The 115343-nt window shown below is 60.7% G+C and carries 91 protein-coding genes; 57 read left to right on the top strand and 34 right to left on the bottom strand.

Going from position 1 to position 115343, the window contains the following annotated elements; genetic code table 11:
* Positions 1-356: 356 nt before the first annotated feature.
* Both PMI18_RS14295 and PMI18_RS14290 read left to right on the top strand, forming a co-directional pair.
* Positions 357-1424 (top strand): WD40/YVTN/BNR-like repeat-containing protein, encoded by a 1068-nt coding sequence (locus tag PMI18_RS14295; protein ID WP_007901144.1) that lies wholly within the window; start codon positions 357-359, stop codon positions 1422-1424.
* Between the two features lie 28 nt (positions 1425-1452).
* Positions 1453-3837 carry an efflux RND transporter permease subunit gene (locus tag PMI18_RS14290; RefSeq protein WP_007901145.1) on the top strand — a complete coding sequence of 795 codons (2385 nt, stop codon included), beginning with the start codon at positions 1453-1455 and terminating at the stop codon, positions 3835-3837.
* A gap of 178 nt (positions 3838-4015) precedes the next feature.
* Here the strand turns inward: PMI18_RS14290 and PMI18_RS14285 are convergent, their stop codons facing one another.
* Together PMI18_RS14285 and PMI18_RS14280 are read right to left on the bottom strand one after the other, a co-directional pair.
* Entirely contained in the window at positions 4016-4735 is a 720-nt protein-coding gene (locus tag PMI18_RS14285; protein ID WP_032835696.1) for a FadR/GntR family transcriptional regulator, read from the bottom strand.
* Between the two features lie 185 nt (positions 4736-4920).
* Positions 4921-6657: an IlvD/Edd family dehydratase gene (locus PMI18_RS14280; RefSeq protein WP_007901147.1), complete on the bottom strand. Its 1737-nt coding sequence runs from the start codon at positions 6655-6657 to the stop codon at positions 4921-4923.
* A 194-nt stretch (positions 6658-6851) separates the two neighbouring features.
* Between PMI18_RS14280 and PMI18_RS14275 the strand changes: the two genes are divergently transcribed.
* The 9 genes from PMI18_RS14275 (at position 6852) to PMI18_RS14240 (ending at position 13822) form a co-directional block, all read left to right on the top strand.
* Complete coding sequence (locus tag PMI18_RS14275; RefSeq protein ID WP_007901148.1) at positions 6852-8174, top strand: MFS transporter; 1323 nt, start codon at positions 6852-6854, stop codon at positions 8172-8174.
* Positions 8175-8332: 158 nt separating this feature from the next.
* On the top strand, positions 8333-9325 hold the full coding sequence (gene araD1 / locus PMI18_RS14270; RefSeq protein ID WP_007901150.1) for an AraD1 family protein: 993 nt from the start codon (positions 8333-8335) through the stop codon (positions 9323-9325).
* 10 nt (positions 9326-9335) lie between these two features.
* Positions 9336-10916: an aldehyde dehydrogenase (NADP(+)) gene (locus PMI18_RS14265; RefSeq protein ID WP_007901152.1), complete on the top strand. Its 1581-nt coding sequence runs from the start codon at positions 9336-9338 to the stop codon at positions 10914-10916.
* Positions 10917-11115: 199 nt separating this feature from the next.
* Positions 11116-11412, top strand: a complete 297-nt coding sequence (locus tag PMI18_RS14260) for a DUF5629 family protein (protein ID WP_007901160.1) — start codon at positions 11116-11118, stop codon at positions 11410-11412.
* On the top strand, positions 11399-12574 hold the full coding sequence (locus PMI18_RS14255) for a lactonase family protein (RefSeq protein ID WP_007901162.1): 1176 nt from the start codon (positions 11399-11401) through the stop codon (positions 12572-12574). The genes PMI18_RS14260 and PMI18_RS14255 overlap by 14 nt, the downstream gene beginning before the upstream one ends.
* 156 nt (positions 12575-12730) lie before the next feature.
* The gene (locus PMI18_RS14250; protein WP_007901164.1) at positions 12731-12910 is read left to right on the top strand and encodes a hypothetical protein; all 180 of its coding nucleotides are present in this window, start codon (positions 12731-12733) and stop codon (positions 12908-12910) included.
* Positions 12911-13115: 205 nt separating this feature from the next.
* On the top strand, positions 13116-13241 hold the full coding sequence (locus tag PMI18_RS31735) for a hypothetical protein (RefSeq protein WP_007901166.1): 126 nt from the start codon (positions 13116-13118) through the stop codon (positions 13239-13241).
* 114 nt (positions 13242-13355) lie between these two features.
* Positions 13356-13568 carry a hypothetical protein gene (locus PMI18_RS14245; protein ID WP_007901167.1) on the top strand — a complete coding sequence of 71 codons (213 nt, stop codon included), beginning with the start codon at positions 13356-13358 and terminating at the stop codon, positions 13566-13568.
* Positions 13565-13822, top strand: coding sequence for a hypothetical protein (locus PMI18_RS14240; RefSeq protein WP_007901168.1), 258 nt, complete (start codon positions 13565-13567; stop codon positions 13820-13822). The genes PMI18_RS14245 and PMI18_RS14240 overlap by 4 nt, the downstream gene beginning before the upstream one ends.
* Positions 13823-13940: 118 nt before the next feature.
* Here PMI18_RS14240 and PMI18_RS14235 read toward each other — a convergent pair whose 3' ends face one another.
* The 10 genes from PMI18_RS14235 to PMI18_RS14190 all read right to left on the bottom strand — a co-directional run bounded on the left by PMI18_RS14235 (position 13941) and on the right by PMI18_RS14190 (position 27163).
* On the bottom strand, positions 13941-14537 hold the full coding sequence (locus PMI18_RS14235; RefSeq protein WP_007901170.1) for a glutathione S-transferase: 597 nt from the start codon (positions 14535-14537) through the stop codon (positions 13941-13943).
* Positions 14534-18175, bottom strand: a complete 3642-nt coding sequence (locus tag PMI18_RS14230; RefSeq protein WP_007901172.1) for an AAA family ATPase — start codon at positions 18173-18175, stop codon at positions 14534-14536. Before PMI18_RS14230 ends, PMI18_RS14235 begins: the two co-directional genes overlap by 4 nt.
* The gene (locus PMI18_RS14225; protein ID WP_007901175.1) at positions 18172-19416 is read right to left on the bottom strand and encodes an exonuclease SbcCD subunit D C-terminal domain-containing protein; all 1245 of its coding nucleotides are present in this window, start codon (positions 19414-19416) and stop codon (positions 18172-18174) included. Before PMI18_RS14225 ends, PMI18_RS14230 begins: the two co-directional genes overlap by 4 nt.
* A gap of 236 nt (positions 19417-19652) precedes the next feature.
* Complete coding sequence (locus tag PMI18_RS14220; protein WP_007901176.1) at positions 19653-21305, bottom strand: BatD family protein; 1653 nt, start codon at positions 21303-21305, stop codon at positions 19653-19655.
* A complete protein-coding gene (locus PMI18_RS14215) occupies positions 21302-23038 on the bottom strand; it encodes a tetratricopeptide repeat protein (RefSeq protein WP_007901177.1) in 1737 nt (578 codons plus the stop codon). Before PMI18_RS14215 ends, PMI18_RS14220 begins: the two co-directional genes overlap by 4 nt.
* Positions 23035-24129: a vWA domain-containing protein gene (locus PMI18_RS14210; protein ID WP_007901178.1), complete on the bottom strand. Its 1095-nt coding sequence runs from the start codon at positions 24127-24129 to the stop codon at positions 23035-23037. The genes PMI18_RS14215 and PMI18_RS14210 overlap by 4 nt, the downstream gene beginning before the upstream one ends.
* The gene (locus PMI18_RS14205; protein WP_007901179.1) at positions 24122-24616 is read right to left on the bottom strand and encodes a DUF4381 domain-containing protein; all 495 of its coding nucleotides are present in this window, start codon (positions 24614-24616) and stop codon (positions 24122-24124) included. The genes PMI18_RS14210 and PMI18_RS14205 overlap by 8 nt, the downstream gene beginning before the upstream one ends.
* Entirely contained in the window at positions 24613-25557 is a 945-nt protein-coding gene (locus PMI18_RS14200) for a DUF58 domain-containing protein (RefSeq protein WP_007901180.1), read from the bottom strand. Before PMI18_RS14200 ends, PMI18_RS14205 begins: the two co-directional genes overlap by 4 nt.
* A 5-nt stretch (positions 25558-25562) precedes the next feature.
* Positions 25563-26522 (bottom strand): AAA family ATPase, encoded by a 960-nt coding sequence (locus PMI18_RS14195; protein ID WP_007901181.1) that lies wholly within the window; start codon positions 26520-26522, stop codon positions 25563-25565.
* A 287-nt stretch (positions 26523-26809) separates the two neighbouring features.
* A complete protein-coding gene (locus tag PMI18_RS14190; RefSeq protein WP_007901182.1) occupies positions 26810-27163 on the bottom strand; it encodes a hypothetical protein in 354 nt (117 codons plus the stop codon).
* 502 nt (positions 27164-27665) lie between these two features.
* Between PMI18_RS14190 and PMI18_RS14185 the strand changes: the two genes are divergently transcribed.
* Entirely contained in the window at positions 27666-32573 is a 4908-nt protein-coding gene (locus PMI18_RS14185) for an NAD-glutamate dehydrogenase (protein WP_007901187.1), read from the top strand.
* Positions 32574-32774: 201 nt separating this feature from the next.
* Here PMI18_RS14185 and PMI18_RS14180 read toward each other — a convergent pair whose 3' ends face one another.
* The 3 genes from PMI18_RS14180 to pdxR form a co-directional block, all read right to left on the bottom strand.
* Positions 32775-33062 carry a hypothetical protein gene (locus tag PMI18_RS14180; protein ID WP_007901188.1) on the bottom strand — a complete coding sequence of 96 codons (288 nt, stop codon included), beginning with the start codon at positions 33060-33062 and terminating at the stop codon, positions 32775-32777.
* 269 nt (positions 33063-33331) lie between these two features.
* The gene (locus tag PMI18_RS14175) at positions 33332-33625 is read right to left on the bottom strand and encodes an antibiotic biosynthesis monooxygenase family protein (RefSeq protein ID WP_007901189.1); all 294 of its coding nucleotides are present in this window, start codon (positions 33623-33625) and stop codon (positions 33332-33334) included.
* 123 nt (positions 33626-33748) lie between these two features.
* Positions 33749-35182 (bottom strand): MocR-like pyridoxine biosynthesis transcription factor PdxR, encoded by a 1434-nt coding sequence (pdxR, locus tag PMI18_RS14170; RefSeq protein ID WP_007901190.1) that lies wholly within the window; start codon positions 35180-35182, stop codon positions 33749-33751.
* A 205-nt stretch (positions 35183-35387) separates the two neighbouring features.
* Here pdxR and PMI18_RS14165 point away from each other — a divergent pair, with 205 nt between their 5' ends.
* A complete protein-coding gene (locus tag PMI18_RS14165; protein ID WP_007901191.1) occupies positions 35388-35828 on the top strand; it encodes a carboxymuconolactone decarboxylase family protein in 441 nt (146 codons plus the stop codon).
* A 129-nt stretch (positions 35829-35957) separates the two neighbouring features.
* Here the strand turns inward: PMI18_RS14165 and PMI18_RS14160 are convergent, their stop codons facing one another.
* Positions 35958-36305, bottom strand: coding sequence for a hypothetical protein (locus tag PMI18_RS14160; RefSeq protein ID WP_007901193.1), 348 nt, complete (start codon positions 36303-36305; stop codon positions 35958-35960).
* Between the two features lie 191 nt (positions 36306-36496).
* On the opposite strand from PMI18_RS14160, the gene PMI18_RS14155 reads away from it, so the two are divergent.
* The 3 genes from PMI18_RS14155 to PMI18_RS14145 are packed head-to-tail and all read left to right on the top strand — an operon-like array spanning position 36497 to position 38689.
* Positions 36497-37180 carry an STN domain-containing protein gene (locus tag PMI18_RS14155; protein ID WP_007901195.1) on the top strand — a complete coding sequence of 228 codons (684 nt, stop codon included), beginning with the start codon at positions 36497-36499 and terminating at the stop codon, positions 37178-37180.
* On the top strand, positions 37177-37722 hold the full coding sequence (locus PMI18_RS14150; protein ID WP_007901197.1) for an RNA polymerase sigma factor: 546 nt from the start codon (positions 37177-37179) through the stop codon (positions 37720-37722). Before PMI18_RS14155 ends, PMI18_RS14150 begins: the two co-directional genes overlap by 4 nt.
* 37 nt (positions 37723-37759) lie before the next feature.
* On the top strand, positions 37760-38689 hold the full coding sequence (locus PMI18_RS14145; RefSeq protein ID WP_033036484.1) for a FecR family protein: 930 nt from the start codon (positions 37760-37762) through the stop codon (positions 38687-38689).
* A 150-nt stretch (positions 38690-38839) separates the two neighbouring features.
* Here PMI18_RS14145 and PMI18_RS14140 read toward each other — a convergent pair whose 3' ends face one another.
* Together PMI18_RS14140 and gspH are read right to left on the bottom strand one after the other, a co-directional pair.
* Complete coding sequence (locus PMI18_RS14140) at positions 38840-39448, bottom strand: prepilin-type N-terminal cleavage/methylation domain-containing protein (protein WP_007901199.1); 609 nt, start codon at positions 39446-39448, stop codon at positions 38840-38842.
* Complete coding sequence (gspH, locus tag PMI18_RS14135) at positions 39445-39897, bottom strand: type II secretion system minor pseudopilin GspH (RefSeq protein WP_007901202.1); 453 nt, start codon at positions 39895-39897, stop codon at positions 39445-39447. The genes PMI18_RS14140 and gspH overlap by 4 nt, the downstream gene beginning before the upstream one ends.
* Positions 39898-40017: 120 nt before the next feature.
* Here gspH and PMI18_RS14130 point away from each other — a divergent pair, with 120 nt between their 5' ends.
* Positions 40018-40449, top strand: coding sequence for a type II secretion system protein N (locus PMI18_RS14130; RefSeq protein ID WP_007901203.1), 432 nt, complete (start codon positions 40018-40020; stop codon positions 40447-40449).
* Between the two features lie 17 nt (positions 40450-40466).
* Here PMI18_RS14130 and gspI read toward each other — a convergent pair whose 3' ends face one another.
* Positions 40467-40847, bottom strand: coding sequence for a type II secretion system minor pseudopilin GspI (gene gspI, locus PMI18_RS14125; protein ID WP_032835548.1), 381 nt, complete (start codon positions 40845-40847; stop codon positions 40467-40469).
* Positions 40848-40994: 147 nt separating this feature from the next.
* Here gspI and gspG point away from each other — a divergent pair, with 147 nt between their 5' ends.
* The 22 genes from gspG (at position 40995) to PMI18_RS14020 (ending at position 77352) form a co-directional block, all read left to right on the top strand.
* Positions 40995-41453, top strand: coding sequence for a type II secretion system major pseudopilin GspG (gene gspG, locus PMI18_RS14120; protein WP_007901208.1), 459 nt, complete (start codon positions 40995-40997; stop codon positions 41451-41453).
* A gap of 8 nt (positions 41454-41461) precedes the next feature.
* Positions 41462-42448 carry a type II secretion system minor pseudopilin GspK gene (gene gspK / locus PMI18_RS14115; RefSeq protein ID WP_007901210.1) on the top strand — a complete coding sequence of 329 codons (987 nt, stop codon included), beginning with the start codon at positions 41462-41464 and terminating at the stop codon, positions 42446-42448.
* On the top strand, positions 42445-43620 hold the full coding sequence (gene gspL / locus PMI18_RS14110) for a type II secretion system protein GspL (protein WP_007901212.1): 1176 nt from the start codon (positions 42445-42447) through the stop codon (positions 43618-43620). The genes gspK and gspL overlap by 4 nt, the downstream gene beginning before the upstream one ends.
* Positions 43613-44170: a type II secretion system protein GspM gene (gene gspM / locus PMI18_RS14105; protein WP_007901214.1), complete on the top strand. Its 558-nt coding sequence runs from the start codon at positions 43613-43615 to the stop codon at positions 44168-44170. The genes gspL and gspM overlap by 8 nt, the downstream gene beginning before the upstream one ends.
* On the top strand, positions 44167-46539 hold the full coding sequence (gene gspD, locus PMI18_RS14100; protein ID WP_007901216.1) for a type II secretion system secretin GspD: 2373 nt from the start codon (positions 44167-44169) through the stop codon (positions 46537-46539). Before gspM ends, gspD begins: the two co-directional genes overlap by 4 nt.
* A gap of 187 nt (positions 46540-46726) precedes the next feature.
* On the top strand, positions 46727-48145 hold the full coding sequence (gspE, locus tag PMI18_RS14095; RefSeq protein WP_007901218.1) for a type II secretion system ATPase GspE: 1419 nt from the start codon (positions 46727-46729) through the stop codon (positions 48143-48145).
* On the top strand, positions 48145-49356 hold the full coding sequence (gspF, locus tag PMI18_RS14090) for a type II secretion system inner membrane protein GspF (protein WP_007901224.1): 1212 nt from the start codon (positions 48145-48147) through the stop codon (positions 49354-49356). The genes gspE and gspF overlap by 1 nt, the downstream gene beginning before the upstream one ends.
* A gap of 389 nt (positions 49357-49745) precedes the next feature.
* Positions 49746-50105 carry a DUF6124 family protein gene (locus tag PMI18_RS14085; RefSeq protein WP_007901226.1) on the top strand — a complete coding sequence of 120 codons (360 nt, stop codon included), beginning with the start codon at positions 49746-49748 and terminating at the stop codon, positions 50103-50105.
* A gap of 722 nt (positions 50106-50827) precedes the next feature.
* Positions 50828-52000, top strand: a complete 1173-nt coding sequence (locus PMI18_RS14080) for a substrate-binding domain-containing protein (protein WP_007901229.1) — start codon at positions 50828-50830, stop codon at positions 51998-52000.
* Between the two features lie 211 nt (positions 52001-52211).
* Positions 52212-64832: a filamentous haemagglutinin family protein gene (locus PMI18_RS14075; RefSeq protein ID WP_007901232.1), complete on the top strand. Its 12621-nt coding sequence runs from the start codon at positions 52212-52214 to the stop codon at positions 64830-64832.
* Between the two features lie 720 nt (positions 64833-65552).
* Positions 65553-65912 carry a DUF6124 family protein gene (locus tag PMI18_RS14070; RefSeq protein WP_007901234.1) on the top strand — a complete coding sequence of 120 codons (360 nt, stop codon included), beginning with the start codon at positions 65553-65555 and terminating at the stop codon, positions 65910-65912.
* A gap of 483 nt (positions 65913-66395) precedes the next feature.
* Positions 66396-66827, top strand: coding sequence for a hypothetical protein (locus PMI18_RS0129585; RefSeq protein ID WP_157221680.1), 432 nt, complete (start codon positions 66396-66398; stop codon positions 66825-66827).
* A gap of 316 nt (positions 66828-67143) precedes the next feature.
* A complete protein-coding gene (locus PMI18_RS14065) occupies positions 67144-67755 on the top strand; it encodes a transposase (RefSeq protein ID WP_007901236.1) in 612 nt (203 codons plus the stop codon).
* 53 nt (positions 67756-67808) lie between these two features.
* Positions 67809-69404 carry a ShlB/FhaC/HecB family hemolysin secretion/activation protein gene (locus tag PMI18_RS14060; RefSeq protein WP_007901238.1) on the top strand — a complete coding sequence of 532 codons (1596 nt, stop codon included), beginning with the start codon at positions 67809-67811 and terminating at the stop codon, positions 69402-69404.
* Between the two features lie 19 nt (positions 69405-69423).
* On the top strand, positions 69424-71232 hold the full coding sequence (locus tag PMI18_RS14055) for a DUF2341 domain-containing protein (protein WP_007901240.1): 1809 nt from the start codon (positions 69424-69426) through the stop codon (positions 71230-71232).
* Positions 71233-71243: 11 nt separating this feature from the next.
* Positions 71244-71669, top strand: coding sequence for an ExbD/TolR family protein (locus PMI18_RS14050; protein ID WP_007901242.1), 426 nt, complete (start codon positions 71244-71246; stop codon positions 71667-71669).
* A gap of 2 nt (positions 71670-71671) precedes the next feature.
* Entirely contained in the window at positions 71672-72376 is a 705-nt protein-coding gene (locus tag PMI18_RS14045) for an energy transducer TonB family protein (RefSeq protein WP_007901243.1), read from the top strand.
* Positions 72377-72416: 40 nt separating this feature from the next.
* Complete coding sequence (locus PMI18_RS14040) at positions 72417-74108, top strand: putative porin (protein ID WP_007901244.1); 1692 nt, start codon at positions 72417-72419, stop codon at positions 74106-74108.
* Between the two features lie 17 nt (positions 74109-74125).
* Positions 74126-74755 carry a hypothetical protein gene (locus PMI18_RS14035; RefSeq protein WP_007901245.1) on the top strand — a complete coding sequence of 210 codons (630 nt, stop codon included), beginning with the start codon at positions 74126-74128 and terminating at the stop codon, positions 74753-74755.
* Positions 74756-74775: 20 nt separating this feature from the next.
* The gene (locus tag PMI18_RS14030; protein WP_007901247.1) at positions 74776-75255 is read left to right on the top strand and encodes a YbjN domain-containing protein; all 480 of its coding nucleotides are present in this window, start codon (positions 74776-74778) and stop codon (positions 75253-75255) included.
* Positions 75252-76193 carry a peptidylprolyl isomerase gene (locus PMI18_RS14025; RefSeq protein WP_007901249.1) on the top strand — a complete coding sequence of 314 codons (942 nt, stop codon included), beginning with the start codon at positions 75252-75254 and terminating at the stop codon, positions 76191-76193. The genes PMI18_RS14030 and PMI18_RS14025 overlap by 4 nt, the downstream gene beginning before the upstream one ends.
* A 178-nt stretch (positions 76194-76371) precedes the next feature.
* Positions 76372-77352, top strand: coding sequence for a LysR family transcriptional regulator (locus PMI18_RS14020; RefSeq protein ID WP_007901250.1), 981 nt, complete (start codon positions 76372-76374; stop codon positions 77350-77352).
* Between the two features lie 127 nt (positions 77353-77479).
* Here the strand turns inward: PMI18_RS14020 and PMI18_RS31240 are convergent, their stop codons facing one another.
* The 4 genes from PMI18_RS31240 to PMI18_RS14005 all read right to left on the bottom strand — a co-directional run bounded on the left by PMI18_RS31240 (position 77480) and on the right by PMI18_RS14005 (position 80245).
* Positions 77480-77629 (bottom strand): hypothetical protein, encoded by a 150-nt coding sequence (locus tag PMI18_RS31240; protein WP_007901251.1) that lies wholly within the window; start codon positions 77627-77629, stop codon positions 77480-77482.
* A gap of 151 nt (positions 77630-77780) precedes the next feature.
* Positions 77781-78554, bottom strand: a complete 774-nt coding sequence (locus tag PMI18_RS14015; RefSeq protein ID WP_007901252.1) for a metal-dependent hydrolase — start codon at positions 78552-78554, stop codon at positions 77781-77783.
* 3 nt (positions 78555-78557) lie between these two features.
* A complete protein-coding gene (locus PMI18_RS14010) occupies positions 78558-79514 on the bottom strand; it encodes a fatty acid desaturase (protein ID WP_238542610.1) in 957 nt (318 codons plus the stop codon).
* A complete protein-coding gene (locus PMI18_RS14005; RefSeq protein WP_238542611.1) occupies positions 79451-80245 on the bottom strand; it encodes a hypothetical protein in 795 nt (264 codons plus the stop codon). Before PMI18_RS14005 ends, PMI18_RS14010 begins: the two co-directional genes overlap by 64 nt.
* A gap of 196 nt (positions 80246-80441) precedes the next feature.
* Here PMI18_RS14005 and PMI18_RS14000 point away from each other — a divergent pair, with 196 nt between their 5' ends.
* Positions 80442-80951: a GNAT family N-acetyltransferase gene (locus PMI18_RS14000; protein WP_007901255.1), complete on the top strand. Its 510-nt coding sequence runs from the start codon at positions 80442-80444 to the stop codon at positions 80949-80951.
* Positions 80952-81069: 118 nt separating this feature from the next.
* Here PMI18_RS14000 and PMI18_RS13995 read toward each other — a convergent pair whose 3' ends face one another.
* From PMI18_RS13995 to PMI18_RS13985, 4 genes are all read right to left on the bottom strand, one after another.
* Complete coding sequence (locus tag PMI18_RS13995) at positions 81070-81762, bottom strand: aspartate/glutamate racemase family protein (RefSeq protein WP_007901260.1); 693 nt, start codon at positions 81760-81762, stop codon at positions 81070-81072.
* Between the two features lie 116 nt (positions 81763-81878).
* The gene (locus PMI18_RS31100; RefSeq protein ID WP_007901265.1) at positions 81879-82040 is read right to left on the bottom strand and encodes a hypothetical protein; all 162 of its coding nucleotides are present in this window, start codon (positions 82038-82040) and stop codon (positions 81879-81881) included.
* Positions 82037-82966, bottom strand: a complete 930-nt coding sequence (locus tag PMI18_RS13990) for a hypothetical protein (RefSeq protein ID WP_007901268.1) — start codon at positions 82964-82966, stop codon at positions 82037-82039. The genes PMI18_RS31100 and PMI18_RS13990 overlap by 4 nt, the downstream gene beginning before the upstream one ends.
* Positions 82967-83026: 60 nt before the next feature.
* Positions 83027-84523 carry a hypothetical protein gene (locus tag PMI18_RS13985; RefSeq protein ID WP_007901269.1) on the bottom strand — a complete coding sequence of 499 codons (1497 nt, stop codon included), beginning with the start codon at positions 84521-84523 and terminating at the stop codon, positions 83027-83029.
* Positions 84524-84775: 252 nt separating this feature from the next.
* On the opposite strand from PMI18_RS13985, the gene PMI18_RS13980 reads away from it, so the two are divergent.
* The gene (locus PMI18_RS13980) at positions 84776-85270 is read left to right on the top strand and encodes a hypothetical protein (RefSeq protein WP_007901271.1); all 495 of its coding nucleotides are present in this window, start codon (positions 84776-84778) and stop codon (positions 85268-85270) included.
* Positions 85271-85414: 144 nt separating this feature from the next.
* On the opposite strand, the gene PMI18_RS13975 is transcribed toward PMI18_RS13980, so the two are convergent.
* On the bottom strand, positions 85415-85636 hold the full coding sequence (locus tag PMI18_RS13975; protein WP_007901273.1) for a hypothetical protein: 222 nt from the start codon (positions 85634-85636) through the stop codon (positions 85415-85417).
* 15 nt (positions 85637-85651) lie between these two features.
* Entirely contained in the window at positions 85652-87079 is a 1428-nt protein-coding gene (ccoN, locus tag PMI18_RS13970) for a cytochrome-c oxidase, cbb3-type subunit I (protein WP_007901276.1), read from the bottom strand.
* A gap of 428 nt (positions 87080-87507) precedes the next feature.
* Between ccoN and PMI18_RS13965 the strand changes: the two genes are divergently transcribed.
* The 4 genes from PMI18_RS13965 (at position 87508) to PMI18_RS13950 (ending at position 91778) form a co-directional block, all read left to right on the top strand.
* Positions 87508-89181: a nitrite/sulfite reductase gene (locus tag PMI18_RS13965; protein WP_007901278.1), complete on the top strand. Its 1674-nt coding sequence runs from the start codon at positions 87508-87510 to the stop codon at positions 89179-89181.
* Positions 89178-89687, top strand: a complete 510-nt coding sequence (locus PMI18_RS13960; protein WP_007901280.1) for a DUF934 domain-containing protein — start codon at positions 89178-89180, stop codon at positions 89685-89687. Before PMI18_RS13965 ends, PMI18_RS13960 begins: the two co-directional genes overlap by 4 nt.
* A gap of 181 nt (positions 89688-89868) precedes the next feature.
* A complete protein-coding gene (locus PMI18_RS13955) occupies positions 89869-90837 on the top strand; it encodes a hypothetical protein (RefSeq protein WP_007901281.1) in 969 nt (322 codons plus the stop codon).
* Between the two features lie 263 nt (positions 90838-91100).
* The gene (locus PMI18_RS13950; protein ID WP_007901285.1) at positions 91101-91778 is read left to right on the top strand and encodes a DUF3313 domain-containing protein; all 678 of its coding nucleotides are present in this window, start codon (positions 91101-91103) and stop codon (positions 91776-91778) included.
* A 151-nt stretch (positions 91779-91929) separates the two neighbouring features.
* On the opposite strand, the gene PMI18_RS13945 is transcribed toward PMI18_RS13950, so the two are convergent.
* Positions 91930-92355, bottom strand: coding sequence for a YciI family protein (locus PMI18_RS13945; protein ID WP_007901286.1), 426 nt, complete (start codon positions 92353-92355; stop codon positions 91930-91932).
* A gap of 227 nt (positions 92356-92582) precedes the next feature.
* Here PMI18_RS13945 and PMI18_RS13940 point away from each other — a divergent pair, with 227 nt between their 5' ends.
* The 11 genes from PMI18_RS13940 (at position 92583) to PMI18_RS13890 (ending at position 110925) form a co-directional block, all read left to right on the top strand.
* Positions 92583-95144, top strand: coding sequence for an S-type pyocin domain-containing protein (locus PMI18_RS13940; protein ID WP_007901288.1), 2562 nt, complete (start codon positions 92583-92585; stop codon positions 95142-95144).
* A gap of 2 nt (positions 95145-95146) precedes the next feature.
* Entirely contained in the window at positions 95147-95422 is a 276-nt protein-coding gene (locus PMI18_RS13935; RefSeq protein WP_033036493.1) for a bacteriocin immunity protein, read from the top strand.
* A gap of 96 nt (positions 95423-95518) precedes the next feature.
* Positions 95519-97087: an S-type pyocin domain-containing protein gene (locus PMI18_RS13930; protein WP_007901292.1), complete on the top strand. Its 1569-nt coding sequence runs from the start codon at positions 95519-95521 to the stop codon at positions 97085-97087.
* A 47-nt stretch (positions 97088-97134) separates the two neighbouring features.
* The gene (locus PMI18_RS13925; RefSeq protein ID WP_007901294.1) at positions 97135-97578 is read left to right on the top strand and encodes an SRPBCC family protein; all 444 of its coding nucleotides are present in this window, start codon (positions 97135-97137) and stop codon (positions 97576-97578) included.
* Positions 97579-97807: 229 nt separating this feature from the next.
* The gene (tpx, locus tag PMI18_RS13920; protein ID WP_007901300.1) at positions 97808-98308 is read left to right on the top strand and encodes a thiol peroxidase; all 501 of its coding nucleotides are present in this window, start codon (positions 97808-97810) and stop codon (positions 98306-98308) included.
* 177 nt (positions 98309-98485) lie between these two features.
* Entirely contained in the window at positions 98486-99802 is a 1317-nt protein-coding gene (locus PMI18_RS13915; RefSeq protein ID WP_007901302.1) for an MdtA/MuxA family multidrug efflux RND transporter periplasmic adaptor subunit, read from the top strand.
* Positions 99799-102894, top strand: a complete 3096-nt coding sequence (locus PMI18_RS13910; RefSeq protein WP_007901303.1) for an MdtB/MuxB family multidrug efflux RND transporter permease subunit — start codon at positions 99799-99801, stop codon at positions 102892-102894. The genes PMI18_RS13915 and PMI18_RS13910 overlap by 4 nt, the downstream gene beginning before the upstream one ends.
* 91 nt (positions 102895-102985) lie before the next feature.
* Entirely contained in the window at positions 102986-106093 is a 3108-nt protein-coding gene (locus PMI18_RS13905) for an efflux RND transporter permease subunit (protein ID WP_007901304.1), read from the top strand.
* The gene (locus PMI18_RS13900) at positions 106090-107571 is read left to right on the top strand and encodes an efflux transporter outer membrane subunit (protein ID WP_033036495.1); all 1482 of its coding nucleotides are present in this window, start codon (positions 106090-106092) and stop codon (positions 107569-107571) included. Before PMI18_RS13905 ends, PMI18_RS13900 begins: the two co-directional genes overlap by 4 nt.
* Positions 107572-107829: 258 nt before the next feature.
* A complete protein-coding gene (locus PMI18_RS13895; RefSeq protein ID WP_007901309.1) occupies positions 107830-109911 on the top strand; it encodes a putative bifunctional diguanylate cyclase/phosphodiesterase in 2082 nt (693 codons plus the stop codon).
* A 267-nt stretch (positions 109912-110178) separates the two neighbouring features.
* Complete coding sequence (locus tag PMI18_RS13890; RefSeq protein WP_007901312.1) at positions 110179-110925, top strand: SDR family oxidoreductase; 747 nt, start codon at positions 110179-110181, stop codon at positions 110923-110925.
* Positions 110926-111075: 150 nt separating this feature from the next.
* Here the strand turns inward: PMI18_RS13890 and mapR are convergent, their stop codons facing one another.
* The 3 genes from mapR to PMI18_RS13875 form a co-directional block, all read right to left on the bottom strand.
* Positions 111076-112485 carry a GntR family transcriptional regulator MpaR gene (gene mapR / locus PMI18_RS13885; protein ID WP_007901314.1) on the bottom strand — a complete coding sequence of 470 codons (1410 nt, stop codon included), beginning with the start codon at positions 112483-112485 and terminating at the stop codon, positions 111076-111078.
* A 122-nt stretch (positions 112486-112607) separates the two neighbouring features.
* Positions 112608-114038: a cytochrome c oxidase accessory protein CcoG gene (gene ccoG / locus PMI18_RS13880; RefSeq protein ID WP_007901316.1), complete on the bottom strand. Its 1431-nt coding sequence runs from the start codon at positions 114036-114038 to the stop codon at positions 112608-112610.
* A gap of 195 nt (positions 114039-114233) precedes the next feature.
* A complete protein-coding gene (locus PMI18_RS13875) occupies positions 114234-114467 on the bottom strand; it encodes a DUF3203 family protein (RefSeq protein WP_007901318.1) in 234 nt (77 codons plus the stop codon).
* A 135-nt stretch (positions 114468-114602) separates the two neighbouring features.
* Between PMI18_RS13875 and PMI18_RS13870 the strand changes: the two genes are divergently transcribed.
* Complete coding sequence (locus tag PMI18_RS13870) at positions 114603-115109, top strand: MgtC/SapB family protein (protein ID WP_007901320.1); 507 nt, start codon at positions 114603-114605, stop codon at positions 115107-115109.
* Here PMI18_RS13870 and PMI18_RS13865 read toward each other — a convergent pair whose 3' ends face one another.
* On the bottom strand, positions 115110-115295 hold the full coding sequence (locus PMI18_RS13865; RefSeq protein ID WP_007901322.1) for a hypothetical protein: 186 nt from the start codon (positions 115293-115295) through the stop codon (positions 115110-115112). It lies immediately after the preceding gene.
* Between the last annotated feature and the right edge of the window lie 48 nt (positions 115296-115343).

Here is a 115343-nt window from a genome sequence, read left to right on the forward strand (position 1 = left end):
AAGGGGCAAGAGCGCTTTGGTTACTTTCGCGCTTTTCGAAAGTGACTCGCTGTAAAAGCGAAACCAATAGAAGCCGTGACCGCAGAAACGGATATGTACCCCAAACCCCAAACCCCAATCACCCCTCCGAATACCTCCTCATTCACCCACAACCCATATCCCCTCCAGTTAACAAAACATAACGTGGCGTCGATTGTCAGACCTTTCCAAACCCCGATAGGATAAGCCAGCTTCCGAAGGGGCTCTGGATTGCGGGTTTCAGGACTATGCTCCTGAATAGGTCAATCCCGATGCGCATCCCTTACGGCGCCCTGAAGGGTTGAACGACCTAACAATAATAATGTGGGGGAAGGTCTATGAGTGAGCCTGTCATGGGTGTGAGTATTTGCCGCCCGCCGGCGTTACGCAGGTTCGCGTTGCTGGCTACAGCGCTCTCGCTGTTGGGCTGTACCATGCTGTCGGCGCCTGCGCTGGCCGCTGCCGCGTCGGCCACCGATGTGGTTTATTCCGTTGAATCCGCCAAGGCCAGCAAAGGCCTGATGCTCGATGTCGTTCACGCCGGTAAACGCCTGGTGGCGGTCGGCGATCGCGGGCACATTCTGTATTCCGATGACCAGGGCGTGACCTGGGCGCAGGCCAAGGTGCCGACCCGGCAACTGCTGACGGCGGTGTTTTTTGTCGATGACAAACACGGCTGGGCCGTTGGCCATGACGCGCAGATCCTCGCCAGCGAAGATGGCGGCATCACCTGGACCAAACAATTCGAAGACCTGACACGCGAATCGCCGCTGCTCGACGTCTGGTTCAAGGACGTTAACAGCGGTTTTGCCGTGGGCGCTTACGGTGCCTTGCTGGAAACCACCGACGGCGGTAAAAACTGGGAAAACGTCAGCGATCGCCTGGACAATGAAGACCAGCTCCACCTCAACTCCATTGCCGCGGTCAAGGATTCCGGCATTTTCATCGTCGGTGAACAGGGCAGCATGTTCCGCTCCGCCGATGATGGGCAGACCTGGGAAAAGCTTGAGGGCCCCTACGAAGGCTCGCTGTTCGGTGTGATCGGCACTGCGCAACCGGCCACGCTGCTGGCCTACGGGTTGCGTGGCAATCTGTACCGCTCCACGGATTTCGGCAGCACCTGGGAGCAGGTCGAGCTCAAGGCTGCACGCGGTGCACTTGAATTCGGCCTGTCTGGCGCCACACTGCTCGATGACGGTTCCATCGTGATCGTCGGCAACGGCGGCAGCATTGTTCGCAGCAGCGACGACGGCGAAACCTTCAGCGTGTTCAACCGCCCGGATCGCATCTCCGTCTCGGCGGTGACTGCGGCAGGCAACGGCAATCTGATTCTGGCAGGACAGGGTGGCGTTCGCGTCACTTCGCCCACCGGCGCAGAGAATGGAAAAAACGGGTCGTCCAAATGAGCCGGGCAAATAATAAGAAGGCGGGTCTATGACATCCTTAAGCACTCCTCATCAGGACAAGGCGACGTTTCTTGAACGCCTGATCTTCAACAACCGCCCAGCAGTCATCGTCATCTGCCTGTTGGTCAGTGTTTTCCTGTTCTGGCAGGCGACGTTGATCCGGCCGTCCACCAGTTTCGAAAAAATGATCCCTCTCGAGCATCCGTTCATTGAAAAAATGATGGAGCACCGCAACGATCTGGCGAACCTGGGCAACACGGTGCGGATTTCCGTGGAAGCCACCGACGGCGACATCTTCTCCAAGGAGTACATGGAGACCCTGCGCCAGATCAACGACGAGGTGTTCTACATCTCCGGCGTCGACCGTTCCGGCCTCAAGTCGCTGTGGAGCCCGAGCGTGCGCTGGACCGAGGTGACGGAGGAGGGCTTCGCCGGCGGTGAAGTGATTCCCCAGAGCTATAACGGCTCCCAGCAAAGCCTCGACCTGTTGCGCAATAACGTGCTCAAGTCCGGGCAAGTCGGGCGGCTGGTGGCCAACGACTTCAAGTCGAGCATCGTCGACATCCCGCTGCTGGAGTCCTACCCGGACCCGCAGGATCAGGGCAAGTTGCTGGCGCTGGACTACCGCAAGTTCTCTCACGAACTCGAAGACAAGATCCGCAACAAGTTCGAAGCCCAAAACCCCAACGTGAAGATCCACATTGTCGGGTTCGCCAAGAAAGTCGGCGACCTGATCGATGGGCTGGTCATGGTGGTGATGTTCTTCGGCGTCGCCTTCGTCATTACCCTGATCCTGCTGTACTGGTTCACCAACTGCATGCGCAGCACCGTGGCGGTGTTGAGCACGACGCTGGTGGCGGTGGTCTGGCAGCTTGGCTTGATGCACTTCTTCGGCTTCGGGCTTGACCCGTACTCGATGCTGGTGCCGTTTCTGATCTTCGCCATCGGGATTTCCCATGGCGTGCAGAAAATCAACGGTATCGCCTTGCAGTCCAGCGAGGCGGAGAACGCGCTGACAGCCGCACGCCGCACATTCCGTCAGCTGTTCCTGCCGGGGATGATCGCGATCCTCGCGGATGCGGTGGGCTTCATCACGCTGCTGATCATCGACATTGGCGTGATCCGTGAACTGGCCATCGGCGCGTCCATCGGCGTGGCGGTGATCGTGTTCACCAACCTGATCCTGCTGCCGGTAGCGATTTCCTACGTGGGTATCAGCAAGCGCGCCGTCGAACGCAGCAAGAAAGACGCGCACCGCGAGCACCCGTTCTGGCGCCTGCTGTCGAACTTTGCCAGCCCCAAAGTCGCCCCGATTTCCATTGCCCTGGCGCTGATCGCTTTCGGTGGTGGCCTCTGGTACAGCCAGAACCTGAAAATCGGCGACCTCGACCAGGGCGCGCCGGAACTGCGTCCGGACTCGCGCTACAACAAGGACAACAGCTTCATCATCAATAACTACTCCACCAGTTCCGACGTGTTGGTGGTGATGGTCAAGACCAAGTCTGAAGGTTGCTCGCGCTACGAGGCCATGGCGCCGATCGACGAGCTGATGTGGAAGATGCAGAACACCGAGGGCGTGCAGTCGGCCATTTCCCTGGTGACCGTGTCCAAGCAGATGATCAAGGGCATGAACGAGGGCAACCTGAAATGGGAAACCCTGTCGCGCAACCCGGACGTGCTGAACAACTCCATCGCCCGTGCCGATGGCCTGTACAACAACAATTGCTCCCTGGCGCCGGTGCTGGTGTTCCTCAACGACCACAAGGCCGAAACCCTGGACCGCGCCGTGCATGCGGTGCAGGACTTCGCCAAAGAGAACAACAAGGAAGGCCTGGAATTCATCCTCGCCGCCGGTAACGCCGGGATCGAAGCGGCCACCAACGAGGTGATCAAACGCTCCGAACTGACGATTCTGGTGCTGGTGTACATCTGCGTCGCGACCATGTGCATGATCACCTTCCGTTCCTGGGCGGCGACCTTGTGCATCGTGCTGCCGCTGGTACTGACCTCGGTTCTCGGCAACGCGTTGATGGCGTTCATGGGCATTGGCGTGAAAGTGGCGACCTTGCCGGTGGTGGCGCTCGGGGTGGGGATTGGCGTGGACTACGGGATCTACATCTACAGCCGTCTGGAAAGCTTCCTGCGTGCCGGTCTGCCGTTGCAAGAGGCGTACTACCAGACGCTGAAGTCCACCGGTAAAGCCGTGCTGTTCACCGGTCTGTGCCTGGCGATCGGCGTGTGCACCTGGATCTTCTCGGCCATCAAGTTCCAGGCCGACATGGGCCTGATGCTGACCTTCATGCTGCTCTGGAACATGTTCGGCGCGTTGTGGCTGCTGCCAGCGCTGGCGCGGTTCCTGATCAAGCCGGAGAAACTGGCAGGGCAGAAGGGCAACTCGCTGTTCGCTCACTGATCCCTGGCAGAAACAGAAAAGCCGCAACCTGAGGTTGCGGCTTTTTTATACCTCAAATTCGACACAAACCCCCTGTGGGAGCGGGCTTGCTCGCGAATGCGGTTGTACATTCAGCATTGATGTTGACTGGCACTCCGCCTTCGCGAGCAAGCCCGCTCCCACATTGGATTTGTGGTGGCTATGAGGGATCGGTGCCGAGCACTACATTCAGCGCACTACGCGCATCATCCAGCTGCACCAGCGTCGCATGCCGCGCGCCCAACGCATCACGATTCTCGATGGCGGTCAGGATCGCCTTGTGCCGTGGCATCGCCAATTCATGCAGATTCGGCCGTTGGTTGGAGTGCTTCAACGCTTCGGCAATCGCCACCGACAACATGTTGCACAGGTTCGCCAGCAAGTCATTGTGGGTCGCGTCGGCGATCCGGCTGTGGAAATCCAGATCCGGTTGCAACAACGCTTCCGGGGTCGGTGCAGCTTCCATGCGTTGGTAGGCTTCACCGATGGAGGCGATATCTTCATCCGTGGCGAACTGCGCGGCCAATGCGGCGGCGGCCGGCTCGATGATGCTGCGCACGCTGGTCAGCAGATCGAAGAATTCATTTTGCGGGCTGCTTTGCATCAGCCAGTGCAGCACGTCCGGGTCGAGCATGTGCCATTCCTTGCGTTGCTTGACCACCGTGCCGACCCGCGGACGGGAATACACCAGGCCCTTGGCGACCAATACGCGAGTGGCTTCGCGCAGCACCGGTCGACTGACCGCGTATTCCTCGCACAGCAGGGCTTCGGCGGGCAGTTTGTCGTCCGGTTTGAACCGTCCCGAGACGATCTGCATGCCCAATTCCTGGACAATGCGCGAGTGCATGCTTTTGCGGTCGGAGGGTTTGCGGTAATCCATGGGGAACGGCGCGATCCTGTGCGATGGGGTGCTGCGCATGATAGCAGGCGCGGCGCAAACTTGAGGCTGATACAAAGCAAATGTGGGAGCTAGCCTGCTAGCGATTGCGGCGTGCCAGTCAATATGAGCGTCAACTGACAGACCGTAATCGCTAGCAGGCTAGCTCCCACAGGGGATGGGTGGTGTCAGTGAGAGTGACGCGGGACCTCGGCTCCGCGGCAACCAACGAGGAAATCGAAGTCGCAACCCTGATCCGCCTGCAGCACATGGTCGATGTACAGCTGACGATAACCACCCACGATTAACTGTTGCGGTGGTTGCAGATCCGCCATGCGCGCCGCCAGCTCTGCATCCGGGATGTCCAGATGCAAACGCCCGTTGGCGCAATCAAGCTCGATCCAGTCACCTTCCTTCACTGTCGCCAAAGGTCCACCCGCTGCGGCTTCCGGTGCCACATGCAAGACCACCGTGCCGTAAGCGGTGCCGCTCATGCGTGCGTCGGAAATCCGCACCATGTCGGTCACGCCTTGGGCCAGCAGCTTGGCCGGTAATCCCATGTTGCCGACTTCGGCCATGCCCGGATAACCCTTCGGCCCACAGTTTTTCATCACCAGAATCGAATTGGCATCGACGTCCAGTTCCGGATCGTTGATCCGCGCCTTGTACATGTCGAAGTTCTCGAACACCACCGCGCGCCCGCGATGTTGCATCAATTCGGCACTCGCGGCAGAGGGTTTGAGCACCGCGCCGAGTGGCGCCAGATTGCCGCGCAATACACAGATGCCGCCGTCGGCGCGGATCGGGTTGTCGAGGGTGCGGATCACTTCGTCCTGGCCGTAAATCGGCGCGTCCTTGGTGTTCTCGCCGATGGTTTTGCCGTTGACGGTAAGGGCGTTCGGGTTCGGGATCAGGTTGGCCTCGCCGAGACGACGCAGCACTGCGGGCAAACCGCCGGCGTAGTAGAACTCTTCCATCAGGAAGCGCCCGGACGGTTGCAGGTCGACAATGGTCGGCATGCCGCGACCGATGCGGGTCCAGTCATCCAGGTCCAGCTCGACACCGATGCGCCCGGCGATGGCTTTCAAGTGGATCACCGCGTTGGTCGAACCGCCGATGGCGGCGTTCACCCGGATGGCGTTTTCGAAGGCTTCCTTGGTGAGGATCTTCGACAGTTTCAAGTCTTCTCGAACCATCTCCACCGCGCGCATTCCCGACATGTGCGCCAACACATAACGGCGTGCATCGACCGCCGGAATCGCCGCGTTGTGGGGCAGGGAGGTGCCGAGTGCTTCGGCCATGCAGGCCATGGTCGAGGCCGTGCCCATGGTGTTGCAGGTGCCGGCCGAGCGTGACATGCCGCCCTCGGCCGCGAGGAAATCATCGAGGGTGATGGTGCCCGCCTTGACCTGTTCGCTGAGCTGCCAGACCACCGTGCCCGAGCCGATGTCCTGACCCTTGTGCTTGCCGTTGAGCATCGGCCCACCGGTGACGACGATTGCTGGCACGTCGCAACTGGCCGCACCCATCAGCAGCGCCGGAGTAGTTTTGTCGCAGCCGGTGAGCAGCACCACGCCATCGATCGGGTTACCGCGAATCGCTTCCTCGACGTCCATGCTCGCCAGGTTGCGAGTGAGCATGGCGGTGGGGCGCAGGTTCGATTCGCCGTTGGAGAACACCGGGAATTCCACTGGAAAGCCGCCGGCTTCGATCACCCCGCGTTTGACGTGCTCCGCGATCTGGCGGAAATGCGCGTTGCACGGGGTCAGTTCCGACCAGGTATTGCAAATGCCGATGATCGGCTTGCCGTGGAACTGGTGGTCGGCGATGCCCTGATTCTTCATCCAGCTGCGGTACATGAAGCCGTTCTTGTCGGCGGTGCCAAACCATTGGGCGGAGCGCAGGGTGGGTTTCTTATCAGACATGATCGGTTCTCTTATTGTATGACTATATTGTTCGGGCTATGGCGTAACATAAGCGCAATTTCGGCTGTTTGGAAGTGTTGTTGGTTAAATAGTATTACTATATAGTCGTTTTCAACGAAGGGATGAGCCCTGGCAGTTTTCTGCGAGAGGCGTCCCCCGAGGTTCTATAACAACAACAATCGGAGACCGAACTCATGAGCCAGGAACTGCGGCTTATTCGTCGCATCACGCTGAAACTGATTCCCTTCCTGATCCTGCTGTACCTGATCGCCTATGTGGATCGCTCCGCGGTCGGTTTCGCCAAGCTGCACATGGGCGCCGACATTGGCCTGGGTGACGCGGCTTATGGCCTGGGTGCCGGGCTGTTCTTCATTGGTTATTTCCTGCTGGAAATCCCCAGCAACCTGATGCTCGACCGCTTCGGCGCCCGGCGCTGGTTCGCGCGGATCATGGTCACCTGGGGTGCCATCACCATCGGCATGGCGTTTGTCCAGGGACCGAACAGTTTCTATGTGATGCGCTTTCTGCTCGGCGCGGCCGAAGCCGGCTTCTTCCCGGGCGTGCTGTACTACATCACCCAATGGTTCCCGATTCGCCATCGCGGCAAGATTCTCGGGTTGTTCATCCTTTCCCAACCCATCGCGATGATGATCACCGGCCCGGTGTCCGGCGGCTTGCTGGGCATGGACGGCATTCTTGGGCTGCACGGTTGGCAATGGCTGTTCATCGTCATCGGTATGCCCGCAATCCTGCTGACCTGGCCGGTGCTGCGTTACCTGCCGGACGGCCCGCAACAGGTGAAATGGATGGACCAGTCTGAGAAAGACTGGCTGACCGGTGAGCTGAAAAAGGACCTGGAGGTGTACGGCCAGACCCGCCACGGCAATCCGCTGCATGCACTGAAGGACAAGCGCGTGTTGCTGCTGGCGCTGTTCTATCTGCCGGTGACCCTGAGTATCTACGGTCTCGGTTTGTGGTTGCCGACGTTGATCAAGCAGTTCGGTGGCACTGACCTGATGACCGGGTTCGTGTCGTCGGTGCCGTACATCTTCGGGATCATCGGTTTGCTGATTATTCCGCGCAGTTCCGATCGCTTGAATGATCGCTACGGCCATCTGGCGGTGCTGTATGTGTTGGGCGCCATCGGCCTGTTCCTCAGCGCCTGGCTATCGGTGCCGGTGCTGCAATTGGCGGCGCTGTGCCTGGTGGCGTTCGCGCTGTTTTCCTGCACCGCTGTGTTCTGGACCTTGCCGGGTCGCTTCTTCGCCGGCGCCAGTGCGGCGGCGGGGATCGCGTTGATCAACTCGGTGGGCAACCTCGGCGGCTACATTGGCCCGTTCGTGATCGGTGCGCTGAAGGAATACACGGGCAATCTGGCGTCGGGGTTGTATTTCCTGTCCTGCGTGATGGTGTTCGGTCTGGTGCTGACAGGTGTGGTTTATCGGTTGCTGGAGCGCAAGCACGTACTGCCGGCCGACCAGTTCGCCGCCAGTGCGCGTGGGGCTACCCGCACCTGACACGAAATTGGCGATCACCACCGATCCTGTGGGAGCGGGCTTGCCCGCGATAGCAATCTATCTGGCACATCAATGGTGAATGTGCCGCCGTCATCGCGGGCAAGCCCGCTCCCACAGGGTTTTCGGTGTTTTGAAGAATTGTTTTACAGGAGAAAATCATGCGTTTAGTTCAGTTCGAATTGAGTCACGGCGAACGCCGTGTCGGCGTGGTCGAGGACGGCCTGGTGCGCGAAGTGCGGGATGCGCGCTCGGTGCGGGATCTGGCGCTGGCGGCGATCGAGGCGGGCGTCAATCTTGAACAACAGGTTCAAACCCTGGGGGTGGGCATCAGCCATGACTATTCAGCGCTACTGGCCAATCTGCAAATCCTGCCGCCGCTGGATCACCCGGACCCGGCGCACATGCTGGTCAGCGGCACTGGCTTGACCCATCTGGGCAGCGCTTCGGCCCGGGACAAAATGCATCAACAAGTCGGCGACGAAACCGCCATGACCGACACCATGCGCATCTTCAAATGGGGCGTGGAGGGCGGTAAACCCGCGACCGGCCAGGCCGGCGTGCAACCGGAGTGGTTCTACAAGGGCGACGGCAGCATCGTTGTGCGACCGGGCAAACCATTTCCGCTGCCGCCGTTTGCCGAAGATGCCGGGGAAGAACCCGAGCTCAGCGGTCTCTATGTGATCGGCCACGACGGTAAACCGTATCGCCTCGGTTTCGCGGTGGGCAACGAGTTCTCCGATCACGTGATGGAGCGCAAGAATTACCTCTACCTGGCCCACTCGAAACTGCGCAGTTGCAGCTATGGCCCAGAGCTTCGGGTCGGTGAATTGCCTCAGCATCTGGCCGGTACAAGCCGGATCCTGCGCGATGGTGAAGTGCTGTGGCAGAACGAGTTCCTCAGTGGCGAAGCGAACATGTGCCACAGCCTGGAAAACCTCGAGTATCACCATTTCAAATACAGCCAGTTCCTGCGCCCCGGCGACGTGCACATTCACTTCTTCGGCACTGCGACCCTGTCTTTCGCCGATGGCATTCGCACCCAACCGGGTGACGTGTTCGAGATCAGCCAGGCCGAGTTCGGCGCACCCTTGATCAACGGCATTGAGCCCGTTGAAGCGGCGTTCGAACCCGGCACCGTCGGCACACTTTAAGGAGACACCCATGACCCGGATTCTTGGTCACAACTACATTGGCGGTCAGCGCAGCGCTGCTGGCGCGGTCAAACTCCAGAGCGTCGACGCCAGCACTGGCGAGGCTTTGCCTCACGATTTCTATCAGGCCACCCTTGAAGAAGTCGATGCCGCTGCGAAGGCTGCCGCCGCTGCTTACCCGGCCTATCGCAGCCTGAGCGCCGAACGACGTGCGCAATTTCTCGAGGCGATTGCCGATGAACTGGACGCGTTGGGCGATGACTTTGTCGCTGTGGTCTGCCGCGAAACCGCGTTGCCGGCCGGCCGTATTCAGGGTGAGCGTGGGCGCACCAGCGGCCAGATGCGACTGTTCGCCAAGGTGTTGCGGCGTGGTGATTTCTATGGCGCGCGGATTGACCGAGCGCTGCCTGAGCGCACGCCATTGCAGCGACCGGATCTGCGTCAGTACCGCATCGGCCTAGGGGCGGTCGCCGTGTTCGGTGCGAGCAACTTTCCGTTGGCGTTTTCCACGGCGGGCGGCGACACGGCTTCGGCATTGGCCGCTGGCTGCACGGTAGTGTTCAAGGCCCACAGCGGCCACATGGCCACTGCTGAGTGGGTGGCCAATGCCGTGATCCGCGCTGCCGAGAAAACCGCCATGCCCGCCGGTGTGTTCAACATGATCTACGGCGGCGGGGTGGGTGAAGCGCTGGTCAAGCACCCGGCCATTCAGGCGGTCGGTTTTACCGGTTCGCTCAAAGGTGGCCGTGCGTTGTGCGATATGGCCGCGGCACGTGCGCAGCCGATTCCGGTGTTCGCCGAGATGTCGAGCATCAACCCGGTGATCGTGCTGCCTCAAGCGCTGGAAGCTCGTGCTGAAAGCGTCGCCCGAGATCTCACGGCTTCGGTGGTCCAGGGTTGTGGTCAGTTCTGTACCAATCCGGGGTTGGTGATCGGCATTCGTTCGCCGCAGTTCAGCGGGTTCGTGCAGCAGGTGGCGGGGCTGATGGGCGATCAACCGGCGCAAACCATGCTCAATGCCGGTACGTTGAGCAGCTATGGCAAAGGCCTGCAGAAGCTCCTCGCACATCCGAAAATCGAGCACTTGGCCGGCAGTCCGCAACAAGGTAATCGGGCGCAACCGCAACTGTTCAAGGCTGATGTGAGCCTGTTGCTCGATGGCGATGAAGTGCTGCAAGAGGAAGTGTTCGGCCCGACCACGGTGTTCGTCGAAGTGGCGGATCAGGCGCAACTCAATGCCGCGCTGAACGGTCTGCATGGGCAGCTGACGGCAACGATCATCGGTGAGCCGGCGGACTTCGAACAATTCGGCGAACTGACTCCATTGCTGGAGCAGAAGGTCGGGCGGATCCTGCTCAACGGCTATCCGACCGGCGTGGAAGTCTGCGACTCGATGGTTCATGGCGGGCCGTATCCGGCGACTTCCGATGCACGAGGCACCTCGGTGGGCACCCTGGCCATCGACCGTTTCCTGCGCCCGGTGTGCTTCCAGAACTACCCCGACAGCTTGCTGCCGGAAGCGCTGAAGAATGGCAATCCGCTGCGCATCCAGCGCCTGGTCGACGGCAAGCCATCGCGCGATGCGCTCTAGCCGCCCACAACTGATTGGCTCGGTCCGCTGGAACTGATCGTTCCCACGCTCTGCGTGGGAATGCCTCAACGGACGCTCTGCGTTCGGCTGTTGATGTGACGCAGAGCGTCACTGGCTGCATTCCCACGCGGAGCGTGGGAACGATCATTGCGGTGTGATGAGCTATCATTGCGACTTTCCCATTCAAAGATTGACTGCCATGACTGCCGTAACCAATACCTTGCTCAGCGCCCTCGAAGTCTGCGACATGCTCGAAATCGACGGGCTGCACGCTTTCGACTTTTCTCTCGATGAAGACGATAACCTGCACATCGAATGCATGGACGGTCGGGCGCTCAAGCGCTGGGAGTTCAGCATGGCCCAGATCGCGGCGGCGACGTTCGATCCCGACTTGAAGAGCTGGATCATTACCGGTGATTCCGGCGAGCACCGGCTGGTGCCTATGGAAGCATTCGGTGGTCAGGATGACGAGGACGAAACGAATGAGGATGCGTAACTTCTGGCCACTGTTGATGGCCGGCAGCGTCGGCGCGATGGGCGTGCAAGCGGCCCCGGTCGACAGTTACGAATTGCTGGTGGGCTCCTACACCGCCGGCCAGAGCCAAGGGATTTATCGTCTGAACTTCGACAGCCGCACCGGGCAGATCGACGCCAAACCCCTGCAAGTGGTGAAGAGCGCCAACCCGTCCTGGCTGACTGTATCCAAGGATCAGCATCGTCTGTTCGTGGTCAACGAAAACGGCCCGGGTCAGGCCGATCCGGTAGGGCGTGTCAGCAGTTACGCAATCGATCCGAAAACCAATGAGCTGAGCCTGATCAGTCAGGTGCAAACCCTGGGCAACGAGCCGACTCACTCGAGCGTCAGCGGCGATGCCAGTCACGTGTTTGTCAGCAACTACTCGGTGGCTGAAGACCCGGGCGGCACCCTGGCGGTGTTACCGGTGGGCACCGACGGCATGCTAAAACCCGTGGTGCAGATGAGCAGTCATCCGTCCAGCCGGGTCAACCCCGAGCGGCAGAAGTCGGCGCACGTGCATTCGGTGGTTTCATCGCCGGATGGCCAATACGTGTTTTCCAACGATCTGGGGGCGGACAAGATTTTCGTCTATCGCTTCGATCCCAAGGCCCATCCGGAACTGCCGCTGACCGCCGCCAAACCCGCCTCGGTCCAGTTGCCACCCGGCAGCGGGCCGCGACACTTACTGTTCAGCGCCGATGGCAAGCACGCCTGGCTGACCATGGAAATGAGCGCGCAGGTCGCGGTGTTCGACTACAAGGACGGCAAACTCGAGCAAACGCAGTTGGTCGATCTGGCGGCGGGTCTGCCGACGTCGGGCAAGGCTGCGGCTGCGCTTCACGCCTCGGCCGACGGCAAGTTCCTTTACGTCAGCAACCGTGGCGCCACCAATCAGTTGCTGGTGTTCGCCATTGACCCGGCGACCGGGCATATCAAGGAGCTTCAGCGCCGTTCCGTGGACGGTGATCACCCGCGCGAGTTCAGCCTCGACCCGAGTGGCAAGTTCGTGTTGATTGCCAACCAGAAGAGCAACCAGATTGTCGTCGTCGAGCGCGATGCCAAGACCGGGCTGTTGGGTAAAACCGTGCAGAAACTGCCGATGGATGCCCCGAGCGATCTCAAGTTCCTGGTGCGTCAATAGACCGCAGGCCCCGGTTGATGGGGCCTGCAACCTTCTATTAATGAGACTGATATCGGCTAATGCTACAAAGCATTTCAAGGCGCCGACCCTCGGGAGTTAAGTTTGCTTCACGGCCCCACCGGGCAAGCAAGCCAACTGAATCCGAGGATTACCGCCATGAACTTCAACCTCTTCTCCGTCATCGCCGCTTCCGCTATCTCTGCCACTGTTGCACTGCCTGCCAGCGCCAACGTTGAAATCAGCGACAAAAAATCCCACGCCCAAAGCTACACCCAGAAATACCTGCAACAGAGCGCCAACTTCTACGCTGCGCTGGATCACAAAACTCAACACTGAAATCTGAACCCTGCACCTTTTATGCAGGAGCGAAGTCACTTGCCGATCGGCCCATAGGCGTCGAAAAGCCCCGAAGTGATGTCGCTCCTGCATAACGCGTTTACGACAGCATCATATTGCTATCAATGTATTGCTTGATATCACATAGCCATGAGTTTAAATTTGACGCTGATTTTTTGACTCTTTCCCTAAAAGGATCGACAGCATGGCGATGCGTCTGGCAGTGGTTCTCCTGTTTCTCTATTCCACCCCGATTCTATCGGCTGCCCAGCCCGTTCCCAACGAGCCGGATGCGGCCCGCGAGCGCTTGATGAGTTTTATCGAAGACTAAATACGCTGGGGTCATGATCAATAAAACTGATAGCGACTATGCATAAAGGTCGCTAGTTAACTTGTGTTTTTTGATCGATTCTGTGGGCACTGAAACATGCCCCCGGAGAACACCATGGCCAGCACAATCATTACTTCTGCCAAATACGGCGCCTACCTGGCCATCGGTCTTTACGTGGCCATGGTGTTGCTCGTCAGCCTTTCGGCTCAATCGCAACAAAGCCTTCAAGCACCGATTCAGGTCGCTTATCCCGCCATTCAATTCGAACACCAAGCTCAAAGCGTAATGGTCGATCACGCCAACGTGGCGGGAGTGGTGGGGGCATGAAAGGACGCAAACTCTGGGTCATTGCCTTCCTGGCGTTCATGACCAATGGTGCTTCTTTGCTTGGGATCGGGCAGGGCTCGGCGGGGTCGGTGGCGCGGGCCATCGAATGCAACCACAACATCGCCCACAACATTCAGACCGCCAAGGCTCTGGAGCTGTTGGTGGGCAATCCGCCGATCAAGGCCAATGGCGAATTCTTCGGGCCGTTCCAGGTGGATTGCTCGGCGTTGGGGATGTGCGCGGTGTTGGCGTGAATGTTCACCCCACCCCTGTAGGAGCGAGGCTTGCCCGCGAAAGGGCCATAACATTCAGCATAGATATTGACTGACACACCGCTTTCGCGGGCAAGCCTCGCTCCTACAGGGGGCCTGGTTATTTCTTCATTATTGATGTGAACAGGTCTGACTCGATGAAGCGCTGTAACCAGGCCTGCAATCGCACATAAGGCGTCTGCCCGAACCACTCGCGATCCACGTGGGCGAACTGCCGCACGAACGGCATCAGGGCGATATCCGTCAGGCTCGGGTGATCGGCCAGCAAGTAGTCGCGCCCCTCCAGCAATTCATCCAGCTTGCGCAAGAACACCTCGCCCTCGGCGCGATAAACAGCCATCGGCTGATCGGGATAACGCTCGGCGTATTTGTAGCGATTCAGGTGCACCTTGAACACTTGATCGTTCTCTTCGATCAACGCGGCGCTGCGTTGCTGTGCTTGCGGGTCATCCTTGAGCAACCAGTCCTGCGGATCGTTCTGCGCCAGCGCCCAGCGCATGATGTCCAGGCTTTCATCGATCACCCGCCCATCCACACTCAGCACCGGTACCGTGCCTTTGCTCGACAGTGCGACCATTTCGGCCGGTTTGGCCTTGAGGCTGACCTCGACGATCTGCACCGCAACCCCCGAATAGCGCAGGGCCATGCGGGCGCGCATGGCATAGGGGCAGCGGCGGAACGAATACAGCGTATTCATTTCACCTCCAGCGTACTCAGGCCGTTGCCTTGACGGTGAACCTGGATTTGCACCGGGATCCGTTCATGCATTTCCTGCACGTGGGAAATCACCGCGACCTTGCGTCCCTGCGCTTGCAGGCCGTCGAGGGCGTCCATGGCCAGTTGCAGGGATTCAGGATCGAGACTGCCGAAGCCTTCGTCGATGAACAGCGATTCGATTTTCAGCGTGCTCGAAGCCATCGACGCCAAACCAAGCGCCAGGGCCAGTGACACCAGGAACGTCTCGCCGCCGGACAGCGAATGCACCGAGCGCAGTTCGTCGCCCATCTCGGTGTCCATCACCAATAACCCGAGCATGCTGCCGCCACGTTTCAACCGATAGCGCCGCACCAATTGCCGCAATTGAACGTTGGCGTGATGCACCAGCAGGTCAAGGTTGTAGGCCTGGGCGATCTTGCGGAAGGTGTCGCCGGTGGCCGAACCGATCAGTGCATTCAACCGTGCCCAACGCTGATACTCGGCGTAGGCGTCGGCGATTTGTTGCGCCAGCGCCTGATTGGCATTCTGTCGACGTTGATCCTCGGCCTGTTCCGCACGCAATTCGGCGCAACGATGTTCGCTGGCGGCGAACAGGTTTTGCAGCTCTGCCAGCGTCGTGGCCAGTTGTTCGGCATCGAGATTGCCGTTGTGCTGCGCCTGATGATCGAGCAAGCGCTGATCGCGTTCCTGCAAAAGCACCTTGGCTTGCTCGATGGCTTTTTCGCTCTGCTGCAATCGTTGACGCAGTTCGCTGACCTGTTGGTCGTCGATGCCGAGCAAATCTTCCAGTCCGCCGTCGTCCAGTTCTGGATGTTGTGCGCGCCAGTCGGCGATCTTGGCGCTCAGCTCGCGATCTTCAGTTTCCAGAGCCTGCGAACGTTCCTGCTGTGCTTTGAGTTCAGCGGCCAGTTGCACCAAGTGCGTGCGTACGGTTTGCAGTTCCTGATTGGCCGTCGTTTCGGCAGTGCGCGCCTGCTCGACGGCCTGATCCAGTTGCTGCTGCCACTGTTCGGCGCTGGCATGTTCGCCCAGCAGTTGCGTCAGTTTTTCCTGGCAAGCCTGTTGCTGCCCGGTCAAGGCCGTGAACTGCTGCTGAGCAGCTTCCAATTGCTGGAGGCGGGCCTGCTGTTGGTACTGTTCTTTTTCCAGCGTCTGCTGGCGCTGTTGCTGTTCGCCGAGTTCTTCGCGCTGCTGGTCGAGTTGTTGCAGGCGCTGGGCGATCTGCCGGTCGAGCTGCATGAAGGTCGAAGCGGGTTCGTTGCGCAAGGCCACCAGCGTGTCGGCCGGGAGCAGGGTGCTGAACGCCTTCAGTTCTTCGTCCAGACGATGGCGATCACTGCTCAATTCACGTTGTTGGTTGATCAGGTGCTGTGTGGCTTGCTGACTCGCCGCTTCCGCGCTGCGCAGTTGTTGCGCAAGGCGCGCGGCATCCTGTTGCAGGGTGAGCAGGGCGGTTTGCCGTTGCTCATCCTGCGTGATGCTCTGGTTCAACTGGCTGCTTTGTTGGGTCAGCCAGGCATCGCGTTTGCTTGCGTCCTGGGCCAACAGTTGCGCGGACAGTGGGTGCGCCTCCAGGCTCGGGGTCAGGCTTTGTTGCTGAGTCGCGAGCTGTTCTTGCTGTTGCAGCAGTTCTTTTTGCTGAGCAATCAAGCCGCCGACTTCGGCACGCAGATCGGTGAGTTTTTCCTTGAGCAGGTCGACGGCTTTCTGAGCGTTGGCCTGTTCGCTTTCATCATGCCGGCCGAGGCTTTGCAGCAAGGCTTCGGGCTGATGATAAGGATGGTCCGGGCTGCCACAAACCGGGCACGGCTGATCGTCCTGCAACTGCGCGCGCAGTTCTTCGACACTGGCACTGCGCGCCAGACGCTGACGTTCCAGCAGTTCGCGGGTAACGGTCAGGGTCTGTTCGGCGACGGTCAGTTCGGCCTTGGTCTTCACCCCGTCCTGAGTCAGACGATCGCGGTCTTGCTGAGCGGCGAGTTGCCGCTGCTGAAGCTCGGCGCCGCGCTTGTCGAGTTCCTGCTGGCTGGCCCACAGTCGCGTCAACTCTTCAAAGGCCCGCAGTTGCTTGCGGTTGTCCTGCAGCAAACTGCCGAGGATCTGAATCTGCTCGGCCACCGCTTCAGGCTCGGCGCCGGCCTCTTTGTACAGCACCTCAAGACTCTGGCGCTGGGTGGCCAGTTCCTCGGCAGCGCGGGCGGCGCTTTGCTCCAGAGCGGCCAGTTCGGCCTGGCCCTTGTTCAGGCGATTACCGATCAGCATCAGTTGTTGCAGACGATCGCGGTAGGCGTTCCAGGCGTCGCCCAATGGCGCCAGATGAGTGCTTTGCTCAAGCTCCCCGGCAATCCGCTGCAACCGTTCGGCGACCTGTTTCTGCTGGTCGAGCAACCCCTGAATCGTGCCCTGGCCCTGAGTGCAGGCCTGTTCCGCTTGCTGCTTGAGGTCGGCACTGAGGCTGGCGTCCTTGACCAGGCGGGCGAGGGTGCTTTGTTCTTCGAAGGCTTGGCGCAGCAGTGGTGCGCTGGAGGTGTGTTGGCTTTGCGCTTGGGCTAGCGCCGTTTGCGCAGCGCTCAGGCTCTGTTCGAGTTGAGTCTGTCGCTCGGTCAGCTCGCTTTGTTGCTGCGTGTGTTGCTGAATCTGCGCTGCCAACGGAGTGAGCTGGGTGGTAAGTTCGGTCTTGCGGGCGAACTGATGCCGTTGCGGGGCCAGCTGCTCCAGGCGAGTCAGTTTCAAGCGCTCGCCGGCGAGACTGTTCCAATGTTGCTGTGCGCTGTGCAGTTGCTCGGTGGCGCTCTGTTGCGCGTCCTGCACCTGGCGCAGGTCCTTGAGCCAGGTGTGTTGCAACTCCAGCTGTTTGAGCTGCGCCTGCTGGGTCTTGAGTTGCTGCTGAGCGTCGTTGAAGCGCTCATCGAGTTCGGCCCGGGCTTCCGGTGACAGCGGGGTGACCCCGGTGGCCTGATCCTGCAACAGCTTGTGAGCTTCGCGAGCTTCTTTGGTCTTGTCGAAGGCGCGGCGACCGAGGCGGGTGTAGAGCGCGGTGTCGGTGAGCTTTTCCAACAGTTCGCTGCGGTCGTTGTCGTCAGCCTTGAGGAAGGCGCTGAACTCGCTCTGAGCCAGCATCACAGCGCGGGTGAACTGTTCGAAGTTCAGGCCCAGCGCGGCTTCGAGCTGTGCTTTGTATTCGCCTTTCTGGCTGGCCAGCAGTTGATCCTGATCGATGTCACGCAGGCTTTGGCGACTGGCTTGCAGCTTGCCACCGGCCTTTTCCCGAGCGCGATTGGCCTCCCAGCGAGCGCGATAGCGGCGGCCGTCGATGCCGACGAAATCCACTTCCGCATAGCCTTCGCCGGTGCCACGACGCAACAGGGTGCGCGGGTCGCCGGTACCGATTTCACCATCGGCGTCCGGGACCTTGGCATCGCGGCCGGTGTTGTTCAGACGCGGCACGGCGCCAAACAGCGCCAGGCACAGGGCGTCGAGCAGTGTGCTTTTGCCCGCACCGGTCGGCCCGGTAATCGCGAACAGGCCGGCACTGGCCAAGGGCTCCGCAGTGAAGTCGATTTCAAACGGCCCGGCCAGGGAGGCAAGGTTTTTCAGGCGGATCGCGAGGATCTTCATGGCTGTTCGCTCTCCATCTGTACATCTTGCAACAGCTCGGCGAAGTCCTTGAGCGTTTGCTCGTCGACCTCGCTGCCGTAGTTGTCCTGCCAGGCGCGGCTGAACAGTTCCTGGGGCGAAAGCTGATCCAGTTCGATCAAGGTTGCGCCGTCATCGACGCCGTCGCGGCTGCCGTTGCCGGCGTACTCGGCAGCAATTCGCACCAGCCGCACGGCTTTGCCTTGCAGGGCGGTTTCCACTTGATGGCGCAGGTCAGGTTGCGGTTCGTCGAGACGGATCCGCACTTCCAGCCACGGTTGACGCTGGATATCGGCGAGCAGGTCGATGTTGGGCAGGTCAGCCAGTTGCAACAGGATCTCCGCCAACGGCGCGGAGCCGAGGCGTTGCAAGTGGACGGAACGGGGAATCAGGCGCGGTTCGACGCTGACCAATGTTTCGCCATCGAGCTGAATGTCGAGGATCTGATGCTGGTAATTGATCTCGGAGAACGACAACGGAATCGGTGAGCCGCAGTAGCGGATGCGCTCTTCACCGTTGACCTTCTGCGGCTTGTGCAAATGCCCGAGGGCGACGTAACTGATGCTCGGCCCGAACAGACTGGCGGGCAGGGCTTCGGCGTTGCCGATGATCAAACTGCGTTCGGAGTCTTCCGAGACCGAACCGCCAGCCATGTGCGCATGGCTGATGGCGATCAGCGCCTGGCCCGGCTTGCGCTTGGCATTGGCGGCTTCAATCAGCCACTCATGAACCTGGCCAATGCCGCGCAAGTAGTTATCACCCAAATGCGCGCCGGTCACTTCGGCGGGGCGCAGGAACGGCAACGCCAGGCACCAGGCGGCAATCTCGCCGCTGGCATCCGGCAACGGCAACAACAGGCGTTCGGCATCCAGTTGACCGTCATCGAGCCACAGCACGCGACCCAGGGCGTGAGTGCGCAAGCGCCGCATCAACGGCGCAGGCAGCTCGATGCGCGAGCCGGAGTCGTGGTTGCCGGCGATCATCACGATGGTCAGCAACGGCTGCTGTTCGTGGGCGCTGACGATGAAGTCGTAGAGGCGTTCCTGGGCTTTGACCGGCGGGTTGACCGTGTCAAAGATATCGCCGGCGATCAGCAGCACATCGGGCTGATCCAGCTTCAGCTGACGCAGCAGCCAATCGAGAAAACAGGCGTGCTCGAAATCGCGCTCCTGGCCGTGCAGGTTCTGCCCAAGGTGCCAGTCGGAGGTGTGAAACAGACGCAAGGCGTACTCCGCAACAAAATAAGGTGATGGCCGCGAGGAAAAGGGTGGCGGCTAAAGAGGGGAGAGTTTACTGGCAAATGTGCAAAGGAACACGGGTTTGGGGGATGTCGAAGCTTTGCAGAGGAACACGGTCCCTGTAGGAGCGAGGCTTGCCCGCGAAGAACGATGACGCGGTCTAACAGATGCATCGAGTCATCGTTCTTCGCGGGCAAGCCTCGCTCCTACAGGGATTTGATCTATTTCGGATACAGCGGCGGCAACCCGGTATCGCCAACCAGATCCTGAACCCCCTCGGCCGTCGGGATCGCCCGAATCGCGCGCCAGAGATCCTCGCCCTGCCAGTACTGGCCGGTTTCGCTGTACAGCGCACCGTTCAAGCCGTCCAGCGCATCGGACAGCGGCACAAAACGCGCCGCCATGTCGGCCAGGGTTTCCGGTTGTTGTCGGGCCCAGGCGTCGAGGGCCTGGCGGGTGGCGTGGGAGTCGTTGGCCTGACAGGTGCGTTTGAGGTCGTCGAGCAAGGTGCGTGGGCTCGGGCCGGTCTGCGCCGCCCGCAGGACCGCCGGTTGCCAGCGGGCGCGCCACCACAGGCCGAAGCCCAGCAGCGTGGTGCAGGCCAGAAGCACGGTGCTGAGTTTCCACCACCAGAGGGCTTCGTTGTTGGCGCCGGAGATGGCCTGCGGGCTGCCCGCCGGGGTATCGACGATCAGGCTCGGATTGCTCGCCACTTGCAGCGTGCGGGCCGGCAGACTGCTGTGTTCCAGGTGATCCTCGAAGGTGTTCCACCAGACCACTTCAACGCTCGGCAAGTCAATGTTGCCAGTGCGGGTCGGCACCAGGGCTTCACGGTCCTCGCGACTGCCGATCAAGCCGCGCTCGCTGCTCTGGTTGCCCAGCACCGGTTGATCCGGGTAGCGCCGCAGGCCGTTGATCTCGGTGGCGGGCAACGGTGGCAGTTGCGAACTGGCGAGGCCTTCGGCGTTCAGGGTCAAGCTGCGGGTCAGCGAGTCGCCGACCTGCAAATGATCCGGTTCCGGGCTCCAGCTTTCGCCGAGGCTCAGGCTGCGGGCCGGCAGCCAGGGAACATCGGCTGGATACGTGTCGGGTTTGGCCTTGACCGTCAGCGGGATCTCGGCGGATTTGACGCGCATCTGCTTGCCCGGTTTCGGCCCTTGAGGTGTTGCGTCCTGGGACGGTCGGGTATCGACTGGCGTGGCACTGAACATCTGCGCCGGAATAATCAATTCACCGCTGTGCTGCGGGTAGATCGCGTAGCGCATCTCGATCACGCCATGGCGCAGGCCGTTGATGACTTTCTCGTAGGTGCGCGAGTCGCCCAGCTGTTCGATGCGCGCATCGGGAATCTGCAACGGGGTCAGGCTGCTGTCGTCGTACAGCGACACCGAATGGTAGATGCGCAAGGTCAGGATCGCCTGCGCCTGCACATAGACGCTGTTCTGGTCGAGGCTGGCCTCGATGAACACCGGCGCCAGCGTGTTGCTGCTGTCCTGGGTTTCGCTCTCGATCACTTGCACGGTAATTGGCTGGCTCTGGACGTCGCCCAGTTGCAGCGATGGGATCACCACGCTGCCGTTTTGCCGGGGCAGCAGGGTGATGATCCAGCGGGTGGTCGCTTGGGTGTTGCCGTTGAGCGTATTCAGTTGGTTGACCTGGCGGGTGCCGCGCACTTCGAACAGCGGCTCCAGCGGGGACAGGTCGGGTTTGCCGAACTGGGTCACGTCGCTGGTTTCCAGGGTCAGTTCGACCGTCTCGCCGGAATTCAGGCGGCTGCGATCGACGCTGGCGACCAGCTCCACAGCCTGGGCCTGAACGGTGCAGAGCCACAGGGCGGACAACAATGCGAGCAAGAAGGCGGTGAAGCGGGTCATCGAGTTTTTTCCTGATCCTGATGTTGTTGCTGTTCGTACCAGAATTTGCGTCTGAGCAGTTCGCCGGGGTCATCCGGGATCTTGCGCAGCCATTGCTCCAGCGCCTGGCGCTGTTCGCCTTCAATCATGTCGCTGGCCGGGCGTCGCGGTGGCGTGGTGCTTTGCTCATCCCCCAACTCGCTGCCCGGGACTTCATTGGCGCCCGGTTGCGGTGGCGTCGTGGCCGGCTGCTCGGCGTCCGGGGTGGTTTGCTCGGCGTCGGTTTTCGGCTCGCCATTGCTGGGTTGGGTGGCGCTGCCGGGCGGCGGTTCCTGGGTGATGGTTTCGGTTTTGCCATCGGCGGTTTTGTCCGGCTCGACGGGCGGCGCTGAGGTTTTCTGTTTCAGCAGGCTTTCCACCAGTGCCTTGTTGGTCAGGGCCGGGCGCAGATCCGGTTGACGTTCAAGTGCTTGATCGTAAGCATCCAGCGCTGCTTCCAGCTCACCGCTTTTGGCCAGGGCGTTACCCCGATTGTAGTGGGCGTGGGCATCGGTGCCTTGGGTAAACCGCTGGGCGGCGCCACTGTAGTCGCCGGCTTCATAGAGCGCCACACCTTGCCACTGCGGGTCTTCGAAATGCTGCGCGGCCTCGGCCGGGCGCTTTTGTTTGAGCAAATGCAGGCCTTGCTGATCGGGACGCAGCCACAAGTCTTCGAAATCGAAGGCGTAGCTCGGTTGCGGCAGCAGGAACAGCAGCGGCAGGCAGAACAGCCAACCGCGGCGCCCGGCACAGGCGGCCAGTAATAACAGCGGCAACAGCAGCCAATAGCCCTGATCGGCCCAGGTGTCGAGGCGCAATGTCTGGCCGTCGTTGCGCAGATCCCGTGGACCATCAAGCAGGCCAAGGCCGCGCAGGTCGGCATCGTCCAGACGCGCCTGGCGATAACGTCCGCCCAGGCCGTTGGCAAAGGCTTTGAGGCTGGGGTCGTCCAGACGGGGCACCAGAATGGCGCCCAGGTCATCCTTGAGGAAACTGCCGTCGTCCTGCGCGACCGGCGCCCCTTCGGCGGTGCCGATACCGAGCATCAGAAATTGCGTGGACTTGTCGTCCAGCGCCTGACGAATCCCTTGGCGTTCCTGTTCCGTCAGCGACGAACCGATCAGCAGGATCCGACCTTGACCGAGGGCGCCCTGATCCAGCAGCGCAAGGGCCTTGGCCACCGCTAGATCGGCACGATGACCGGCCAGGGGCATCAGCGACGGCTTGAGCGCATCCACCAGGTTGCGGCTGGTCGACAGGTCATCCGACAGCGGCACCAAGGTGTGGGCGCTGCCGGCATAGACGATGATTGCGGTCTGCGCGTCGCTGCGATTTTGCAGCAGATCAAACAGTTTGCGCCGGGCTTGTTCCAGCCTGTTTGGCGCACTGTCGGTGGCGAGCATTTCCGGGGTCAGCTCAAGCAACACCACCAGCGGGTCGGCGGGTTTTTGACTGGTTTGTTCGACGCGCTGCCAGCTTGGGCCCAGCAAGGCCAGAACGGTCAGCACCCAGGCCAGGCCCAGGGCGACCCACGGCAGTTTGCTTTCGCGACCGCTGCCACCACTGAGCAATACGGCATGGAAGGCCGGCGGCAGAATCATTTGCCAGCGGCCAGCGCGTTTCTGTCGATGCCAGAGTTGCCAGAGCAACCAGCCCAGCAACGGCAACAACAGCAGCCACCAAGGGCGGAACCAGTGCGGCCAGAGCGCAATCATCGGCGCCTCCGCAGGCGCAGGCGTTTGAGCCGCTGACGCCAGTCGGGCAGTTGCGTTTGCAGAAACCGCTCTTTGGTAAACAGCTCCTTGCTAAACAGCCGTTGCAACGGGTTATCCGGCCAGCGCTCGCGGATCACCAGCAGCATGCTCAGCAGCAGCGCCATCGCCAAAGGCCAGTGATACAACGCTTGGGCCGGGCGGGCCTGAGTGGGTTGCTGGGTCACCGGCTCCAGTTTGTCGAGGGTGCGCTTGATCGCCTGCAATTCCTCGCCGTCGCGGGCACGGAAGTACTGGCCACCGGTGGCTTGGGCGATGGCTTTCAAGGCCGGTTCGTCGAGGTCCAGGCTCGGGTTGATGCCCAGGAATCCCAGGGTGCCGCTTTGTTCCGGGTCGGCGCCGATACCGATCGGGTAGATTTTTACGCCTTCGTTGGCCGCCAGTCGGGCGGCTGTCAGCGGGTCGATTTCGCCGCCGTTGTTGGCGCCATCGGTGACCAGAATCAGCACACGGCTTTGTGCCGGGCGTTGGCGCAGGCGTTTGAGGGCCAGACCAATGGCGTCGCCGATGGCGGTATTTTTGCCGGCGATGCCGATCCGCGCTTCGTCGAGCCACACGCGAACGGTGTGCCGGTCAAAAGTCAGCGGCGCTTGCAGATACGCCTGGCTGCCGAACAGAATCAAGCCGACCCGGTCGCCGTCGCGGCTTTCAAGAAAATCGCCAAGCAAATGTTTCACCAACGTCAGTCGGCTGACGTCTTCGTCCTGCCACTGCATGTCGGGGAAATCCATCGAGCCGGACACGTCGACCGCCACCAGCAAATCGCGACCACTGGCGGCAATCGGCAGGGGTTCGCCGAGCCATTGCGGGCGCGCCGCGGCGATCAGCAAAAACAACCACAGCAAAATGAACGGTGCTTGCTGACGCCACGCTGGCAGATTCGCCCGGGCACGGCGGCGAGCGAGGCCTTCGAGATCGCTGAGGAAGCTGACTTTGAGTGCCGGTTCGCCACTGTCGGCCACCGGTAGCAGCACTCGCATCAGCCAGGGCAGTGGCAGCAGGGCAAAGATCCACGGCCAGGCGAACTCAAACATGTTTGCGAATCCAGGTGTCGACGGCTTGAGTCAGGCCGGCGATGGCCTTGTCGTCGAGTTTGCATTCGGGTTTGTAGGCGCCTTCGACCAGCACCATCCAGCGCGTGAGGCCGGCGGCCGGGCAGCGGTTATCAAGGAACGCCAGCCATTTGCGCCCGTTAAGGGTATGGCTCTGGCTGTAGGGGTAATGGTTGCGACACAGGCGTTTGAGCAAGCCGTTGAGTTGCTGCAGCCAGGCACCGGCTGGGGCGCCGTCGTAGGGCTTGGGCATCCGGGCGAGTTCGGCCAGCGCCGCGAGACGCACCGGGTCCAGTGGTTGTTCGGCACGGACGATAGGGCGCTTGTTCGGGATGAAGCGGCGCAACTGCCACAGGCCGAAACCGATCAATGGCAGCAATAACAGCAGCAGCCACCAGCCCGGCGCCGGCGGCCAGAAGCCGATCGGTGGCGGGGAAATCAGCGGTTGCAGTTGATCGAGGCTGCTCATCGACCTTTCCCCGGACGTTGAGGATTGAGGTATTCGCGCAGTTGCTCGACCATTTCGCTTTGGGTGCTCAAAGGCATCAGCAATACCCGCAACTTTTGCGCCAGCAGCTCCCAGCGGGCGATGCGCGCTTCAGCCTGTGCGCGATAGGCCTGGCGCAAGTCGAAATTCAACGTGTCGAGTTCCAGCTGTGCCCCCCGTTCCGCGAAGCGTAAAAGCCCGGCAGCGGGCAGGGCGTGATCCAGCGGATCGGACACGGGCAATAGCAACAGGTCGCAATGGCGTGACAACAGGCTCAACTGCTGCTCCGCACCGTCGGACAAGGCGCGTTCGTCGCAGATCACGATCACCAGGCTGCCAGGGCGCAATACTTCCCGGGCGCGACGCAGGGCAATGCCGAAGGCGTCGCGGTCGGGCTCGCGTTCGGTGTGCAGCGACTGGTTGACTCGCACCAGTCGGTTGAGCAATTGCAGCAGGCTCTGCTTGCTGCGTCGCGGTTTGATCTCGTAGTGTTCGTTGTCGCCGAACACCAGCCCGCCGACCCGGTCGTTATGGCCCAGCGCGGCCCAGCCAATCAGGCTCGCCGCCTGGGCGGCAAGCACCGATTTGAACATCAGCCCGGAGCCGAAAAACAGCCGGCAGCTCTGTTCGACCATGATGAAAATCGGTCGCTCGCGTTCTTCATGGAACAGCTTGGTGTGAGGCTCCTGGGTCCGGGCGGTGACGCGCCAATCGATGCTTCGCACGTCATCGCCGGCCTGGTACACCCGCACCTGATCGAAGTCCACCCCGCGCCCGCGCAGTTTGGAGTGGTGCAGGCCGATCAGCGGGCTGCGTTGGCTCGGCGTGGAAAATAACTGCACTTCGCGCACGCGATGACGCATCTGGATCAGCTCGGAAAGGCTGACACGGATGCCCGGCTCGGGCGGCAGGAGGGCGTTCATCGGGGTCAAGCGACGGCTACGACGTCGAGAATCCGCTGGACCACCCGGTCCTGGTCGATGCCAGCGGCTTCGGCTTCGAAGGAAAGAATGATGCGGTGGCGCAACACATCGAACAGCACCGCCTGAATGTCTTCCGGGCTGACGAAGTCGCGACCGGCCAGCCAGGCGTGAGCCCGGGCGCAACGGTCCAGGGCAATGGAACCACGCGGACTGGCGCCGTAGGCGATCCATTCGGCCATTTCCGGGTCGAACTTGGCCGGCGTGCGTGTGGCCATGACCAGTTGCACCAGGTATTCCTCCACGGCGTCGGCCATGTACAACCCGAGGATTTCCTTGCGCGCGGCGAAGATCGCCTGCTGGCTGACCCGACGTTCGGGTTTGGTTTCGCCGTGCAGCGCTTCGCCGCGAGCCTGTTGCAGAATCCGGCGCTCGACGGCGGCGTCAGGGAAGCCGATTTTCACGTGCATCAGGAAACGGTCGAGCTGGGCTTCTGGCAGCGGGTAGGTGCCTTCCTGCTCGATGGGGTTTTGCGTGGCCATGACCAAAAACAGCGGCGACAGGTCGTAGGTGCTGCGCCCGACGCTGACCTGGCGTTCGCCCATGGCTTCAAGCAGGGCCGACTGAACCTTGGCGGGGGCACGGTTGATTTCGTCCGCCAACACCAGATTGTGGAAGATCGGGCCTTGCTGGAACACGAAACTGCCGGTTTCCGGGCGATAGATTTCCGTGCCGGTGATGTCGGCCGGCAGCAGGTCGGGGGTGAACTGGATGCGATGGAACTGTGCTTCGATGCCTTCGGCGAGTTCTTTGATGGCCTTGGTCTTGGCCAGGCCCGGGGCGCCCTCGACCAGCATGTGGCCGTCGGCGAGCAAGGCGATGAGCAAGCGCTCGATGAGTTTTTCCTGGCCGAGAATCTGCGTTGAAAGAAAGGTTCGCAGCGCGAGCAGCGCTTCACGATGTTCCATCGATGACTGTTCCTGGAAAGGGTGACCGAAGACGTTCGAATAACGCCAAGGCTGGGGGCGTTACTTTAATCCATCGCGGGGGGCGGCGACCAACGGCATTTTGTGCAAAGTGCGGGAATTGATGGGCAAAATTGTTGGAATTTTGTAGGGGGTGGGTATTGCGGTGTTCTTTTGGACACCTTCGCGGGCAAGCCTCGCTCCTACAGGTATCGAGGCGCCGCGATATTGTGTCGACGCAAAACCTGTAGGAGCGAGGCTTGCCCGCGAAGGCGCCAGCTCAAACACCATCAGAGCTGGCTTATATAAGTACCAATCCCCTTGAGGATGTTCTGCAAGGTCTCTTCCACTTCAGCCAGATCGCCAGCATCGGTGCTGTGCAGGATTTCCAGCGAATCTTCGCCATCGAGCACATCGGCATCCGCGGCAGCAATTTCGATCAGCAGGCGGTCAGGGCTGAGGGTGACTTTCACGCCGTTGAGGGCCGAGGGCTTGTCGTGGAAGATGATCTCCAGCTCATCCTCGTCCGGAAAGCGGCTCATCAGGAACATTTCGCCCTCGGCGCTGTTGCAGCAGAGCATGGCCAAGTTGTCTTCTTCTTCGTCGCACGGGTTGACGATCAAGAGGTCAGTTGTCATTTGCATGGGAAAATCCTGGCTCGGCGAGCGTGGTGAACGTAACAAAAGGCAATTCTGCCAGCCCCGGGGAATTTCTGCTCGGCTGAGTGTCAGAAGATGTGTCGTGAACATTCGGGGTGTTACTGGTCATTTTTGGCACGCATGTACCGTAAAGCCGGGCATAAAACGCCCATTTTGCTACACGGCTGCTAGTGTTGTTCAAGGCACATGCCGCGAGTTACGTGCCGATGACCGAATATGTCGCAGCGCTGCAAGCACGGCCCTTGCCGCACTCGTTAAGCTGCGCAACGGATGAGCACCCGTAAAGGCATTGCCTGTTGCCTTGGCAGTCGTTTTTGCAGATGCCCATTCAATGGAAGGTGAATGTGACCTGAGTGTCTCGTCCAGCTTCACCCACCTGTCATCCTGTTTCCTCTGCCCGAGAATCAGGAACAGGGTGACGGATTGCCCCGAAAGGGGTTTGCACGCGACGCTTCCATCAATAACAAGCCCAAGCGGAGTACCACAGATGGCGTTCTTCACCGCAGCCAGCAAAGCCGACTTCCAGCACCAACTGCAAGCGGCACTGGCGCAGCACATCAGTGAACAGGCACTGCCACAAGTGGCGCTGTTCGCCGAACAATTCTTCGGCATCATTTCCCTGGACGAGCTGACCCAGCGTCGGCTGTCCGACCTCGCCGGCTGCACCCTTTCTGCGTGGCGCCTGCTTGAGCGCTTCGATCACGCGCATCCGCAAGTGCGCGTCTACAACCCGGATTACGAACGCCACGGCTGGCAGTCGACCCACACCGCGGTCGAAGTGCTGCACCACGATCTGCCGTTCCTGGTGGACTCGGTGCGCACCGAACTGAACCGTCGCGGCTACAGCATTCATACCCTGCAAACCACTGTGCTGAGCGTGCGTCGCGGCAGCAAGGGCGAGCTGCTGGAAATCCTGCCGAAGGGCACCCAGGGTGAAGGCATTCTGCAAGAATCGCTGATGTACCTGGAAATCGACCGTTGCGCCAACACGGCCGAACTGAACGTCCTGACCAAAGAGCTGGAGCAGGTTCTCGGTGAAGTCCGCGTCGCGGTTGCCGATTTCGAACCGATGAAAGCCAAGGTCCAGCAGTTGATCGAAGGCATCGACAACAGCCAGTTCATCATCAACGCCGACGAAAAGTCCGAAATCAAGAGCTTCCTGGAATGGCTGGTGGGCAACCACTTCACCTTCCTGGGCTACGAAGAATTCGTGGTGGGCGAGGATCAGAACGGCGGTCACATCGAATATGACCAAAGCTCGTTCCTCGGCCTGACCAAACTGCTGCGTGCCGGCCTGACCGTCGACGATCTGCGAATCGAAGACTACGCCGTCAACTACCTGCGCGAACCGACGCCGCTGTCGTTCGCCAAGGCTGCACACCCAAGCCGTGTCCACCGTCCGGCTTACCCGGATTACGTATCGATCCGCCAGATCGATGCCGATGGCAAAGTCATCAAGGAATGCCGCTTCATGGGCCTGTACACCTCGTCGGTGTATGGCGAAAGCGTGCGGGTCATTCCTTACATCCGTCGCAAGGTCGAGATCATCGAACAGCGTTCGGGCTTCCAGGCCAAGGCTCACTTGGGCAAGGAATTGGCCCAAGTGCTTGAAGTGTTGCCGCGCGACGACTTGTTCCAGACCCCGGTGGACGAGCTGTTCACCACCGTGATGTCGATCGTGCAGATCCAGGAACGCAACAAGATCCGCGTGTTCCTGCGCAAAGACCCGTACGGCCGTTTTTGCTACTGCCTGGCCTACGTGCCGCGCGACATCTACTCCACCGAAGTGCGCCAGAAGATCCAGCAAGTGCTGATGGATCGCCTGAAAGCCTCGGACTGCGAGTTCTGGACCTTCTTCTCCGAGTCCGTGCTGGCCCGCGTGCAACTGATTCTGCGGGTCGATCCGAAGAACCGCCTGGACATCGACCCGGTTCTGCTGGAAAAAGAAGTGGTACAGGCCTGCCGCAGCTGGCAGGACGACTACGCAAGCCTGGTGGTCGAGAGCTTCGGCGAAGCCCAGGGCACCAACGTGCTGGCCGACTTCCCGAAAGGCTTCCCGGCCGGTTACCGCGAGCGTTTTGCAGCCCACTCGGCTGTGGTCGACATGCAGCACCTGCTGAGCCTGAACGAAAAAAATCCGCTGGTGATGAGCTTCTATCAGCCACTGGCTCAGGTCTCCGGCCAGCGCATGCTGCACTGCAAGCTGTATCACGCCGACACCCCGCTGGCGTTGTCCGACGTATTGCCGATCCTGGAAAACCTTGGCCTGCGCGTGCTGGGTGAGTTCCCGTATCGCCTGCGTCATAACAATGGCCGCGAATTCTGGATTCACGACTTCGCGTTCACCGCCGCCGAAGGCCTGGAACTCGACATCCAGCAACTCAACGACACCTTGCAGGACGCTTTCGTCCACATCGTGCGTGGCGATGCCGAGAACGATGCCTTCAACCGTCTGGTGCTGACCGCCGGCCTGCCATGGCGCGATGTCGCGCTGCTGCGTGCCTACGCCCGTTACATGAAGCAGATCCGCCTGGGCTTCGACCTGGGTTACATCGCCAGCACCCTGAACAACCACACCGACATCGCTCGCGAGTTGACCCGGTTGTTCAAGACCCGTTTCTACCTGGCGCGCAAGCTTGCCAGTGACGATCTGGAAGACAAGCAACAACGCCTGGAACACGCGATTCTGGCAGCACTGGACGATGTCCAGGTGCTCAACGAAGACCGCATCCTGCGTCGTTACCTGGACCTGATCAAAGCGACCCTGCGGACCAACTTCTACCAGACCGACGCCCACGGTCAGAACAAGTCCTACTTCAGCTTCAAGTTCAACCCGCACCAGATTCCAGAGCTGCCGAAGCCGGTACCGAAGTTCGAAATCTTCGTTTACTCGCCTCGCGTCGAAGGCGTGCACCTGCGCTTTGGCAACGTTGCTCGCGGTGGTCTGCGCTGGTCCGACCGTGAAGAAGACTTCCGTACTGAAGTCCTGGGCCTGGTAAAAGCCCAGCAAGTGAAGAACTCGGTCATCGTACCGGTGGGTGCGAAGGGTGGCTTCCTGCCGCGTCGCCTGCCACTGGGCGGCAGCCGTGACGAGATCGCGGCCGAGGGCATCGCCTGCTACCGCATCTTCATCTCGGGCCTGTTGGACATCACCGACAACCTGAAAGACGGCGCGCTGGTACCGCCGGCCAACGTCGTGCGTCATGACGACGATGACCCGTACCTGGTGGTGGCGGCGGACAAGGGCACTGCAACCTTCTCCGACATCGCCAACGGCATCGCCATCGACTACGGCTTCTGGCTCGGCGACGCCTTTGCGTCCGGTGGCTCGGCGGGTTACGACCACAAGAAAATGGGCATTACCGCCAAGGGCGCGTGGGTCGGCGTACAACGCCACTTCCGCGAGCGCGGCATCAATGTCCAGGAAGACAGCATCACTGTGGTGGGCGTCGGCGACATGGCCGGTGATGTGTTCGGTAATGGCTTGCTGATGTCCGACAAGCTGCAACTGGTCGCTGCGTTCAACCACCTGCACATCTTCATTGACCCGAACCCGGAGCCAGCCAACAGCTTCGCCGAGCGTCAACGTCTGTTCGATCTGCCACGTTCGGCGTGGTCGGACTACGACACCAGCATCATGTCCGAAGGCGGCGGGATCTTCTCCCGTAGCGCGAAAAGCATCGCGATTTCCCCGCAGATGAAAGAGCGCTTCGACATTCAGGCTGACAAGCTGACCCCGACCGAACTGCTGAATGCCTTGCTCAAGGCACCGGTGGACCTGTTGTGGAACGGCGGTATCGGTACCTACGTGAAAGCCAGCACCGAAAGCCACGCCGATGTCGGCGACAAGGCCAACGATGCACTGCGTGTGAACGGCAACGAACTGCGCTGCAAAGTCGTGGGCGAGGGCGGTAACCTCGGTATGACCCAATTGGGTCGTGTCGAATTCGGCCTCAATGGCGGCGGTTCCAACACCGACTTCATCGACAACGCCGGTGGTGTGGACTGCTCCGACCACGAAGTGAACATCAAGATCCTGCTCAACGAAGTGGTTCATGCCGGTGACATGACCGACAAGCAACGTAACCAGTTGCTGGCGAGCATGACCGACGAAGTCGGCAACCTGGTGCTCGGTAACAACTACAAGCAGACTCAGGCACTGTCCCTGGCGGCACGCCGTGCCTTGCCGCGGATTGCCGAATACAAGCGTCTGATGAACGATCTGGAAGGCCGCGGCAAGCTGGATCGCGCCATCGAGTTCCTGCCGGCTGAAGAGGCGATCAACGAGCGCGTCGCGGCGGGCCATGGCCTGACCCGTGCCGAGCTGTCGGTGCTGATCTCCTACAGCAAGATCGACCTCAAGGAAGCGCTGCTCAACTCCCTGGTGCCGGACGACGACTACCTGACCCGCGACATGGAAACCGCTTTCCCGCCAACGCTGGTGAGCAAGTTCTCCGACGCCATGCGCCGTCACCGTCTGAAGCGCGAAATCGTCAGCACCCAGATCGCCAACGATCTGGTGAACCACATGGGCATCACCTTCGTTCAACGACTCAAAGAGTCGACCGGCATGAGCCCGGCGAACGTGGCCGGTGCATATGTGATCGTGCGTGACATCTTCCACCTCCCGCACTGGTTCCGTCAGATCGAAGCCCTGGATTATCAGGTATCGGCCGACGTCCAACTGGAGCTGATGGACGAGCTGATGCGTCTGGGTCGCCGCGCTACGCGCTGGTTCCTGCGCAGCCGTCGCAACGAGCAGAACGCTGCCCGTGACGTCGCGCACTTCGGTCCGCACCTGGCGGCGTTGGGCCTCAAGCTCGACGAACTGCTGGAAGGCCCGACCCGTGAAGGCTGGCAGACCCGCTACCAGGCTTACGTCGCTGCTGGCGTGCCTGAGTTGCTGGCGCGCATGGTTGCAGGCACCACTCACCTGTACACCTTGCTGCCGATCATCGAAGCTTCGGATGTGACCGGTCAGAACGCAGCCGACGTGGCCAAGGCCTACTTCGCCGTGGGCAGTGCGCTGGACATCACCTGGTACCTGCAACAGATCAGCGCTCTGCCAGTTGAAAACAACTGGCAGGCCCTGGCCCGTGAAGCGTTCCGTGATGACGTCGACTGGCAACAACGTGCGATCACCATCTCTGTCCTGCAACAGGGCGACGGCACCCAGGACGTGGAAACACGCCTGGCGCTGTGGATGGAAGAGCACGAAGGCATGATCGAACGCTGGCGCGCCATGCTGGTGGAAATCCGGGCCGCCAGCGGCACCGACTACGCCATGTACGCGGTGGCCAACCGCGAACTGCTGGACCTGGCGTTGAGCGGTCAAGCGGTGGTGCCTGCTGCTGTCACTAGCAGTGCGGACGCCGAGCTGGAGCCGGCTGCCTGATAAGCGCTGAATGAAGAAAGCCCCGTCTCGAAAGAGAGGGGGCTTTTTTTTGTCTGAAGGTTTTGTGGTGTCTGGTCGGGCCCCTTCGCGGGCAAGCCTCGCTCCTACAGGGATTGCGGGTGTCCACAAAATCGGCGCTCAACACAAAACCTGTAGGAGCGAGGCTTGCCCGCGAAGAGGCCATCAGCATCACCTCGGCGATCAGTTTTCCAAAGGAATCAACACTTTCTCATCAGGAGCCAACACCATGAACACCAGCAGCTTGGCGGGTTGGGTGGCGCTGGCATTTTTCGAGACCAGATGTTCAGAACCTGCCGGCTCGTAATCGACTTCGATCATCAAGGCTTTTTTGCCGGGGGCGTTTTTCAGCATCTGGTCCTGCAGGACGGTGACTTTTTCTGAGGGGGCGGTTTCGTGGGCGAATGTCGGGGCTGAAATGCTCAGCGTCAGGGCGGCGAGAGAGGCAGCAAAAAAGCGAAGTGTTTTCATGGTTGATTACCTGAGGGTGGTGAGTCGTCAGGGACACAGTAAGCCGCGCTATCGGGCAATCAAACGGCCAATTTTCGGGAAGGTGAGGGGACCAATCACTGAGTGCGCAGGGCAAAAGGGTGATGAACCGTGGCGAGGGAGCTTGCTCCCGCTGGGTTGCGAAGCAGCCCCAAAATCGGTGGACGCGCAGAACAATGCAGACTGCGTTCGCCGGATTTACGTCTGCTGCGCAGACGAGCGGGAGCAAGCTCCCTCGCCACAGGTGTTTGTCAGACGATTGGAAAGCTGTTGAAGTCGACGGCATTGGCCAGTCGGCTGTCGATCAGGCCGATAAAGCCTTGCACTTCGGGGCAGTTGAAATGCGCTTGCATGGCCGCTTCCGATTGCCAGCGGGCGCTGACCGTCCAGCGGGTGTCGTCCTCGGGGCAGCGGTCGACCATATAAGAGTCACAGCCCGGAAGTTCGCGCAGGGTGTCGACAATCTTTTGCAGTTGCTTACCCAGTTCGTCCGAGCGGCCGGCGGCAGCCTGCACTTTTACGGTGTTGATCACTTCGTTGGACATTGCTCACACTCCTGAATCAGGCCGGACGAATCCTGCTCATTGAGGGATAACGCCCAGTCAGGATAGGCCTGCACCCCCAGACCGCCAATAGCCAATCACTGGATAAAGCCGCAGACCAATCCCTCAACCGAGCTGCTGCAAAATATCCCTCAAGCGGTCCAGGGCGATGTCGATGTCCAGGGTTTCGATCGCGCCGAACCCCAGGAAAAGCCCGGCCCGCGGCGCTTGCTGGTAAAAAAAGCTGTCCAGGGCATAGAGCCCCACTTCGACTTTTTTTGCCAATTCGATCACCAATGGAATATCGACCGGCACCTTGCACAGCACCGCCATGTGGAACCCGGCTGTGGTCGGCACCGCTTCAAACCACGGCGAAAGGTCGCCCGCCATGCGCGCCAGGATCCGTTCACGACGCCCGGCGTAAATCGTATGGCAGCGCCGGATGTGCTTGAGCAGACAGCCCTCGGCGATGAACTTGGCGAGCGCCCATTGGGGCAGGGTGGAGGTATGCAGGTCGGTGAGCTGCTTGGCGCGAATCACCGCTTCGAGAATCGCCGGCGGCAAAATCGCGTAGCCAAGCCGCAGCTCCGGCAACAAGGTCTTCGAGAAAGTGCCGACGTAGGCGACGATGCCGCGCTGATCCAGGCTTTGCAGCGAGTCGGTGGGCCGGCCTTCGTAGCGAAATTCGCTGTCGTAGTCGTCTTCGATGATGATCGCCCCCAGCTCATAGGCCCTTGCGAGCAGGGCTTCGCGGCGGGCCTGGCTTAGGGGCATGCCCAAGGGGAACTGGTGGGACGGGGTGACGTAAATCAGCCGAGTGCCGTCGGGAATGTGCTCGACCTGAATGCCTTGCGCATCCACCGGCACGCCGACCACCGTTGCACCATGGCTCCCGAACAACAGACGCGCCGGCGGGTAGCCGGGGTCTTCCACGGCGACGAGGCTGTCCGGTTGGGTCAACACCCGGGAAATCAGGTCCAGCGCCTGCTGCGCGCCGTTGCACACCACCACGTCTTCGTCCTGACAGTTGACCCCGCGCGAAAACGCGATGTGCCGTGCGATCGCATTGCGTAGCGCCGGCAGGCCTTCGGGCTGGCTGTAGAAACCTTTGGAACCGGCCATCTGGCGCAAGGCATGGGAGGTGCAGCGGCGCCAATCGTCCTGCGGAAACTGGCCCTTGCTGGTGGCGCCACCAATGAACTCGTAACGCAACGAGCCTTCCAGCGTCGGGTGGCGCAAGAACGTCGGTAGGTTGCGCCAGCGTTCGATGACCTCAAAGCTCGCCAGCTCCGAGTGGCTCTGCTTGTGGACGATTTTCGCCGCCCGGGCATTGACGTAAGTGCCTTTGCCGATCACCCCGGTGAGGAAGTTCTCGTAGGTCAGTTGCGCATACGTGTCGGAAATGGTCTTGCGCGAGATCCCTAGTTGTTCGGCCAGCAAGCGGCTGGGCGGCAGCTGCGTCCCGGCTGTCAGGCGACCGGATTCAATGGCATCGCGCAGTTGCCGGTACAACTGGCCTGCCAGGTCCTTGCGGCCGTTGATGACAACATGAAGTTCCATACCGGCGGGGCTCCTGGGGCGGTTGAGGCGACTGTGCGTCGCGCCAGATTACCCGCATGAACGGCTGCGCAGAAGTTGCGTGGGCGAAAAACCTGCGATTGGTCTGCTGCCGGGCGGTCCATGGTTTTTTCGCCAAATTGGGTCTGTAACCCTCGTGCATCGGCGCCTACCGTGGAGGCATTGATCAGCGCCATGAGACACCGCCATGAACGCCCGCCTGGATTACTACAACGCATCGCCCAAAGCGATGAAAGCCATGATCGCGATGGAGGCCTTGACCAGCAACCTGAGCATCGAACAGGCGTTGCTGAACCTGATCAAAATCCGCGCCTCGCAGCTCAATGGCTGCGCCTTCTGCACCGACATGCACTCGGTGGACGCGCGCCGCTTCGGTGAGAGCGATCGCCGGCTGTATGCGATCGTGGTCTGGCGCGACAGCAACTTCTTCAACCCTCGGGAGCGAGCGGCCCTGGCCTGGACCGAAGCAGTGACCCTGCTTGCGCAAAGCCACGTGCCGGACGACGTTTACGCTCAGGCCCGGGAGCAGTTCAGCGAAGGTGAACTGGTCGACCTGACTCTGGCCGTCAGCACCATCAACAACTGGAATCGCCTGGCGGTGAGCTTTCGGCAAACGCCCAGTGATTGATTCAACCGCAAACCTTGTAGGAGCGAGGCTTGCCCGCGAAGAATGCACTGCGGTTTTTCAGGTATTACGTGTAATCGTTCTTCGCGGGCAAGCCTCGCTCCTACAGGATTTTCGTCATGCAGTGGCTGATCACCTGCCATTAAGCAGCGGTGAAGTTGCAGTCGTCGGTGCCGGCCGCTGCGGTTTCACCGATGTGCCAAAGGTATTGCCCATGCGTGTGCTGGTGGCGGCCGGTGTGGCCAGGCCCAATTGATGGGGTGGCCGCTTGTTGATCGGCACGTTCATCGCCTGCTGATTTTTCTGCGCAGCGGCTGCCCCCTCGGGGTTGTTGCCCATCTGCTGGCTGAGGCAGTTGTAGTCTGGCGCCTTGTAGCCACCGACCGTCACTTCGACGCAGCCCTGTGGTTGTTCGGCGTGAGCCAGCGACAGCCCGCTCATCAGCAGCACGCCCGCTGCAAGGCTCGTTAGATGTTTCATTGAAGGCCTCCTGGCCGGCCACAAAGGGGCCGCTCTGGAGCGTGAGTCTAGAGCAAAGCGCTTGAACGGCTCGTGATGGTTTTTTTGCATCGGCCGTCACATCAGGTTCATATACAGCCCTCAGGATGACGGTTTTCAGGGGTACGTCAGCCGTGCAGCGAGGCAGAGCCAGGGACGGGCGCCAGGTTTTAATGACTCACGTTCGCCAGGCTTGCCTGGCGTTGCTGTTTTGGTTGATGTCATCGGTAGTGTCCGCAGGTCCGGTCGATCCACGCACACCGCTGGAACTGGACATCCCGGCCCAGGCATTGGCCAGCGCGCTTGAACGGTTCAGTCGCGCCACCGGCATGGCGGTGCTGGTGGATCGCCAGCTGACCCGCGGTCGCCGTTCGGTCGCCGTGAAAGGACACTTGAATGCTACCGATGCGTTGAGCCTGATGCTCAGTGGCAGCGGGCTGATGGCGCGGTATGCCCGAGCGGATGCGTTCACGTTGCAGGTGGCGCAGGTCGCCGAGGTGCCCACGGTATCAGGCACAGTCGCAAGCAATGCGCCGCTTGCGGGCGGCAGTTATGCGACGGCGATTCAATCGGCGCTCGAACGTCGCTTGTGCCGTTCGCCGTTGACCCGCCCGGGCAGTTTTCGGGCGTTGTTGCAACTGTGGATCGGCCGTGACGGTGTGGTGCAGTACAGCCGCTTGGTCAGTTCCACAGGTGATGTTCAGCGCGACTCGGCGCTGGTGGAAAGTTTACGCAACCTCAGAATAGAACGCCCGGCGCCCAGCTCCTTGGGTCAGCCGGTCACGCTGCTTTTGCTACCGGACTCGTCAGGAAAACGCATGGAATGCACACAATGGGAAGGAGTTTCCGGGGGATGAAAGACACCGGGCAAAGTTCGATGGTCAGGCTGTTCCTGACGTCCTATGACGATTTCAAGGTGCGCTTGCGCAGGCGCCTCGGTTCGGAGGATCTGGCCAACGACGTCCTGCACGAAACCTACCTGCGGGTCGACCGCATGGAAGCCCCGCCGAACATCGCGCAACCCAATGCCTACCTCTATCGCATGGCCCTGAACATTGCTGCCGACCGGCGCCAGTCGGACGCCCGGTTGCTGACTGGCAGCGAGGTGGAGGAGTTGTTGCAAGTGTCCGACGAAGCGCTAGACCCGGCTCGGGTGGTGGGCGGTCAGAAGGAGATTCAGTCACTGCTCAAAGCGCTGTACGAACTGCCGGCGCGTCGGCGCAAGATTTTTATCGCCGCGCGTCTGGAAGAGGCGCCGCACCTGGAAATCTCCCAGCGTTTCGGCATTTCGACACGGATGGTCGAAAAGGAAATCAAAGCGGCTTTAGGTCATTGCGCCGCGCGCCTGGAAAGAAAAGTCATTCAGCGGTTCGGTCCCGGCGCGGGAAAACCGTCTTGATAGAAGAGTCCAGATTAATCCGTGAGTACCCCCGCGCTTGAACATCTTCCGTATGTCATTCCCTGAGGCGACACCCCAGGACCGGCTGCAAAGCGAAGCCCAGGACTGGTTGATCCTTTTGACCTCGGGCCGGGCGACCGCCGCCGATGCCCGCGCCTTGCGCGAGTGGTGCGCACAAAGCCCCGAACACGCCCGTGCATTCGAGCAAAGCAAACTGTTGTGGCAGCAGTTGCAGCCCGCCGCCGAAGGTTTGCAAGCGCCGCGACATTTGGGGCGTCGGGCGTTTCTGGGCGGCGCCATCGCGGCGTCCGCAGCGTTCTTGCTGATTCGTGGCACCGTACCGGGCGGTTTTTCCGGGCTGGGCGCTGACTACATCACGGAAGTCGGCGAACAGCGGCGGGTCGATCTGGCGGACGGTGTGAGCCTGGAGCTCAATACCCAGACGCGGATCAACCGCCGTGACAGTGCCAATTTCGAACTGGTCAGCGGCGAAGTCGAGGTCCTGACCCGTGCTCAGGCGCCGCTCAAGGTTCAGGCCGGGGCAGGGTGGTTGAGTGCGAGCCAGGCACGGTTCAATCTTCGCAACACCGATCAGAGCGTATGCGTTACCTGTCTGGACGGCGCATTGCTGGTTGATGTGCAGGGGCGCAGCATTCGCCTGGAGTCAGGTCAGCAACTGACCTATGACGCGCAGCGAGTCGGCACGCCGCAAGCAGTGGACACCTCAGCGGTGATTGCCTGGCGCCAGCAAGTACTGGTGTTTAACGACGCTACGCTGTCGACGGTGATCGACGAGATCAACCGCTATCGTCCCGGGATGTTGCTGTTGCTCAACAGCGAGTTGGGCAAGCGCAAGGTTCAGGCACGTTTCAGCCTGGATCAACTGGCGGGCGTGGCGTTATTGATCCGCGATGCGTATGGGGCCAAATGCACTGAATTGCCGGGTGGGGTGGTGGTGCTCAGTTAGGGACCGGCTTGAGGTTATGGAGTGTTCCGGCTGGCGCTTTCGCGGGCAAGCCCGCTCCCACAGTGGATGTGTATTGTCTGCAAATATTGCGGCTAACCGATAACCCTGTGCGAGCCTGCTCGCGATGAACGATAACGCGGTCTGTGTGAATCACTCCAACGGCCCGATCACCTGCCGATATTGCTCAACCCCCTGAGGCGTCTGCCGCGTCAGGCTGATCTCGATCCCCAGTGGATTCTCCCGCCGGTTGCCGCTCAGTTTCCTCCAACCCTTGTCCACCTCCCACACCCGCAACGCGGCTTCGCTGACGTCATGGAGCACGGCAACTCCACCGGTGGGGGCCGGCAGTGGATACTGGCTGCGCGACGGTGCCTGCGCCCGATAGAGCGTGTCGCCCTTGAGCCACCAGCGCACGCGCTGCAATTCGCCATTCTGGTTGGGCGCGACGCGGATCACGTCCAGACGAAAGCCTTTGCCGTCGGTGCTGCGCACGGTCAGCGCAGGCGGGGCGCTGGGCGGTTCGTCGTCTGCCCCGGGCCTGACTGGCTCGGACAGCTCGATGCTGGCGCGCATCGCGACGTCGCGCTCCAGTTGGTTCAGCGCCCGCAGCAGGGCTTCGGTCTGTTCGGTGCTGGCCTGCAAATGAGCGTCGGCGCGGGTGACGCTGTCCAGGCCACGCCAGGCAATCAGGCTGACCACGGCCATCAGCATGATCGCGACCATCACTTCGATCAGGGTAAAACCTTGTTGGGCTTTCATTGGACGCTCACCTGGCCGGTGGCATTGCGTTGCACGCTGATGCTGTTGAGCCCGTCCGACAGCTTCAACTGCAAGGGCGGGTTGATCCACTCGGCGTTCAATACGACTTTTTGCCTGGGCTCCACGCGCACCTCCATCCCCGGCGTTTGCCAGGGGCGGGGGCGCAGTTGTGGGTCGTTGTTGAAGTGATCTAAGCCTTTGTCCTGGTCATTGCGCCGACTGAAACGAAAGCCCTTGGCATCGGCCAGCCAGGTGATCGGCCGCCCATCGGCGCGGGCTTCGGCCTGGGCCACCTGGAGCAACTGCGCGACACGCTCGGCGTCCTTGCGCAGCAGGTGCAACGGGTCCGGTTTGATGCTCAGGCTGATCGCCGCGCTGGCGATGCCGATGATCACCAGTACCACCATCAACTCGATCAAGGTAAAGCCCTGTTGTTTGAAGCCATTCATCGACTGCGCGCTCCTTTGCGTCGGTTTTTATCCTGCACGGCAAAGATGATGGGTGTGTGAAATAAAAACGTGAGAATTAAGCGGTAGGCTCAGGGCAGGGACTAAAAGGAGATTCAGCCCATGTCGTTCACCGATCGGTTTTCCCCGGCACAGTGCGTGCAGGCTGTTGCCTTGCTGGCGACCCTGGCCGGTGTCGTCACCTGGTCATCGCTGCTGCTCACCTCGGCCGAATCGCGAACCCCGGAGGCGGCGCCGCAATTGATTGCCGAGCGCTCCAACAATCCGGCCCTGCAATGGTTTTCCAACCAACCGGCACCGGTCGATATCAAAGTCGGCGGCGTACTGGCGGGCAGCCGTGGCGCCGTGGCCATCCTCAGCCTCAACGACGGCCCACCACGCAGCTTTCTAGTGGGCGAGCGCGTGAGCCAAGGGGTGAAAGTCGTGGCCATCGATGGCGACGCCGTGGTGATCGAACGCGGCACCGAACAAACCCGGCTGGTGCTCGACAAACTGCCGGATTCACCGGTACTGCCCGTGTTGACTCAACCCTGAAACCACAGGGATCGCGTTTATTTGGTGATCGGTCGACTGAGCAAGGTATCGAGTCGGGCCAGTGGCGGTGCTTCGCGGCTGCGGTCGAACACTTGCAGATCGACCCGCAACAAGCGGCCGTTCTGTGCATTGCCAATGGCTTGTTCGCAGCGCAACAGCAACCGCCCCTGATCGCATTCGATCGCTTTCGCCCCCAGCGGCAAACGGCCCTCCAGGCGCAACTCGGCCAGACGACTCTGGGCCGCCAGCAGCGCGATGGATTTGTCGCGCAACAGGCCATTGCTCTGGGTCATCAACCCGGCCACCCGCACCGCGGCAGACATCGCGACGGCGATGATCGCCAGCGCCACCAGCACTTCAATCAAGGTAAAACCGGCTTCTCGGGAAGGGCGTTGCATCAGGCGCTCGGGCAGTCTGGACAGCACTTGACGGTAGCGTCCGGGCTTGACGGCTTGACGACCAAAGCTCCCGAGGAATTTCAACATCACTGACATATCTTCTTGCAACACTGCGCGTCGAATCGAATCAAGCCAGGGAATGTCGAGATGGATATCGCGCGCTTCAAGTTGTTGAATCAGCAGCCCCGCCTGCCTCGGGGGCAGCAAGGTTTCACCTTGATCGAGATCATGGTGGTGGTAGTGATTCTCGGGATTCTGGCGGCGATGGTGGTGCCCAAGGTGCTGGACCGTCCGGACCAGGCCCGGGCCACGGCCGCCAAACAGGACATTGGCGGCTTGATGCAAGCCTTGAAGCTGTATCGCTTGGACCACGGCACCTATCCGAACATGACCCAGGGCTTGAAAGTGCTGGTCGAGCGCCCGGCGGATGCCAAGAACAGCAACTGGCGTTCGTATCTGGAACGCCTGCCGAATGACCCGTGGGGCCGTCCCTACAACTATTTGAATCCTGGCGCGAATGGCGAAGTCGATATCTTCTCCCTCGGTGCCGACGGCCAGCCGGACGGCGAGGGCGTGAATGCCGATATCGGCTCCTGGCAGTTGTAAGCGCGGTCATGAAAGCCTATTCGCTGGCAGTGGCGAAGCAACGCGGCATGGCGATCATCAGTGCCTTGCTGATCGCGGCGGTGGTGGCGGTGATTGCTGGCGGCATGCTCACCCGGCAAACAGTGTTTACCCGAAGCCTTGAGGCTGAGCAGTTGCGAGTGCAGGGCGCCTGGGTGCTGCACAGCGGCATCGAAATCAGCCGACATCTGCTGTGGGATGCGCGCCGGCGTGACCCCTTGACCCGTCTCGATCAGCCGTGGGCACAGCCGTTGGTGATGGCGCCTGATGACGGTCGTGATTTGCCCTTCGAAGGTCGGCTGGAAGACGAGCAGGGCAAGTTCAACCTGCGCAACCTGGTCGCCAATGAACGAATCGACGAGGAACAACGGGTGAACTTCCAGCGCCTGTGCCAGTTGATCGGGGTCAACGCAACCCTGAGCCAACGCATCAGTCAGCGGGTGATCGCCTCCTATCCGCGTCTGTTGAACCCTGAGTTGGCGGACAAAGCACCGCCCAAGAGCGGCTTTGACAGCGGCCGCGATACCTCGCCCAATGCCGTGCGCAAACCTCAATTGCCCACGCGCCCGATGCTGCGCAGCCTCGACGATTTGCGCAGTATTGAAGGCATGAATGACGCGCTGCTGGCGAAGATCACGCCTTACCTGACCATTCTCCCGGCCAATACCTGGCTCAACGGCAACACCGCCAGCGCACCGGTGCTGGCCGCTTATGTGCCGGGGCTGTCGATCGAACGCGCCCAGGCCTTGATCAACGAGCGTGACGGCGGCCAGTGGTTCATCAACCGAGGGGATTTCGTCAACCGCCTGCGCATGCCGAATCTGGAGTTGGCAACCGTCAAAGTCGGGATCACCAGCGACTGGTTCCGCCTGCGTGGCAAGGCTCGTAGCGATCAGCGTCGAGTCAGCCTCGATGCCTTGCTGCACCGCAGCGAAGACCGCTTGCCCGAGGTGATCTGGTCACGGGTGGGCGTATGAGTCAGTTGCGCATCGCCTTGCCGCCACTGGCTGATCTGACCCTCGACAGCCCGCTGCAATTCGCCTGGCTGGACCGTCAGGGGCAGGTGATCCGCGAGGGCCAAAGTACCTTGCTGCAATTGGGCCAGAGCGGAAAAACCCCGGCGATTGCATTTTTTCTGCACCCCCAGGACAGCCTGTTGGCGAGTATCGATTTGCCGATCTTGCCGGCCGGCAAAACCACGGCGGCGGTGCAGTGCGCGGCGCAGGCACTGATCCTCGGGGCCTGCGAGCAGATGCACATCGCCCACAGCCCACGGGACGAGCAGGGGCGCGTGCACATCGCATGGTTGTCTCGGGAATGGCTGAGCCAGTTCGGCCAGCTACTGCGGATGGCGCGATTGGCCCTGCGCGGTTTGTACTCGGGTGCGTATTGCTTGCCTGTCGCGGATGGCCCGGTGGCCTGCGTTCGGGACGGGCATCTGTTGGTGCGTCACAGTCTTCAGCACGCGGTGGTACACCCGGCGGTGGACGAGGCGTTGAGTGATCTGTTGCTGGAGCACGGCGCCAGCGTGCAATGGATCGGCGAAGCGCTGCCAGAGACGACGATCACGCCGTTACCCGCCGAACAACGCTGGACCGGGACCTTGCCCGGCTGGGGCTTGCACGGGGGGATTCAACAACGCAGCGCCGGTCAATCAGGCTGGGGCCGGGCGGCAGCCTTTTGTGCGATGGCCGTGGCGGTCTGGACCTTGGGGCTGAATCTGTACGCGGCCCGTGAAGCGACACAGGGCCAGAGACTCAAGACGCACATGAACCAACGGGTGAAGCAGGCCTTCCCTGAGCTGCCGGTGATCCTCAATCCGTTGCAACAGGCGCGTCAGCAATTGGCCGCGCGCCAGAGCGGCGCCGCGACCGACCCGACCCAACGTTTCGCCAGCCTGGTGCTGCAGGCCGGCAGCGGCATGCCATTCATGGCCGGCAGCGTGCAACAACTGGTGTTTGAACAGGGCGAGTTGCAGCTGAGCCTGCTGAGCGATGCGCGCAAAACCGGCAGCGACAAGCAATGGCAAACCGCGTTGACCCAGGCCGGCGTTGCGATCAACGCCACCGACGATGGCTGGGCCTTGCGCCCGGCCGCCGAGGCTGCGGCCAGCGATGTAGACAACGCCAGCGGAGCCGACGATGAGTAACTATTCCCTAGGGATTTACCGTGCGCGCTGGCAGCACTTCAACGCCCGTGCCCAAGTGATCTGGCAAGGCCTGGCCCTGCGCGAGAAACGCATGGTCGCGGGCACGGCGCTGGTGCTGGCAGGTTTGTTGACCTGGCTGTTGCTGATTCAACCGCCGCTGAAAAAGATCGATTACTGGCAGGCCGAAACGCCGAAGCTGCGCTCCCAGGCCGAAGCACTGGAAGTCTTGCTGCGTGAGGTGGCGCGGCCGCCCACCGCGCAGGGCCTCGAGCAATCCCTGCGCCAGAGCCTCGAAGCCAGTGGCCTGGCCGGGCATTACCAATTGCAGGCGCCGGACACCGCAACCCCCCAAGCATGGCGCTTGACGTTCGACGAGGCCCCGGCAGACGCCGTGGTCGGCTGGCTGCTGGGCAATCCCCGGCAATTTTCCCTTGAGGTGGTCGAGGTTCGTTTGCAGCGCGCAGGCGATCCTCTGCCCAATGACACGGCAGGCACTCTGTCCGGAACCGTTCGCATGGATCAGGCGCTTGGCGCTAAGGAAGCTTCATGAAGTGGTCAGGTTCTCTGTATGCGCGTCAGTGCCGCATGGCCGCGCCGTTTTTATTGCTGGCACTGAGCGCGTGCAGCAACACCGCCACGACGCAACAGCCGCCGTTGCTGGTGGACAGCGAATTGGGACGCCCGTTGGCCGACACCAACCGTACCGGCGATGCGTTGGCGGACCGGCAAAAAAACCAGTCACAGTTGAAGCAGCCGCCGGGAGTGCAACACAAAATCAGCAGCCCCAACCAGCGCAATGCGCTGCCCGCCGGTAGCGCGCCAGCGAGCAATCCATTGGGCAATCAACTGGTGACGCTGAACTTTGTCGACGTCGATATCCCGGCGGTGGTGCGTGCATTGTCGCGGTCCACCGGTCGCCAGTTTCTGGTCGATCCACGGGTCAAAGGCAACCTGACGCTGGTCTCCGAAGGGCAAGTGCCGGCGCATCAGGCCTACGACATGCTGCTCGCGACGCTGCGCATGCAGGGTTTCAGCGTGGTCGATGTCGGCGGGGTTTCCCAAGTGGTGCCGGAGGCCGACGCCAAGTTGCTCGGCGGGCCGATTTACAGCGCCGACAAACCCGCCGGCAATGGCATGCTGACCCGCACCTTCCGCCTGCAATACGAAAACGCGGTGAACCTGATTCCGGTGCTGCGCCCGATCGTGTCGCCGAACAACCCGATCAACGCCTACCCCGGCAACAACACCATCGTCGTCACCGATTACGCCGAGAACCTGTCGCGGGTGGCGCAGATCATTCAGGGCATCGACAGCCCAAGCGCCATCGACACTGATGTGGTGCAGGTGCAGAACGGTATCGCTGCGGACATCGCCGGCATGGTCTCGGACTTGCTGGAGGCGCCGGGCAACGACCCGACGCAGAAGATTTCGGTGATTGGCGATCCGCGCTCCAACTCGATCATCATCCGTGCCGGCAGCCCTGAGCGCACCGAGCTGGCACGCAACCTGATCTACAAACTCGACAACGCCCAGAGCAACCCGAGCAACCTGCACGTGGTGTACCTGCGCAACGCCCAAGCCGCCAAACTGGCCCAGGCCCTGCGCGGTTTGCTGACCGGGGAAAGCGACAGCGGCAGCAGCGACGGCGCGCGTTCAGTGCTCAGCGCGATGGGCAGCAGCACCAGCGGTGGCCAGAACGGGCAGAGCGGCAGCCAGAGCAGCAGTGGCACGCAAACCTCGACGTCGGCCGGCAGCAGCACGGGCGGCAACGGTTACGGGCAGGGCACCAGCGGCTCAAGTGGCCAGACAGGCAGCGGTCAGCAGAGTGAACAGAACGTGGCTTTCAGTGCGGGCGGCGTGACCATCCAGGCCGACGGCACCACCAACACCTTGCTGATTTCCGCGCCGGAACCGGTGTACCGCAACCTGCGTGAAGTGATCGACATGCTCGATCAGCGCCGGGCGCAAGTGGTGATCGAAAGCCTGATCGTCGAAGTCGGCGAAGACGATGCCAGTGAATTCGGCGTGCAATGGCAGACCGGTAATCTGGGCGGCAATGGCGTGATCGGTGGCGCCAACCTCGGTGGCTCGGGGATCAACACCAACGGCAAGACCAGCATTGACGTGTTGCCCCAAGGCCTCAACCTCGGCTACGTCAATGGCACGGTGGACATTCCCGGCATTGGCAAGATCCTCGACCTGAAAGTGCTCGCCCGCGCCTTGAAGAGCAAGGGCGGTACCAACGTGCTGTCGACGCCGAACCTGCTGACCCTCGACAACGAAGCGGCGAGTATTTTTGTCGGCCAGACCATTCCTTTTGTCAGTGGCAGTTACGTCACCGGCGGTGGCGGCACCAGCAACAACCCGTTCCAGACCGTGACCCGTGAAGAAGTCGGTTTGAAGCTCAACGTGCGGCCACAGATTTCCGAGGGCGGCACGGTCAAGCTCGACATCTATCAGGAAGTCAGCAGCATCGACGAACGTGCGTCCAACAGCGCTTCCGCCGCCGGGATCGTCACGAACAAACGCGCGATCGACACCAGCATCCTGCTCGATGACGGGCAGATCATGGTGCTCGGTGGCTTGTTGCAGGATGGCTACAGCCAAAGCAACGACGCGGTGCCGTGGTTGTCGACCCTTCCCGGGATCGGCGCGCTGTTTCGCAATGAGCGCCGGGCGATCACCAAGACCAACCTGATGGTGTTCCTGCGCCCCTACATCATTCGCGACAGCGGCGCCGGGCGCGCGATTACCCTCAACCGCTACGACTTCATGCGCCGCGCCCAGGGCGGTATGCAACCGGAACGCAACTGGGCCATGCCGGACATGCAGGCACCGCAATTGCCGACGGCGGCGCAGGGTGTGCCGGTGTCGAATGCGCAGCCGCGAGCGACCATCCGCGCGGTGCCAATCCCATGAACACCTACGCAATGAATGGACTGCTTTTTGTGGCGAGGGAGCTTGCTCCCGCTGGGGGGCGAAGCACCCCCAAAACCTGCAACCACAAACCTTCTGGTCCACCGCATGCAGTGGTATTGCGGCTGCTGCGCAGCCGAGCGGGAGCAAGCTCCCTCGCCACAGTGAACTTAACAGGGCGGATTGAAGGATGAGCGTTTTGCCCTACGCCTGGGCCAAGGCCCAACGGATCCTGCTGCGCACCGGCGAGGAGGGCGCGGTGTTGACGGTGTGCCCGTCGACGCCGGGCTGGTCGATCAGTGAAGTGCGGCGTCAGTTCGGCCCGGCGCGGCTGGAGCGGGTGCGCGACGAAGAACTCGACGGCTTGCTCGCCAGTGCCTATGCCGACACCGGCAGTGCGGCGGCGGTGGTCGGCGCGGCGGAAAACGAAGTCGATCTCGACCGGCTGATGCAGGACATCCCGGAAATCACCGATCTGCTGGATACCCAGGACGGCGCGCCAGTAATCCGCATGATCAACGCCTTGCTCACGCAAGCAGCGCGGGACGAGGCCAGCGACATTCACATCGAACCCTATGAAAGTCATTCGGTGGTGCGCTATCGGGTCGACGGCACGCTGCGGGATGTGGTGTCGCCGCGTAAGGCGCTGCATGGCGCATTGGTGTCGCGGATCAAGATCATGGCGCAGCTCGACATCGCCGAAAAACGCCTGCCCCAGGACGGCCGCATCGCCCTGCGCGTGGCCGGACGGCCGATCGACATTCGCGTCTCCACGGTGCCCACCGGCCATGGCGAACGGGTGGTGATGCGCCTGCTGGACAAACAGGCCGGGCGCCTGCAACTGGAAACCCTGGGCATGGACCCGCAGGTGCTGGCCAAACTCGACAACCTGATCCGTCAACCCCACGGCATCGTGCTGGTCACCGGCCCCACCGGCAGCGGCAAAACCACCAGTCTCTACGCCGCGCTGGCACGGCTGGATGCCAGCACCAGCAACATCCTCACCGTTGAAGACCCGGTGGAGTACGACTTGCCGGGCATCAGCCAGATTCAGGTCAACGCCAAAATCGACATGACCTTCGCCCTGGCGCTGCGGGCGATTTTGCGGCAAGACCCGGACATCATCATGATCGGCGAAATCCGCGATCTCGAAACCGCACAAATCGCCGTGCAGGCCTCGCTCACCGGGCACCTGGTGCTGGCGACGCTGCACACCAACGACGCGGTGTCGGCGGTCAACCGGCTGATCGACATGGGCGTCGAACCGTTTCTGCTGGCGTCATCGATGCTCGGAGTGCTAGCGCAACGGCTGGTGCGACGGCTGTGTCAGCACTGCAAACAGCAAGACCCGGCCGCCCCCGGAACCTGGCGCCCCATTGGTTGTGTCGCGTGCAACCACACTGGCTACAGCGGTCGTACCGGCATTCACGAGCTGTTCTGCATCGACGATGACATTCGCACGCTGATCCATCAGGGCGCCGGCGAGCAGGCCTTGAGAGCCGCCGCCCGCGAGGCCGGGATGTTCAGCATGCGTGAAGACGGCGAGCGCTGGGTTCGCAGCGGTGCCACCGCGCCGGAAGAAATCCTTCGCGTGACACGGGACGCCTGATGAACCGCTACCGTTTTGAAGCCGCCGACGCCAACGGCAAGATCGAGGCCGGCCATCTGGAAGCCGACAGCCAGAGCGCGGCGTTTGGCGTATTGCGCAGCCGTGGCCTGACGGCGTTGTTGGTGCAAGTCGAGAGCAACACGCCGGCGGGCGGTGGTAGCGGATTATTCAGCGCCAAGCTCTCGGACAACGACCTGGCCTGGGCCACCCGGCAACTCGCGAGCCTGCTGGGGGCGAGCCTGCCGCTGGAAGCCGCGTTGAGCGCCACCGTAGAGCAAGCCGAAAAAAAACACATTGCCCAGACCCTCAGCGCGGTGCGCGCCGATGTGCGTGGCGGCATGCGCCTGGCCGAAGCGTTGGCGGCGCGACCACGGGATTTTCCGGAGATCTACCGGGCGTTGATCGCGGCGGGCGAGGAGTCCGGTGACCTGGCCCAGGTCATGGAGCGGCTGGCCGATTACATCGAAGAGCGCAACAACCTGCGGGGCAAGATTCTCACCGCGTTTATCTACCCCGGTGTGGTGGGGCTGGTGTCGATCGCCATCGTGATTTTCCTGCTCAGTTACGTGGTGCCGCAGGTGGTCAGCGCGTTTTCCCAGGCGCGCCAGGACCTGCCGGGGCTGACCCTGGCGATGCTCAATGCCAGTGACTTCATTCGCGGTTGGGGCTGGTTGTGTTTCAGTGTGATGGCAGGAAGTTTCTGGGGGTGGCGCCTGTATTTGCGCAACCCGGCGGCGCGTTTGAGCTGGCACAGCCGGATCCTGGGTTTGCCGTTGATCGGCCGGTTCGTGCTGGGGCTCAACACCGCGCGTTTTGCCTCGACCCTGGCGATTCTCGGCGGCGCCGGGGTGCCGTTGTTGCGTGCCCTGGAAGCGGCGCGCCAGACCTTGTCCAACGACCGCTTGAGCCTGAGTGTCAGCGACGCCACGGCCAAGGTTCGCGAGGGCGTTAACCTGGCCGCCGCGTTGCGGGTCGAGAAGGTTTTCCCGCCGGTGCTGATCCACCTGATCGCCAGCGGCGAGAAAACCGGCTCTCTGCCACCGATGCTCGAACGCGCCGCGCAAACCCTGTCCCGCGACATCGAACGCCGGGCCATGGGCATGACCGCGTTGCTGGAACCGCTGATGATCGTGGTCATGGGTGGGGTGGTGCTGGTGATCGTCATGGCGGTGTTGTTGCCGATCATCGAGATCAATCAGTTGGTGCAGTGAAGCAAGATCAAAAGATCCCTGCGATCTTTTGTTTTTAAACGTGGATGTTTAAAAGACATCTCCAGACACTCTCTCAGGCTACACATCCTTGCGCCGCTGCCTACGACTGCGCCAGAATCCGCCGGCTTGTGCGCCTTGGTCCTGGGCTCTATCGTTTCCCCGTCGCTGAAAAACAGTGATGGGGTTTGGTAGCCCCGGGTGACGTAAGGTGCATAAGCATCATGATTCGCAGCGTTTGTTCGACTCTGCTTTATGGTGGTCATGCACAGGGCGCTTTCGAGCGCGCCGGTCTCCTTACGTCCCGGTCTACCAACCTGAGCATGGCCGCCACCCTTCGTTTGGTAGCGAGAGTGATGGCTTCCTTTTAAAGACGTAAGAGGTCTGCACCTATGTTCAAACCAACGCCAAATCCACCAGAAACGGACGACGTTTCCTCCTACGAATCCCTCGATTCCAAAAAACTCAACGAAGCCGCCGACCGCGCTCTCGATTACCATCTCAAGCCGCCCATCCCCAAAGACACCAAGCGCAAACCCAGCACCATTTACCACGTCGGTGCGAAGGTCGATAACGAAAGCCTGCTGGTCAACGCCTGCGAGTCCCTGGCATCAGCGAGCATGATGCTCAGTGAGTTCGCCGGGTTGATGGACATGCCACATCGCAACATGATGTTGGGGATTCAATCGGTGGTCATGCTCGGGGAGTTGGCGGTGAATCGGGTGCTGGATAACCTCGATCCGCAGAACTGAGCGATCCATTGTGGCGAGGGAGCTTGCTCCCGCTCGGCTGCGCAGCAGTCGTAAAACCTGAGTTTGCGGTGTGTCTGAAAAAACGTGATCGCCGGGATTGGGTCGCTTCGCAACCCAGCGGGAGCAAGCTCCCTCGCCACGAAAGCATCTGTGCATGAGCAAAATGATAAACGGCTCTAAACAGTCTTTGTGAAAACGCACTGATGGTGGTTTCTGTAAACGCCCCCGACATGTTCGGGGCGTTTACTTTTGTACGGACAGCAAATGGGTCATGGCACAACACGACCTGTAGCAGCTGCCGAGCCCGCGAAGCTGCGTTCGGCGGCTGCTACAGGGTTCACAAGATTTTTTCCACCCACACAAAATTATTTTTCAAGCCTTGCACCATCACCCGAGCCCCAATCCCATCATCCTCGGGTTCGTCGTTCTGTCATCTGCAACGACCCATCAAGCCCTCCAGCCGACCTTCGACCAAACCAATGAAAGTCCCGCGCCAAACATCGCGCAAAGCCCCCGCAAACACCCGAGAATCCGCCGAAAAATCAACGCCCGGCTCCCGAGGTTTTTTCCTTTATCTGTCACTGGAAACTGCGAACTTCTGACCCATGGCCTCACCCCATACGCCGTTCGACCCACGCGGTTCCGGGCACAGGACTTGAGCGCCATGGCGTCATGCACGAGCAACTCACCCAACGTACGAACACGACGAAAGGAGACTCTTCATGTTTAAGCGCAACGTTCTCGCGGTATCCCTGACCCTCGCTGCCCTGTGCTCGGCACAGGCTGCAATGGCTGACATCAACGGTGGTGGCGCGACCCTGCCACAACCGCTGTACCAGACCACTGGCGTACTGACCACTGGCTTCGCCGCCTACATCGGTGTCGGCAGCGGCAACGGCAAGGCTGCCTTCCTGAACAACGACTACACCAAGTTCGTGGCCGGCACCACCGGCAAGAACGTGCATTGGGCCGGTAGCGATTCCAAACTCAGCACCACCGAGTTGAACAACTATGTATCGGCTCACGGCGCTGCCTGGGGTCCATTGATCCAGGTGCCTTCGGTGGCCACTTCGGTTGCCATTCCGTTCAACAAAACCGGCACTGCGAACGTTGATCTCAGCGTCAACCAACTGTGCGGCGTGTTCTCGGGTCGTCTGACTGACTGGAGCCAGATCACCGGTTCGGGCCGTACTGGTGCGATCAACGTGGTTTACCGTGGTGAAAGCAGCGGTACTACCGAGTTGTTCACCCGTTTCCTGAACGCCAAATGCGCCGAGACCGGCACCTTCGCCATCACCACCAACTTCGCTTCCAGCTACAGCGGTGGCTTGCCGGCCAATGCTGTGTCCGCGGTTGGCAGCCAGGCTGTGATGACGGCCTTGAACGCTGCTCAAGGTCGCATCACCTACATGAGCCCGGACTACGCGGCCACTACTCTGGCTGGCCTGAGCGACGCCACCAAAGTCGCCAAGGTTGCCGGTGTTTCGCCAGCGCCTGCCAACGTGTCGGCCGCTATCGCTGCCGTCCCAGTGCCTGTCGCTCCCAACCTGGCCAACCCTAACGCCTGGGTCCCAGTGTTCGCCGCTACCACCAGCCCGACCGATCCAAGTGTCGTGGCTTACCCTTCTACCGGCTACCCAATCCTGGGCTTCACCAACCTGGTGTTCAGCCAGTGCTACGCTGACGCGACCCAGACCACACAGGTTCGCGCTTTCTTCAATCGTCACTACGGTGCTTTGGCTGCAACCAACAACGACGCCGCCATCACCAACAACCGCTTCGTGCCACTGCCTGGCGCCTGGAAAACCGCTGTTCGCGATTCGTTCGTCACCGCTTCCAGCGGCCTGAGCATCGGCAACACCAGCGTCTGCAACGCCATCGGTCGTCCGTTGTAACCCTGGCTTCAACGACCCGCAATACCCGGTCAGCAACGGCGCAAGCCGTTGCTGATTTTTTTGCGTATGACCTGGGCAAAACAGCCAGATGAATATTGCGTGACAGAAGTTCAGTCGCGTCTTCGCGAAACCGCCTATCCCCTATAAGCAACGCTGGCCGCTTGATGGCACGGCGTTGCAGACCTTCTGCAAATCGAAAGGATGAGTAGTGATGCTGCGCTGCAAACCTCTGGCAAAACCGAATGCCCCGCGTTGTGATGGCGAGCTGTCGATACTGCGGCTCAAGCCGCTGGCCCAGGCCATTGCGTTGTTGATGGTGACCGGCAGTGCTCATGCGGCGACTGCATTCAGTTCCAGTTGGTTTGCCGCCAAGGGCGCGGCGCAGTCTGCCGGTGCAGCGCGGCCAGGGGCGGCAGTGCCGGGCATGCCGCCGTTGGCGCAGCAGCAAAAGGCCAATCAGCAGTTGCAGCGTTCGCTGACCAACCTCAACAACACCGTGGCCGCGATTGCCGCGCAGCAAGCCGCGCAAGCGGCAGGGCGGCAGGCTGCGTTCGGTCGGGTACAGACTGTGCCGGATGGTTTGGGCGAGGGCGGTTTGCAAGTCGACAACAGCCTGACCCAAGGCTGGGCCAACGCCCAGGCGCCGGAGCAAAGCCAGGCCGACGGCAAGACCACGGTGAAGATCCAGCAGACCGCCGACAAGGCGATTCTCAACTGGGAAACCTTCAACGTCGGGCGCAACACCACCGTGGATTTCAAGCAGCAATCGAACTGGGCGGTGCTTAACCGGGTCAACGACCCGAGTGCGCGCCCGAGTCAGATCCAGGGTCAGATCAAGGGCGACGGCACGGTGATGCTGATCAACCGCAACGGCATCGTGTTCAGCGGCACCAGCCAGGTCAACGTGCGTAACCTGGTGGCCGCTGCCGCGACGATCACTGATGCTCAATTCAATCAGGGCGGCCTGTATGTCGATGCCACCGGCAGTCAGCCGACCTTCGCCGATGCCGTCGGTAAAGTGCTGGTGGAGCGCGGTGCCTTGATCGAAACCCACAAGGCGGCATCGTCCACCGATGCGGGCGGTTATACCTTGCTGCTCGGTACCGAGGTTGAGAACGCCGGTTCCATTGTCACTGCCAAAGGGCAGACTACGTTGGCCGCCGGCGACAGCTTTTACATTCGTCGCGGTGTCGGCACCAGCGGCAACCAACGCTCTACCACCCGTGGCAACGAAGTGGCCACGGCGCTCAAAACTGGCAGCAGCGCCGGTACGGTGATCAACAACGGCCTGATTCAGGCGTCCACCGGCGACATCACCCTGACCGGGCATCAAGTGCAGCAAAACGCCGTGGCCGTGGCCAGCACGTCGGTCGATATTCGCGGCACGGTGCACCTGCTCAACTCGGCCACCGACAACACCGGCAGCGTGACGCTCGGCCAGGGCAGCACCACGGCGATCCTGCTCGACGCCGCCAGCGGTTCGGCCCTGGACAGCCAGCGCAATGCGGCGCTGGCGGGACTCGACGGTTTATCGAACACACTGAATATCGGGCGCTTCAACAACCTCAGCGCTGTTGCCGACCGCACCGACCAGTCGCGGGTCGAGATCGTCAGTGGCGGTAGTGTCGATTTCCAGAACGGCTCGATCACCATGGCCACCGGCGGCCAGGTCGCGGTCAGTGCCGGCCGTCGCAGCCTGGTGCGCGAGGGCGCGGTAATCGATGTGTCCGGCGCCATCGGCGTCAAAGTGGCGATGGAATCCAACAGCATCAAGATCAACGTCCAGGGCAACGAGCAGCGCGACGCCTCGGTCAACCGCGATAGCGGCAAACTGAGCAACAGTGATGTATGGGTCGATTTACGTGAGCTGGTGCAAGTAGCCGCCGGCACCAACGGCTACGCCACTGATCGCTGGTACACCGCCGGTGGCTTGCTGGAAGTGGGTGGTTACCTTGGCACGCAAAATCACAGCGTCGGCGAATGGATGGCCCAGGGCGGCACGTTGACCTTCACCGGCAATGACGTGGTGACGCAGCAGAACGCGCAACTCAACCTGTCGGGTGGCACGCTGGATGTGCAGAGCGGGTACGTCCAGCAATCCTGGCTCAAGGGGCCGAATGGCCGTTTGTATGAGTTGTCGCGCGCACCGGGGGACATTCTCTATTCCGGGCTCTACAACGGTTACGAAGATCACAGCGAGCGCTGGGGCCAGACCGACTATTACTACAGCCCGCTGATCGCGCCCAAGCAACGTTACGAGCAGGGTTACACCGTGGGCCGCGACGCCGGCAAACTGGTGATCGCCACCACCAGCGCGGTGCTCGAGGGGCAGATCGTCGGTGAAGTGTTCAAGGGCGAGCGCCAGACGCAAGCCCCGATTTCCGGTCTCGACGGATACCGGCAATCGCAAACCGCCGTGGCTCGACGGGCGCAATTGTTGGTCGGCAACTACACACCCATTTACGACTCCACCACGGGTTCGCTCAACAGCGGTCTGAATCCGACCCTGAATCAGGTGCTCATTGGCGATGTCGAGCAGAAGATCGCCGCCGGCCTTGACCTGACCTCTGTAGTTGCCAGTGATCGGCAGGGCACACTGCGACTGGACAGCGATCAGCTCAATGGTTTCCAGCTCGGCGTAGTGAAAGTCGCGGCCCGGCAACAGGTTCAGGTCGATGCACCCCTTTCCGTGGCTGACGGCGGCGAAATCACCCTGTATGCCCCGCACGTCAGCACCAACGCTGACCTCACCGCTCGCAGTGGCAGCATTCGTCTGGGCAACGTGCTCAAACAGGTCAATGTCGACAGTAACTTCGTGGTGGGCGATGTGATCCTGGCACCCACCAGTGATTTCAAGGCCCAGGTAACGGTGGCCGAGGGCGTGAGGCTGAACACCGCCGGTCTGTGGAGCAACCTGCTGCTTGATGCCAGCGACAGCACGCGATTGCCGTACCTCAATGGCGGCACGGTGTCGTTGCGCAGCAGCGGCGATATCGACTTGCAGGCGGGCAGCCTGATCGATGTGTCCTCTGGCGGCGCGGTCATGGCCGACAGCAAGACCCGCGGCGGCAAGGGCGGTGATCTGACCCTGGCGGCGGGTGACAGCAGTCAGTCAGGATCGGCTTCGTTGACCCTGGGGGCCGGGTTGCGCGGTGAAGGCGTAACGGGTGGCGGCACCTTGAAAATCCAGTCCCATAAGGTGCAGATCGGCGAGGTGGACGCTACCGTTGCGAGCGACACGCTGCAGTTGGCCGCGGACTTTTTCAATAAAGGCTTTTCAGCCTACGACATCACCGGCAATGAAGGTTTGATCGTCGCGGATGGCGCTCAGGTGGACGTGATCGCGCCGGCTTATCGCTTTGGCGAAGATGCCGCGCGCACGGCAACCGGCGCGGAACCGGCGACGGCGCTGGAGCATTGGCTGCCGACCCTGTATCAGGAAAATCCGCTCAAAGGCGTACTGACCCAGCGTAAAGGCGCCAGCCTGAGCTTGAATGCCGGCACCGCACAATCCACGCCTGCCGACATGGCCACTACCGCGTTGACCCTCGGCCAAGGCTCAGTGATCAGCGTTGACCCTGGCCAGTCAATCAACCTGCGCAGCATCGGCCAACTGACCGCCAACGGCACGCTGAATGCCTGGGGCGGGCAGGTCTCGCTGGGCGGGCTGAATGTCACCGGGCAGGCGGCCGACGCGGTAAACGCCATCGGTCATGGCCGCTCCATCTGGCTTGGTGAACAGGCATTGATCGATGTCGCGGCCCGCGCGGCGACGGCGGTTGATGCCCGTGGCCAGGGCTATGGACAGGTGCGCAACGGCGGCCAGATTGTGATTGGAGGCCAGATCGACAGTAAAACAGGGATAGCCACGGCGTCCGACCTGTTTGTGGTATTGCGCGAAGGCTCGCGCCTGGAAGCCTCGGGCGCCCGGGCGCTGCTGGACATTCCCGGCCAGGGCAAAACCTGGGTGGCCAGTCATGGCGGCAGTATTGCTCTGGGCTCCAATAATGGCTTGTACCTGGACGGCAGCTTTAACGCCAAAGCGGGCGGCGCGGGGGCGGCGGGTGGCAATTTATCGGTCGCGCTTGAGACCCCTTATTACCTGAAAGCCACCGTCACTGATCGGGTGCTGCAGGTTCGTGAGCTGATCCTCAGCCAGACGCATGTGCCCGGCACGGTGCAAGGTTCGCCTGAGGACGCCGCTGGTTCGCTGGTCTACGGTCGCGGCCAACTGGGTGTCGATCAGATCCAGGCCGGCGGTTTCGACAATGTGGCGCTGCTCAGTAATGGCTTGTTGAGCGTGGCCGGCGATGTGGCGCTGACCACCGGCCAGAGCCTGAACCTGTATTCCCGGGGCATTGGCCTGGCCAAAGACGCGGCGGCCAATAGCCGGGTTGAGCTGAACGCGCCCCATGTGCTGTTGGCTGGGATACTTGCCCCGGTTGACCCAAACAAGACTGTTTACGTCCGACCACTGCTCGACGCCACTGTGTCCACGGCGAACAACCAGGCGCTGTTCGCGGTCAATGCCGATCTGCTGGATGTTCAAGGCAGCATCAGTTTTAGCAGCAAAGGTACGTTCGGGCGTGCCGACGAGTCTGCCGTCACCGTCGAGCGCGAGGGCTTCGACCAGATCGAGCTGAACAGCCGCGGCGACTTGCGCTTTCTCGCTGGCATTGAGGGGCTGGGAATGCCGACCGGTATTACCACGCAATTGATCACCCCCGGCGATATGACCTTGCGCGCTGCTCAGTTGTATCCGGCCACCGGGGTCGGCGCGCGGGTGCTGGCCGGTTATGGCTGGAACGCGGGGGCGGGGACGTCAGTGACGCTCTATGACCCGACGCGAACCTTGGTCATCGGTCGCACAGGCAGCGTGACACCCGATGTACCGTATTCGGTTTTCGGTCGATTGCAATTGGGTGCAGGGACAATCGAACAAGGTGGCGTCGTGCGCGCGCCGTTGGGGTTGATTGAAGTCGGAACGGTGGTCAATACGTCCGGCGCAACGACGAAAGTCGAGCTGCTCCCCGGCAGCCTCACTTCCGTCAGTGGCAAGGGATTGACATTACCCTATGGCGGCACCGTTGATGGTCAGGCCTACAGCTATGGGGGCAAAAATGTGGCACTGGTCGGCCAAGGATCCGTGCTCAACGAGAACGGTGATCTGACGGTCGGGGTGATTTTGGGCGGGCAGTCGATCACGGCTCAGGAAGGGGCCGTTCTGGACCTGTCCGGTGGCGGTGATTTGTTGGGGGCCGGGTTTATCTCTGGCCGTGGCGGTTCGACCGACGCCCGTTACAACCCGTTGGTGCAAATCGGCGCCAATGGTGGCTTTACCTTGCCGGGCCTTGCCACCAACCCGGTGTATGCCATCGTGCCGGGCAATCAGAGTGCCTATGCACCAGTGGCCGCCGAAGGCGGTGCAGTCGACCCGGTGATCGGGCGACAAGTCACCATTGGTGCGGGAGTGCCAGGGCTGGCAGCGGGCACCTACACGTTGATGCCTTCCACCTATGCCTTGTTGCCGGGGGCATTCCGGGTCGAGATCAATGGCCTGGCGGGATTGGGCAGCGTGGCTGGCGCGCAACGGATGCGTAATGGTTCGTGGACCACAGCCGGTACACTCTCTGTGGCCAATACCGGACTGCGTGACAGCATCGCCAGTCAGTTGATCCTGACATCGGGCGATGTGTTGCGCCGTTACTCGCAATACAACGAAACCAGTTATGCCCAGTTCGCGGTGGCCAATGCTGCGCGGTTGGGCGTTCCGCGAGCGATGCTGCCAGTGGATGCGAAAACGCTCAAGCTGGCGCTGCTCAAGGGTGCCAAAGAAGAGGCGTTTTCATTCAACGGCACCGGCAAATTCGACGCCGCACCGGGTGGGTATGGCGGCACTGTCGTGGCATTGTCGGCCATCCCCAATGTTGATCTGGAAATCGTCGGCGCGGACCAACCGGCTACCCCGGCCTTCTCTGGCATCACGCTGGATGCCGACAGCCTGAATGCCTTGCAGGCGACGCGGTTGATGGTCGGGCGACTGCCTTACGTGGTGTATGGCCAAGGCGGCAACTACATCAACTTCACCGGCATCGGTGCCAGTTCGAACATTACCCTGCGCCAGGGTGCGACCCTCTCTGCCCCGGAAGTCTTCCTGGTGACCGGTAACGGTAATCTGGTGGTAGAGCAGGGGGCGATGATCAATACCATTGGCCGAGGCGCGGCGTCGTTTGATGCCCGGGACGGCTTCATTTATCAGGCGACCAACCTGCTCGCGGCATCCAATGGCTTGCTCAACGTGCAATTAGCGCCCAATACCCTCAGTGGATCGATCAGCGTGGGCGGTTGCGACAGCCTCTGCGCCGGGCAGACACGGCTTTATTCCGAAGGCAGCCTCGTCGCGGCGACGGGCACGACCCTGGAACTGGGCGATCAGGTGCGCTACGGCACCCGCCACCTGACTCTGGCCGTGGGCAACATCAACGTCGGCAGCAGCCAGGCATTGACCGATGCCGCGACGCGCAACGTATTGCCCGCCGGTTTGAGTTTGAGCCAGCCTGTGCTTGAACGCTTATTGCGGGGCGACACCGAGTATGGCGCTCCGGCACTGGAGACGCTGGAACTGTCTGCCCGCGAAGCGCTGAATTTCTACGGCAGCGCCAGCCTCGACACCTACGATGCCCAGACCGGTCGCTCGCGGCTGAGCAACCTGATGCTCACCACCCCGGCCATGTATGGCGCCGGCGGCGCAAATGATGTGGCGACGATTCGCACCTCTAACCTGATCTGGAACGGCGCCAAGGGCGTACCCGGCACAGTGATTGCCGGCGGTGCCGGCACCGGCAGCGGGCGCCTGGAGATTCAGGCCGAGCGCATCGAGTTCGGTTATGGCGATTTCGCCCAGCCCAATTCTGTCGATAGCCTTGATCGTCTGGCGCTGGGCTTTGCCAACGTCAACCTGAGCGCCAGCGAGCGCATCACCGCCAATCACAAAGGCAGTCTCGCGGTTTATCAGACCCAAGGCGCCTTCGACGCGCAAAAGGGTTTCAGTTACAGCGGCGGCAACCTGAACATTGTCACGCCGTTGATGACCGGTGAAGCCGGTTCGCTCAATCGCACCACTGCCGGCGGCGCCATTGACGTCAGCGGCACGGCCAACCCGGCAGCCAGCGCTGTCGGCCTCGGGGCTGAATTGTCATTGAGCGCCAGCCGCATCAATCTGGCGAGTGCGGTGGTGTTGCCCAGCGGCAAGCTGACCCTCAACGCTACCAACGACTTGACGCTGACGGATGGCGCGCTGATTGACGTGGCCGGACGTGCCATTGTCTTCAATGACTTGACCAAATACAGCAGCGGCGGTGAGGTCATTTTGCAGAGCCGCAACGGCAACATTCTTCAGAACGCCGGCTCGCGGATCGATCTGTCGGCGCGCAATAACCGCGCGGGCCAACTCAGTGCCGTGGCACTGGGCTCGGCGGCTGGAATAGTCGACCTGCAAGGCAGCATTTTGGGGAGCAGCAGTGGTGAATACGACGCCGGTGGCACCTACATGCCATATTTGGCCGGTGAGGTCGAAATCCAGGCTCGGCGCCTGGGTGGCAGTGGCAATTTGAGTGAGCAGTTCGCGGCGCTCAACCAGCGTTTGAATCAGGGCGAAGTGTTTGGCTCGCGCAGTTTCCAGCTCAAGCAGGGCGATCTGGTCATGGGCAATGACCTTAAGGCGTCGAACATCACCGTGTCGCTGGATAACGGCAGCCTGTGGGTCAATGGCATGGTGGACGCCAGTGGCGAGCGGGTCGGCAACATTAGCCTGTCGGCGAAAAACGCCTTGACCCTGGGCAGTGGCGCCTTGCTTGATGCCCATGGCCGCCGTCTGCGAGTAGACAGTTACGGCAAGATCATCGACTCGCCGAACCGCGCCATGATCGACCTGACCTCCCGCGAGGGCGTATTGACCCTGGCCAGCGGAGCGCGCATCGATCTGCGTCACGGCACCGATGTGGTGGTCGGCAGTCTGCCGGGGCAGAACGACGGTCGCGCCCGGGGCACCCTCGAACTCAATGCCCGGCGCATGGGCCTCAGTGCTGCCGATCCGGTCTATGGGGACATCGCCATTGATGCCAGCGGCCATCTGGATATCCAGGGTTCGCGCTCCATCGCGCTGAACGCGATCTGGCAATACGACGATGCGCAGCTGGGCACTGATCCGGCGGCCAGTGGCCGACCGTATCAAGTGATCGATCAGGGTTATCTGGACGGCAAGCACCTGCAAAGCACCCTGTTCATCAACGCCGCGCTGGCCAACAACGACTTGATGCAGCGCAAATTGGCGGGGCTGAATAACGCCCGTTATGCCGACGCCTTCCATCTGCGACCGGGCGTCGAGATTGTCAGTGCTACCGCCGACGGCGATCTGGTGGTGCAGGGCGATCTGGACCTGTCGGGTTACCGCTACGCCAGCGTCAATCCGCACACGCAATTGACCTCCGTTTACGGCTCCGGCGAGTCCGGCAGCCTGACCCTGCGCGCCGGTGGTGACCTGAGCATCTACGGCAGCATCAACGACGGTTTTGCACCGCCGCCCGCGACACAGGATGACAAAGGTTGGGTCCTGCTGCCCGGCATCGATTTCACCGGTGGCGATATCGTCGTGCCGGGCGCGGGCGTCACCCTGGCCGACGACACCGCGTTCCCGGCCGGGACAACCCTGAACTATGACGCGCCGATCAAAGGCGTGACGTTGGCGGCCGGTACTCGTTTGCCGGTGGCCGTGATTCTTGATCAGCCGTTGGAATTGCCGGCCGGTACCGTGCTGGCTGCCGCCATACGCGATGGTTCTGGCAATGTCCTGTTTGCCGCAGGCACATTACTCAATCAGAACCTGACCCTGGCCGCCGGCTCGCAACTCGACGCCGGGAGTCTGTTGACCAGCGCTGCGTCCTTGCGAACCTTTACCTGGCCCAAGGGCGTGCCGCTGCCGAATGTCGAGGGCGCTGGCAATGCGCAGGCCAATACGCTGAAACTCAATGGCAGCCTGGTTCTGGCCCGAGGCTCGCTGATCCCGTCAGGGACCTACGTGAAATTGCCAACCGGCGTGGACTCGGTGCAGTTGCGCCCAGAGGTGGCGGGTCGTCAGGGTGGTATTTGGGCGATTGCGCCGATGCTGGCCGACGGCTCGCAATCCTGGTCGTTGCGACTGGTCTCGGGGGCTGACACCACGGCGGCGGATAGCCGGGTGGTGCAGGCCAATCCGGCCCATGGCGATTTGCGGCTTGCCGACAGTCATTACGGGATGTTTGGTCAGGCGTTGCCGCCCAAGGCGGGGTTTGTGTGGACTGCCCAAGCCGCAATGGAACTGGCGGATGCGGGCATTATCGTCAAGGCCGGGGACCCGGTGGATCCCGCGCTTGTGGGTGACGTCGCGGCATTCTGCACCGATACGCCGACTTATTGTGCTCCGGCGACTGCCTTCGTATGGACCGCGCAGGCCGCAATGGAGCTTGCGGATGCTGGCATTATTGTCAACGCGGGAGACCCGGTGGATCCTGGCCTCGTCGGTGATGTCGCCGTCTTTTGTGCCGATACGCCGACTTATTGCATGGCGTCCGGCAAAGTCGACTATGAACTCAAGCCCGGCAGCAGCCGATTCAGCGTAATCCGTACCGGCACCGGCGATCTCGAACTGTTGAGCGGCGGCAACCTGCGCATGGACTCATTGTTCGGCGTCTACACCGCCGGCACCTCGGCCAGCCCTACCTTTCCAGGCGACCCGTACAACCAGCCCAAGGCCCTTGGCGCCAATGGCACGGTGCTCAACGATGAGAACGGCAGTTACGAAAAACTGGTCAATGGCGGTGCCGACAGCGTTTATCGCGCCTGGTACCCGGATGGCGGTGGCAACCTGACGCTCAAGGTCGGTGGCGACCTGACTGGCAACGCGACAACAGCCGTCACCTCAAACTTCGGCCGACCTAACCCGACCGATTGGGGTCATGACTCGATCAACGTTGGCAACTGGCTCTGGCGTCAGGGCAATGGCGGGGTGGCGACCGGTGGCGCGGCACAACCGACTGCCTGGTGGATCAACTTCGGCAGTTACACCGCCGCGATGACCGCCGGCGTTGCGGATCAGATGGTCGGCTTCACCGGTTTCGGCACGCTGGGCGGTGGCGATCTGAATGTGCAGGTGGGGGGCGATGCCGGAATATTGAATAGCCTGGCCGGCAGCACATTCAATTCCAATATCAACCCGCGTAGCCAAGGATTGGTATTAGCGGTGGGCGGCACCGGCCGGGTGACCGCCGAAGGCAGCGTGCAGCTGACCGGCGGTGGCGATCTTGACCTGCGCGTCAGCGGCGCAGTGAATCCGGCCAGCACCATCGTCGACGGGCATCTCAATGGTGCCGTGATCGACCTGCGCGGCCATGCTCAACTCGACAGCGCGTCGATGGGCAGCCTCAACCTGCATTACGGCAGTGTGTTGAACGATCAGTCTCCTGGTGAAACCCGTGCCTATGACGTCTTCCGTGCGACCCGTGGTCTCGCGGCGGGCGGACTGACATTGATGCCCGGTGATGCCACGTTTGCGCTGTCGACGCCGGGAGATCTGGTGGTGCAGGATGTCGCGGATCCGGGGCGTGCGCCGTTGATGAGCGGTTCGGCGTTTACCTCTGGCGCCGGCGTTCAGGGGCTGGGGCTCAGTTGGTTCACGTTGTGGACAGAGCGCACCGCCATCGATCTGTTCGCGGCGGGCGGTAATCTCACGCCTTACACCCAAGGTGTGGAGACGGACCTGGCGGTGGTTTACCCGTCCATTCTGCGAGCGGTTGCGGCCGGCGGCAGTCTTTACTATGGCGAAGCCAGCAAGCTGGGGACCGGTGGTGGTGTGAGCAATCACCGCCCTGCGTTAGTACTCGCACCGTCGGCGAGCGGGGAATTGCAGTTTTTGGCCGGTGATTCCATCTACGGCGGTGATCTGACCGTCACTCAATCGAGTGCCTCCGGCAGTGCGATGGCGACACCTCAACGACCTGCATTTTTGGCAACTGTCTCTACAGGAACAGTCGGCAGCAATCTGTCCGAAACCGGCAATCGTTACGGGGCGGGCTCTAACATCTTCCCACTGTTCGCCTTTGGTGCAGACAGCGCGGCCGGTGAAGGGGACGCTAATGCCAACCCGGCGCGTTTTTACGCCGTGAACGGCGATTTGCTGGCGGTCAGCAGCGGTAGGGCGATTACCTTCACCACAACCACTGATTCTCGCTTTGGACAAACCTGGTACGAGGGCGGCGGGCCGGTCTGGATGATGGCCGGGCGAGACATCGTCAGCAGCGGTACCGGGCTCGGTGGTGGTGTGGGCGGTGATACAACCTTGGCGTATACCCATGCAGGCAACCTGTTCATCCACAACAACCCGAATGACATCTCCATCGCCTCCGCCGGCCGCGACATCCTCTACAGTAACTTCAACGTCGCCGGTCCCGGCACACTGGAACTCAGCGCCGGGCGCAATCTGCTGATGGAAGACAAGGTCAGCGTCACCAGCATCGGTGCCGTGGTACCGGGGGATTCCAGAGCCGGGGCGAGCATTGTGATGCAAGCCGGGGTTGGTGCCGGTGGACCTGACTACGATCGCTTCATCACTCCTTATCTGTCGTCCGCGAATCTGGCTGAGACCGGTCTTGGGCTGGCCAGTCAGGACGGCAAAGTCGCCAAGACTTACGAAACCGAACTGGTCAGTTGGTTGGCCGCGCGTTATGGCTTCATGGGCACCCCGCAGCAGGCGCGCAGCTTCTATGCCGCCTTGCCGGCCGAACAGCGCCGGGTGTTCGCCCGTGAGGTGTACTTCGCCGAACTCAAGGCCGGTGGCCGCGAGTACAACGAAGAGGGCGGCCTGCGTCAGGGCAGCTACGTGCGCGGTCGCGAGGCAATTGCGGCGTTGTTCCCCGAGAAGGACGTGGCCGGGAATCCGATCACCTACAAGGGCGATATCACGATGTATGGAGGTGCCGGTGTGCACACCGATTTTGGGGGTGGCATACAGATGCTGACGCCGGGCGGTGGCCAGATCTTCGGCATCGAAGGCACTGCACCGCCGTCCACCGCTGGTGTGATCACTCAAGGCGAGGGCGACATTCAGCTGTACGCCAAAGGCAGCATCTTGCTGGGCCAAAGTCGGATCATGACCACGTTCGGTGGCTCGATCATGGGCTGGTCCGCTGAAGGCGACATCAACGCCGGTCGCGGTTCGAAAACCACCGTGGTCTACACACCGCCCAAGCGTCTGTATGACACCTGGGGCAACGTGACCCTGTCGCCATCGGTGCCGAGCACCGGGGCGGGGATCGCGACGTTGAACCCGATTCCCGAGGTAGCGCCGGGTGACATCGACCTGATCGCGCCACTGGGCACCATCGATGCCGGCGAGGCGGGGATTCGGGTGTCGGGCAACGTCAACATCGCCGCGTTGACGGTGGTGAACGCGGCGAACATCCAGACCCAGGGCAAATCGACCGGGGTGCCGATGACTGCTTCGGTGAACACCGGGGCGATCACCTCGGCCAGCTCCGCGGCGTCGTCGGCCACCCAAGCGGCGGAGGACGTGGCGCGTCAGCAGCAGGCAGCATCACGGCAGAATCAGGCGTCGGTATTTACCGTGCAGGTGTTGAGTTTCGGCTCCGAACAACTGGCACCGACCCGCGATGGCGCGAGCCGGGCGCCTGAGGCGGGGTATAACCCGAACAGTCCGGTGCAGGTGTTGGGGGCCGGGGCTCTGGATGAGTCGGCGCGGCAGCGGTTGACCGAGGAGGAGCGGGGCAGCCTTACCTTGTAGGACTCTCGTTGTAATTTTGGGCGACCTTTGGGTCGCCTTTTTTTACTCCAGGCATAGCCGGATTCCCCGTTGACTACACGACCGCCATCGCGGGCAAGCCCGCTCCCACATTTGATCTGCGGCGTTCGCAAAAAAAGTGAATACACAGAAGACCCCCTGTGGGAGCGAGCCTGCTCGCGATGGGGCCGGCCCATTCAACAGGGACGCGACTGACAGACCGCTTTCGCGAGCAGGCTCGCTCCCACATTTGATCTGCGGCGTGCGCAAAAAAAGTGAATACACAGAAGATCCCCTGTGGGAGCGAGCCTGCTCGCGATGGGGCCGGCACAGCCACCACAAGGCACGATGTCAGACCGCTAAACAAGTACTGTTTAAACGACACTTCCAGATACTCACTCAGGCTACACATCCTTGCGCCGCTGCCTACGACTACGCCAGAATCCGCCGGCTTGTGCGCCTTGGGTCCGGGCTCTATCGTTTGCCTGTCGCTGAAAAACAGCGAACGGGTTTGGTAGCCCGGGTTAATCAAGGCGCACAACGCCGACGTTTCAAGCAGTTGACGCTTTTTTTCGTCTGCTGTTTTGCTATGGCGGTTGTGCGCAGGGCGCCCTCGGACGCGCTGGGTTCCCTTGATGCCCGGTCTACCAACCTGCGTACAGCCGCCACCCTAATGTTTGGTAGCAATAGGTCTGCGGCTCCATTTATCAAGGAGTTTCATCTATGTTCAAACCGACGCCCAACCCACCGGAAACCGATCCAACATCCCCCTACGACTCCCTCGACTCGAAAAAACTCAACGAAGCCGCCGACCGCGCCCTCGATTACTACCTCAAACCGGACATCCCCAAAGACACCAGGCGCAAGCCCAGCACCATTTACCATGTCGGCGCCGAGGTCGATAACGAAACCCTGTTGGTCAACGCCTGCGAATCCCTGGCGTCAGCGAGCATGATGCTCAGCGAGTTCGCCGGATTGATGGACATGCCACATCGCAACATGATGTTGGGGATTCAATCCGTGGTCATGCTCGGGGAGCTGGCAGTGAACCGGGTGCTGGATAACCTCGACCCGCGAGGCTAACGAAGACCTGTGGCGAGGGGGCTTGCTGTGGCGAGGGGGCTTGCCCCCGTTCGGCTGCGAAGCAGTCGTAAAACCGGTATATGCGGAGTACCTGAAAACATGCGGTTGCAGGTTTTGGGTTCGCTTCGCAACCCAACGGGGGCAAGCCCCCTCGCCACAACAGCGTGTTCGGCTCCATTTCTTCGAACCACTCAAGTGCAACTCCCGCCAACAATACTCCACCCTCAAAATCGCGCACGAAAACCAAATCTGGAGCGGCGAAATCCGTTGATAACTGGCGGGTTTGTTTTTGAACAAAAAACTCGTATTGCTTTTCTGTCAACTGTCAACTTTGACAGTTGCCGGTCAAAGTGCGCAGGTGTATCAATGGAGGCGATAACGTCATTCTTGAAAGTGCTGGTGCTGGTTTCCTGAGGTGGTGTTATTAACGCCTTCTACATGTTTTGGTGGAAGGGGAATTAATCATTTTTTGGTGAATTGAAGATGAATATGGAAGCTAAGAGTAATAAAAATACCACCGGCTCTTTTGAGGTTTACGTAGATAAAAGTGGGCCGCTAAAGCAAGACTTTAAATCGTTTGACGTGAAAGAGGGAGGTGTTGAGTTTTTTGTTCAAGAGGGACGCGGCGGGCCTATTGTGCCTAGAAGGCAGCTGGGGTTTGGTTTGTTGGGAAAAAATCTCACTGGGAGATATGAAGTTAAAGACCTCGAAAAAGTTGAGTATGCTGAATGGTCGGACATGTCTGACTATCGGTATAAGGCTAAATCGGGCTGGATCGAGATCGAGTTGACGGAGTCGCCGTCACGTATCTTTGGAAGGTTTGATATGGTAGTGATTCAATATGAAGGCTCACCGCCAGGGGGAAGGCCTGAAGAGTTAAGTGTGTCGGGGACTTTTGATTTAGCTAATGGTTAGTGTTTGTTTTGGGGTATAAATGTAAAAGCTCCACGTGGCGTGGGTGTTGTATGAGTTGTTTGGAGTTTGTAAGTAGTGCTTTGTTGTTGTATCGGGCACTTGTTGAGCTGCCTGATACAACACTTGTGTGAAAAAATCTTTATCACAATACATTGGTATGTCCCCCAGCCCCACCACTCAATCCCACCTTCCAACATGAAGCTTTCATGACAAAAGTTCGGTAGCACAACGCCATTCCGGTCATGCCTATGTAACGCGCTTGAGGGGGCCGCGAGGCCACTTTTCCAGCCGAGGGCGGGAAGCCGGGAGTGAGGCAATGGGGACTATGGAACGCTACTCGAAAGTGGGCATGCAAGAACTCGATCAGCGCCTGTCGAAGATCGTCGAAGCCGCGCGCAAGAAGCCGGTTTCGGTCTATCGCTACGGCGCGCCGTGGGTCTGGATCGTGTCCCAGGATGACTGGCAGGGCGCCTTGAAAGAAGTGTCCAGCTACATCCCCCCGGGCCATTCACTGGTGTTGCTGCGTCCACAAATCGATGACCTGCTCGAAGAGCACCGCGACATCCTGCATGGCCTCAACGCCGAGCCCGGCATGCTCATCGCCCCGCAAACGGTCATGCACATCCTGCTGCTGCAGTTGCTCTATTCGGTGCCCAGCGAGCAGCAACTCTACGAACAGCTCAATTACAACCTGCTGTTCCGCTGGTTCGTCGGCCTGGACCTGAACCAGAAGGTCTGGAGCTTCAACGTATTGAGCCGCGACATCGCCACGCTGCTGAACAACCCGCGGGCGGTGCAGTTGATCCAGAAAATCATTGGCGAAGTGTTCTGCGGTGCCTTGCTGCAAATGCCCGAGTTCTCCTTGAACTTCGCGCTGTTGCACACCTGGCTGGGCAAACACGCCGCGACGTCGACAACAAGCAATTGAGTGGGCCGAACGCTGGGCAAACAGCGACGGTCATTTCGAATTCAGGGGGTGGTGTGGAGCATCTTTTCAAGTCACGGCTGGTGCTGTGGGGCTGGCTGCTGGTGGCGGCCGGTGGGCAGCCGGTATTCGCCGAAGATACCGAAACCGCTGCACCGACAAAGTTGGTCGATGTGAACGAATACTTCGTGCGCGGTAACACCGTGCTCGACGCCCGGGCGATCGAAGAAGCGGTGTACCCGTTTCTCGGTCCGCAAAAGACCCTGAACGATATCGAAGGCGCCCGCGAAGCCTTGCAGAAGGTTTATCAGGCCCGAGGGTATCAGTCGGTATTCGTCGAGTTGCCGGAGCAGAAGGTCGAAGACGGCATCGTTTATCTGCAGGTCAGCGAAACCAAGGTCGGTCGGGTGCGAGTGGTCGGTGCCAAACACTATTCGCCGGTGGATATTCGCGAAGACGTGCCGGCCCTGAAGGAAGGCGAAGTGCCGGACTTCAGCAAGGTCCAGGGCGAACTGGCGCAACTCAACAAGACCCCGGGCCGGCAGGTGATGCCGCTGGTGCGTGAAGGGCAGCGCCCCGGCACCATGGACGTGGACTTGCAGGTCGAGGATCAGAATCCGTGGCAGGCCAGCGTCGGGCTGAACAACGATTACAGCGCCGACACCGAGAAACTGCGCGCCGTCACTAGCCTGGGTTACAACAACCTGTGGCAACTGGGTCACAGCATTTCGCTGACCTATTTCACCGCGCCCCAGGACACCGACAACGCCAAGGTCTGGTCCGGTTCCTACACCGCGCCGTTGAGCGAGCGCTGGAGCCTGCAACTGTCCGGTTATCAATCCGACAGCAACGTCGCGACCATCGGTGGCAGCAACGTGTTGGGCAAGGGGCATTCCTATGGGATTTCGGCGATTTACACGCTGCCGTCCAGCGGCAACTGGTCCAACTCGTTCTCGGCCGGCATCGACTTCAAGGACTTCGACGAGCGCCTGACCCTGGCCGGTGAAAGCGACAAAGTGCCGCTGCAGTACGCTCCGTTCACCTTCGCCTATAACGGCTTTCGCTACACCGAAAACTCCCAATTGGGCCTTGGCCTGAGCCTGGTGGCTGGCACTCGCAGCCTGTTCGGTTATGGCAGCTCCGACGAAGACTTCGACTACAAACGCTACCGCGCCAGCCCCAGTTTTGCCGTGCTCAAGGGCGACACCAGCTACACCTTCACCTTCGGCAACGACTGGCAGACCGCGACCAAAGCCGCGTTCCAACTGGCGTCCGGGCCGTTGGTTTCCAACGAGCAATTCTCCGCCGGTGGCGCGACCTCGGTGCGCGGTTATCTGGCCGCCGAGCGCACCGGTGACGACGGTTACCTGTTGTCCCAGGAGCTGCGTACGCCGTCCCTCGCCAAGTACCTGGGCACTTACGTCCAGGAATGGCGCTTCTACGCCTTCGCCGAAGGCGCCCAGTTGTACCTGCGTGACGAGCTCCCCGATCAGGATGCCGATTACGCCCTGGCCAGTGTCGGCCTGGGCACCCGCGCGAGCTTGAGCAAATGGCTGTCCGGCAGCGTGGATTGGGGCTACCCGCTGCTCGAAGGGCCGAACACCTCGAAACAGGAATCGCGCCTGCACTTCAACCTGCAAGCGACGTTCTGAACCTACGGAGTAATTTTTCATGCAGCGCTTATTCATCGCTTTCCTGATCTGCCTGGGCTTCGTGCTCCCGGCCACCGCCCAGGCCTGGTGGCAGGATGACTGGCATTACCGCAAGCAGATTTCGGTGGACACCACGCCCCAGGGCGCGGCGATCAACCAGACACTGGGTCGCACCGCGCTGCTGGTGCGCCTGCACACCGGCAACTTCACCTTCGATGGGGTTAAGGAGGACGGTTCGGACCTGCGCTTCGTCGCCGCCGATGACAAGACCGTGTTCAACCACCAGATCGAAAGCTTTGATCCGCTGATGGGCATGGCGCTGATCTGGGTCGATGTGCCCGTTATTACGGGCGGCCAGCGGCAGGACATCTGGATGTATTACGGCAACCAGAAAGCCCCGGCCACCGGCAACGGTCAGTTGACCTTCGACCCGAATTTCACCGCGCTCTATCACTTCGACGGCGCCAACGGTACACCGCCCAAGGACACCACGGCCTACGGCAACACCGCGCAAAGCGCTACCGGCGCGAGCATCGACGGCGTGATGGGGCGGGCCTTGCAGTTCAGTGGCCAGCCATTGCTGCTGCCGGCCAGCCCATCACTGCAACACAACGCCGGCAGTGCGTTTACCTTCAGCGCCTGGTTGCGTCTGGATCAAGCCAACGGTGAACAGTTGGTGCTGGCAAGACGGGAAGGGACGAACAGTCTGTTGCTGGGCCTGAGCCAGGGCATGCCGTTCGTGGAGATCGATGGCCAACGCGCCGTGTCCAGCCAACCGTTGAACCCCGGTCAATGGCAGCACCTGGCGCTGACCGCCGAAGGCAGCAAGGTCTCGCTGTACGTCAACGGCCGTGAAACCGCGAGTCTTGCGGTCGCGATGCCGGCATTCAATTCAGTCATGGCCATCGGTGCCGATCTGCCGAGCGAAACCGCAGGCACTTATCAGCCCTTCAGCGGTGCCATCGATGAGCTGCGTTTGTCCAAGGTCGTCCGGCCTGCCGCGCAGTTGCTGGCAGACGCCAACTCCCAGGGCGCCGAGTCGAAATTGCTGGCTTACGGCGTCGATGAAGAACAGTCGGGTTACGGCTTCGGCAGCCTCGGTTTCCTGCTCAACGCCGTGCCAATGGACGCCTGGGTGATCATCGCGGTGCTGGTGCTGATGATGTTCCAGTCGTGGGTCATCATGATCCGCAAGAACCGCATGGTCAGCCGCCTCAGCGCCGCCAACGAAGCATTCCGCGAGCAGTTCGCCAAGGTCGGTACTCGCCTGGAGATGTTCGCCGACGATCAGGACCTCGCCCAACGTTTGCAGCACTCGTCCTTGTGGCGTTTGTATCAGGTAGCGGTCAAGGAAATCCGCACCCGCCGCGAGCAGGGCGCCGACACCTCGTCGGTCTCGGCCGCGACCATCGAAGCGATTCGCTGCTCCATGGATGGCGTGCGCACCCGCGAGAATCAGGCGCTCAGTTCAAAACTCTCGACCCTGTCCAACGCCATCGCCGGCGGCCCGTACATCGGCCTGCTCGGCACGGTGTTGGGGATCATGGTGGTGTTCCTCGGCACGGCCATGGCCGGCGACGTCAACATCAACGCCATCGCCCCGGGCATGGCCGCCGCCTTGCTGGCCACCGCCATGGGCCTGTTCGTCGCGATCCCGGCGCTGTTTGGCTACAACCGGCTGATCACCCGCAACAAGGAAGTCAGCGCCGACATGCGGGTATTCGTCGATGAGTTCATCACCCGTCTGGCGGAGATGCACGGCGAAAGCCAGTCCAGTGAAGCGGCCCATCGCCGCGGCAATCACACCCACGCATCCGTACCGGCCTGAGGAGCACTGACATGGCTAGCGTCAATACCTCCCACGACGATGACGATGATGCCGCGGTGGACAGCATCAACATCACGCCCCTGGTGGACGTGCTGATGGTGGTGCTGGTGATGTTCATCCTCACCGCCACCGCCCAGGTTTCGGGCATCCAGATCAATCTGCCCAAGGCCAGCGCCTCGGTGTCGCTGTCCGAAGCCAAGACCAAGGCGATCTCGGTCAATGACGGCGGCCAGGTGTTCCTCGATGCCTACCCGGTGACTTTGGCGGAGCTCGAAGACCGCTTGCGCATCGAGAAGGCGCAGAACCCTGACTTCCCGGTGATCGTGCGCGGCGACGCCACGGTGCAGTACCAAAAAGTCATCGAGGTGCTGGACCTGTTGCGCCGGCTGGAACTGTCCCAGGTCGGTCTCGTCACCGGCAAACCGACCCAGGGCTGACCATGACCGCACAACTCCCCATCCGCCCGTCGCCCGTCAAGCCGTCGCCCCTGCGCTTTGTGAAGTGGGGCGCCGGGTTACTGATCTCCGGCGTGGCCGCGTGGTTTCTCTGGCAGTGGGCCAACGACATGAGTGGCGTGCGCCGCGAAGCCCCGAAGGTGCCGACGATTATTCCGTTGCCGCCACCGCCACCTCCGCCGCCGGAAAAACCGCCGGAGCCGCAAACCCCCGAGGAAGAAAAAATCGTCGAGCCTGAACCGACGCCGGAACCTGCGGAGGTCAAGCCTGAAGAAGAGGCGCCGCCATCGCCCGCCGATGACCTGGCCAACCCGATGCAAATGGACGGCGACGCCCAGTCCGGCAGCGATGCCTTCAACGTCGGCGCCGGCAAGGGCGGCGGCATGGCCGGTGCCGGAGGCGGACGCCTGGGCAATGGCACGTACAGCCAGTTTTTGGCGTTCACCTTCCAGTGCTTGCTGCGGGAAAACCCGGACCTGCGCAACCTGGCCTTTTCGCTGCAGACCGACGTCTGGCTGAGCAGCGTGGGCGAGATCACCCGGGTCGAGCTGGTGAAGTCCAGCGGCAACCCGGAGGTCGACGCCCAGGTGCTCGCCGCGTTGCGCGGTGCACCGCATTTAACCGAACGGCCACCGGCCTCCATGACCTTGCCTGTGCGCTTGTCCCTGCAAGGGCGGCGTCCGGGCTAACCGAACATTTTCAGGTTTTGCCAAAAGGAGTTGTGTGCAGATGATTTCCAACGTGAATCGATTGTCCCTGGCGGTCGGCATGGTCATTGCGACCCTGGTCGGGCACGCAGCGGCAGCCCCTGCGCCCTCGGAAAACGCCACGATCAATCTGATCCGCTTGCTGGTGCAGCAAGGTGTATTGAAGCAGGAACAGGCCGACGGCCTGATCGCGCAGGCGGAAAAAGAAGCGGTGCAGGCGCGTCAGGCCAGCACTGCGGTCGCTGCCGGCCCGGCCGCTGCACCGGGTGACGTGCGGGTGCAATATGTGCCGGCCGCGGTGCGCGATCAGATCCGCGACCAGGTCAAGGCCGAGGTCATGGCCACCGCCAAACAGGAAAACTGGGCTCAGCCCAATACCTTCCCGGACTGGGTCTCGCGCATCAGCTTCGACGGCGACATTCGTCTGCGAGATGAATCGCGCTACTACTCGGGCACCAACAGCAACGAAATCGTCGACTTCGCCAAGCTCAACAACAACGGCCCGTACGACGTGAACCCCAACAGCAGCACCAACCTGCCGCCGTTGCTCAACACCCGTGAAGACCGCGAAAACCTGTTCCGCCTGCGGGCGCGCCTGGGCATGAAAGCGCTGATTTCACCCGAATGGACCGCCGGCATTCGCATCGGCACCGGTTCGGACAACAACCCGGTATCCACCACCCAAACCCTCGGCGGTGGCTTTGGCAAAAAAGACATCTGGCTCGATCAGGGTTACCTGACCTGGAAGCCGTCCGATCAGTTGACCCTGACCGGCGGGCGAATCGCCAATCCGTTCTTCTCCACCGACATGCTCTATTCTACCGACCTGAACTTCGACGGCGTGGCGGCGATCTTCGACCACAAGCTCAACCGCGATTGGGGCCTGTTCGGCACCGTCGGCGCGTTCCCGGTGGAGTACACCAACGACACCAGCAGCAGCAACGGTTTCGACAAGGAAGAGAGCGACAACAAATGGCTGTACGGCGCGCAGATCGGCGCCAATTGGGCGATCAATTCCAGTAACCGCTTGAAAGGCGCGTTGGCCTATTACCGTTTCGACGACATCGAAGGCCAGCGCTCCAGCCCTTGCGAACCCTGGGCCGGCGCACCGGGCTGCGACACCGACGGCAGCCGCTCGGCGTTCATGCAGAAGGGCAACAGTGTGTTCCTGCTGCGCGACATCACGCCGAACCCGCTGAGCCCGGCCACCACGCCGCAACCGCAATTCGTCGGCCTGGCCTCGGAGTTCAACCTGCTGGACCTCAACGTCGTGTGGGACACCGACCTGCCGGAAGACTTCAAGCTGCGTAGCCAAGCCAATTACGTGCACAACCTCGGTTACGACGAAGGCGAGATGCGCAAACGCTCGGCCGGGCAGATCGTCAACAACCTCAACAGCGATGGCGAGGTGCAAAGCGGCGCCAATGCCTGGATGGTCCAGTTCACCCTCGGCAACTCGCTGGACTTGAAGAAGCAGGGCGACTGGAATTTCTTCGCCGGCTACAAGTACATCCAGCCGGACGCCTTGCCGGACGGTTTCAACGACTCGTCGTTCCATCTCGGCGGCACCAATGCCAAGGGCTATTTCCTCGGCGGCAACTACGGCCTGGCCAAGAACGTCTTCGCCACCGGTCGCTGGTTGAGTTCCGAAGCGGTGTACGGCGCGCCGTTCGATATCGACGTCTTGCAGCTTGAAATCAACACGCGCTTCTAAGGCGCAGGGAGAGCGTCATGAACACAAAAATCCTGCTGTTTGCCCTGGGGTTGCTGCTGACTCAAGGGGCGAGCGCCGAAGGCATGGAGGAACGCTTGCGCACCCAACTGCGCAGCACCACCCAGCAGTTGCAGGCTCTGCAAAGCCAGCAGGCTCAGGCCAGCGCCGCGCAAGTGGCGGCCGAGAGCCAGGCCAAGGCCGCGCAGGCGCAAATCAAGCAACTGACGGCGGAATTGGCCAAGGTCAAAGGCGTGGCCGAACAACTGGCCGGCCAGCATGACAGCCTGCAACACCAGGCCCAGGCGCAAGCAGCGGCCAGCAGCGAGCAAGTCAGCAAGTTCAAGAAGGCTTATGAAGAACTGTTGGTGATGGCCCGGGGCAAAGAAGCCGAACGCGCCCGGCTCGAGACGCAACTGGCTGAACGTGACACACAAATGCAGCAATGTTCAGTCAAGAATCAACAGATGTACGGCGTGGCCAAGGAGATCCTCGCGGCCTACGAAAAGATCGACGTCGCCGAGGTGATGAAGATCCGCCAACCGTTCGCAGGCGCAGCCAGGGTCAAGTTCGAAGAACTGGCCCAGGGTTTTGGCGACGAACTCTACAAGACGCAATTCGACGCGCCCCAGGCCGCGATCGCTCATTGAATGACAGGGAAGACTTTCACATGACTCAATTGATCAGCCACGTATCGCCACATTCCCTCACCGACGTGCTGCAAGCCGCCGGTTACCGGGTCAACCAGACCGAACAGAACGGCATCGTGCAGTTGCTCAGCGCTAGCCAGGGCATCGGCTACGCGGTGCGTTTCGGCAATCCGGCGGCCGAGCAGGGCAGCTACGTCGACTTCACCTTCAGCTGCGCCTTGCGGGTGCAGGGCGAGTTGCCGGCCGGGTTGGCGGAGCTGTGGAACGCATCGCGACGCTTTGCCCGGTTGTCGGTGCAGGGCGAGTTCCTGGTGATGGAGATGGACGTGGTGGTTGCCGCCGGGGTGAGCGGCGATCACCTGCGCGGCAACCTTGAACTGTGGGATCGCTTGCTTCAGGAGTTCATCGTTTATCTGCGCGAATACAGCCAGAACGCGGCGCAGTTGCAGGCCCAGACTGAAACCGCCGAGGCCCCTGCGCAAGAGGTGCCAGCCCTGTGAAAAAACGGACGGTAGTGGCCGGCGCTGGCGCGGTGGCCGTGTTGGTGATCGCCGTTGCGTTGGGACTGCGTCCGGGTAATGACCCGGTCGCGGCGCAGCAGCCGGCGCCATTGGTAGCGAGTGAGCCTGCGGTCGCGCGATTGGGCAATCAGCAGGTGTCACCCGACGAACTCAAAACGCTGCTCGCCACCTTGCCAGCGGAGTCGCGCGAACAACTGCGGGCCAATCGTGGGGCGCTGGAAAGCTGGATTCGCTCGCGCCTGGCCGAAAAAGCCGTGCTCGAACAGGCCGACGCCCAGGGCTGGCGTCAGCGCCCGGAGGTCGAACGGCAAACCCGCGCCGCCGCCGAGCAGATCGTCTTTCGCGACTACTTGCAGTCGGTCAGTCAGGTGCCGGCCGACTACCCCAGTGCCACCGAACTGCAGCAGGCGTATGAGGCCGGCAAGGCGGGTTGGGTAACGCCGCCGATGTATCGGGTCAGCCAGATTTTCCTGGGTGTGGCCGATCCACAGACACTCGAAAGCGTGCGCAAGCAAGCGCTCGAACTGAGCAAAAAAGCCCAGGCCGCACCGACGGAGTTTGCGGCGTTGGCGAGTCAGTATTCGCAGGACCGCGCCAGCGCCGAACGGGGTGGCGACACCGGGCTGCAGCCGTTGCAGCAATTGGTGCCGGAAGTTCGCGGCGCGGTGGCGCGACTCAAGGTCGGCGCGGTGTCGGAGCCGGTGCAGAGCGCGGCGGGTTTTCATGTAATCAAACTCACCGAGCAGCAACCGGCGCGCACCGCGACGTTGGAAGAACTGCGCGAACGCCTGACGCAGGCCTTGCGTGCCCAGCGTCAGGAGCAGATCGCCAAGGCTTATCTGGAAGGCATGCTCAATACGGCGACGTTGAGTATTGATGGGGCGGTGTTGAATCAGGTTCTGGAGGAGAAGCAATAAAGTGGAGCGTTTGGCCCATCCCCCCTGTGGGAGCGAGCCTGCTCGCGATGACGGTTTGACCTTCAACATTTACAGCGCCTGATTCACCGCCATCGCGAGCAGGCTCGCTCCCACAGGGGGATCACAGAACATTCATAGCTGCGCAATAAACCCAACAAAGATCGACAGGGAGTCATCGATGTCATTCATAGAACCCACAGGACGTCAGGGTGTTGTCGAATACCGATCGCCGCAGGGGCCATCCGAATCCTGGCTGGCACGGGCCGCCGGGATTGATACCGAGGTCACGCAATACTTTCTGGTCAGCGCCCGTTGCGGCTGCTTCATGCAGGCCGCGCGCAGCCTCAATGTGCGGGCGACCCTGCTGCGCAAGCACCTGGCGCAGCTGGAAGATCAGCTGCAACGTTCTCTATTCAAATTCCAGGGCAGCGCGCTGACCTTGAGTCGTGACGGGCAGCAGTTGCAGGCGCAGTTGATTGCGCTGGTGCACGAGCGCAAGTTGCCGGTGATCGAACAGCCGTTGATTCGCCTGGCCGTGGCCGAGTCGATCCTGCACGACATCCTCGGACGCGACTTGGTCTCGCTGCTGCGGCGCAACGCCAGTGTGCGCCTGGACATTATTTCCCTGGACAGCGAACTGGCCCTGCGAGCGATCAGTGCCGATGTGGTGGTGTGGCTGGCAGGCACCGATTCGCCGTTGCCAGGCCCCAGTTTTGCCATCAGCGAGCCCCAGCGTCTGGCGCGGCTGGACTATCTGCCGCACATCGCCAAACGCTATTCACGGGTCGCGGCGCGGCCGGACAGCCTGGGTGACTTGGCCGATTTCATGCTGGTGCAATGGCAGCACGATCGCCACGTCACCGCTTTTGGGCCGTGGAACAGTCTGGTGGAGCAGCGTCTGGCGGGCGTGGTGCAGTTGCATTCCTATGAGCTGATGCTGGAGATGATCCGCTGCAGCGCCTGCATCGGTTTATTGCCGCACTACATGAGCCAATTCGACCGGGGGCTGGTGGCGTTACCCGGGCTCTTCAAGCAACCGATGCAGCGCCAGGTGTGGATGGCGGTCAATGCCGAGTCCCGGAATGAGACCGAGGTGCAGGGGATCGTCGAACTGATCCACAACACCTTCAGCGAGCGACGGGAGTGGTTCGAAAGTTAGCGATGATTCCCTGTGGGAGCGGGCTTGCCCGCGAAGGGGCCATCACAGTCGACATCAATGTCGACTGTACAGGTCGCCTTTCACGAGCAAGCCCGTCCCCCATGCCCTCCGTGGAACGTGGGAACGATCAATTTCTTTGGCTATCCGCCTGGATATCGGCCGGTGTGGTGGTGAAGGCAGGCGGCGCGGCATGACTGTGCACGGTCTGAGCACCAACACCACAACTTGCGAAAAGCGCCATCAGGCTGAATCCTGCAATGCGAAGCAAACCTTTCATAGAAATTTCCTCATTTTCCGAAAGTGACATTCAGCCCGGCCAGTAACGTCGTTTCTCAAGTCGAACGTTCAAGTGGCGGTGCACACTCGATGGGTACGTTTTTTACTCTAGCAGGTGGTTGTCACGTCAACGGTCTAGCCATGCCGCTCTTTTATCGAGCTGACCCCTTGGCTTTTTTCAGCGGAAGAAAGTAGGCGGCCCATCCGATTGCCATCAACGCCAGGTTGGCGCCATCGCGCAACAGCAAGCTGCCCGCAGCACGCCGTACTTCTTTTGAGCTGACGCGGCCGCGGGCGATGTCGAGGCGGGCAAAACTGTGTATGTGACGAATGACATCGAACGTCATGAGCCCCGATGCTGCGAGGAAATAGAAAATCCGCTGCCAATAGGGTATGCCCAGCGACCGCGCCAGGTCCGTGGTGACGTGCTGGTGCGCCACTTCTTCAGCGCAATGCCATCGCCACAGGCGGGTCTGTGGTGACTCCTTGACCGAGAGCAAGCCGTTTCTGCGCAAGGCGGCAGCGGACATGACGGCCGTCACGTGCTCGAACGCGGCAGCCAATGCCAATTGCGCATTGAGCGACAATTTCGACTGAAGAGCCTCGAGATCTTTTTCGATCATGTGCTCGAACTTCTTGACTTCAAACCCCTGGGTTTCCAGTTGCTGGTTGTACAGCCTGTGCGCTCGCTGGTGGGCCCGTTCCTCTGCCACGAAGCGGCGCGAATGTTCGGCAAGCGCCGACGTTTGTTGTAATCGCAAAGCGGATGACTCCACCACCGAAATCACGAATTGCTCACCGGCAGGAAGCAGTACCGAACAGGCATCGAACAGATAGGTCTTGATCGATGTGTCGTTCCAGAATGGCTTGGAGTTAGTGGCCTCGGCAGTCTTTGCGCGCCGCGGTTCGATAGGTGCGTCTGTCATGGCTTACTTCCAGAGTCGGGGACCGAATCGCATCCAGGTCGCAAAGAAGGTGGGTAGGTCCGTTACGCCGCCGGGCTTGCTTTCGGCTAGAACCTCCGATTGAGCGTACGCATGGAACCAGCGGGTCGCCGGCGCGTGGTGGTGAATGCGGTGCAGCGAGCGATTCAGGATGAGCCAGGACAGAGGCCTTGGCAGGTATAAATCCGTCGTGATGTCAGCGGGTGCGCGGCGCGAGCCTTGAGCCGAGATCGGCACGCCATAGTGCTCGGCCTGCGTCAGCCAGAAATCCATCCAGGCAAACAGGCAATACGGGACCAGATAGGCGCACACGACTTGTCGAGGCACCTCATAGATGCCTAACGCCAGCAATGCAACGAAAACGACGATCAAGGCATTGTTCCAGTGCCAGCGCCAGACTGCGCGCGGGGGTGTGTAGCGTCGGGAGATAATATTGGTGGTGACGGTAACCCATAGTTGCTCCGCTGCACCCAGCAGGCTGATCAGGCGTGTCCGCCATGTCTGTTCGTACATCAGCCCTTCGGGATCATCGGCCTGGCAGGTTTTGCGGTGGTGTTCGAGGTGAAAGTAGCGATAGCCCACGAAGTTGGCGGCGAAAATGGCAGCCGCGAACACACCCACTGCATCATTGAGACGCGTGCCAACGAGGAACTGTCGATGCACACCCTGATGCTTGATCTCCTGAACACCAATCATCAGGATCGCCTGGAGCACTATCAGCGGAACCAGCGGAACAACGACCAGCCATCCGAGCCCCTCATGCGCAGCCAGCCAGGCGATCGCGCTCGTATTCAAGATGCACAGGGCCATGAACAGATAGCTGGGTAGGTTGGAGCGCGAGCCGGCATCGACGTGCTGCGCTTTTGTCAGAGAGGCGTTCACAAGCACACGGAACACAGTTTTTTCATGCGCTGCAGCCAGGGCAGCGGAACTCTTTTCCATATGAAGGAAAGGCCGGAGAGTGGCACCTTACCTACGATTAGCACGCCGACATTCAGCGAAGGCTCATGCGGGAAATAGTTGTCGTTGATGGCGACGATCTTGCGAAAGCCTTTTTTGAAGTAAAACCGCAGTTGCGGATCCAGTGGCAGGCCCTTGCGTTCACCTCGCACATACTGCGCTACTGGAAGATCAGGATTCTGCGAGGCCCAATGACGAAGCCCCGGGACCGGCGAGCCAAGATAGATGTCTGACCATCCTGCCTTCAGCGCATGGGGCCAGAAGAACTCGAAAATCGCTTGCACCGCTTTCGGATCAACACTGCTCAGGCTGATGCCAAACAACACACCGGTTTTTGCGGACTCCTCGCCGTCCTGTTTTCTTGCACAGTCTGCCCATGTCGGGCACTTGCGTATGGTGTCGTGCCGGGTAGGTTTCATGAACAACGACGCCAGCGCAGTCCCCGTGCGAGTGCAAAAAGCGCCGATGCTCAATGCAGGGAAAGAGGCGATCCGTGACGCCAGCATGGAGGCCTCGGCGCGCTGATCGCTTTCCCACTTCCTTTGCTCAAGTTCAAGCACCGAGGGAATGTCAGCTGGCGATAGAAATCGAACGTTGATCTCAACGTCGTTAGAGGGGCAGTAAGCCCCCCCTTCATTTCTGCCAGCGTAACGATCAGGGACCTTTGCAATCCCGTTTTTCAAGGCGGCTTCCATCTCGGTAACAGGCAACATTACGTATTCGGCTCACAGATTGAAGGGGCGAGAAATCAATCCGCGTTACTGTATTGCGCTTGTGTGAACGTCTGATGATGGGGCCGCAATGACTGACCCCTCGCCACAGGTGTGTACACCTTCAATTGTTATCGCCACGCAAAGGGCGTGCGGTTTAGAGTGACCGGTCACACACCGATCAAGGACGAACACCGCCATGCCCGACCACGACCCCGCCATTCACCTCGAACGCTTTAGCGAACACCACATCGAGGGCATCACCGCGCTCTACAACGACCCCGCCGTGGCCCGGCAGGTGCTGCAAATGCCGTTTCAGTCCACCGAGGTCTGGCGCCAACGCCTGATGGCGGACAACGAGCGGGCGGTGAAATTGGTGGCGCTGCACCAGGGATCGGTCATCGGCAACATTGGTCTGGAGCAGTTTTCGCGAATCCGCCGCAGCCACGCCGGCAGCTTCGGCATGGGTGTCGCCGTGGCGTGGCAGGGCAAGGGCGTCGGTTCGAAACTGCTGGCGGCGGCACTGGACGTCGCTGACAACTGGATGAACCTGCAACGGGTCGAACTAACGGTGTACGCCGACAACGAAGCGGCCATCGGCCTGTACCAGAAATTCGGTTTCGAGACCGAAGGCCTGTTTCGCGATTACGCGGTGCGTGACGGTCGACTGGTCGATACCCTGAGCATGGCGCGCCTGCGTCGCCGGTAAGTCAAAATAATTGAGCGACGAACACCCTGTAGGAGCGAGGCTTGCCCGCGAAGAATGCACCGCGGTTTTTCAGGCATTACGCGTCATCGTTCTTCGCGGGCAAGCCTCGCTCCTACAGTCAGTCACCCAAAGCAAACGCCACCGCCGCCTGCGCATGCAGTTCGGTGGTGTCGAGCAAGGGCAGGGCGCTGTGCTCGGGTTTGATCAGCAGGCCGATTTCGGTACAACCGAGGATGATCGCCTGGGCGCCACGCTCGGTCAGCGATTCGATTACGCGTTGATAGACCTGGCGTGACGCCTCGCTGATCACCCCGACGCACAACTCGTCATAGATGATCCGGTGCACGGCCAGACGTTCATCAGCCTCCGGTACCAGCACCGTCAGGCCCTTGGCCGTCAGACGTGCCTTGAGAAAGTCTTGCTCCATGGTGAACGCCGTGCCCAGCAAACCCACCCGCAGAGCGCCGGCGTCCAGTGCCGCCTGACCGGCCGGGTCGGCAATGTGCAGGAACGGAATATCGATCGCTGCCTGAATCTGCCCGGCCACCTTGTGCATGGTATTGGTACACAGCACCACGCACTCGGCGCCACCTGCTTCCAGACGCTGGGCCGCATCCACCAGAATCGCCGCCGCGTCGTCCCAGCGCCCGGCATGCTGGGCCTGTTCGACCGGGCCGAAGTCGACGCTGTACATCAACAGTTTCGCCGAACGCAACGGCCCGAGACGGTCGCGTACCTGCTGGTTGATGAGACGGTAATACTCGGCGCTGGACTCCCAGCTCATGCCGCCGATAAGGCCGATGGTGCGCATTGGATTTCCTCAGGCTATGGCCTGTGTTGATAGGCCAGGCCTGAAAGGAGTTTCCATTCGTTCGATAGCGGACACCAGCGATAAATCAACTGTAATGCTCATGTTTCGGTGAAGTGTCATGGTGCATTTTCAGGCAAGGGGACGACATGATTGCAGCCGGCAGCCAAGGTTCGCGCATAAAGGGGCGAGTTGATGCCCTGAATCAAACCGCCGCTGATCAGCGAAGGAGAGAGAATACTCAGGGCTTTGCCGAGCGTGCGCGACAGTATGGTGTTCATTGAGTCAATACCTGATCTGCAGGGGCGTAGGAAAAACTGGAATTCCCACCGTCACTGGCGGCCGGCGTCAGCCGTATGATCGGTACAACGATTTTCGGGTTGGTTGAGTTGTAAAAGTCCCGTTGGTTGTATTGCGCTTCGGTGAGTCCGGCGTTGGTACCGCCGTAAATATAGAAAAACGCCATGATCGGGAACTTGTTGGGGTCGCGAAAACTCCAGGTCTTGATCAGAATTTCGTTATGTTCGTTGTACCCCGTCACCCCCGCAATGCCTCTGGCGCGTATGGATTGATAGAAGGCCGGGCCTGCTAATGCATTGCGGTCATCCGACACGTCGAACCCGCATTGGCGCTGGTTGGGATTTCCGCCAGGAATCCTCCAGACGGCGAGCCATTGTTCTGCACTGGTTACCCCAGCGTTATGGCAGATCTGACTTTGAACCGGATAAGTGGGGTGGGCGACGCAGACGGCATCGGCATTACGGGTCCAGGTCCATGCGTCATAAGGATAGGCGCACAGGTAATCCAGATCATACTTGTCTGTAGGCGCTTCGAAGATCGGATACAGGACGTAGCCGTTACCGTGACCCCAGGCGAGTCGGCCAAAATTGGCATCCGCCCGCAGATAGGAAAAAGAAACCCCGCCACTTTTTACTGAGAGTGGGCTGGGGTCCCAGACTTTATAAATGTTGGCGGGGTCTTTTACCGTGACTCTGAGGGTCACGCCCGAGCACAGGAATGCGGGCTGTGAGTCCGAGTTGTTGCAGTTGCTGAATTTTCGATTGTACAGCGTGTTCAACTGGGTGGCGATGGCGGGGCCATTCAGCGTTTGGACACCGTTGACGCTGACGACTTCAGGAGGCTGGGTCGCTATCTGCGAGCAACCCACCAGCAACGCGATTAATAGAGAACCGATTATTTTTTGCATGACATATCCCTTGTCCATTCAGACACAACGTTGCTTGGGCACTTTGAGGCATTGAAACGGTTACGCAATCAGCCTCAGGTACCACGAAAAGATAATCGGCTCGCCAGCGCCTGTTTTTCTCAGAGTGAAATTGAACATCACGGTTTTCCCCCTGTTTTCATCCAGCCAGGCCCGTGGCACGGGGTGATCGGTATAGGAGGGGTTGGTGATGGTGACTTCCGGACCGTAATGTGTGTTGACGCCGAAAAAAGCCATGCGCACCGAGTATTGACCGACCAATGAGGGGTAGGGTGTTCTGAGATTGCTCTTGTCGCCGTTGAGGGTAGGTTCTGCGAGGCGCAGACTTTGCGGGGTGACGGTGATGTTCAGATCCCTGGAGGGAAGGTCTTGGGTGGTATTGGGCAGCCTGACGGTGTACCAGATTTCTGCCCCGCTACCGATGCAGTCGACCACCTCCAGTCGAGGCACTGAAAATCTCAGCGTCTGCCCGGCGAAGGATACCGTCTGGATCTCGCTGCCATAGGTGCTGTTGCGCCCCAGCCAATACACTTTCACCGTTTGTCCTGGGGCAGAACCGGTGAAGGTGAGCTCGACCGTGGCGAACTTGGCGTCATAAAAGTCCCGTTCAAAATTCAATCGAGTACCGCTGAGTTCCAAGGCTTCCAGCACTTTGGGCGGTTTGAGATCCAGTACCGGTTTTTGGATGTGCACATCGATGTAAGTGGTTTTCGACCAGATTGCGAGTGGGCCTGAGTCGTTGCCGATCTGGTCTCTCACTCGAAAGCGCATGGCAAATCGGGGGTTATCACCTTTCTGAAACGCATCGGCGAACAGCTTCAGCACCACGATACGGGCCGTGGCCTGGGCTGCCGTGACGGTGTGCGGCACTTCGTGTCCGTCACAATCGAGGATGATGACGTCGTGCTCGCGCATGTAGTTGTAGCGCAGCTCGACCTCTACTCCTTGCGCGGCGCGAGCAGCATCCACTCCATTGGCGATGACATCTGCCGGAAGCGTCATCAGCAGGTAGGGGTTGTCTCCCGGACCTGTGACGTCGCCGCCAGGGCGGGGGAAATTGAAGAGAACGACTCGCGGCTGCGAAGTTTCCATGTTCCCGCTTGTTCGTTTCACCCGCAAGCGCAGCCGGTTGATGCCGTTGCGCAGTAAGCCGCCCGGCATCTCCATATCCAGCACTGTGTCTTTCACTGTAATGGGTTTGGAGGTGACAGGTACGTCTGACTCGTTGAGCAGCACAGATACTGTTTCACCGTTGTCTTGCCCTAACCAAGGGAGAACCTTCAGGGACAGCAGGCCGGTACTGATGATTCTGATCGGGATGCCTCCTTCTGGATTCTCTGGGTGTTTGACCGGTACCACCCAGTCCGGAATCAGCACTTTATCGATTTCAAAAGGCGCGTTATCAACAATCACGCTGCTCATCCCGCTTACCGGATTCGCAAGAGGAGTAACCGGTGGCGTCAATCCGTAAACGATCATTTTCTTGATGGTCACATAATTGGTTACCCCGCATTTGTTGCGATCGTCCCCGCTGTTCATGATGTGCGCTCCTGACTGTACGGATTGAATGTTTTACTCCCGCGTTGGGCAGTTTTATCAAACACCCCGGATATGGATGTTGGCTACTGTCAGATCTGACAGGTGGCCCCCTGAAAAGCAGGTAAAACACGACCATTCGTCGCGTTCATCCGCCGAGGCTCTGTAGCCGTTCGCACCTTTGCCGTACGCGAGCTGTCGGCATCTGCCATGATCGACATTCGCAGCATCGCTTCAACCAAAGGGAACACCGCAATGGATGACGTACAGCAATTGGGCGAGATGCTTCGCCACTACGCAGATAGCGAAGCGCACAAGAAGCAACTGTTTGAGTCGCAATCGGCCGTGTGGGCGACGCGCATTGGTGAGTTGTTCGATCAGATCCAGCAATGGCTGGCACCGGTCCTGACTCCGAACCTGTTGGAAGTGAGCCGCGAGGCGTATGTCGCGTCCGGGCCGAGTGTGCCGGCGGAGACGTCGACGTTCAAGACCGAGAAGCTGAGCATTGTGATTGCCGGCAAACCGGTGGAGTTCGTGCCGGACGTGATGGGCGCAGGCGGTCAGATTTCCCTTGCCGTGATGGGATTGACCGCCGCGCGCTATGGCAGCATTTCGCTGGTGTGCCTGCCGCCCTCCAGTAATTGGCAATGGCGCAAGACCAATGGCTTGAAAGACCCGGACACCTTTGCCTTCGATGCGAACTTCCTGGCGCAGCAACTGCAAAGCCTGATTCCCCGCGAGCGCGGCTGACTTTTTGTGACCAACACATGATCGTTCCCACGCTCTGCGTGGGAATGCCTCAAGGGACGCTCCGCGTTCCAATGGGACGCAGAGCGTCCCGGGCTGCATTCCCACGCAGAGCGTGGGAACGATCATCAGTGGATGGGGTGTGTATCAAATTTCGAGGTTGCCCCAACCCGGCTTCGCTTCCTCCGGCGCCACCGCTTTCACGGTCTTACCCGTCGCCAATTCCACCCGCCGCGCCACCTCGGGATCATCGGCGAACGGAATCAGGCTGGCATCGTCCAGGCTCTGGGCCGTCTGGTGTTTCAGGCAGTATTCGACCGCCAGCCAAAGCCCCAGAACACCCAATAGATTCAACGCCATCTCGATCATGTCAGGCTCCTTGCCTCAGGCAATCTGCGCTTCAAGTTCGGCCATTTTCACGTCCGCCACACGCACCGTGCGCCAGGTGTTGTAGGCCATCAGCAACATGCCGCTGAGGAAGAACATCCCGCCGACAAAGCGCACCACGAACCCCGGATGACTGGCCTGCAAGGCTTCAACGAAAGAGTAGGTCAGCGTGCCGTCGTCGTTGATCGCGCGCCACATCAAGCCCTGGGTGATGCCATTGACCCACATCGAGGCGATGTACAGCACGGTGCCGATAGTCGCCAGCCAGAAGTGCGCGTTGATCAGGCCGATGCTGTGCATCTGCGGGCGACCGAAGACTTTCGGGACCATGTGGTAGACGGCGCCGAAGGTGATCATCGCCACCCAGCCCAAGGCCCCGGCGTGAACGTGGCCGATGGTCCAGTCGGTGTAGTGGGAGAGGGCGTTGACCGTCTTGATCGCCATCATCGGCCCTTCAAAGGTCGACATGCCGTAGAAGGCCAGGGACAGCACCAGAAAGCGCAGGATCGGGTCGGTGCGCAACTTATGCCAGGCGCCCGACAACGTCATCATCCCATTGATCATCCCGCCCCAACTCGGCGCCAACAGGATCAGCGACATCGCCATGCCCAGCGACTGCGCCCAGTCCGGTAGTGCGGTGTAGTGCAAGTGGTGCGGGCCGGCCCAGATGTACAGGGTGATCAGCGCCCAGAAATGCACGATCGACAAGCGATAGGAATACACCGGCCGACCGACCTGTTTCGGCACGAAGTAATACATCATCCCGAGGAAGCCGGTGGTCAGGAAGAACCCCACCGCGTTGTGCCCGTACCACCACTGCACCATAGCGTCGGTGGCCCCGGAATACACCGGATACGACTTGAACCAGTCCACCGGAATCGACAGGTGATTGACCACGTGCAGCATGGCGATCACCACAATGAACGCGCCGAAAAACCAGTTGCCGACGTAGATGTGCCTGGTCTTGCGTTGCACCACGGTGGTGAAGAACACGATGGCGTAAGCGACCCAGACCACCGTCATCCACACCGCGCCGGAGAATTCGATCTCGGCGTATTCCTTGGTGGTGGTGTAGCCCAGCGGCAGGGTGATCAGCATGACCACGATCACCGATTGCCAGCCCCAGAAGGTGAACGCGGCGAGCTTGTCGGAGTACAGCCGCACCTGGCAGGTGCGCTGCACCGCATAGTAACTGGCGGCGAATTGCGCGCTGCCGGCAAAGCCGAAAATCACCAGGCTGGTGTGCAACGGGCGCAAGCGGCCGAAGGTGGTCCACGGCAGGTCGAGGTTCATCTCGGGCCATACCAGTTGCGAGGCGATCCACACCCCCATCGCCATCCCGACGACGCCCCAGACGATGGTTGCCACGACGAATTGGCGAACGACCTTGTAGTTATAGGCCTGTCCGATTGTTGCTGTGCTCATGGTCAATTCTTCCACGGTTGCAAAGACTTGCCAGGCCACCCGGTCTGGCATGCCATGAACTGTAGAAACCCTGCCGCAAACAAAACAGACTCAGAAAAACCGAGTTTGTGCGGATCAGATCAGATGCGAGCCTGCGGCCATAGGGCGCACCCTGATACGGTTTTTTAGTGTTTAGCTGAATCTGTAACGTGCTGCGCTGCTGCTTCATAGTTGCACCCCAAGAGCGAACCGCAGAGTTCGATACACCGCAATTCCTGTGGGAGCCCCTGTGGCGAGGGGGCTTGCCCCCGTTTGAGTGCGTAGCACTCGCAAGATCTCTGGTGCATCAGAGATTTTGGGGCTGCTTCGCAACCCAACGGGGGCAAGCCCCCTCACCACAAGCCGCTCCCACAGGTTCTGTGCAAAATTCCTGATGAGGTGGCAGCCACATGTATCAATACGATGACTATGACCGGGCCCTGGTGTTCGAGCGTGTTGCGCAGTTTCGCGATCAGGTCGAACGTTTCATGGCCGGGGAGTTGAGCGAAGAAGAGTTCCTGCCCCTGCGCCTGCAGAACGGCCTGTACATGCAAAAGCATGCCTACATGCTGCGCGTGGCAATTCCTTACGGCACCCTGAGCGCCAAGCAAATGCGCATTCTGGCGAGCATTGCGCGGGACTACGATCGTGGCTACGGCCACTTCACCACCCGGCAGAACATGCAGTTCAACTGGATCGAACTGGCCCAGGTGCCGGACATTCTCGAACGTCTGGCCCAAGTCGAAATGCACGCGATCCAGACTTCCGGCAACTGCGTGCGCAACATCACCACCGAAGCCTTCGCCGGCGTCGCGGCGGACGAGTTGATGGACCCGCGCCCGCTGGCAGAAATCCTGCGGCAATGGTCGACCATCAACCCGGAATTCCTGTTCCTGCCGCGCAAGTTCAAGATCGCCATCTGCTCGGCCAGGCAGGACCGCGCGGCGATCATGATGCATGACATCGGCCTCTATCTTTACCGCGATGACAGCGGGCAAATGCTGTTGCGGGTGATCGTGGGTGGCGGCTTGGGGCGCACGCCGATCCTCGGTTTGCAGATTCGCGAAGGCTTGCCGTGGCAGCACCTGCTGTCCTATGTCGAGGCGGTGCTGCGGGTCTATAACCGCCACGGGCGGCGCGATAACAAGTACAAGGCGCGGATCAAGATTCTGGTCAAGGCGCTGGGTATCGAAGCGTTCGCCAAGGAAGTGGAGGAGGAATGGCAGCACCTCAAGGACGGTCCGGCACAGTTGACCGATGTCGAGTACGAGCGTGTCGCCAGTGCCTTTGTGCCCCCCGATTACCGTTCACTGGCCGGCACCGACCTGGATTTCGGCACGCGTCTGGCCGAGAACCCGGCATTCGCCCGTTGGGTGACGCGCAACGTTCAGCCGCACAAGGTGCCGGGTTACGCCAGCGTGGTGCTGTCGACTAAACCGGGCATCGCCGCGCCGCCGGGGGATGTCACGGCCGAGCAGATGGAGGCAGTGGCCCAGTGGTCCGAGCGGTTTGGTTTCGGCGAAATCCGCATCGCCCATGAACAGAACATCGTCCTGCCGGACGTGCCCAAGGCCGACCTCTACCCACTGTGGTACCTGGCCTGCGAACAAGGCCTGGGATGCGCCAACATCGGCTTGCTGACCGACATTATTGCTTGTCCTGGCGGCGACTTTTGCGCGTTGGCCAACGCCAAATCCATCCCCGTCGCACAAGCGATTCAGGCGCGATTCGAGGACCTGGATTACCTGCATGACCTGGGCGACATCAGTCTGAATATCTCCGGTTGCATGAACGCCTGCGGCCACCACCACATCGGCAACATCGGCATTCTTGGCGTCGATAAGAACGGCAGCGAGTGGTACCAGATCACCCTTGGCGGCGCCCAGGGCAAGAGCAGCGCGTTGGGCAAAGTCATCGGCCCGTCCTTCAGCGCCGTCGAAGTGCCCGCGGTGATCGAGCGAATCATCGCTACATTTGTCCGCTACCGCGAGAGCGAGGAACTGTTCGTCGATACCTTGGCGCGCATTGGTCTGGAGCCGTTCAAGGAGCGGGTGTACCCGAAAATGCTGGAGGTGTCGGCATGAACAATCTGCTGCGTTTGCAAGAGGGCGGCGCCGAGTGGGTACGCGACGACCCGTGGCAGTTGATCCGTGAAACAACGGGTGAGTTACCGGCCGGACCGCTGATACTGCCGTTACCCCAGTGGCTGGCACTTAATGCCGACACCACAACTGCGCTCGAAGGCGTCTGGCTGGGGCCCAACGACGAAGTGACAAATCTGACCCCGTGGTTTCCCGACCTGCCGCTGATTGCCCTGGACTTTCCGAGTTTTCGCGACGGACGCGCCTACAGTCAGGCCTATCTGTTGCGCACGCGTTTCGGTTGGCAAGGCGAATTGCGCGCGATTGGTGATGTACTGCGCGATCAACTCAGCCACATGCGTCAATGCGGTTTCGACAGCTTTGCCGTGCGCGAAGACAAATCCGCCGAAGATGCGCTTAAGGGATTGGCAGGGATGAGCGTGTTGTACGGGCGCTCGGTGATCGAACCGCGGCCGTTGTTCCGGCGGCGCGGCCTACCGAACCCGTAGGAGCGAGGCTTGCCCGCGAAGAATGCACCGCGGTTTTTCAGGTATTACGCGTCATCGTTCTTCGCGGGCAAGCCTCGCTCCTACAGGGATCTCTCTTGTCTGGGTATTTTTGCTTGGGCCAATGATGGCATTTTGGTACAGTCCGCGCCTCATAAGGAGTCAGCAAAGAAAGGAGTCTGGTTTGAGCGCGGGCAAGAAGATTTTAGGGCTGATAGCGTTGCTGCTGATGGCAGCCCTGTGGGGCAGTTACTTTTATGTGTTCAAAGAGAACCGTAACGGCCAGCTCGGGGAGACATTCAGCAGCTACGCCTGGTGCGGCACGCCGCCGGCCAGCGATGCCACCGGCTCGGATAAGGACCGACTGTCGCTGTACATCACCAACAACGTTCACGGCGAGTTCATGCTCTCGGGTGCGGTGGTCGTCTCCGAGCGAACCTTTGATCGCTACGACCTTGGCCGTAATGAACTGCGGCTGCGCATGGAGCCCATGCAGTGGTCCTACGGCATTGCGCCGATTCTCATGGATCAGGTCAAGATCAAACCCCTGAGCCGCAACCTGTCTTCGACCAACAAAAGTGCCTATGCGGAACTTGAGTCCAGACCTATCGGGGTCCAGGGGCGGTCGACGGACTTTCCGTTCGACACCTATCGCTACGGCTACAAACCGGTGCTGTATTACCTCAAGGGCAACGAGCGCATAGACCTGCGCTTCAAGAACGTCACCACCAGCATGGAGATGTCGAACACCTTCACGCCGATCCAGAAGTACAACCGCGTGGAATACATCAACGAGAAAAACTCGTTGATTCGCGAGGAAGACTACAAGCCCTACGGCGCCAACGAGTGCGCGTTCAGCGTCGAGCGCAAGGGCTCGTTCAAGGTGATTGTGCTGCTGTTGCTGCTGGTGATGTGCCTGCCGCTGCTGCACGTGTTTTATCGCGATGAGCCGGGCATCGATTTTCTCGCGACGCTGGTGAGTATTGGTGCGATCCGGGTGTTTCTGGTGGGGCCGTTGAACGACTTCCAGCTGTACAGCATCGACTTCCTGTTCGCCGCGGTGATTATCCTGGTGGGCACGGTGTCGCTGATCAAGGCGATGCGCGCCAATAGTCGGCGGGAATTGGCGGCGAAAAGCGGATCTTCGTGGTGATTGACCAGGTTTTTTTCAGATGAAGTTTTGTGTTGCTTGAGCTGATGTCTTCGCGGGCAAGCCTCGCTCCTACAAGGGTTTTGGTTCATGCAACCCGGACTTGTAGGAGCGAGGCTTGCCCGCGAAGAGGCCTTTGAACATTGCCGCGATCACCCAGCAATAGATGAATATTGTGCTTTTTGATAACAAAGTGCCGGGCATTGGCTATACCTGTAATTCCCGTATTCAATATTGTTGCCCGGCTTTCTGACAGGAGTTACAGCATGAAGCTTGCGTTACTGATGAGCACACTGTGCATCGCCTCGATCGGGGTGGTGGGTTGCTCGAGCAAAGTCGTCGAGCCGGACCAGTATTCCGGTTTTCTCAAGAACTACAGTCAGCTCAAAGAAGCCAAGTCGCCATCGGGCGCAGTGGTAATGCGCTGGATGGACCCCAAGCTCGATATCAACAAATTCACCAGTGTCTACATCGAACCGACTCAGCTCTATCCCAAACCGCAACCGACGGCGAAAATCCCTCAGACCACACTGAACGGCATCACCAGTTACTACGATCAGGCGCTTAAACGCGAAATAGGCAGATCCCTGCCACTGGCCAGTGGTCCCGGCCCTGGCGTGATGGTGGTGCGTGCGGCGATCACCTCTGTTACCAGCAAGACCGAAAGCCTCCAGCCTTATGAAGTGATCCCGATCGCCCTGGTAGCGGCGGCAGTCAGTACAGCCAGCGGCATTCGCGACCAGGAAACCAATCTGGCCACCGAAGCGGTGTTTCTCGATGGTGGCAACAACAAAGTCGTGGCCCAAGTAGTGCGCAAGGGCATTGGCAAACCGCTGGAAAACTCAGATCAGGTGATGAAGGCCGGTGACGTGAAAAACGTGATCGATGGCTGGGCGTCGGATATGCATCAGTCGTATCTGAAGCTCAAGTCCACGTCCAAATAATGCGGCGGGGCTGACAATCCCGATACCCCGCGTAGGAGCTGCCGAAGGCTGCGATCTTTTGATCTTGCTCTTCGGCAACTTCAAAAAAGAAAAATCAAAAGATCGCAGGCTTCGGCAGCTCCTACGGTGTATCAGGTGTATCAGGTGAGCTTCAGTTCTTCTTCGCCTGCTCACGCACTCGTTCTTCCTGCTCGCGCAATTGCGGTGTGAACTCGGCCCCGAAGTCTTCCGCCTCGTACACCTGACGAATCTCGATCTCGGCCTCTGTACCCGGCATGGGGTTGGGGCAGCGCTTGACCCACTCGATCGCTTCCTCTTTCGATTTCACCTGCCACAGCCAATAGCCGGCGATCAGCTCCTTGGTTGCGGCGAACGGGCCGTCGATCACCGTGCGCTGGTCACCCGAGAAGCGCACGCGGGCGCCTTTGCTGCTGGGCTGCAGGCCGTCGCAATCGATGAGGATGCCGGCCTTGGCCAGTTCCTCGTTGAAATTGCCCATCGCGGTCATCAGTTCTTCGCTGGGCATCACACCGGCCTCGGAATCCGGGCTGGCTTTCACAATGATCATGAATCGCATGGTTTTGGTCTCCGCTGGATTTGAGTGACTCACTTCTTGGTCGAATGGCAGTCGCCTGAATCGACACTACCTCTAAAAAAGACCGCAAAAGGGGCAGATTTGTTACCTGTGTAAGTGCCCCCATTCCCTTAAATAGCACCTTGATTTAAATCCCCACCGATAACTATGTACCGCACCCGACTGCGGCTCCATCGACATGCTGTGCCCTACAGACAAGGAGTGACTGTATGGCACAACAAACACATTACGATGGAACGTCAGGAAGTGTTGTCATCAGGTCGGGACCACCCGCTTCGAGTGGTGGCTCTGGCGGCGGTTTTGATGGCGGCGGAGGGGTTTCAGGCGGATTCGGTAAAACCAGCAAGAAAAGGCAAAAGGCCCGCAGGCGGGCCATAGAAGCTGATCGTCAGAAGAAGGAAAAAGAGCGCGCGCAGGCCGAGGCCAAAGCGCAAACCGAGGCGGCTCAAGCACAGGCAGCCGCAGCGCAAGCTCGGGCTCTTCACCAGTTTCTGGCGGGGCTGGCGCAGCGTCATGACGCTATCAGGGGTGAGGTGGACCGTCGTTTTGCCGACAGGGCCGGGCAACTCGCGCCATCTCTTGAACAAGAAATCTCGGCTGCACGACGGCCGCCCAACAGCGATTCGACCGAACGCTGGCAGCTTTACCTGATCACCAAAGAAAAAAACGAAATCGATGGGCTCATCGCCCGCAAAACCACCGAGCTTAATGCCAGGAGCGCAGTCGCCCGTTCATTTGATGGTCATGATCCATTCATCCGCACTTCGAACGATTACCTGACGCGACTGGGGCAGTTCGGCCAGGCACTCAACGACGGCCACCAGATCTGGGAAAACGCCTACAACGCGGCCCACGAAGCTCGACTGCTATCCACACAGATAAGCGCACTCACAGACAAATCCAGCGCGCTGGCCAGACGTCATGCCGAGCAGACGATTGTCTGGCGCGAAAGAGAAGCGGTCTGGGAGGCCCAACGCCAGTACGCCAAGCAGCGTGAAGCTCGAGTTCGCTTCAAGCAGCAGGCTGATGAAGATGCACGGGTTGAGCGGGTCAGGCAGGCCAACACGCTGACAGTCCCGCTGTCTTCGCTGACCGCTGGTGGGATGGCTTTGACGCGCGATGGCATATTCGTTGCGCAGCAAGGCGCTGCAGTGCTTGAAATGGCTATCCAGTCTGCCGTCAATACCCTCATCGATTTCGGGCGGATTGCCGCAAAAACGGGACCGGTGTTCGTCACCGCGATGGTGTATTCGCCAGCCCTTGGTGATGGTGAGTTGAGCGCTGAGCAACGTCGGCGTTTGTTTCAGGCTGTCGGGGTGCCGGCGCAAGCGCTGGGCCTTACTGACCGCCAAGCGTTGCAATCGATCGCCGATGCGGGCGGTTCAGCGGAGGTCGCATACCGACTCAAACCTGAAACCGTGCCGGAAGGCACCGCGATTATCGCTGTCGCTACGGGCGATGCCATTGGTGCTGATGTGCCGGTCATCAATGCGGTGCCTGACCCGCTGACCGGCCTCTATAGCGCCGAGATTCCCGGATCGCCAGCCAGGCACCTGCAATTCGCCCCGGACACCACTCAGGTTGCCACTGCCAGTCAGCCCGGGCTGAGCGTGTTGACACCCCAGGTCGAGGCCATTGGGACGGGTGTCGATCTGCGTATCAGCGATTGCATTGTGTGTGTGCCTGATCAGCCGCCGATTTACTTCACCTTCAATTTGCCGCCGATAGGCTCGGGCGTCGTCACAGGGGTCGGTAAACCGGCGGCGAATGACTGGTGGAAAACCGCGAGCCAGGCACAAGGTGCTGCCATTCCCGTGCAGATAGGCGACCAGTTTCGTGGTCGTGAATTCAATTCGCTTGCCGCCTTCGACGAAGCGCTATGGCGAACGCTCGGCGAGCATCCGGCGCTCATCGCTCAGTTCGATGAGGTGAACAAAAAGCGCATCGAACAAGGCTTCGCGCCGTACGCGCCGAAAAGTACCTGGGTCGGTGAGCGACGCGAGTTCGAACTGCGTTATCAGGAGCGGGCGGAGTTCGGCGCCAATCCTTTCAACCTCGACAAAATCAGCATCACCACGCCGCAAAGCATCCAGGGACGGCTGGGGATCACTCCTGCGGTCTTGCCCTGGCCGATTCGTCCGGTCGGCGTCGGAACCTGGACACCCCTGGTGCCGCCGGGTATCGAACACCTCGGTCCTACAACCTCACCGGCTACACCGTCGATTCCAGCGGTTTATCCCGGCACACCGCTCATCCCGGTCCTACCGCAAAACGAGACGTTTCCGGCTGTTGACGAAGGGCAGATCGGTGCCAGTATTCCTGGGTATCCGGCGGATATGGAGTTGCCTTCGCCGGATGTCCTGTTTCTGGATCGGCGTGACGATCCGGGTGTGGCGATGGGGGTTGGACAGTCGGTTTCAGGAATATGGCTGGGGGATGCGGCACGAGCGGAGGGGGCGCCGATTCCCGAGCAGATTGCGGATAAGTTGCGGTCGATGGAGTTTCGTAATTTCCATGGATTCAGGCGGGCGTTTTGGAGGGCTGTTGCGGCGGATGTGGAACTGAGGGCTCAATTTACGCCTATCGATTTGCACTTGATGAAAATGGGTAAGGCTCCTTTCCCGTTACCAGAAGATAGAAATGGAGGTCGAATTAAATTCGAAATTCATCATCTTGTAGAAGTTGCACAAGGAGGGGCTGTTTACGATATGGATAATTTGGTGGTGATGACGCCTAAACGGCATATTGATTTTCATGGAAAAGGAAATTGATGATGGTTTTTAAAGAGAAGTTTGAAGACTACACCGAGACTGAATTTTTAGAATTTCTGCGCGGGCTTTATGAAGAGAGAGATGATTTGTCCGCTGATGCATTTGATGACTTCATAGTCAAGGGTGTATTGCACTTCGAGGAGGTGACTGAACATCCAGATCGATCTGGTGTGATTTTTCAGCCAAAGAAAGGGTGTGAAAGTACCCCGGAAGACGTGCTGAGGGTCATTAAAGAATGGCGCGCACTCAATAACAAACCCGGCTTCAAGCCAGAGTAACTGCACGCATTCAATTCAAAGGCATCTGCTCATCACACATGAGCAGATGCTGTTATCTGGCAGCCGTTGTATGCCCGAAACAAGGAAGCAACAAAGATGGAACTTAAAACAACACTCAAGGATTACACCGAATCGGAATTCCAGGCCTTGGTGAACAGAATCTGGGCCGTCGATCTGCCGAAACAGGATCACGACCGACTGATCAATCATTTCGACCGCATCGTCGGTGATCCCAAAGGGGCCGACCTGCTGTTTTATCCGCCAGAGGACGATACGAGCACTTATTCATCGGACTCGGTCGTGTACTACGTCAAAGACTGGCACCACAAACAGGGGCGTGCCGCATTAAAAGGGGAGGGCGTTCCTGTTCCTCGTCCGGTTGCTGCAAGACCGGGTGCACCGTTGACCCCGGCGCAGATGACACAGCAACGTATCGCCTGGAACCTGGCTGACGTACAGAAAGTCGCTGTAGATCTGGCGGACTCAGAACGGGTGGCAGAAGCGGCACTCAGTGTATTCGAGCAACAGATCAAACACTTGCGTCAGCGACAGAACGCCCAGGTGGACATCCGTGGGCGCGAGGCGGACATCCGTGCTCTGGAAACTTCTGAATTTGAAACGCGCGTGGCAGCCCGCCGATACGAATTCTGGAAAATGAGCATCGGGTTCAAAAGAGACAGCGCCCGGCGCGAGCTATCCTACGCCCGGTCCGAACTCGCGCAGTGGCAAAGAATCGTCCAGCAGATCAATGCCACTCACGACCGTTATCTGGCGAAGTTGAATGAAATCAATCAACGTCTCCATCGTTTTCAAGTGGATGCCGAAGCGCTGCTGGCGGTTGCGCAAACACAACTCGTTGATCAGCGTTATCAGCAGGGAGCAGGGCCGACCCAGGCGGGCGAGTTGCTTTTTGCGCCACATGCCTTTGCCAATGCGCGACCGGGTATTTTCCTCGATGGCGGCCTTTCGCAACCCTTGGAGACCCATCGGGTAGCACTGCAAAAAGCCATACGCTCGGCGGTGGCGGAGTTTACCTGGCAGATCACCTCGGGAACCCAGGACCATCAAGGTCAATACGCGGCCGTGTTGCAATTCGAATTCTCCAGCCGGGCCGAAGTGGAAAGGTATGGGCTCAGCGTTCCACTGCTCGAGCTGCTGCCGATCGAGGGCCAGTCTTGGCAACACTTGGCCGCGACGGGTGCCGAAGTCGATCTTCCGTTCAGGATGAGCAGCGGCACGTACGCCGTTCCACCAGGGACGATGTCCCGAGGCCTGAGAGAAATAAACACGTTGCTACAGGTCGCCATTACGCCGACTAATGGCAATGTAGTGTCCTCCAGAGTGAGGGTGCGAGCTGCTGTCTGGGATGCGCAGATGAAGACTTACTGCTTCACCGCTGACGGACCGGCCCCGATGATCGTGAGCTGGAGCGCGCCAGCATCCCTTGAAGCCACATCGACCCTGGCGCCGGCCCCCGAGTATCGGCTGGGATTCCTCCGGTCTTCACCTGTGCCCTTGCTGGAGTCGTTTAACGACATGGCTGCGATTCGTTTCGATGACTATGTTGTGGTGTTCCCGCCGGAATCTGGCCTGGACCCGCTTTACATCATGTTCAGAGATCGGAACGAATATCCCGAAATGACCGTTGCTCAAGCAAAGTCCTAGCACTGTCGCTTTCAGCCACCCCGCCAAATAAAGGAATGTTACGGTCTATGCCTGTACTGGAACTTACCACCCTGGTCCCCAATCGTACCCCCGAGCAAGTCCTCGATTTCTGCCTGGAAGGCATCAACTTCCCGAAGATATTTCCAGAGCGAGTCACGCTGTTGAGCGACATTGATTTGAGTAACCTGCGCGTCGAAGCCGGTCGCCAGTTCTGTTTCCGTCACTGGATGTTCAACGTGATCCCGTCGAACTGGACGGTGGTGATCCGCGAGGTCGGTGACACGCATTTCGTCGATGAAATGCTCAAGGGGCCGTTGCGTGCCTTTCGTCATGAACATCGGGTGGCGGCGGGCAAGGGCGGTACGCTGTACACCGACCGTGTGACCTATGCGGCGATTGGCGGCGCACCGTTGGATTGGTTGCTGGTCAATGCCTACATGCGGCGGATTTTCCAAGCGCGGCATCGCAATATGCTTAGATTGCTGGGCTGAAATTCATCTGTAGGAGCGAGGCTTGCCCGCGAAGGCGGTGTGTCAGGCAACATTGATGCAACTGACAGTCCCTCTTCGCGGGCAAGCCTCGCTCCTACAGGGGTTATGTTGTTTGTGAGGTTCGGCAACACAATTTGCTTTGTATTTGGGCATAGGTCGTCAGGCGATTTCGTGGTTAACTTCGGCCTCGTCAAAATTATCTACATCAACGTTCAGAAGGACTCCGTTCATGGCTCAAGTCACTCTTAAAGGCAACCCGGTTCAAGTCAACGGCCAACTGCCACAAGCCGGTTCCCAGGCGCCAGCCTTTTCCCTGGTTGCCGGCAATCTGTCGGACGTGACCCTGGCGAGCTTCGCCGGCAAGCGCAAAGTGCTGAACATCTTCCCAAGCATCGACACCCCGACCTGCGCCACTTCGGTTCGCAAGTTCAATGCCCAGGCCAATGACGTCGCCAACACCGTCGTGCTGTGCATCTCCGCTGACCTGCCGTTCGCCCAGGCTCGTTTCTGCGGCGCCGAAGGCCTGGAAAACGTCCAGAACCTGTCGACCCTGCGCGGTGCCGAGTTCATCGAGAACTACGGCGTTGCCATTGCCGATGGCCCACTCAAAGGCCTGACCGCCCGTGCCGTTGTGGTTCTGGACGAAAACGACAAAGTCCTGCACAGCGAACTGGTCAAGGAAATCGCTGAAGAACCGAACTACGAAGCGGCTCTCGCAGCTCTGAAATAAGCAAACCTTTACAATTGTTAACGGCCTGGCCCTGTCCAGGCCGTTTTCATTTGTGCTTCAGTGTCTTAACCAAACTTCCTGTTACGTAAGCCGAAGGTAAATTGCCGGTAAAGGCGCTTTGCTTCAGACCCGCCAGTGCTTATCGTTCAGCCTCATGTAAAAAAGCCCACGCGCCCAATGGTTGATCACTCAATGCAATCCTCCGCTTCCCGTAATCCCCGTCGCTGGCTGTTTGGCCTGCTTGTCCTGTTGGTCATCGCCGCTGTGTGCTGGAAATTCTGGCCCGGTGGCGCTGCGCCGAAAGAAGGGGCAGGGCAAAAAGCCGTGGCCGGACACACCGGCAGGTCAGGGGGGATGCGTCCGGGGTTCGGCGGGGCGACCGGGCCGGTCCCGGTGCGCGTGGCGCCGGCGGTCAAGGGCGATTTCCCGCTGTATTACAAGGCGCTGGGCACCGTGACCGCGCTGAACACCATCAATGTGCGCAGCCGCGTTGGCGGCGAACTGATCAAGATTTCGTTCGAAGAAGGGCAGATGGTCAAGGCGGGCGACCTGCTGGCCGAGATCGATCCGCGTCCTTACCAGAACGCCTTGCTCCAGGCCGAAGGCACCTTGCTGCAGAATCAGGCGCAGTTGAAGAACGCTCAGGTCGATGTCGAGCGCTATCGCGGCCTGTACCGCGAAGACAGCATCGCCAAGCAAACCCTGGACACCGCCGAAGCACTGGTCGCCCAGTACCAGGGCACGGTCAAGACCAATCAGGCGGCAGTCAACGACGCCAAGCTCAATCTTGAATTCACCAAAATCCGTGCGCCGATCGCCGGGCGCGTGGGCTTGCGTCAGCTGGACGTCGGCAACCTCGTCGCGGCCAATGACACCACGGCGCTGGTGATCATCACCCAGACTCAACCGATCAGCGTCGCATTCACCTTGCCGGAAAACAGCCTCGACGTCGTGCTGGCCCGCTATCGCACCGGTGCCAAACTGCCCGCCGAAGCCTGGGACCGTGGCGATACCAAATTGCAGGCCACTGGCGTGCTGCAGAGCCTGGACAACCAGATCGACGTCACCACCGGCACCCTGAAATTCAAGGCCCGCTACGAGAACCGCGATCAGGCACTGTTCCCCAACCAGTTCGTCAACGTCCACTTGCTGGCCGACACCCTCAAAGGCGTGGTGCTTGCGCCTTCGGCGGCGATCCAGTTCGGCACCAACGGCACGTTCGTCTATGCCATGGACGGAGACAAGAAGGTCGCCATCCGTCAATTGAAAGTCGGCGCCAGTGACGGTGACAACACGGTGATCACTGAAGGCCTGGCCGCTGGCGATCGGGTGGTACTGGAAGGCACCGACCGCCTGAAGGAAGGCAGCGAAGTGGAGGTCGTCAACGACAGCAAGGATGTGCCGACCACTCCGACCGAACACCTGCAAGGCAAGTCGGCCGCCACTGCGCCTGACGCGACGGCCACCGACAAGGTGAAAAAGGGCGGCGCATGAACATCTCGCGGCTGTTCATCCTTCGCCCGGTCGCCACGACCCTGAGCATGCTGGCGATTATTCTGGCCGGTGTGATCGCCTATCGGCTGCTGCCAGTGTCGGCATTGCCCCAGGTGGATTACCCGACCATTCGCGTCATGACGCTCTATCCCGGCGCCAGCCCGGATGTCATGACCAGCGCCGTGACCGCGCCGCTGGAACGTCAGTTCGGGCAGATGCCTGGCCTGACCCAGATGGCGTCCACCAGTTCTGGCGGCGCCTCGGTGCTGACCCTGCGTTTCAGCCTCGACATCAACATGGACGTTGCCGAACAGCAGGTGCAGGCCGCAATCAACGCCGCGACCAATTTGCTGCCCAAGGATTTGCCGGCACCGCCGGTGTACAACAAGGTCAACCCGGCGGACACCCCGGTGCTGACCCTCGCCATCACCTCAAAAACCATGCTGTTGCCCAAACTCAATGATCTGGTCGACACCCGCATGGCGCAAAAAATTGCCCAGATCAGCGGCGTCGGCATGGTCAGCATTGCCGGTGGCCAGCGTCAGGCCGTGCGCATCAAGGTCAATCCCGAGGCCTTGGCGGCCAATGGCCTGAACCTGTCGGACGTGCGCACCCTGATCGGTGCCTCCAACGTCAATCAGCCCAAGGGCAACTTCGATGGCCCGACCCGGGTGTCGATGCTCGACGCCAACGACCAACTGACATCACCCAAGGACTACGCCAACCTGATCCTCGCCTACAGCAATGGCGCGCCGTTGCGGCTCAAGGATGTGGCGCAGATCGTCGACGGCGCCGAGAACGAACGTCTGGCGGCGTGGGCCAATGAAAACCAGGCCGTGCTGCTGAACATCCAGCGTCAGCCCGGCGCCAACGTCATCGAAGTGGTCGACCGGATCAAGGCCTTGCTGCCGAGCATCACCGACAACCTGCCGGCCGGTCTCGAAGTCACCGTGTTGACCGACCGTACCCAGACCATTCGCGCCTCGGTCACCGACGTGCAACACGAATTGCTGATCGCCATCGCACTGGTGGTGATGGTCACGTTCCTGTTCCTGCGGCGAGCCAGCGCCACGATCATTCCGTCGGTGGCTGTGCCACTGTCATTGATCGGCACCTTCGGCGTGATGTACCTCGCAGGCTTTTCGGTCAATAACCTGACCCTGATGGCGCTGACCATCGCCACCGGTTTCGTGGTGGACGATGCGATCGTCATGCTGGAGAACATTTCCCGATATATCGAGGAGGGCGACAGCCCGCTGCAAGCGGCACTCAAGGGCGCCAAGCAGATTGGCTTCACCCTGATTTCCCTGACGCTGTCGCTGATCGCGGTGTTGATTCCGCTGCTGTTCATGGCCGACGTAGTGGGGCGCTTGTTCCGCGAGTTTGCGATCACCCTGGCGGTGGCGATCCTGATTTCACTCGTGGTGTCCCTGACCCTGACGCCAATGATGTGCGCGCGGCTGCTCAAACGTGAACCCAAGGAAGCAGAACAGGGCCGGTTTTACCGCTCCAGTGGCGCCGCAATTGATTGGATGATCGCGGCTTACGGGCGCAAGTTAAAGTGGGTTCTCAAGCACCAACCGCTGACACTGATGGTGGCCATCGGCACACTGGCGTTGACCGTGTTCCTGTACATGGTGGTGCCCAAGGGCTTCTTTCCGGTGCAGGACACCGGGGTGATCCAGGGTATTTCCGAGGCGCCGCAGTCGATTTCCTTTGCGGCGATGAGCGAACGGCAGCAGGAACTGGCCAAGGTGATCCTGGCCGATCCGGCGGTCGAGAGCCTGTCGTCCTACATCGGGGTCGATGGCGACAACTCGACGTTGAACAGTGGCCGGCTGCTGATCAACCTCAAATCCCACAGCAATCGCGACCTGAGTGCCACCGAAGTGATTGCGCGTCTGCAACCGGAACTGGACAAGCTGATCGGCATTCGCCTGTTCATGCAGCCGGTGCAGGACCTGACCATCGAAGACCGGGTCAGCCGCACGCAGTACCAGTTCAGCATGTCGTCGCCGGATTCCGAGTTGCTCAGCCTGTGGAGTGGGCGTCTGGTGGAAGCGCTGGCGCAACGGCCGGAGCTGACCGACGTCGCCAGCGATTTGCAGGACAAGGGCTTGCAGGTGTATCTGGTGATCGACCGTGATGCGGCATCGCGGGTCGGCGTATCGGTGTCGAACATCACCGACGCGCTATACGACGCCTTCGGTCAGCGGCAGATTTCGACCATTTACACCCAGGCCAGCCAATATCGCGTGGTGCTGCAATCGCAGTCCGGCGAGAAGATCGGCCCGGATGCGCTGAACCAGATTCACGTCAAGACCACCGATGGCGGTCAGGTGCGCCTGTCCAGCCTGGCGCATGTCGAGGAGCGTCAGGCGCAACTGGCGATCACTCACATCGGCCAGTTCCCGGCGGTGATGATGTCCTTCAACCTGGCTCCCGGCGTGGCACTGGGGCATGCGGTGGAGATCATCGATCAGGTGCAGAAAGACATCGGCATGCCGATTGGCGTGCAGACCCAGTTCCAGGGCGCGGCCGAAGCGTTCCAGGCGTCGCTGTCGAGCACCTTGCTGCTGATTCTGGCGGCGGTGGTGACCATGTACATCGTGCTCGGCGTGCTCTACGAGAGTTACATTCACCCGATCACCATTCTCTCGACCTTGCCCTCGGCGGCGGTCGGCGCCTTGCTGGCGCTGCTGTTGAGCGGCAATGACCTGGGGATGATCGCGATCATCGGCATCATCTTGCTGATCGGCATCGTGAAAAAGAACGCGATCATGATGATCGACTTCGCGCTCGAGGCGGAACGTAATCAGGGCATGGACCCGGAAACGGCGATCTATCAGGCGGCGCTACTGCGCTTTCGGCCGATTCTGATGACCACCCTGGCGGCGTTGTTCGGTGCCGTGCCATTGATGCTGGCCACCGGTTCCGGCGCGGAACTGCGCCAGCCTTTGGGTCTGGTGATGGTCGGTGGCTTGCTGGTGAGTCAGGTGCTGACGCTGTTTACCACCCCTGTCATCTACTTGTACTTCGATCGGTTGGGACGCCGTTTCGGCAAGTCCGACGCCCAAGAGGTGGCGCTATGACGGCGTCGGGCGGCAAGCTCACAGGTGCATTGGCCCTCACACCCTGTGGGAGCGAACTGTGGCGAGGGGTGGATGTCGGGAGTTGGCGTCGATGAACCTGTCCGGACCTTTCATCAAGCGCCCGGTCGCAACGATGTTGTTAAGCCTGGCGATCATGCTGCTGGGCGGTGTGAGCTTCGGCCTGTTGCCGGTGTCGCCGCTGCCGCAGATGGACTTCCCGGTGATCGTGGTCCAGGCGAGCCTGCCCGGTGCGAGCCCGGAGGTCATGGCCTCGACCGTGGCCACGCCGCTTGAGCGTTCCTTCGGCGCTATTGCCGGGGTCAACACCATGAGCAGTCGTTCCAGCCAGGGTTCGACGCGGGTGATTCTGCAATTCGACCTGGACCGCGACATCAACGGCGCGGCGCGGGAAGTGCAGGCGGCGATCAATGCCTCGCGCAATTTGCTACCGAGCGGGATGCGCAGCATGCCGACCTACAAGAAGGTCAACCCGTCCCAGGCGCCGATCATGGTGCTGTCGTTGACCTCGGATGTGCTGGAAAAAGGCCAGCTCTACGATTTGGCCTCGACCATTCTGTCGCAGAGCCTGTCCCAGGTGCAGGGGGTGGGTGAAGTGCAGATCGGTGGCAGCTCGTTGCCGGCGGTGCGCATTGAACTCGAGCCCCAGGCGCTCAACCAGTACGGCGTGGCCCTGGACGATGTGCGCACCACCATCGCCAACGCCAACGTGCGCCGGCCCAAGGGCTCGGTCGAAGATGGCCAGCGGCTGTGGCAGGTGCAGGCCAACGATCAACTGGAAAAGGCCAAGGACTACGAGTCGCTGATCATTCACTACGCGGACGGCGCCGCCCTGCGCCTGAAGGATGTGGCCAAGGTCAGCGACGGCGTCGAGGACCGCTACAACAGCGGCTTCTTCAATGACGACGCGGCGGTATTGCTGGTGATCAACCGCCAGGCCGGCGCCAACATCATCGAGACGGTCAACGAGATCAAGGCGCAATTGCCGGCGTTGCAGGCCGTGCTGCCGGCCAGCGTCAAACTGAACCTGGCGATGGACCGTTCGCCGGTGATCAAGGCCACCCTGCATGAAGCGGAAATGACTTTGCTGATTGCCGTGGCGCTGGTGATTCTGGTGGTGTTCCTGTTCCTCGGTAACTTCCGTGCCTCGCTGATTCCGACCCTGGCGGTACCGGTATCGCTGGTGGGCACGTTTGCGGTGATGTACCTCTACGGGTTCTCCCTGAACAACCTGTCGCTGATGGCGTTGATCCTGGCCACCGGGCTGGTGGTGGACGACGCCATTGTGGTGCTGGAGAACATTTCCCGGCACATCGACAAGGGCGTGCCACCGATGAAGGCCGCGTACCTGGGGGCCCAGGAAGTCGGCTTCACGCTGCTGTCGATGAACGTCTCGCTGGTGGCGGTGTTCCTGTCGATCCTGTTCATGGGCGGGATCATCGAAAGCCTGTTCCGCGAGTTTTCCATCACCCTGGCGGCGGCCATTGTGGTGTCGTTGCTGGTGTCGCTGACGCTGACGCCGATGCTCTGTGCCCGCTGGCTCAAGCCGCATACGCCGGGGCAGGAAAACCGCCTGCAGCGCTGGAGCCAGCGGACCAACGAGTGGATGGTCGGCAAATATGCCACCAGCCTCGATTGGGTGTTGCGCCACCGTCGACTGACCCTGCTCAGCCTGCTCGTGACGATTGGCGTGAATATCGCGCTGTATGTCGTTGTTCCTAAAACATTTTTACCTCAGCAAGACACCGGCCAGTTGATCGGTTTCGTGCGCGGCGATGACGGGCTATCGTTCAGCGTGATGCAGCCGAAAATGGAAATCTTCCGCCGCGCCGTGCTTAAGGACGAGGCGGTGCAAAGCGTTGCCGGGTTCATCGGTGGCAACAACGGCACCAACAACGCTTTCATGCTGGTGCGGCTCAAACCGATCAAGGAACGTAACCTGTCCGCGCAGAAAGTCATCGAACGCCTGCGCAAGGAAATGCCCAAGGTGCCGGGTGCGCAATTGATGCTGATGGCAGATCAGGACCTGCAATTCGGTGGCGGCCGCGAGCAGACCTCCTCGCAATATTCCTACATCCTGCAAAGCGGCGATCTCGGCGCGTTGCGTGAGTGGTATCCGAAAGTCGTCGCCGCCCTCAAGGCGCTGCCGGAACTGACGGCGATCGACGCACGCGAAGGCCGTGGCGCCCAGCAAGTGACCCTGATTGTCGATCGCGATCAGGCCAAGCGTCTGGGCGTGGACATGGACATGGTCACCGCGGTGCTGAACAACGCCTACAGCCAGCGGCAGATTTCGACGATCTACGACAGCCTCAACCAATATCAGGTGGTGATGGAGGTCAACCCGAAATACGCGCAAGACCCGATCACCCTGAATCAGGTGAAAGTGATCACTGCCGACGGTGCGCGGATTCCACTGTCGACCATCGCTCACTACGAAAACAGCCTGGAAGACGACCGGGTCAGCCACGAAGGCCAGTTCGCTTCGGAAAGCATCGCGTTCGACATGGCCGAAGGCGTGACGGTGGCGCAGGGCTCGGCGGCCATCGAGCGGGCGATTGCCAAGGTCGGTTTGCCGGAAGACGTCATCGCGAAAATGGCCGGTACCGCCGATGCATTTGCCGCTACCCAGAAGAGCCAGCCGTGGATGATTCTCGGCGCGCTGGTGGCGGTGTATCTGGTGCTTGGCGTGCTGTATGAAAGCTACATTCACCCGCTGACCATTCTCTCGACCTTGCCGTCGGCCGGGGTCGGGGCGTTGCTGTCGATCTATGTGCTGGGCGGCGAGTTCAGCCTGATCTCCTTGCTCGGGTTGTTCTTGCTGATTGGCGTGGTGAAGAAGAACGCGATTCTGATGATCGATCTGGCGCTGCAACTGGAACGGCATCAAGGCATGGAGCCGCTGGAGTCGATCCGCAGCGCTTGTCTGCAACGGCTGCGACCGATTCTGATGACCACCCTGGCGGCAATCCTCGGCGCCTTGCCGTTGCTGCTGAGTCGTGCCGAAGGGGCTGAAATGCGTCAGCCGCTGGGCCTGACCATCATCGGCGGGCTGGTCTTCAGCCAGGTGCTGACGCTTTACACCACCCCGGTGGTTTACCTCTATCTCGACAATCTGCGCCATCGGTTCAACCGCTGGCGTGGAGTGCGTACCGATGCTGCTCTGGAAACTCCGCTATGACTGACCGTTCGCTTATCAACCTTGCTGCACCGCTGATTACAGCCCGAGGCTCGCGTTTGCTGAGCCTGTCGCTGTGCGTGGCGATGCTCAGTGCCTGCGCCATCGGCCCGGATTACCAGCGTCCGCAAGCCGCCGCGCCGGCACAGTACAAGGAAGCGGCTGGCTGGCGTCAGGCCAATCCCAGCGATTCTCTGGCCCGTGGTGCCTGGTGGGAGCTGTATGGCGATCAGCAGCTCAACGGCCTGATCGAAAAACTCAACAGCGCCAACCAGACTGTCGCTCAGTCCGAAGCCCAGTACCGCCAGGCCCAGGCCTTGGTGCGCAGTGCCCGGGGGGCGTTTTTCCCGACGGTGGACCTGACGGTCGGGAAAACCCGTTCCAGCCAAGGCACCGGTAGCAGCAGCTCAAGCCTGAGCAGTTCCTCCAGCGGTATTCGCGACACCTACACCGCGCAGGCCGGGGTCAGTTGGGAAGCGGACGTCTGGGGCAAATTGCGCCGAGGCCTGGAAGCCGACACGGCCAACGCCGAGGCGAGTTTTGCCGACCTGGCGGCGATGCGCCTGAGCCAGCAATCGGAGCTGGTGCAGAACTATCTGCAATTGCGGGTGATCGACGAACAGAAACGCCTGCTGGAAGCGACGGTCGAGGCCTATCAGCGTTCGCTGACCATGACCGAAAACCAGTACCGCGCGGGTGTCTCCGGCAAGGACGCAGTGGCCCAGGCCACCACTCAGCTCAAAAGCACCCAGGCGGAAATGGTCGACCTGATCTGGCAGCGCGCGCAGTTCGAGAACGCCATCGCTGTACTGATTGGTCTGCCGCCAGCCGAGTTCAGCCTGGCGGAAACCAAAGACATCCCGGCATTGCCGCAGGTGCCGCTGAGCCTGCCTTCGCAGTTGCTGGAACGCCGCCCGGACATCGCCTCCGCCGAGCGCTCGGTGATGGCCGCCAACGCCAATATCGGCGTGGCCAAAGCCGCCTATTACCCAGACCTGACCCTGAGCCTGAACGGCGGTTATAGCAGCAGCACCTCTAACAACTGGATCAGCGTGCCGAACCGCTTCTGGTCGGTCGGCCCGCAACTGGCCATGACCCTGTTCGACGGCGGGCAGCGCTCGGCAGAAGTCGATCGCAGCGAAGCGGCCTATGATGAAACCGTCGCTAAATACCGCCAGACCGTGCTCGACGGCTTCCGTGAAGTGGAAAACTATCTGGTGCAGCTCAAGGTGCTGGAAGACGAAGCCAAGGTGCGTCAGGAAGCCCTGGAGGCGGCGCGCGAATCCTTGCGTTTGACCCGGAATCAGTACCGGGCCGGGCTGATTGCTTATCTGGATGTGGTGGTGGTTCAAGCCACGGCGTTGAGCAACGAGCGCAATGTGCTGAGCTTGCTGCAGAGCCGCTTGATCGCCAGCGTGCAGTTGATCGCCGCACTGGGCGGCGGGTGGGACGGGCAGCTTCAGGTGAGCGACAAGCAATAGCGCATGATCGTTCCCACGCTCTGCGTGGGAATGCCTCACCGGACGCTCTGCGTCCGCTTCTGCATGGGACGCGGAGCGTCCCTGGCTGCATTCCCACGCAGAGCGTAGGAACGATCATGTGCCTTGAGCTACCGGCGTTATCATCTTGATGGCCTTTTGATGACTTTGTGAGTGCGTTCGTCCGCGGAATCAGTACAATCGCCGACTTTGCTCCCTGTGAACGAACGCGGCACGGCGGGGGCGGTCGCGAGAAGTCCCATGCTCATCGGTAGTTATTCCTTTACGCTGGTTTTCATATCGCTCTGTGTAGCGATACTTGCCTCTTATACCGCGCTAGACCTCACCGGTCGCATCGCCACGGCCAAGGGGCGGGCGGTGCATCTGTGGACGGCGGGCGGCGCTTTTGCGATGGGGGTTGGCGTGTGGTCGATGCATTTCATCGGCATGCTCGCATTCACATTGCCGATCGACCTGGGCTACGACATCACCCTCACGTCGCTGTCGCTATTGATCGCGGTCCTGTCTTGCGGCTTTGCCCTGTGGCTGGTCAGCCAGCCACAATTGCCGGCCTGGCAACTGGCGTTCGGCGCGCTGGTCATGGGCGCTGGCATCAGTGCGATGCATTACACCGGCATGGCCGCCATGCGCATGCAGCCGGGCATCGATTACGACCCCGCACTGTTTAGCGCCTCGCTGCTGATCGCCGTCGGCGCGTCGGGCGCGGCATTGTGGATCGCTTTCCGCCTGCGCCAGCACACGCCGTATGTTCGCCTGTTCCGCGGCGGTGCAGCGATTATCATGGGCATCGCCATCGTTGGCATGCACTACACCGGCATGGCCGCGGCACGCTTTGCCGACGGCAGTTTCTGTGGTGCGGCGGTCGACGGCTTGAACGGCAAGGGCCTGGACAACCTGGTGCTGATCACCACCCTCGCGGTGTTGAGCATCGCCTTACTGACGTCGATCCTCGATGCGCGGCTGGAGGCTCGTACCGCGGAGCTCGCTCAATCACTGACCGAGGCCAATCGCGAACTCACCCAGCTGGCGCTGCACGACACCCTGACCGGGCTGCCGAACCGGGTGTTGCTGGCCGACCGTATCGATCAGGCGATGTCGAGGGTGCAGGAGCAGGGCGGCTGTTTTGCGTTGATGTTCATTGATCTGGATGGTTTCAAACCGGTCAACGATGCCTTCGGACACCACATGGGCGACCAGCTGCTGCGTGAGGTCGGCCTGCGCCTGCGTGAAGATTTGCGCAGCCAGGACACCCTGGCGCGGATCGGCGGTGATGAGTTTGTGCTGCTGGTGCAACTGACCGAGCCGAACGACGTACTGAGTCTGGCGGCCCGTCAGGTCGGGCTGATCGGGCGTTCGTTCCGGGTGGCGGAACATGACTTGCAGATCTCCGCCAGCGTCGGCATCGCGCTCTACCCTGGTAACGGTCAGACCGCCGAGGAATTGTTGATGAACGCTGACGCCGCGATGTACCACGCCAAGGGCGCCGGGAAAAATGGTCATCGTTTCTTCGATGCCTCGATGAACAGCAACGCGCGCAAACAGCTTCAGTTGCTGCAAGACCTGCGCAACGCCGTCGATCAGCAGCAGTTCAGTCTCTATTACCAACCCAAGTTCGACGCCGGCAATGGCCGAGCGGTGGGCGCCGAGGCGTTGTTGCGCTGGATGCACCCGACGCAGGGCATGCTGCAGCCGGACAGCTTCATCGATCTTGCGGAGAAGACCGGGCTGATCATTCCGATCGGCGAGTGGGTGCTCAACGAAGCCTGCCGTCAGATGCGCGAGTGGTACGTGCTCGGTTACACCGACTGGCGCATCGCGGTGAACCTCTCGGCCTTGCAGTTCTGCCACGCCGGATTGGTGCAAAGTGTCGCCAAGGCCCTGGCCACTCATCATTTGCCGGCCAACAGCCTGACCCTGGAAATCACCGAAACCACCGCCATGAGCGACGCCGATGCGAGCATGACGGTGCTGCAGGAACTCTCGGAAATGGGCGTCGACCTCTCCATCGATGACTTTGGCACCGGCTATTCGAGCTTGATGTACCTCAAGCGTTTGCCGGCCAATGAACTGAAGATCGACCGGGGATTCGTCCGCGATCTGGAACACGACAGCGACGATGCGGCCATCGTCTCGGCCATCGTCGCCCTTGGCCAGGCGCTTGGCTTGCGGATCGTGGCCGAAGGGGTGGAAACCGATGTCCAGCAAGACTTCCTGACCCAACTCGGATGCGACTCGTTGCAGGGTTACCTGCTGGGGCACCCGCTGCCGGCCGATCGCTTCATGGCCGATATTCACCGTGGGGAGCAATTGGCTACTGGTTGATGGACCCCTGTGGCGAGGGAGCTTGCTCCCGCTCGGCTGCGAAGCAGTCGCAAAACCAGTCGACCTGGTAGGTCTGAAAAAATGAGGGGGCCGCTGCGCGCCCCAGCGGGAGCAAGCTCCCTCGCCACAGAAGCATCTTCAGCCAAAGGGATATTTTCACTTCAGATTGCCATCAGTGCAGCCATTGACGCAGGTTCATGCAAAACCCGCCGATGGCGGTTATTCTTGGCCCCGACTGCTTACGCTTGTAACGGGGGAAATGCCAGCATGGACAAAGTCATCGTCATCACCGGCGCAAGCCGCGGAATTGGTGCCGCCACGGCCCTGTTGGCCGCGGAACAGGGCTATCGGATCTGTATCAACTATCAGTCCGACGAACAGGCGGCGCACAGTGTGCTGGAACAAGTCCGCGCACTCGGTGCCCAGGCCATTGCGGTACGCGCTGATGTCAGTATCGAAGACGAAGTGATCGGCCTGTTCCACCGCGTAGACACCGAACTCGGTCGGGTCACGGCGCTGGTGAACAACGCCGGCACCGTCGGGCAAAAGTCGCGGATCGACGAAATGTCTGAATTCCGTATTCTGAAAATCCTCAAAACCAACGTCCTGGCGCCGATCCTCTGCGCCAAACACGCGATCCTGCGCATGTCGCCCAAACACGGCGGGCAGGGTGGCAGCATCGTCAACGTGTCGTCGGTCGCTGCCCGCTTGGGCGCCCCCAGCGAATATGTCGACTACGCCGCGTCCAAAGGCGCGCTGGACACCTTCACCATCGGTCTGTCCAAGGAAGTGGCGGGCGAGGGGATTCGCGTCAACGCCGTGCGGCCGGGTTACATCTACACCGATTTCCATGCATTGAGCGGCGATCCGGATCGGGTCAGCAAGCTGGAATCGGCGATCCCGATGGCCCGGGGTGGGCGACCGGATGAAGTGGCTGAGGCGATTGTGTGGTTGTTGTCGGATAAGGCTTCTTATGCGACCGGGACTTTCGTCGATCTGGGTGGTGGGCGTTAATTTCCGAATTTGTGTTGTCCCGGCGGGCCTCATCGCGGGCAAGCCACGCTCCCACAATGAACTGTGTTGGTCAAAAAGCTTGTGAACGACGCAGATCCTGTGGGAGCGCGGCTTGCCCGCGATGAGGCCGGTGCCGACAACATCGAACTTTCAGAACGACCGCACAATCCGCCCCAACGTCTCCATCGCCTTCTCCGAATCCTCAGTCCACGGGCTCCCGTAATTCAACCGAATACAATTCCTGAACCGCTGGGTCGGTGAAAAGATCGGCCCCGGCGCAATGCTGATCCCTTGTGCCAATGCCATCTGGAACAACTTCAACGAATCCATCTGCGCTGGCAGCTCCAGCCACAAAAAGTACCCTCCCGCCGGCTGACTGACACGCGTCTGGGCCGGGAAGTAGCGGGCGATGGCAGCGAGCATGGCGCTTTGTTGCTCTTCCAGGGCGTAACGCAGTTTGCGCAGGTGTCGGTCGTAGCCGCCGTGTTGCAGGTAATCGGCGATGGCGGCCTGGGCGGGCATTGAGGCGCAGAGGGAGGTCATCAGTTTCAGGCGTTCGATTTTCTGTGCATACCGCCCGGCGGCGACCCAGCCGATGCGATAACCGGGGGCCAGGCTCTTGGCGAACGAACCGCAATGCATCACTAGCCCTTCGGTGTCGAAAGCCTTGGCCGGTTTCGGCGCTTGTTGGCCGTAATAGAGCTCGGCGTAGACGTCGTCTTCGATCAGCGGCACCTGATGGCGGCGCAACAGCTCCACCAGTTCCTGTTTTTTCGCCTCGGGCATGGTCGCGCCCATGGGGTTCTGGAAACTGGTCATGCACCAACAGGCTTTGATCGGATGCCGTTCCAGGGTTTGGGCGAGTACGCCGAGGTCGATGCCGTCGCGCGGGTGGACCGGAATTTCCACCGCTTTGAGCTTCAGCCGTTCCAGCACTTGCAGGCTGGCGTAGAACGCCGGGGCTTCGATGGCCACCAGGTCGCCGGGTTCGGTCACGGCTTGCAGGCACAGGTTCAACGCTTCCAGCGCACCGTTGGTGATCAACAGTTCTTCCATCGGCAGCATCAGCCCGCCGACCATGTAGCGCAGGGCGATTTGTCGACGCAGTTGCGGGTTACCCGGCGACATGTCGGTGACCACCATGCGCGGGTCCATTTCCCGGGCGGCACTGGCCAGCGAGCGAGACAGGCGTTGCAGCGGGAACAGTGTGGGGCTGGGGAAGGCCGAGCCGAAGGGCACGGTGTTCGGGTCCTTGATCGAGTCCAGCACCGAGAACACCAGTTCGCTGACGTCGACTTCGGTGGATTCGTTGACCTGGCTGCTGATCACCGGCTCCGAAAACGGGCTCGGTGCATGGGTATTGACGAAGTAACCGGAACGCGGCCGGGCGCGGATCAGACCACGGCGCTCAAGCAGGTAATAGGCCTGGAACACCGTGGACGGGCTGACCCCGTAAGTCTGGCTGGCGTAGCGCACCGACGGCACCCGCTGGCCGGGACCGAGGACGCCGGAGCGGATCAGTTCAGCGATGTCATCGGCGAATTTTTCGTAGCGTTTCATCAAAGACCCGGTTTGAGGTTATTCAGTTGGTGCGCTGTTGTGGCGAGGGAGCAAGCTCCCTCGCCACAGAGGATCGCATCTGACAGAGGACTGCATCTGACAAAGGATTGCATCTTAATGGCTCAACGGTTCATCGGTGCAACAAACCGGCTCTTGGCCACGCTGTTGATGTCTGGCTCATCGCTGTCGACAATCTTGAAACTGATGTTCTGCGAGCTGCTGCTCGGGCGATCCGTGGTCATGGCCACCGATACCGGCACGTCGACGATCTCTCCGGGGGCCAGGCTCAGTTCAGTCTTGCCTTGCAGCTGGAAACCGTCGCCATCGACCAGCGTCAATCGATAATCCTGACGTTGCTGGGTCTTGTTGATGACCTTCAGGCTATAGATGTTTTCGATCTGGCCTTCACTGTTCTCGCGGAACAGGCCACGGTCCTTGCTCACGTCCAGCGACACCATCGGCCGCTCCACCAGCGCCAGGGCGAGAGCGCCGATCATCACCAGCAACACGGCGGTGTAGCCGATCAGTCGCGGCCTCAGAAGGTGGGTCTTGCCACCCTGCAGTTCATGCTCCGAGGTGTAGCTGATCAGCCCACGGGCGTAGCCCATTTTGTCCATGATCGAGTCACAGGCGTCGATGCACGCGGCGCAACCGATGCATTCCATCTGCAAACCGTCGCGGATGTCGATGCCGGTCGGGCAGACTTGCACGCACAACTGGCAGTCGATGCAATCACCCAGTCCGACCTCGGTGGGTTTGACGTCACGTTTGCGCGGACCACGGTTTTCGCCGCGGGCCACGTCGTAGGAAATGGTCAGGGTGTCCTTGTCGAACATCACGCTCTGGAACCGTGCATACGGGCACATGTGCATGCACACCGCTTCGCGCAGCCAACCGGCATTGATGTAAGTGGCCCCGGTGAAGAACAGCACCCAGAACAGGCTGACCCCGCCCATTTGCAAGGTCAGCAGTTCTTCGGCCAGCGGCCGGATCGGTGTGAAATAGCCGACAAAGGTCAGGCCAGTGAGCAAGCTGATCGCCAGCCACAGGGTGTGTTTGGCCGAGCGGCGGATCAGTTTGTTCAGGCCCCAGGGCGCGGCTTGCAGCTTGATTCGCTGGTTGCGCTCACCTTCGGTGATCTTCTCGCACCACATGAAGATCCAGGTCCAGGAACTCTGCGGGCAGGTGTAACCGCACCAGACTCTGCCTGCGAACACTGTGATCGCAAACAGGCCGAACGCAGCAATGATCAGCAGCGCCGACAGCAGAATGAAATCCTGTGGCCAGAAGGTCGCGCCGAAGATGTGGAATTTGCTTTCAGAGAGGTCCCAGAGCACTGCCTGGCGGCCACCCCAGTTCAGCCACACGGTGCCGAAGAACAGCAGAAACAGAACCCCCGCGCCACTCATGCGCAGGGTGCGGAACAAACCCGTGAAGCTGCGGGTGTGGATCAGGTTGTCGCTGGACTTGGCCTTTATCTTTGGACGCAAAGGCTCATTGCTTTTTAAAAATGAGGAATTTTCAACGGTTCGGACGGGGATTCTATCGCTCATGGTCTTTCGCTCATCAGCCTCCATCAGGCCTGAGCACTATGACCAGCGATCTGTTTGCATAACAGACTCAGCTAAAGCAATAAAAAGCGGATCAGATGAGTTTCTGGCACCCGCCTGCGACAACTTGATGCACCCGCAACGGCTGGCCGCAAACGCCTATGCCAGGTGTTTGCGGCGTGTGTTGATGCGGGTCAGTCAAATCACCGAATCACTGTCCGTGGCCTTCAAATGCCGGCGACCGTCCGCTGCGCCTGCTACGGTCAATGCATCGGCTTCTGCTTCGGTGATGTAGATGCGCTGGCCGTCGAGGTCCACCGCCGACATGGATTTTTCCGCGTCGGTGATGATGGTGACGTCGGGGCAAAGACGAATTTCTTCGCCGTTCCTGGTGATGAAGAAGCAGGTCTGGTTTTCGATACGCACGGTCATGGGGGGGGCCCTTTTTTTGCAGGTTCTAGATCGTTAGGACGCATCTGCCGCTCATCGTTCTGTGCAACCGATTAATGGTGGGGGCGGTCCACCTTATATCGAGTGACTTCCATTGATCATCACAAGGACTGCGCCATGGACGCTTGGTGGCACGAGGTTTGGGTGACGCTGCAAGCAGAGTTCGCTGACATCGGCGACGCGTCGCAACTGACGCGCATTACCGTGCGATTGCTGATGGCTGCCTTGCTGGGCGGCATTCTCGGTTTTGAGCGTGAACAGAAGGGCAAGGCCGCCGGGATTCGCACCCATATGCTGGTGGCGCTGGGCGCGGCGCTGTTTGTGCTGGTGCCGCAGATGTCAGGATCCCAGGCCGACGCCATGAGTCGGGTGGTGCAGGGCGTGATCGCCGGCATCGGCTTTCTCGGCGCCGGGACTATCCTGAAAAACACCGATGGCGACGAGGGTCATGTCAAAGGCCTGACCACCGCCGCCGGTTTGTGGATGACGGCGGCCATTGGCGTTTCGGCCGGGATGGGCCGCGAGGCGACAGCAGTGCTCAGTACATTGCTGGCGCTGGTGATCCTCGGTGTGATGCCGGTCGTGGTGCGCCAACTGGAAAAGGATCGCCCCCCGCACGACTGATCACTCAGGGGTGACGATTTCCGGCGGCTGGACGGTCGGTGGCTCTTCGCGCGGTGGCGGGTTGGTGCCCGGCGGTTCCTGTTCGGGGACGGGGGCGGGCTCGGTCGGCGGTGTTGGCTGTGTCGGCGGTACCGTCGGCTCATCGATGTTCGGATCGGGTGTCTCGGCCGGGATTGGAATACTCATCGATACAGTCTCCAGTGGCAGATGGCGTGAGTCGTGCTTAAGTTGGTT

It is taken from the genome of Pseudomonas sp. GM102 (genome assembly GCF_000282555.1).
GTDB lineage: Bacteria > Pseudomonadota > Gammaproteobacteria > Pseudomonadales > Pseudomonadaceae > Aquipseudomonas.

Bases quoted from the DNA above. Each gene is read 5' to 3' on its own strand.
- PMI18_RS14045 (WP_007901243.1), top strand. From the start codon at position 71,672: ATGACCGCACAACTCCCCATCCGCCCGTCGCCCGTCAAGCCGTCGCCC.
- gspF (WP_007901224.1), top strand. From the start codon at position 48,145: ATGAACCGCTACCGTTTTGAAGCCGCCGACGCCAACGGCAAGATCGAG.
- PMI18_RS14150 (WP_007901197.1), top strand. From the start codon at position 37,177: ATGAAAGACACCGGGCAAAGTTCGATGGTCAGGCTGTTCCTGACGTCC.
- araD1 (WP_007901150.1), top strand. From the start codon at position 8,333: ATGCGTTTAGTTCAGTTCGAATTGAGTCACGGCGAACGCCGTGTCGGC.
- PMI18_RS31240 (WP_007901251.1), bottom strand. From the start codon at position 77,629: ATGAAAGGTTTGCTTCGCATTGCAGGATTCAGCCTGATGGCGCTTTTC.
- PMI18_RS14000 (WP_007901255.1), top strand. From the start codon at position 80,442: ATGCCCGACCACGACCCCGCCATTCACCTCGAACGCTTTAGCGAACAC.
- PMI18_RS14085 (WP_007901226.1), top strand. From the start codon at position 49,746: ATGTTCAAACCAACGCCAAATCCACCAGAAACGGACGACGTTTCCTCC.
- gspK (WP_007901210.1), top strand. From the start codon at position 41,462: ATGAAAGCCTATTCGCTGGCAGTGGCGAAGCAACGCGGCATGGCGATC.
- PMI18_RS13870 (WP_007901320.1), top strand. From the start codon at position 114,603: ATGGACGCTTGGTGGCACGAGGTTTGGGTGACGCTGCAAGCAGAGTTC.
- PMI18_RS13930 (WP_007901292.1), top strand. From the start codon at position 95,519: ATGGAACTTAAAACAACACTCAAGGATTACACCGAATCGGAATTCCAG.
- PMI18_RS13935 (WP_033036493.1), top strand. From the start codon at position 95,147: ATGGTTTTTAAAGAGAAGTTTGAAGACTACACCGAGACTGAATTTTTA.
- PMI18_RS14065 (WP_007901236.1), top strand. From the start codon at position 67,144: ATGGGGACTATGGAACGCTACTCGAAAGTGGGCATGCAAGAACTCGAT.
- mapR (WP_007901314.1), bottom strand. From the start codon at position 112,485: ATGAAACGCTACGAAAAATTCGCCGATGACATCGCTGAACTGATCCGC.
- PMI18_RS13865 (WP_007901322.1), bottom strand. From the start codon at position 115,295: ATGAGTATTCCAATCCCGGCCGAGACACCCGATCCGAACATCGATGAG.
- PMI18_RS14015 (WP_007901252.1), bottom strand. From the start codon at position 78,554: ATGACAGACGCACCTATCGAACCGCGGCGCGCAAAGACTGCCGAGGCC.
- tpx (WP_007901300.1), top strand. From the start codon at position 97,808: ATGGCTCAAGTCACTCTTAAAGGCAACCCGGTTCAAGTCAACGGCCAA.
- PMI18_RS14070 (WP_007901234.1), top strand. From the start codon at position 65,553: ATGTTCAAACCGACGCCCAACCCACCGGAAACCGATCCAACATCCCCC.
- PMI18_RS14035 (WP_007901245.1), top strand. From the start codon at position 74,126: ATGAACACAAAAATCCTGCTGTTTGCCCTGGGGTTGCTGCTGACTCAA.
- PMI18_RS14180 (WP_007901188.1), bottom strand. From the start codon at position 33,062: ATGAAAACACTTCGCTTTTTTGCTGCCTCTCTCGCCGCCCTGACGCTG.
- PMI18_RS14220 (WP_007901176.1), bottom strand. From the start codon at position 21,305: ATGACCCGCTTCACCGCCTTCTTGCTCGCATTGTTGTCCGCCCTGTGG.
- PMI18_RS14265 (WP_007901152.1), top strand. From the start codon at position 9,336: ATGACCCGGATTCTTGGTCACAACTACATTGGCGGTCAGCGCAGCGCT.
- PMI18_RS14165 (WP_007901191.1), top strand. From the start codon at position 35,388: ATGAACGCCCGCCTGGATTACTACAACGCATCGCCCAAAGCGATGAAA.
- PMI18_RS13915 (WP_007901302.1), top strand. From the start codon at position 98,486: ATGGTTGATCACTCAATGCAATCCTCCGCTTCCCGTAATCCCCGTCGC.
- PMI18_RS14240 (WP_007901168.1), top strand. From the start codon at position 13,565: ATGAAAGGACGCAAACTCTGGGTCATTGCCTTCCTGGCGTTCATGACC.
- PMI18_RS31100 (WP_007901265.1), bottom strand. From the start codon at position 82,040: ATGAACACCATACTGTCGCGCACGCTCGGCAAAGCCCTGAGTATTCTC.
- PMI18_RS13925 (WP_007901294.1), top strand. From the start codon at position 97,135: ATGCCTGTACTGGAACTTACCACCCTGGTCCCCAATCGTACCCCCGAG.
- PMI18_RS14175 (WP_007901189.1), bottom strand. From the start codon at position 33,625: ATGTCCAACGAAGTGATCAACACCGTAAAAGTGCAGGCTGCCGCCGGC.
- PMI18_RS14130 (WP_007901203.1), top strand. From the start codon at position 40,018: ATGTCGTTCACCGATCGGTTTTCCCCGGCACAGTGCGTGCAGGCTGTT.
- PMI18_RS14235 (WP_007901170.1), bottom strand. From the start codon at position 14,537: ATGAATACGCTGTATTCGTTCCGCCGCTGCCCCTATGCCATGCGCGCC.
- PMI18_RS14020 (WP_007901250.1), top strand. From the start codon at position 76,372: ATGTCATTCATAGAACCCACAGGACGTCAGGGTGTTGTCGAATACCGA.
- ccoG (WP_007901316.1), bottom strand. From the start codon at position 114,038: ATGAGCGATAGAATCCCCGTCCGAACCGTTGAAAATTCCTCATTTTTA.
- gspE (WP_007901218.1), top strand. From the start codon at position 46,727: ATGAGCGTTTTGCCCTACGCCTGGGCCAAGGCCCAACGGATCCTGCTG.
- PMI18_RS13940 (WP_007901288.1), top strand. From the start codon at position 92,583: ATGGCACAACAAACACATTACGATGGAACGTCAGGAAGTGTTGTCATC.
- PMI18_RS14230 (WP_007901172.1), bottom strand. From the start codon at position 18,175: ATGAAGATCCTCGCGATCCGCCTGAAAAACCTTGCCTCCCTGGCCGGG.
- PMI18_RS14195 (WP_007901181.1), bottom strand. From the start codon at position 26,522: ATGGAACATCGTGAAGCGCTGCTCGCGCTGCGAACCTTTCTTTCAACG.
- PMI18_RS14075 (WP_007901232.1), top strand. From the start codon at position 52,212: ATGCTGCGCTGCAAACCTCTGGCAAAACCGAATGCCCCGCGTTGTGAT.
- PMI18_RS14205 (WP_007901179.1), bottom strand. From the start codon at position 24,616: ATGAGCAGCCTCGATCAACTGCAACCGCTGATTTCCCCGCCACCGATC.
- PMI18_RS14080 (WP_007901229.1), top strand. From the start codon at position 50,828: ATGTTTAAGCGCAACGTTCTCGCGGTATCCCTGACCCTCGCTGCCCTG.
- PMI18_RS14050 (WP_007901242.1), top strand. From the start codon at position 71,244: ATGGCTAGCGTCAATACCTCCCACGACGATGACGATGATGCCGCGGTG.
- PMI18_RS13905 (WP_007901304.1), top strand. From the start codon at position 102,986: ATGAACCTGTCCGGACCTTTCATCAAGCGCCCGGTCGCAACGATGTTG.
- PMI18_RS14260 (WP_007901160.1), top strand. From the start codon at position 11,116: ATGACTGCCGTAACCAATACCTTGCTCAGCGCCCTCGAAGTCTGCGAC.
- PMI18_RS14185 (WP_007901187.1), top strand. From the start codon at position 27,666: ATGGCGTTCTTCACCGCAGCCAGCAAAGCCGACTTCCAGCACCAACTG.
- PMI18_RS14290 (WP_007901145.1), top strand. From the start codon at position 1,453: ATGACATCCTTAAGCACTCCTCATCAGGACAAGGCGACGTTTCTTGAA.
- gspG (WP_007901208.1), top strand. From the start codon at position 40,995: ATGGATATCGCGCGCTTCAAGTTGTTGAATCAGCAGCCCCGCCTGCCT.
- PMI18_RS13995 (WP_007901260.1), bottom strand. From the start codon at position 81,762: ATGCGCACCATCGGCCTTATCGGCGGCATGAGCTGGGAGTCCAGCGCC.
- PMI18_RS0129585 (WP_157221680.1), top strand. From the start codon at position 66,396: ATGAATATGGAAGCTAAGAGTAATAAAAATACCACCGGCTCTTTTGAG.
- PMI18_RS14295 (WP_007901144.1), top strand. From the start codon at position 357: ATGAGTGAGCCTGTCATGGGTGTGAGTATTTGCCGCCCGCCGGCGTTA.
- PMI18_RS14040 (WP_007901244.1), top strand. From the start codon at position 72,417: ATGATTTCCAACGTGAATCGATTGTCCCTGGCGGTCGGCATGGTCATT.
- PMI18_RS13990 (WP_007901268.1), bottom strand. From the start codon at position 82,966: ATGCAAAAAATAATCGGTTCTCTATTAATCGCGTTGCTGGTGGGTTGC.
- PMI18_RS13975 (WP_007901273.1), bottom strand. From the start codon at position 85,636: ATGATCGAGATGGCGTTGAATCTATTGGGTGTTCTGGGGCTTTGGCTG.
- gspD (WP_007901216.1), top strand. From the start codon at position 44,167: ATGAAGTGGTCAGGTTCTCTGTATGCGCGTCAGTGCCGCATGGCCGCG.
- PMI18_RS14190 (WP_007901182.1), bottom strand. From the start codon at position 27,163: ATGCAAATGACAACTGACCTCTTGATCGTCAACCCGTGCGACGAAGAA.
- PMI18_RS13945 (WP_007901286.1), bottom strand. From the start codon at position 92,355: ATGCGATTCATGATCATTGTGAAAGCCAGCCCGGATTCCGAGGCCGGT.
- PMI18_RS13965 (WP_007901278.1), top strand. From the start codon at position 87,508: ATGTATCAATACGATGACTATGACCGGGCCCTGGTGTTCGAGCGTGTT.
- PMI18_RS14255 (WP_007901162.1), top strand. From the start codon at position 11,399: ATGAGGATGCGTAACTTCTGGCCACTGTTGATGGCCGGCAGCGTCGGC.
- PMI18_RS14250 (WP_007901164.1), top strand. From the start codon at position 12,731: ATGAACTTCAACCTCTTCTCCGTCATCGCCGCTTCCGCTATCTCTGCC.
- PMI18_RS14280 (WP_007901147.1), bottom strand. From the start codon at position 6,657: ATGTCTGATAAGAAACCCACCCTGCGCTCCGCCCAATGGTTTGGCACC.
- PMI18_RS14030 (WP_007901247.1), top strand. From the start codon at position 74,776: ATGACTCAATTGATCAGCCACGTATCGCCACATTCCCTCACCGACGTG.
- PMI18_RS14285 (WP_032835696.1), bottom strand. From the start codon at position 4,735: ATGGATTACCGCAAACCCTCCGACCGCAAAAGCATGCACTCGCGCATT.
- PMI18_RS14200 (WP_007901180.1), bottom strand. From the start codon at position 25,557: ATGAACGCCCTCCTGCCGCCCGAGCCGGGCATCCGTGTCAGCCTTTCC.
- PMI18_RS13900 (WP_033036495.1), top strand. From the start codon at position 106,090: ATGACTGACCGTTCGCTTATCAACCTTGCTGCACCGCTGATTACAGCC.
- PMI18_RS13985 (WP_007901269.1), bottom strand. From the start codon at position 84,523: ATGAACAGCGGGGACGATCGCAACAAATGCGGGGTAACCAATTATGTG.
- gspL (WP_007901212.1), top strand. From the start codon at position 42,445: ATGAGTCAGTTGCGCATCGCCTTGCCGCCACTGGCTGATCTGACCCTC.
- PMI18_RS14210 (WP_007901178.1), bottom strand. From the start codon at position 24,129: ATGTTTGAGTTCGCCTGGCCGTGGATCTTTGCCCTGCTGCCACTGCCC.
- PMI18_RS13950 (WP_007901285.1), top strand. From the start codon at position 91,101: ATGAAGCTTGCGTTACTGATGAGCACACTGTGCATCGCCTCGATCGGG.
- PMI18_RS14005 (WP_238542611.1), bottom strand. From the start codon at position 80,245: ATGTTGCCTGTTACCGAGATGGAAGCCGCCTTGAAAAACGGGATTGCA.
- PMI18_RS13875 (WP_007901318.1), bottom strand. From the start codon at position 114,467: ATGACCGTGCGTATCGAAAACCAGACCTGCTTCTTCATCACCAGGAAC.
- PMI18_RS14215 (WP_007901177.1), bottom strand. From the start codon at position 23,038: ATGATTGCGCTCTGGCCGCACTGGTTCCGCCCTTGGTGGCTGCTGTTG.
- PMI18_RS14055 (WP_007901240.1), top strand. From the start codon at position 69,424: ATGCAGCGCTTATTCATCGCTTTCCTGATCTGCCTGGGCTTCGTGCTC.
- PMI18_RS14155 (WP_007901195.1), top strand. From the start codon at position 36,497: ATGACTCACGTTCGCCAGGCTTGCCTGGCGTTGCTGTTTTGGTTGATG.
- gspH (WP_007901202.1), bottom strand. From the start codon at position 39,897: ATGAATGGCTTCAAACAACAGGGCTTTACCTTGATCGAGTTGATGGTG.
- PMI18_RS13895 (WP_007901309.1), top strand. From the start codon at position 107,830: ATGCTCATCGGTAGTTATTCCTTTACGCTGGTTTTCATATCGCTCTGT.
- PMI18_RS13980 (WP_007901271.1), top strand. From the start codon at position 84,776: ATGGATGACGTACAGCAATTGGGCGAGATGCTTCGCCACTACGCAGAT.
- PMI18_RS14140 (WP_007901199.1), bottom strand. From the start codon at position 39,448: ATGAAAGCCCAACAAGGTTTTACCCTGATCGAAGTGATGGTCGCGATC.
- PMI18_RS14275 (WP_007901148.1), top strand. From the start codon at position 6,852: ATGAGCCAGGAACTGCGGCTTATTCGTCGCATCACGCTGAAACTGATT.
- PMI18_RS31735 (WP_007901166.1), top strand. From the start codon at position 13,116: ATGGCGATGCGTCTGGCAGTGGTTCTCCTGTTTCTCTATTCCACCCCG.
- gspM (WP_007901214.1), top strand. From the start codon at position 43,613: ATGAGTAACTATTCCCTAGGGATTTACCGTGCGCGCTGGCAGCACTTC.
- gspI (WP_032835548.1), bottom strand. From the start codon at position 40,847: ATGCAACGCCCTTCCCGAGAAGCCGGTTTTACCTTGATTGAAGTGCTG.
- PMI18_RS14010 (WP_238542610.1), bottom strand. From the start codon at position 79,514: ATGGAAAAGAGTTCCGCTGCCCTGGCTGCAGCGCATGAAAAAACTGTG.
- PMI18_RS13910 (WP_007901303.1), top strand. From the start codon at position 99,799: ATGAACATCTCGCGGCTGTTCATCCTTCGCCCGGTCGCCACGACCCTG.
- PMI18_RS13890 (WP_007901312.1), top strand. From the start codon at position 110,179: ATGGACAAAGTCATCGTCATCACCGGCGCAAGCCGCGGAATTGGTGCC.
- pdxR (WP_007901190.1), bottom strand. From the start codon at position 35,182: ATGGAACTTCATGTTGTCATCAACGGCCGCAAGGACCTGGCAGGCCAG.
- PMI18_RS14160 (WP_007901193.1), bottom strand. From the start codon at position 36,305: ATGAAACATCTAACGAGCCTTGCAGCGGGCGTGCTGCTGATGAGCGGG.
- PMI18_RS13960 (WP_007901280.1), top strand. From the start codon at position 89,178: ATGAACAATCTGCTGCGTTTGCAAGAGGGCGGCGCCGAGTGGGTACGC.
- ccoN (WP_007901276.1), bottom strand. From the start codon at position 87,079: ATGAGCACAGCAACAATCGGACAGGCCTATAACTACAAGGTCGTTCGC.
- PMI18_RS14245 (WP_007901167.1), top strand. From the start codon at position 13,356: ATGGCCAGCACAATCATTACTTCTGCCAAATACGGCGCCTACCTGGCC.